97 protein-coding genes and 2 pseudogenes (1 of these 99 only partly in view) are annotated in these 115343 nt (G+C 43.9%); 23 read left to right on the plus strand and 76 right to left on the minus strand.

Annotated elements, in window-relative coordinates; translation table 11 throughout:
• Positions 1–2: 2 nt before the first annotated feature.
• The 4 genes from J2Z66_RS43390 (at position 3) to mscL (ending at position 3165) form a co-directional block, all read left to right on the plus strand.
• Positions 3–503: an antibiotic biosynthesis monooxygenase family protein gene (locus tag J2Z66_RS43390; protein WP_209971042.1), complete on the plus strand. Its 501-nt coding sequence runs from the start codon at positions 3–5 to the stop codon at positions 501–503.
• 18 nt (positions 504–521) lie between these two features.
• A complete protein-coding gene (locus tag J2Z66_RS08940) occupies positions 522–1112 on the plus strand; it encodes a hypothetical protein (RefSeq protein ID WP_209971043.1) in 591 nt (196 codons plus the stop codon).
• Positions 1087–2586 carry an MFS transporter gene (locus J2Z66_RS08945; protein ID WP_245375395.1) on the plus strand — a complete coding sequence of 500 codons (1500 nt, stop codon included), beginning with the start codon at positions 1087–1089 and terminating at the stop codon, positions 2584–2586. Before J2Z66_RS08940 ends, J2Z66_RS08945 begins: the two co-directional genes overlap by 26 nt.
• Positions 2587–2697: 111 nt before the next feature.
• Positions 2698–3165: a large conductance mechanosensitive channel protein MscL gene (gene mscL / locus J2Z66_RS08950; RefSeq protein WP_209971044.1), complete on the plus strand. Its 468-nt coding sequence runs from the start codon at positions 2698–2700 to the stop codon at positions 3163–3165.
• A gap of 43 nt (positions 3166–3208) precedes the next feature.
• Here mscL and J2Z66_RS08955 read toward each other — a convergent pair whose 3' ends face one another.
• Positions 3209–3919 (minus strand): DNA alkylation repair protein, encoded by a 711-nt coding sequence (locus J2Z66_RS08955; protein WP_209971045.1) that lies wholly within the window; start codon positions 3917–3919, stop codon positions 3209–3211.
• Between the two features lie 229 nt (positions 3920–4148).
• On the opposite strand from J2Z66_RS08955, the gene J2Z66_RS08960 reads away from it, so the two are divergent.
• The 4 genes from J2Z66_RS08960 (at position 4149) to J2Z66_RS08975 (ending at position 9458) form a co-directional block, all read left to right on the plus strand.
• Positions 4149–4946 carry a Cof-type HAD-IIB family hydrolase gene (locus J2Z66_RS08960; protein ID WP_209971046.1) on the plus strand — a complete coding sequence of 266 codons (798 nt, stop codon included), beginning with the start codon at positions 4149–4151 and terminating at the stop codon, positions 4944–4946.
• 901 nt (positions 4947–5847) lie between these two features.
• On the plus strand, positions 5848–6804 hold the full coding sequence (locus J2Z66_RS08965) for an AAA family ATPase (RefSeq protein ID WP_209971047.1): 957 nt from the start codon (positions 5848–5850) through the stop codon (positions 6802–6804).
• A 12-nt stretch (positions 6805–6816) separates the two neighbouring features.
• A complete protein-coding gene (locus J2Z66_RS08970) occupies positions 6817–7920 on the plus strand; it encodes a DUF58 domain-containing protein (RefSeq protein WP_209971048.1) in 1104 nt (367 codons plus the stop codon).
• Complete coding sequence (locus tag J2Z66_RS08975; protein ID WP_209971049.1) at positions 7917–9458, plus strand: hypothetical protein; 1542 nt, start codon at positions 7917–7919, stop codon at positions 9456–9458. The genes J2Z66_RS08970 and J2Z66_RS08975 overlap by 4 nt, the downstream gene beginning before the upstream one ends.
• An 86-nt stretch (positions 9459–9544) precedes the next feature.
• Here J2Z66_RS08975 and J2Z66_RS08980 read toward each other — a convergent pair whose 3' ends face one another.
• The 4 genes from J2Z66_RS08980 to J2Z66_RS08995 all read right to left on the minus strand — a co-directional run bounded on the left by J2Z66_RS08980 (position 9545) and on the right by J2Z66_RS08995 (position 15404).
• Positions 9545–9763, minus strand: a complete 219-nt coding sequence (locus J2Z66_RS08980; RefSeq protein ID WP_209971182.1) for an Rpn/YhgA-type helix-turn-helix domain-containing protein — start codon at positions 9761–9763, stop codon at positions 9545–9547.
• 106 nt (positions 9764–9869) lie between these two features.
• On the minus strand, positions 9870–10907 hold the full coding sequence (locus tag J2Z66_RS08985; protein WP_209971050.1) for an Rpn family recombination-promoting nuclease/putative transposase: 1038 nt from the start codon (positions 10905–10907) through the stop codon (positions 9870–9872).
• A 247-nt stretch (positions 10908–11154) separates the two neighbouring features.
• Complete coding sequence (locus J2Z66_RS08990; protein WP_209971051.1) at positions 11155–14247, minus strand: AAA family ATPase; 3093 nt, start codon at positions 14245–14247, stop codon at positions 11155–11157.
• The gene (locus J2Z66_RS08995) at positions 14244–15404 is read right to left on the minus strand and encodes an exonuclease SbcCD subunit D (RefSeq protein WP_209971052.1); all 1161 of its coding nucleotides are present in this window, start codon (positions 15402–15404) and stop codon (positions 14244–14246) included. The genes J2Z66_RS08990 and J2Z66_RS08995 overlap by 4 nt, the downstream gene beginning before the upstream one ends.
• Positions 15405–15688: 284 nt before the next feature.
• Between J2Z66_RS08995 and J2Z66_RS09000 the strand changes: the two genes are divergently transcribed.
• Together J2Z66_RS09000 and J2Z66_RS09005 are read left to right on the plus strand one after the other, a co-directional pair.
• Entirely contained in the window at positions 15689–16105 is a 417-nt protein-coding gene (locus J2Z66_RS09000; protein ID WP_209971053.1) for a pyridoxamine 5'-phosphate oxidase family protein, read from the plus strand.
• 49 nt (positions 16106–16154) lie between these two features.
• Entirely contained in the window at positions 16155–16922 is a 768-nt protein-coding gene (locus J2Z66_RS09005) for a TspO-related membrane protein (protein WP_209971054.1), read from the plus strand.
• Here the strand turns inward: J2Z66_RS09005 and J2Z66_RS09010 are convergent.
• Entirely contained in the window at positions 16855–18309 is a 1455-nt protein-coding gene (locus tag J2Z66_RS09010) for a glycosyltransferase family 39 protein (RefSeq protein WP_209971055.1), read from the minus strand. The genes J2Z66_RS09005 and J2Z66_RS09010 overlap by 68 nt on opposite strands.
• Before the next feature lie 90 nt (positions 18310–18399).
• Positions 18400–18924, minus strand: a complete 525-nt coding sequence (gene lspA, locus J2Z66_RS09015) for a signal peptidase II (protein ID WP_209971056.1) — start codon at positions 18922–18924, stop codon at positions 18400–18402.
• Between the two features lie 173 nt (positions 18925–19097).
• Here lspA (J2Z66_RS09015) and J2Z66_RS09020 point away from each other — a divergent pair, with 173 nt between their 5' ends.
• Complete coding sequence (locus J2Z66_RS09020) at positions 19098–20438, plus strand: TrkH family potassium uptake protein (RefSeq protein WP_209971057.1); 1341 nt, start codon at positions 19098–19100, stop codon at positions 20436–20438.
• 60 nt (positions 20439–20498) lie between these two features.
• On the opposite strand, the gene J2Z66_RS09025 is transcribed toward J2Z66_RS09020, so the two are convergent.
• The 5 genes from J2Z66_RS09025 to J2Z66_RS09045 all read right to left on the minus strand — a co-directional run bounded on the left by J2Z66_RS09025 (position 20499) and on the right by J2Z66_RS09045 (position 27312).
• Positions 20499–20984, minus strand: coding sequence for a MarR family winged helix-turn-helix transcriptional regulator (locus tag J2Z66_RS09025; RefSeq protein WP_209971058.1), 486 nt, complete (start codon positions 20982–20984; stop codon positions 20499–20501).
• 409 nt (positions 20985–21393) lie between these two features.
• On the minus strand, positions 21394–23043 hold the full coding sequence (locus J2Z66_RS09030; protein ID WP_209971059.1) for a glycosyl hydrolase family 18 protein: 1650 nt from the start codon (positions 23041–23043) through the stop codon (positions 21394–21396).
• A 299-nt stretch (positions 23044–23342) separates the two neighbouring features.
• On the minus strand, positions 23343–25247 hold the full coding sequence (locus tag J2Z66_RS09035; RefSeq protein WP_209971060.1) for an ATP-binding protein: 1905 nt from the start codon (positions 25245–25247) through the stop codon (positions 23343–23345).
• Between the two features lie 153 nt (positions 25248–25400).
• Positions 25401–25670: a hypothetical protein gene (locus J2Z66_RS09040; RefSeq protein WP_209971061.1), complete on the minus strand. Its 270-nt coding sequence runs from the start codon at positions 25668–25670 to the stop codon at positions 25401–25403.
• Between the two features lie 673 nt (positions 25671–26343).
• Positions 26344–27312, minus strand: coding sequence for a 2-hydroxyacid dehydrogenase (locus J2Z66_RS09045; RefSeq protein ID WP_209971062.1), 969 nt, complete (start codon positions 27310–27312; stop codon positions 26344–26346).
• A 1572-nt stretch (positions 27313–28884) separates the two neighbouring features.
• Between J2Z66_RS09045 and ilvB the strand changes: the two genes are divergently transcribed.
• Together ilvB and J2Z66_RS09055 are read left to right on the plus strand one after the other, a co-directional pair.
• Positions 28885–30621 (plus strand): biosynthetic-type acetolactate synthase large subunit, encoded by a 1737-nt coding sequence (gene ilvB / locus J2Z66_RS09050; protein ID WP_209971063.1) that lies wholly within the window; start codon positions 28885–28887, stop codon positions 30619–30621.
• Between the two features lie 80 nt (positions 30622–30701).
• A pseudogene (locus tag J2Z66_RS09055) lies at positions 30702–31223 on the plus strand (response regulator transcription factor); the annotation flags it as partial.
• A gap of 80 nt (positions 31224–31303) precedes the next feature.
• On the opposite strand, the pseudogene J2Z66_RS09060 reads toward J2Z66_RS09055, so the two are convergent.
• Positions 31304–31480: pseudogene (locus tag J2Z66_RS09060) on the minus strand (winged helix-turn-helix domain-containing protein); the annotation flags it as partial.
• Between the two features lie 189 nt (positions 31481–31669).
• Entirely contained in the window at positions 31670–32428 is a 759-nt protein-coding gene (locus tag J2Z66_RS09065) for a class I SAM-dependent methyltransferase (RefSeq protein ID WP_209971065.1), read from the minus strand.
• Positions 32429–33091: 663 nt separating this feature from the next.
• Between J2Z66_RS09065 and J2Z66_RS09070 the strand changes: the two genes are divergently transcribed.
• The 3 genes from J2Z66_RS09070 (at position 33092) to J2Z66_RS09080 (ending at position 34885) form a co-directional block, all read left to right on the plus strand.
• Positions 33092–33490 carry a helix-turn-helix domain-containing protein gene (locus J2Z66_RS09070; protein WP_209971066.1) on the plus strand — a complete coding sequence of 133 codons (399 nt, stop codon included), beginning with the start codon at positions 33092–33094 and terminating at the stop codon, positions 33488–33490.
• A 381-nt stretch (positions 33491–33871) separates the two neighbouring features.
• Positions 33872–34240, plus strand: coding sequence for a helix-turn-helix domain-containing protein (locus J2Z66_RS09075; protein WP_209971067.1), 369 nt, complete (start codon positions 33872–33874; stop codon positions 34238–34240).
• A 210-nt stretch (positions 34241–34450) separates the two neighbouring features.
• Positions 34451–34885: a VanZ family protein gene (locus J2Z66_RS09080; RefSeq protein WP_209971068.1), complete on the plus strand. Its 435-nt coding sequence runs from the start codon at positions 34451–34453 to the stop codon at positions 34883–34885.
• Between the two features lie 58 nt (positions 34886–34943).
• Here the strand turns inward: J2Z66_RS09080 and galE are convergent, their stop codons facing one another.
• The 13 genes from galE to J2Z66_RS09145 all read right to left on the minus strand — a co-directional run bounded on the left by galE (position 34944) and on the right by J2Z66_RS09145 (position 50672).
• Positions 34944–35999, minus strand: coding sequence for a UDP-glucose 4-epimerase GalE (gene galE, locus J2Z66_RS09085; protein ID WP_209971069.1), 1056 nt, complete (start codon positions 35997–35999; stop codon positions 34944–34946).
• 67 nt (positions 36000–36066) lie between these two features.
• Positions 36067–37344: an O-antigen ligase family protein gene (locus tag J2Z66_RS09090; protein WP_209971070.1), complete on the minus strand. Its 1278-nt coding sequence runs from the start codon at positions 37342–37344 to the stop codon at positions 36067–36069.
• Positions 37345–37841: 497 nt separating this feature from the next.
• Positions 37842–38120: a hypothetical protein gene (locus J2Z66_RS09095; protein WP_209971071.1), complete on the minus strand. Its 279-nt coding sequence runs from the start codon at positions 38118–38120 to the stop codon at positions 37842–37844.
• A 101-nt stretch (positions 38121–38221) separates the two neighbouring features.
• Positions 38222–39034, minus strand: coding sequence for a glycosyltransferase family A protein (locus J2Z66_RS09100; RefSeq protein ID WP_209971072.1), 813 nt, complete (start codon positions 39032–39034; stop codon positions 38222–38224).
• Positions 39035–39233: 199 nt separating this feature from the next.
• Positions 39234–40640 (minus strand): oligosaccharide flippase family protein, encoded by a 1407-nt coding sequence (locus J2Z66_RS09105; RefSeq protein WP_209971073.1) that lies wholly within the window; start codon positions 40638–40640, stop codon positions 39234–39236.
• 315 nt (positions 40641–40955) lie between these two features.
• Entirely contained in the window at positions 40956–42269 is a 1314-nt protein-coding gene (locus J2Z66_RS09110; protein WP_209971074.1) for a nucleotide sugar dehydrogenase, read from the minus strand.
• A gap of 17 nt (positions 42270–42286) precedes the next feature.
• On the minus strand, positions 42287–43453 hold the full coding sequence (locus J2Z66_RS09115; RefSeq protein WP_209971075.1) for a glycosyltransferase family 4 protein: 1167 nt from the start codon (positions 43451–43453) through the stop codon (positions 42287–42289).
• On the minus strand, positions 43453–44619 hold the full coding sequence (locus J2Z66_RS09120) for a LegC family aminotransferase (protein WP_209971076.1): 1167 nt from the start codon (positions 44617–44619) through the stop codon (positions 43453–43455). Before J2Z66_RS09120 ends, J2Z66_RS09115 begins: the two co-directional genes overlap by 1 nt.
• 145 nt (positions 44620–44764) lie before the next feature.
• Positions 44765–45394 (minus strand): sugar transferase, encoded by a 630-nt coding sequence (locus J2Z66_RS09125; protein ID WP_312894463.1) that lies wholly within the window; start codon positions 45392–45394, stop codon positions 44765–44767.
• Between the two features lie 334 nt (positions 45395–45728).
• Positions 45729–46949, minus strand: coding sequence for a LegC family aminotransferase (locus J2Z66_RS09130; RefSeq protein WP_245375396.1), 1221 nt, complete (start codon positions 46947–46949; stop codon positions 45729–45731).
• A 219-nt stretch (positions 46950–47168) separates the two neighbouring features.
• Complete coding sequence (locus tag J2Z66_RS09135) at positions 47169–48980, minus strand: polysaccharide biosynthesis protein (RefSeq protein ID WP_209971077.1); 1812 nt, start codon at positions 48978–48980, stop codon at positions 47169–47171.
• Positions 48981–49246: 266 nt separating this feature from the next.
• A complete protein-coding gene (locus J2Z66_RS09140; RefSeq protein WP_209971078.1) occupies positions 49247–49936 on the minus strand; it encodes a CpsD/CapB family tyrosine-protein kinase in 690 nt (229 codons plus the stop codon).
• On the minus strand, positions 49917–50672 hold the full coding sequence (locus J2Z66_RS09145) for a YveK family protein (protein ID WP_209971079.1): 756 nt from the start codon (positions 50670–50672) through the stop codon (positions 49917–49919). The genes J2Z66_RS09140 and J2Z66_RS09145 overlap by 20 nt, the downstream gene beginning before the upstream one ends.
• A gap of 245 nt (positions 50673–50917) precedes the next feature.
• On the opposite strand from J2Z66_RS09145, the gene J2Z66_RS09150 reads away from it, so the two are divergent.
• Positions 50918–51085 (plus strand): hypothetical protein, encoded by a 168-nt coding sequence (locus tag J2Z66_RS09150; protein ID WP_209971080.1) that lies wholly within the window; start codon positions 50918–50920, stop codon positions 51083–51085.
• 41 nt (positions 51086–51126) lie between these two features.
• Here J2Z66_RS09150 and J2Z66_RS09155 read toward each other — a convergent pair whose 3' ends face one another.
• Complete coding sequence (locus J2Z66_RS09155) at positions 51127–51585, minus strand: hypothetical protein (protein WP_209971081.1); 459 nt, start codon at positions 51583–51585, stop codon at positions 51127–51129.
• Between the two features lie 344 nt (positions 51586–51929).
• Between J2Z66_RS09155 and J2Z66_RS09160 the strand changes: the two genes are divergently transcribed.
• The gene (locus J2Z66_RS09160) at positions 51930–52268 is read left to right on the plus strand and encodes a hypothetical protein (protein ID WP_209971082.1); all 339 of its coding nucleotides are present in this window, start codon (positions 51930–51932) and stop codon (positions 52266–52268) included.
• A complete protein-coding gene (locus J2Z66_RS09165) occupies positions 52252–52473 on the plus strand; it encodes a hypothetical protein (RefSeq protein WP_209971083.1) in 222 nt (73 codons plus the stop codon). The genes J2Z66_RS09160 and J2Z66_RS09165 overlap by 17 nt, the downstream gene beginning before the upstream one ends.
• Positions 52474–52639: 166 nt before the next feature.
• On the opposite strand, the gene J2Z66_RS09170 is transcribed toward J2Z66_RS09165, so the two are convergent.
• Positions 52640–53161: an ImmA/IrrE family metallo-endopeptidase gene (locus J2Z66_RS09170; protein WP_209971084.1), complete on the minus strand. Its 522-nt coding sequence runs from the start codon at positions 53159–53161 to the stop codon at positions 52640–52642.
• A gap of 310 nt (positions 53162–53471) precedes the next feature.
• Here J2Z66_RS09170 and J2Z66_RS09175 point away from each other — a divergent pair, with 310 nt between their 5' ends.
• The gene (locus J2Z66_RS09175) at positions 53472–53951 is read left to right on the plus strand and encodes a hypothetical protein (RefSeq protein ID WP_245375397.1); all 480 of its coding nucleotides are present in this window, start codon (positions 53472–53474) and stop codon (positions 53949–53951) included.
• 137 nt (positions 53952–54088) lie between these two features.
• Here the strand turns inward: J2Z66_RS09175 and J2Z66_RS09180 are convergent, their stop codons facing one another.
• The 37 genes from J2Z66_RS09180 to J2Z66_RS09360 form a co-directional block, all read right to left on the minus strand.
• A complete protein-coding gene (locus tag J2Z66_RS09180; protein ID WP_209971085.1) occupies positions 54089–54544 on the minus strand; it encodes a hypothetical protein in 456 nt (151 codons plus the stop codon).
• 345 nt (positions 54545–54889) lie between these two features.
• Complete coding sequence (locus J2Z66_RS09185; protein ID WP_209971086.1) at positions 54890–56785, minus strand: hypothetical protein; 1896 nt, start codon at positions 56783–56785, stop codon at positions 54890–54892.
• A 74-nt stretch (positions 56786–56859) separates the two neighbouring features.
• Complete coding sequence (locus J2Z66_RS09190) at positions 56860–59658, minus strand: S-layer homology domain-containing protein (protein ID WP_209971087.1); 2799 nt, start codon at positions 59656–59658, stop codon at positions 56860–56862.
• A 26-nt stretch (positions 59659–59684) separates the two neighbouring features.
• On the minus strand, positions 59685–62183 hold the full coding sequence (locus tag J2Z66_RS09195) for a right-handed parallel beta-helix repeat-containing protein (RefSeq protein WP_209971088.1): 2499 nt from the start codon (positions 62181–62183) through the stop codon (positions 59685–59687).
• 39 nt (positions 62184–62222) lie between these two features.
• Positions 62223–63104, minus strand: coding sequence for a carbohydrate ABC transporter permease (locus J2Z66_RS09200; RefSeq protein ID WP_209971089.1), 882 nt, complete (start codon positions 63102–63104; stop codon positions 62223–62225).
• Positions 63105–63116: 12 nt separating this feature from the next.
• Complete coding sequence (locus tag J2Z66_RS09205) at positions 63117–64007, minus strand: ABC transporter permease (RefSeq protein WP_209971090.1); 891 nt, start codon at positions 64005–64007, stop codon at positions 63117–63119.
• Positions 64008–64104: 97 nt separating this feature from the next.
• The gene (locus tag J2Z66_RS09210; protein ID WP_209971091.1) at positions 64105–65763 is read right to left on the minus strand and encodes an extracellular solute-binding protein; all 1659 of its coding nucleotides are present in this window, start codon (positions 65761–65763) and stop codon (positions 64105–64107) included.
• Between the two features lie 170 nt (positions 65764–65933).
• Positions 65934–67406, minus strand: a complete 1473-nt coding sequence (locus J2Z66_RS09215) for a response regulator transcription factor (protein ID WP_209971092.1) — start codon at positions 67404–67406, stop codon at positions 65934–65936.
• Positions 67384–69162, minus strand: a complete 1779-nt coding sequence (locus tag J2Z66_RS09220; RefSeq protein WP_209971093.1) for a sensor histidine kinase — start codon at positions 69160–69162, stop codon at positions 67384–67386. The genes J2Z66_RS09215 and J2Z66_RS09220 overlap by 23 nt, the downstream gene beginning before the upstream one ends.
• A gap of 553 nt (positions 69163–69715) precedes the next feature.
• Positions 69716–70744: an Rpn family recombination-promoting nuclease/putative transposase gene (locus J2Z66_RS09225; protein ID WP_209971094.1), complete on the minus strand. Its 1029-nt coding sequence runs from the start codon at positions 70742–70744 to the stop codon at positions 69716–69718.
• A gap of 138 nt (positions 70745–70882) precedes the next feature.
• Positions 70883–71887 carry an Rpn family recombination-promoting nuclease/putative transposase gene (locus tag J2Z66_RS09230; protein ID WP_209971095.1) on the minus strand — a complete coding sequence of 335 codons (1005 nt, stop codon included), beginning with the start codon at positions 71885–71887 and terminating at the stop codon, positions 70883–70885.
• Between the two features lie 140 nt (positions 71888–72027).
• Positions 72028–72711, minus strand: a complete 684-nt coding sequence (locus tag J2Z66_RS09235) for an RpnC/YadD family protein (RefSeq protein WP_209971096.1) — start codon at positions 72709–72711, stop codon at positions 72028–72030.
• Complete coding sequence (locus J2Z66_RS09240) at positions 72657–73154, minus strand: RpnC/YadD family protein (RefSeq protein WP_209971097.1); 498 nt, start codon at positions 73152–73154, stop codon at positions 72657–72659. The genes J2Z66_RS09235 and J2Z66_RS09240 overlap by 55 nt, the downstream gene beginning before the upstream one ends.
• Before the next feature lie 135 nt (positions 73155–73289).
• Positions 73290–73754: a hypothetical protein gene (locus tag J2Z66_RS09245; RefSeq protein ID WP_209971098.1), complete on the minus strand. Its 465-nt coding sequence runs from the start codon at positions 73752–73754 to the stop codon at positions 73290–73292.
• A 12-nt stretch (positions 73755–73766) separates the two neighbouring features.
• Positions 73767–74978, minus strand: a complete 1212-nt coding sequence (locus J2Z66_RS09250; RefSeq protein ID WP_245375412.1) for a CapA family protein — start codon at positions 74976–74978, stop codon at positions 73767–73769.
• Positions 74979–75006: 28 nt separating this feature from the next.
• On the minus strand, positions 75007–75753 hold the full coding sequence (gene map, locus J2Z66_RS09255; RefSeq protein WP_209971100.1) for a type I methionyl aminopeptidase: 747 nt from the start codon (positions 75751–75753) through the stop codon (positions 75007–75009).
• Positions 75743–76234: a signal peptidase II gene (lspA, locus tag J2Z66_RS09260; RefSeq protein ID WP_209971101.1), complete on the minus strand. Its 492-nt coding sequence runs from the start codon at positions 76232–76234 to the stop codon at positions 75743–75745. Before lspA (J2Z66_RS09260) ends, map begins: the two co-directional genes overlap by 11 nt.
• Before the next feature lie 83 nt (positions 76235–76317).
• Complete coding sequence (locus J2Z66_RS09265; protein WP_209971102.1) at positions 76318–76998, minus strand: DUF4166 domain-containing protein; 681 nt, start codon at positions 76996–76998, stop codon at positions 76318–76320.
• Complete coding sequence (locus J2Z66_RS09270; protein ID WP_209971103.1) at positions 76982–77998, minus strand: DoxX-like family protein; 1017 nt, start codon at positions 77996–77998, stop codon at positions 76982–76984. The genes J2Z66_RS09265 and J2Z66_RS09270 overlap by 17 nt, the downstream gene beginning before the upstream one ends.
• A 258-nt stretch (positions 77999–78256) precedes the next feature.
• The gene (locus tag J2Z66_RS09275; protein WP_209971104.1) at positions 78257–78886 is read right to left on the minus strand and encodes a response regulator; all 630 of its coding nucleotides are present in this window, start codon (positions 78884–78886) and stop codon (positions 78257–78259) included.
• A 116-nt stretch (positions 78887–79002) separates the two neighbouring features.
• On the minus strand, positions 79003–80352 hold the full coding sequence (locus tag J2Z66_RS09280; RefSeq protein WP_209971105.1) for a sensor histidine kinase: 1350 nt from the start codon (positions 80350–80352) through the stop codon (positions 79003–79005).
• Between the two features lie 212 nt (positions 80353–80564).
• A complete protein-coding gene (locus J2Z66_RS09285; RefSeq protein WP_209971106.1) occupies positions 80565–80729 on the minus strand; it encodes a hypothetical protein in 165 nt (54 codons plus the stop codon).
• Between the two features lie 343 nt (positions 80730–81072).
• A complete protein-coding gene (locus J2Z66_RS09290; protein ID WP_209971107.1) occupies positions 81073–81927 on the minus strand; it encodes a DeoR/GlpR family DNA-binding transcription regulator in 855 nt (284 codons plus the stop codon).
• 3 nt (positions 81928–81930) lie between these two features.
• Positions 81931–82704 carry an SDR family NAD(P)-dependent oxidoreductase gene (locus tag J2Z66_RS09295; RefSeq protein WP_209971108.1) on the minus strand — a complete coding sequence of 258 codons (774 nt, stop codon included), beginning with the start codon at positions 82702–82704 and terminating at the stop codon, positions 81931–81933.
• A 232-nt stretch (positions 82705–82936) separates the two neighbouring features.
• On the minus strand, positions 82937–89089 hold the full coding sequence (locus J2Z66_RS09300) for a DUF4838 domain-containing protein (protein WP_209971109.1): 6153 nt from the start codon (positions 89087–89089) through the stop codon (positions 82937–82939).
• A gap of 47 nt (positions 89090–89136) precedes the next feature.
• On the minus strand, positions 89137–90813 hold the full coding sequence (locus tag J2Z66_RS09305; RefSeq protein WP_209971110.1) for a type 2 periplasmic-binding domain-containing protein: 1677 nt from the start codon (positions 90811–90813) through the stop codon (positions 89137–89139).
• Positions 90814–90876: 63 nt separating this feature from the next.
• The gene (locus J2Z66_RS09310; RefSeq protein ID WP_209971111.1) at positions 90877–91782 is read right to left on the minus strand and encodes a carbohydrate ABC transporter permease; all 906 of its coding nucleotides are present in this window, start codon (positions 91780–91782) and stop codon (positions 90877–90879) included.
• Between the two features lie 48 nt (positions 91783–91830).
• Positions 91831–92787 (minus strand): ABC transporter permease, encoded by a 957-nt coding sequence (locus tag J2Z66_RS09315; protein WP_209971112.1) that lies wholly within the window; start codon positions 92785–92787, stop codon positions 91831–91833.
• Positions 92788–93037: 250 nt separating this feature from the next.
• Positions 93038–94483 (minus strand): hypothetical protein, encoded by a 1446-nt coding sequence (locus J2Z66_RS09320; RefSeq protein WP_209971113.1) that lies wholly within the window; start codon positions 94481–94483, stop codon positions 93038–93040.
• A 36-nt stretch (positions 94484–94519) separates the two neighbouring features.
• Positions 94520–96529, minus strand: a complete 2010-nt coding sequence (locus tag J2Z66_RS09325) for a glycoside hydrolase 5 family protein (protein ID WP_209971114.1) — start codon at positions 96527–96529, stop codon at positions 94520–94522.
• Positions 96530–97872: 1343 nt separating this feature from the next.
• Positions 97873–98265, minus strand: a complete 393-nt coding sequence (locus J2Z66_RS09330; RefSeq protein WP_209971115.1) for a hypothetical protein — start codon at positions 98263–98265, stop codon at positions 97873–97875.
• A 41-nt stretch (positions 98266–98306) separates the two neighbouring features.
• Positions 98307–98624, minus strand: coding sequence for a hypothetical protein (locus J2Z66_RS09335; protein ID WP_209971116.1), 318 nt, complete (start codon positions 98622–98624; stop codon positions 98307–98309).
• Positions 98625–98758: 134 nt separating this feature from the next.
• Positions 98759–98944: a hypothetical protein gene (locus tag J2Z66_RS09340; protein ID WP_209971117.1), complete on the minus strand. Its 186-nt coding sequence runs from the start codon at positions 98942–98944 to the stop codon at positions 98759–98761.
• Positions 98945–98975: 31 nt separating this feature from the next.
• Complete coding sequence (locus tag J2Z66_RS09345) at positions 98976–99302, minus strand: hypothetical protein (protein WP_209971118.1); 327 nt, start codon at positions 99300–99302, stop codon at positions 98976–98978.
• Between the two features lie 170 nt (positions 99303–99472).
• Positions 99473–100972 (minus strand): hypothetical protein, encoded by a 1500-nt coding sequence (locus J2Z66_RS09350; protein WP_209971119.1) that lies wholly within the window; start codon positions 100970–100972, stop codon positions 99473–99475.
• 123 nt (positions 100973–101095) lie between these two features.
• Positions 101096–101428, minus strand: a complete 333-nt coding sequence (locus J2Z66_RS09355; protein WP_209971120.1) for a hypothetical protein — start codon at positions 101426–101428, stop codon at positions 101096–101098.
• Between the two features lie 45 nt (positions 101429–101473).
• Positions 101474–102280 (minus strand): helix-turn-helix domain-containing protein, encoded by an 807-nt coding sequence (locus tag J2Z66_RS09360; RefSeq protein ID WP_209971121.1) that lies wholly within the window; start codon positions 102278–102280, stop codon positions 101474–101476.
• Positions 102281–102471: 191 nt separating this feature from the next.
• On the opposite strand from J2Z66_RS09360, the gene J2Z66_RS09365 reads away from it, so the two are divergent.
• Entirely contained in the window at positions 102472–103281 is an 810-nt protein-coding gene (locus J2Z66_RS09365) for a phytanoyl-CoA dioxygenase family protein (RefSeq protein ID WP_209971122.1), read from the plus strand.
• Positions 103282–103337: 56 nt separating this feature from the next.
• Here J2Z66_RS09365 and J2Z66_RS09370 read toward each other — a convergent pair whose 3' ends face one another.
• The gene (locus J2Z66_RS09370) at positions 103338–104342 is read right to left on the minus strand and encodes a DoxX family membrane protein (protein ID WP_209971123.1); all 1005 of its coding nucleotides are present in this window, start codon (positions 104340–104342) and stop codon (positions 103338–103340) included.
• A gap of 209 nt (positions 104343–104551) precedes the next feature.
• On the opposite strand from J2Z66_RS09370, the gene J2Z66_RS09375 reads away from it, so the two are divergent.
• Together J2Z66_RS09375 and J2Z66_RS09380 are read left to right on the plus strand one after the other, a co-directional pair.
• Complete coding sequence (locus J2Z66_RS09375; RefSeq protein WP_209971124.1) at positions 104552–104971, plus strand: hypothetical protein; 420 nt, start codon at positions 104552–104554, stop codon at positions 104969–104971.
• 3 nt (positions 104972–104974) lie between these two features.
• On the plus strand, positions 104975–105253 hold the full coding sequence (locus tag J2Z66_RS09380) for a DUF2653 family protein (protein ID WP_209971125.1): 279 nt from the start codon (positions 104975–104977) through the stop codon (positions 105251–105253).
• A gap of 61 nt (positions 105254–105314) precedes the next feature.
• Here J2Z66_RS09380 and J2Z66_RS09385 read toward each other — a convergent pair whose 3' ends face one another.
• The 9 genes from J2Z66_RS09385 to J2Z66_RS09425 all read right to left on the minus strand — a co-directional run.
• On the minus strand, positions 105315–105953 hold the full coding sequence (locus J2Z66_RS09385) for a rhomboid family intramembrane serine protease (protein WP_312894469.1): 639 nt from the start codon (positions 105951–105953) through the stop codon (positions 105315–105317).
• A gap of 212 nt (positions 105954–106165) precedes the next feature.
• A complete protein-coding gene (locus J2Z66_RS09390) occupies positions 106166–107023 on the minus strand; it encodes a DMT family transporter (protein ID WP_209971127.1) in 858 nt (285 codons plus the stop codon).
• 136 nt (positions 107024–107159) lie between these two features.
• Positions 107160–107915 carry a YqjF family protein gene (locus tag J2Z66_RS09395; RefSeq protein WP_209971128.1) on the minus strand — a complete coding sequence of 252 codons (756 nt, stop codon included), beginning with the start codon at positions 107913–107915 and terminating at the stop codon, positions 107160–107162.
• Between the two features lie 226 nt (positions 107916–108141).
• Positions 108142–108879: a transposase gene (locus tag J2Z66_RS09400; RefSeq protein ID WP_209971129.1), complete on the minus strand. Its 738-nt coding sequence runs from the start codon at positions 108877–108879 to the stop codon at positions 108142–108144.
• 413 nt (positions 108880–109292) lie between these two features.
• Entirely contained in the window at positions 109293–110075 is a 783-nt protein-coding gene (locus J2Z66_RS09405; protein ID WP_209971130.1) for an SDR family NAD(P)-dependent oxidoreductase, read from the minus strand.
• Positions 110076–110258: 183 nt separating this feature from the next.
• Positions 110259–111260, minus strand: a complete 1002-nt coding sequence (locus tag J2Z66_RS09410) for an HD domain-containing phosphohydrolase (protein ID WP_209971131.1) — start codon at positions 111258–111260, stop codon at positions 110259–110261.
• A gap of 277 nt (positions 111261–111537) precedes the next feature.
• The gene (locus J2Z66_RS09415) at positions 111538–111828 is read right to left on the minus strand and encodes a hypothetical protein (protein ID WP_209971132.1); all 291 of its coding nucleotides are present in this window, start codon (positions 111826–111828) and stop codon (positions 111538–111540) included.
• Positions 111829–112087: 259 nt separating this feature from the next.
• On the minus strand, positions 112088–113248 hold the full coding sequence (locus J2Z66_RS09420; RefSeq protein WP_209971133.1) for an acyltransferase family protein: 1161 nt from the start codon (positions 113246–113248) through the stop codon (positions 112088–112090).
• Between the two features lie 106 nt (positions 113249–113354).
• Positions 113355–115343, minus strand: the 3' portion of a protein-coding gene (locus J2Z66_RS09425; protein WP_209971134.1) for a right-handed parallel beta-helix repeat-containing protein. It continues 615 nt past the right edge of the window; the window shows 1989 of its 2604 coding nt (coding positions 616–2604); the start codon falls outside the window, past its right edge; the stop codon is at positions 113355–113357.

Consider the following 115343-nt stretch of genomic DNA (forward strand, 5'->3'; position numbering starts at 1 on the left):
GAATGTACGTTTACATGCTCCCCAGCGCTAGCTTTTCAAGTGCATGGTCCGCTCTTCCCTATCTGAAGCTGGCTAATCAAGAAGAAACGCTTTATATCTTTGAAAATCCTACCCCAATAGATGTCAGTCCAGACGATATTCACATATACGAGGCTATTGATTCCACGGGCACACTTACAGGTGGCGGCTACGTTGTTCTTAACAATATTCCTGTAACTGAGGAAGGCCGCGCTGAATTCGAGAACCGCTTCCAGAATCGGGCCCGCATGGTCGAGCAGGAGCCTGGTTTTATCGGTATACGCGTCCTGCGCCCGTTAAATGGAGATACCTATGTTATCATGACCATTTGGAGTGAAGAGTCTTATTTCAAAAAATGGCAGGAGTCCCAGGCCTATTCCCACGCTCACCGCAAGCGCGGCACCTCCGAGGGGATCGATCAGCAGCAGCCCGGCATATTCCCCCGCCCTTCCTTTGTAACGGCTTATGGGGTTGTTTTGGAATAATGTATACGAGGTGCTTGTATGAGTAATAGTTGGATCATTTGGGGTACTGCCGGCTTGGCCGTTCTTATTTACTGCTTATACCAAAGCATGCGAACCTCAGCCTTTCTGAGCTGGATTGAGCAGCCTCTTTGGAAGCATTATCAAGATTGGGACAACAACGTACCTCAACGAAATAGAAGAAAAAGAAAGCGAAGAAGACAACACAAAGGCTATCAAAGAGACCACTATGCCTACAGCTTGTTGAGTGCAGATAAATTAAAAGAGATCCGGATCATCATGAAATCCAAGGATCATGGAGCGACCTTCCTTCAGACGCTGCTTGATTTATCCTGGAAGCTGGCTCTACCTGTGCTTGCTTTTCTGTGGGGGATGAATCTCCTAGACCCTGCTGCTTCTAATAGGCAAGAAAACAAATTAAGTGAAGCTATCCTTCCAGTCTTCGACTCATTCGGATGGATAGCGGCAGTTGTCTGCGCCTTCGCACTGATCCTCTTCCTGCAGCGGCTATTCACGATCAAACGCAGCAGATCCATTCAATATCATGTGTTGGTGATCGATCAGGTGCTTGAGGATTTGGACAATCTTGACTCAGCAGGTACTCAGTCATAAGCAGACGAAGGAGACAACAGCAGTGCTCAAAGAAAACACAGAAAGCTCCACGCCTCTTGCTGCTCGTAACCGCTGGCTTATTCTGGCTACAGTAACATTAGGCACCTTCATGGCTACCTTGGATGGGAGCATCGCCAACGTAGCTTTGCCTACCATTTCCAGCGAGCTTAACAAGCCTATTCATGTCGTGCAGTGGGTGCTGACTGCATACCTGCTGACCATTTGTGCAACACTTCCGATTCTGGGTAAAATATCTGATATGATAGGCCGCAGCCGTATGTACAACTGGGGCATGTTCATATTTATGCTGGGCTCTGCCTTATGCGGCCTGTCCCATAGCCTGGGCTTTCTAATAGCTTCAAGGATTATACAGGCAGTTGGCGCCTCATGCCTGATGTCTAACAGTCAAGCCATTGTGGCAGGCATTTTCGCCAAAGGCGACCGCGGCAAGGCCATGGGCATTGTCGGAACCGCCGTCTCACTCGGAGCTTTGACTGGACCTGGTATCGGCGGCATTCTCGTTGGCAGCTTGGGATGGCCTTCCATCTTTTGGATTAACGTACCCATTGGGATACTGGGCTTCATAGCAGCCTGGTTTTTGCTGCCTAAAGATTCAGTCAAAGGCAAGCATGAGCCATTTGACTATGGGGGATCGGCTCTTTTTATATTGGGCACCGTTGCGCTTCTATATATTTTGTCTACTGGACAAGACTGGGGCTGGACTTCCCCGGCCGTCTTGCTTGGATTAATTGGAGCCTGCGCTGTGCTGGCTGGCTTTTATTACTGGGAGCACAAAACACCTTATCCCATGCTGGATTTCAGCTTGTACAAGATAAGAGCGTTTGCCATAGGCAATACAACCTCCCTACTGTCGTTCACAGCATTATTTTGTATGACCGTGATGATGCCGTTTTATTTGCAAAATGTACTGCTGTTCTCACCAGCAAAAACCGGGTATACCATGATGATCTACCCACTGGCTATGGCAGTAGTAGCACCGCTATCCGGCTGGTTGTCCGACAAAATCGGCCCCAACCTGCTTACAACCGCCGGGCTTCTAATCAATGCCGCCGGATTCGCGCTGCTCACCACTCTAACTGCCCAAGAGAGTGCTTGGACAGTCGCCCTTCACCTCTCGTTATTCGGCCTGGGCAGCGGCCTGTTCCAATCACCCAACAATTCCAGCGTGATGGGAGCCGTACCGATGGCAAAGCTGGGCACAGCCGGCGGGTTAAATGCACTCGTGCGAAACATCGGGATGATCATGGGCATCTCCCTATCCGTCTCCTTATTCTCCTTCCGGCTGGGGCAAACTGGCGGATCTTTGGACATAACGAATGCCGCGGCGGACAAGCTGCTTGTCATAAGTGCACTGCACGTGGTATTTTGGATGGGGATGGCCTTTTGCTTGCTCGCTCTACTCGTTTCCGTGAGGCGAATAGGCAAACCTGACCAGGACCGTATGGGTGGATAAGCTGGGCAAACTGGATAAACTGACTAAGGTCCATATGAAACCCAATGAAACCCTTACATACTGCTTTATTACTCAATACATTTTATTACACTTGGTACTAGGAGGTTTATCATGTTAAAGGATTTTAAACAATTTGCATTTAAAGGAAATATGATCGATTTGGCGGTCGGTGTGATTATCGGAGGCGCTTTTGGTAAAGTGGTCACTTCCATTGTTAACGATCTGATTATGCCACCCATTGGGCTGATTCTCGGAAAAGTCGATTTTAAGAACCTGTTTATATCACTTAATGGGACCAAATACGACACAATAGCCGCTGCCCAGGCAGAAGGCGCTCCCACATTGAATTACGGGCTATTTGTTTCTAACTTTTTGGATTTCATGATTGTAGCCTTTGTCATCTTCTTTGTTATCCGCCAGTTGAACAAACTAAGAACCAAACAAGAAGCTGTAGTCGAGGCAAAAGCCCCGGAAACCAAAGAGTGCCCACGCTGCTTATCCGAAGTGCCGATCAAAGCAACGCGCTGCAAATTCTGCACATCCGAACTCGGAGCATCCGGAAGCACAGCAAACGCCTAATAACGCATAAACATGTCACCACCATCGTCCCTCGCCTATTAAACTATTCGCATTTAGAGCTCTGGGCATTTATATGCTTCAGAGCTTCTTTAATGCTCAGTGGCGATAGCTGGTTGCTAGTGGCAACAAACTCGCGAACAGCCTCTTCATTTGTTTTGGAATATTCCCGGAGTGCCCAACCGATCGCCTTGCGTATAAAAAAATCTTTTTCTCCAGCCATACGCCGAATATAGTCGAACAAAAGCTCTGTATCTGTGCGCTGCTTGTATCCTAATTGAAACAATATCGCAGTCCGCTGCAGCCACATATGGCCGGAAGAAATCCAACGCTCCGCATACGCTGCCACAAGGTCAGGAAACAACGTGAAATGAAAGCCCACAAGCTGGGAAGCAACAAAATCAACCGTATCCCACCAAGATTTCTCTACGATAATTTCTTCCAGCAGCTCGATATCCGCACGCTCTCTTCGCTTGCGCTGCTTTTCAAGCATCGCCATGGCTATATATTGGTACTCCCTTTCAGGCAGCCTCCAAAGCTCCTTGACAACTACAGAAAGCTCATTTCCGTCAGGAACCCCATTCTCCTTCCAAAACTGCTTCGCAAGCGCAACCCGATCCGGCGACTTAATTCCCAAAAATGCAAATTGATCGCGCATATAAGCCTGCATCGCCACTGCCTTCACAGGATCTGCATATTGACGAAGCCAGCTTTCAAGCTTTATCGTATATGGATGTACTGGTTGTATAACAAGCATCGTCTCATTCCCCTCTAATAAGTATTCGAATATTCAAAAAATGGATGCGAAACCAACAAAGTTCAGGTATGCTTAAAGATAGACGAATTAGCTACAGAACATTTAACTTACTGCATCAAAATTACTACATCTGAATTGCTAGATCTGAATTGCTACATCTGGATTACAACATTCGGATTTCAACATCAAGAACAAACATCATTGACTATGGATTGGAGAGAACTATCACATGTACAAATTGTTAGCCATCGACTTGGACGACACCCTTCTGACTGATGACCTTCACATAACCGAGGGTACGAAGGAAGCTATAGAAAAAGCCATTTTACAAGGAGTCACCGTAACGTTCGCAACCGGAAGAAGCTTTCCTTCCGCAAGCAAAATTGCAGAACAAATCGGCCTTAATGTACCGATTATTACTTATCAGGGTTCATTAATCAAGAACCTGCTTGATGGTGAGGTGCTTTACGAGCGCTCAGTCCCTGCCGCTGCTGCAGACCTGATCTATGACTACTGTGAAGCCCGCAACCTGCATCTTCAATTGTACTTCGACGACAAATTATATGTGAAAGAATACAATGAGAAAGTCAAAGATTATGTCCGCTTAACCAATCTTCCTTATTTCATTGCAGACAATTTCCGCGAGCTCGCCAAACAGCCTCAAACAAAAATGCTGATCATCGATGATCCAGCCCTTTTGGATCAAATGGCCGTGGAGCTTCAGGTCATCCTGCAGGACCAGGTCCACATTACCAAATCAAAAGCACACTACCTGGAGTTTTTACACAAAGAGGGCAATAAGGGCTCCGCTGTAACCTTTTTAGCCAATCATATTGGCTGCGAAATCGATCAGGTCATCGCCATCGGAGACTCATGGAACGATCGCGAGATGCTCGAGGCAGCAGGCCTCGGTGTAGCCATGGGCAACGCCCTCGATGAACTGAAAGCCATAGCCGGCTACGTCACATCCAGCAACAACGAAGAAGGCGTCAAGCATGTTATTGATAAATTTATCCTTCAAAAATAAGCATACATTGAGCAACACTGAACAGACACTGAACAGACAACTTAGCAAACAACTGAAAATATGAAATTATGAAATTGTAAGGGATTTTCTCTTAGCTGGAGGAGATTTCCTAGCGAGCGCAAGCGCTTCGGATGAAGAACTGCAACTTTAGCGATGTTTTTCATCGTTAAAGTTGCAGCTCGGGCTCCACATACTTACTTTAACGATGAAAAACATCATTAAAGACCCTTTTTACCACCCAGAGAGGCCATACATGCTCATTTAACGATGTAAATCATCATTAAAGCGGCTCAATGACCTGGAATACCTGTTTTAACGATGAAAAACATCGCTAAGTGAAGCAAACGCTCAATTCAGGGATGGCAAGCTGCTACGGATTGCTCTTCCCCAAAAAACTTAAACTACTTGTAGTTTAATTAGAAGGGTAACCCCTCCTATCCTTTAGCACTGTAAAGCGTTTAATTTTCTTGTCTGTGAACAAAATCTCTCAGAAAATTTTTTCTGATCCATCTACAAAATAACACTTAACAGGTTCAAGTCAATTACTCCTATTCTTGCCCGACAAGGTTTCTCTTTTGGTCCAAAATCAGCTTTGTACATACATCAGAAAATGCTGCCCTACATAGTCAGGACGCCCAGGCGCCCTCATAATCTGGATTACTTTTCACATTTCATTTTGCCCATCATTCTAGTCATTGCCGTCATTACCATTTACCATCATTCTTAGCATTACCACCATTGCCACCATTGCCATCATTACTTACATTACTTACATTACCAAACACCATTACTATCAATACTATCATTACCACCGTTACTATCGTTACTTATCGTTTCCATCGTTCTCATCGTATTCATCATTCTCATAGCACAATAACTTGCATTGAAAGGCGGTACAATAATGGAACTCTCTCAAATTCAAGGCATAGCTGACAGAATGAAAGAAAATGTAGCCAAAGTTATAGTAGGTAAAGAAGAGACAGTCGAGTTGATGCTAATTGCTTTAATCGCTTCAGGGCATGTATTGCTGGAAGATGTTCCTGGTACAGGTAAAACGATGCTCGCTAAAACCATTGCTCGTTCCCTGGACTGCACATTTAAGCGCATACAATTCACTCCGGACTTGCTGCCTTCGGATATTAGCGGCATTAACTTTTTTAATCAGAAGCTTAGCGAGTTTGAATTCCGCCCTGGGCCGTTGTTTGCTCATATTGTGCTTGCTGATGAGATTAATCGTGCTACGCCAAGAACGCAATCGAGTCTGCTCGAGTGTATGGAGGAGCGTCAGATTAGTATTGATGGAGAAACGCGTGCGCTAGAGGCGCCTTTCCTTGTTATAGCGACCCAGAATCCGGTAGAAAATCAGGGAACGTTTCCTTTGCCCGAGGCACAGTTGGACCGATTTTTGCTGAAAATTCCTGTTGGGTATCCTACAGCGGCGCAGGAGCTTCATATTTTGCAGCGTTTTAAACAGAATGATCCGCTCGTGGAGCTGCTTCCTGTAGTAAATAGGGCGGACCTTGTCGCCGCACAAAAGCATTATTCCAGAGTTCGCGTCAGCGATGATCTATTAAAATATATCGTCACCATTGTGGAGATGACCCGGTCGCATCCGGATGTTGCCATGGGAGTGAGCCCACGCGGCAGCCAAGCGATGCTGAAGGCCGTCCAGGCATACGCGCTTATTCGCGGAAGAGATTATGTGCTGCCTGATGATATCAAGGCTCTTGTCAAGCCAGTTTTCGCCCACCGCATTCTGACCAGAACGCGGGCCCGTTCTCAAGAAAACCCTGCTTTCGCAATTTTGGAAAAAATCCTGGCCCAGGCTCCTGTTCCGACAGAAGTGGCGCTGGGTTAAGCGGGTCCTGGCATGGGGATTAGCTGGATTTTATTGTTGGCTGCCGCTGTCGCTTATTTGCAAAATCTCTTTTTTCGGCGCTGGGGATTTTCCCGTTTGACGGTTACCCGTAAGTTTAGTGAGCAGCACTGCTTTAGCGGGGATGAAGTGGAAATGATTGAGACCATTGTGAACCGCAAGCTGCTCCCAATCCCGTGGCTGCGGCTCGAGTCCATGATCCATGCTGGTCTTCGCTTCGGAAAGCAGTCCAATCTTGATATTAATGATGGCAAGCTGTATCAGAATCATCGTAGTCTTTTTAGCTTGATGCCCTATACGAAAATTGTCAGGCGGCATCAGGTCCTCTGTGAAAAGCGCGGTTGGTACAAGCTTGATTCTGTGGCAGTGTCGGTCGGAGACGCACTTGGGATGCAGGTGGGCACCCAAAGCCACAAGCTTAATTTACGACTTCTTGTTTACCCTAAGCTGATTGACTGGCAGGAACTCCCGCTCCCCTCGCACAGCTGGCAGGGTGATATTACAGTGAAACGCTGGGTTATGCAGGACCCGTTTCTATCTGCAGGCGTTCGTGAGTACGGTTTTGGTGACCCTTTGAGCAGTATCCATTGGAAAGCAACGGCACGCAGTCAAAAACTACAGGTATATAACAGAGAGTTCACTGCGGACCCTCGATTGATGATTATCCTGAACACTCAAATTTCCGAAATGATGTGGGAAGCAGTTAGTGATACCGAGCTTGTGGAAAAAGGTATTTCCTACGCCGCTACTCTTGCAGAGCGCGTTATTGCCGCGGGTATCCCCGTAGGCTTCGGTTGTAATGCCTACACCGAGGAAGTCCCTAAAGAGCCAATTTACATATCTCCTGAAGGAGGATGGGATCACTTAAATTCGCTCTATGAAACGATGGCCAAGCTGGTTGTTGCCTGCTGCCGGTCTTTTGATACCTATTTGGATGCAGATGCTTGGCAGGACGGCACGGCACTGGACTTCATTCTCATCACTCCCTTCCTATCAGATAAGGTCGAAGAGCAAATCCAGCGCCTCAGAGATAGAGGCCACGCCGTGGAAGTGGTCATGCTGACGCATGAAATGTTCGGAGAGGGGGTCGTTCAGTGAATCCGGGAAAGGCGAATGATGTTTCTGATGCTGATACAGATACAGATACAGATGCTGGTACTGGTACTGATGCGGTTTCGGGCGCTACTGGAGCTGTTGATGCTGCTAAATTGGATACCGTTATTGCTAAGCGACGAGCTTTTAAATGGGCGGCAGCCACCTCTTTTTCGCTGATTGAAATTCTTGCTTTTTTCCCACTGCTTGCAGCTTCTCAGCCCTTTATATTTAAAACGCCTTTATCGCTAACGCTGCTTCAATTTTTATTATTGTATATGCTTGGCTTCGCTGGCGGAGTCTCCAAAATTTTGGTAAGAGTCGTGTATGCTGTCTTATATGCTCTAGCTGTCGGAACTCTAGTCTCCCTAGCCTTTCAAGGAGCTGGCTGGCAGGGATGGATAAGCTCTGTGCTTGGATTGTTTGTAGTATTGCGGGGCATCAAGCTTGCCGGTACTCCTTGGACAGTCATGTTCCCAGCGCCTGTTTTTTCTGTCGGACTACTTACTTATTTTATTGCTGTACCAGTGATGACTTACGTGGAGAAACTGCAGCCCTATCGGGCATTGACGAACGGCTTAGGCTTTCTCGCACTTGTAATCTTCCTTTTTTATTTGAACCGAGTGCAGCTTATGGGAGCAACTTTATCAGGCTACAATAAGGCCTTCTCTTCCGTCTCCCTGTCCGTCCGCCGCTTGAGCCGAATTTGGTTGATAGTTATTTTGGCCATCATCGCCTTGATCGGATTTTTTCCGCAGCTTAAGGACGGCGTCTACTGGCTCTTTAAACGTATAGTTGCCTTTATTGTCGGGCTGTTTCCCGAGAGCAAGCCCCAGGAGACACCTCCGCCTACAAGCATGCCTTCACCACCTGCCGGGTTACCATCTATGGAGGAGGGAGAACCATCCTGGCTGGCCCAGCTTCTTGAAAAAATGGCTGTATACGTGGGGTATACAATCGCCGGCATATTGATTATTTTAACCTTGTATCTGCTTATCAAAAAACTTCTCCCCCTCGTCATGAAAGGGATACGAAAGCTATTGGGACGTCTGCGGATGGATACTAACCATTCCGATGACAGCAGCTACCAGGACGAAAAAGAACTCTTGCTGGAATGGAAAGATATTCCGAAGAATTGGCTGAGCGGGTTGAATCGGTTTTTCTCCCGGGATGACAAGCGCAAAGTGCAATGGGCACAGCTGCAAAACAATAAAGAACGAATCCGCTATTTATATACGGCCCTGATTCTACAGGCATCTGATAAAGGCTACAAGCTTAACAAAAGCCACACTCCTTACGAAGTGGAACGCGAATTGTCCTCCAGTGGCATATCCTCTGCCATTCCTCTTGCCAGAGATAATATGGGCAGTCGTGCGGGAAATAAGCTGAATTATGAAAAAAATGGTACAGCTGGTTCTGCAAACGAAAAAAACAGTATAGCAGAGCTATATAACAAGGTCCGTTACGGTGACAGCGATATTTCAGATGCTGAAATGAAAACCATTATGGAAACTGCTGAGCCATTGACTAAAAAGCGGGTATAGGGAGTCGTCCCTCTTTTTCGGGGCATATACGAGGTTTTATTTAACACTCACATCACAGGTTGAGATGGGGTTGGTTTTTTTTTCTTTTAACCCAAACCCCTTATTTTCTCAACCTCCCCTTTTGAAATTCCTGTCATTTCAACGATCAGGGAAACTTCCATTCCTTTTTCGAGCATTGTTTTAGCCACTTCTGACTTTCCTTCGAGCTTTCCTCTGAGCTCACCTCTAAGTTCACCCCTAATTTCACCTCTAAGCTCAGCTTTGGATTCAAAATCCTCAAATGCTTTCTCCAGATTAGATATCATCGGTCTTGCACCTCCTTCAGCTCCGTAACTGATCCTAAATCCTGAAAAAAAATAAAGGATCTGCCGTGTCAACCATCCTCCGGTAGAATCCTTTTATTTTTTACTATTAGTGCAAATCCCTTAATTTCTCAATTTCTTCTGTCGAAAGTCCCGTCAATTCAACGATAAGGAAAACGTCCATTCCTTTTTCAAGCATTGTTTTTGCCACTTCTGACTTTCCTTCAAGCTTTCCTCTAAGCTCACCTCTAAGCTCACCCCTAAGTTCACCCCTAAGTTCACCCCTAAGTTCACCTCGAAGCTCAGCTTTGGATTCAAAATCCTCAAATGCTTTCTCCAGATTAGATATCATCATTTTTACCTCCTTTGGCTCTGTAAATTGATCCATAATCTCGATTACTCTTCTTCTGTGTTTTTCAGACAGCCCGCGGTTTGTCACGATTTTGATCCAAGTTTGAAAAAGGGGAAACAAATCGGCCGGAAGCTTCTCCAGTACATGAGTCAACCTTTCCATTTGTTCCATAAAAGCGTGGATCTCCGGCCTGCGTTCCAACAGGAATACCGCCCCAATCAGGTTCGATAGCTCCATTAACTCTTCTTCCCTATAACCATGAACATTGATGAGAATGTATTTAAAATCAAGCAACTCATCTCCGAACCACTCCTGATGATCAAGCGTTTCCCGAAAGCTGCGGCATGCGGTCCAAGCTCCTATTCCGTTGTATAGGACAATGGGTACAATGACTGGAAGTTTAAAATCTCTGCGAGCCGCTTCGGCGCCGTTTATATTTTTAAGAGTGTCACGCCAAATTTCCACCATATAGAGCAGCAATCGATACGGCATTTGAAAATCAACACTCGATTGCATCTCCATTAACACGTAGAAAATGATTTGGCGGTCTTTAATTTGCATTTGATAAACCAAATCGGATTCTTTCTCACGAAAATCCTGTAAAATGTAGGACTTATCCATCTTGGTCAGATTCGACTCATCTATCCTGTCTACCCAGCCTTTATGCACAAAACTTTGCAATAATTCAACGAAGATGCGCTTGCTTGAGAGCAGAAATTTGTACGCTTTGTCATGAGGTTGATGGATATTCTCATTTTGATCCTTGTTCAAAGCGTCCTCATCCTTTTCTTTCAAGCATCCTTACTCCTCCATTATAATCGATTTCACGATCAAATTAAATGGACTTTAACTTTATTTGGTTATAAAGGATTGAAAAAAGATGTGCAAAAACTTGTTTTTTAGCCTTGCAAGTAATTTTGTACCTGGCTCAGAAAAAACGATGTGATGATTAGGACGCCTCCATGACGCCCCCATGATGCCCAAAGAACCTAGCAAATTGCCAATTGCAAATGGCTAGGTTCTTCAAGTATTCATCTACCTACTATTTCAAAAGGAAATTCGCAGCACTATGTCCGTCCTTCGTCTTACGCACCTCAAGAATGGCAGGAAAGGCAGCTTTAAGCTCCTGTACATGGGAGATGACCCCGATCATTCTGCCCGATTTCTGCAAGTCGATGAGCGCTTCGATCGCCTTGTTCAAGGCGTCTTCATCCAGCGAGCCAAAACCTTCATCAATGAACATCATTTCGATCGAAATACCACCTTGATATGCCTGAATGACATCGCTCATTCCTAATGCAAGACAGAGGGAAGCATTGAATTTCTCCCCGCCAGACATAGACTTCACATCCCGGTTCAGCCCCGTGTATACATCATAGACATCAAGCCCCAAACCGCTTTGCCGATTATGCTTCTCCAATCTGTCGCTTCGCTGCAGGACAAATTGTCCACCGGACAGGAGACGCAGCCGCTCATTGGCGGCATGCAAAATCCGCTCGAGAAATTCAATCAGCACGTAGCGCTCAAAGGAAAGCTTAAGCGTGTTATCGCCTCTTAGCGCATCATACACATCCTTGACCTGCTGCCACTTATGCTCCTGGTCTTGAAGCCTTTCGTTTACTGAAAGGATGTTGGTCTTCAACCGCTCCGTATCCTGGAGACGGCTCTTGAACTCTTGATGAGCTGCCGACGTATGCTCCAGTTCGCTCTCTGCCTGCGCCAGCTCTGCCGTCAGGCGCTCTAGATCCGCAGACTCCTTGCCTGCAAGCTCCTGCTCCTGCGAGCTGATTTGCTGGCTTAGCGCCGCGAGCGCCTTGGCGAACGCTTCGATCCGCTCACGCAAATCGCTGCGCCCAGCCTCAGACAGCTTCGTCTGCGCATACACCTCGCTGGACGCGAAACCGGCCTTCGCCAGCTCCTGTCTAAACCGCTCGTCAGCCAGCTGCAGCGCCGCTGCCGCCTCTTCCAATTGCCTGGCCAAATGGCCCAGGCTGGTGGTCTCCTCAGCAAGCCGCGTCTGCAGCAGTTGATACTGCTCTTGCACTTGCTTCCAGGCCTGCTGAAGCTGCCCCGCAAGCTGCTGCTGCTGCTTCAAACGCGCAGCCAGCCGCCCCTCAGTTCGCAGCTCCTCCGGGATGCGCTCCAGCTCCTTCTCCAGCATCGATTGCTTGGCATGCCGGCCAATGCGCACATCCTGATAACGCTCGCTCAGGCTCTCCTTCTCCTTGGTCAGCTTGTCCAGCTGCAGCTCAAGCTCTGCCGCTGTCTGCTTCAGCTGCAGCAAGCTCTTCTGCTGCGCTTCCAAGCGCTCAACCTCTTCCTTAACGCGGGTGCCCTCGCGAACAAGCCCGTCGTATTGCTCGCGCATACCGTCCAGGGAAACCCCAAAATCCGCCAACGCCGTCTGTTTATCCGCCAGCCCTGTCCGGGTCGCGGCCAGCTCAGCCTGCGCCTTGCTGTATTCCTGCTCATGCAGGCGCAGCACTTGCTTGACCTCCTGCAGCTCCTCCTTCGTCGGCAGCACATCTGACGCCTCGGCCTTGCCTAGATGCGAAGTACTGCCGCACACCGGGCAAGGCTGCCCGTCATGCAGATGCGCCGCCAAGAGGCTCGACTGCCCTTCAATCCACAATTGCTCCAGCTTATCATGCCTGGACTGCATCTGCGACAATGTCCGCTGCCGCTCGCTTTCCTGCTCTATGTATCCTTCGATCAACCGCTGCACCTCAAGCGTATCCTTCATCAGCTTCGCCTGCTCACGCAGCTTGCCAAGCGCTTCCTTCCGCTCCGGCAAGGCCGCGGTCTCCTGCTCCAGCGCCTTCACCCGCTCGCTGCTCCTCGCTCTCTCCTCGCGGATGCCGAGCAGCTGCCGCTCGTGCGAGGCAAGCTTCGCTGCGCTCTGCTCCTCCTCCTGCCGCAGCTTCGCGACCTCCTGCTCCGCTGCGTGCAGCGCCGCTACAGCCGGCGCCAGATCCTGCAGCCGCTGCAGCTCCCGATCCGCCTGCCTGCGCTGCTCCTCCTTGCCCGTCTCCTCTCGGTAGCGCAGCTCAGCCGCCTCCCACTCGCGCCTTACCGTCGCTGCAGTGCTCAGCTTCGCCTCATGCTCCTTGCGCCGCTGAGCCTCCGCTTTCAGCGCCTGCTGCCACTGCTCCTCGTAAGGCTCCAGCCGCACCGCCTTCTCCGCTAATTCTAGCCGCTTCTCCCTCGCTTCGTGCTCAGGCAGGCTGCTGTCCATCGACGCCTTCTCCACCCGCTTCAATTCCAGATTGCGGAATTGATCATTCAAAGATTTGGCATGATGTAAGCTCGTCTGCTTACCACTAAGCTCTGCCTGCAGCGCCGTTCGCCTTAGAAGGGACTCGGCCAGCCGCTCCTCATAATAGGCCTGCTCCTCACTCAGTCCCTCGACGATCTGTGTGACATTCTGATAATCCTGCTCCATCGTCCGGACAAGGGAAGTGTTCTCCCTCGCTGGCAGTACAGCTGGAATTTGCCTGACATGCACCTCCAGCTCCGTTTGCGAGCTTTGCAGAGCAGCCTTTAAATCCTTGGTCTTTTGCTGAAACTGACCCTCCACCTTCTGATAAAGCTCCGTCCGGAAAATACGCCGCAAAATCTCCTCCTTATTTTCCGTCTCCGAAGTGAGCAGCCTGCGGAACTCCCCTTGCGGGAGCATCACGATCTGACTGAACTGACTGTTCGTAAGACCGATAATCCGCTCCAGCTTATCATTAACGTCCTTAACCGTATACCGCTCCACAATCGGAACATCTTGTCCATCTATTCGCTCGTAAAGCTCTATTTTCGCCCCAGTTTCCGTCTTATTATTGCCTTTGCGATGCCCTAGCTGCCGCACCACGCGATATATTCTACGCCCGATGCCGAACTCCAGCTCGACCAGAGTATGCGTCTCCTCATCGGCGAAATGGCTTCGCAGCATGCGGGAATCATAGCGGTCCTCCCCGCTAGCCGTTCCATAAAGCGCAAAACAAATGGCATCAAAAATTGTCGTCTTCCCTGCACCCGTGCTCCCCGAAATAACAAAGAGCCTGCAATCCTCCAGCACAGCAAAATCAATCTCTTCCCTATCCTTAAAAGGCCCAAAGGCCGTCATCACGAGCTTTAACGGTCTCATCCGGCTTCCCCCTCCGTCCGCGCCACTTCCTCAAACACTTCCTGAAACAGCCGCTTCTTCTCATCGCTTAAGGGAACCCCTTTTACTTCCTGAAAAAAAGAAGCAAATAACGAAACCTGATCCGTCTCCCGCCGCTCGGTTTTGCTGCCCGTCACTTCCGCTGCGCCGCTGTACAAGGTTACTTTCCGCTCGACATGCAGCGCATTGGGATACACCGCACGAACCTTTTCCATCGGAAAAAGTACCGGATTTTCGTTAAGCAGCGTAACAAAAATATAATCCTCACTAATCTCATGAGTTTCGATCTCTTCGATCGTCGCTTCAACGCGGCGCATATCCCTGAGTGGCTTCAGCAATTTTTTGACCACATTCACCTTGCCTTCGCCGTCCATTTCCACGACATAATAGCCCTTCTCATGATGCTGCTCGGATATAGAGTATTTCAGCGGCGAGCCGGCATAGCGGATCTTGTCGTCAAGCACGTAATGCGCCTGGTGCAAATGTCCAAGTGCCGTGTAATGGAAAGTGGCAAAATACGAAGCATGCACATGCTCAGCCCCGCCAATCGCCAGCGGACGCTCTGAATCACTCGTATTCTCCTCCTGCTCTCCATAAGGAGTGACAAAAGCATGCGCCACACAAACATGGCGAGCCGCAGGATCCATCGTCGCCTGGATTCTCGAAGTGAGCGCTTTGGCCGCATCATCATGCGTTTTTATGTCTTCATCGCCCAGCGCATACCTGACCTGAGCCGGATCTGCATAAGGAATAAGATGCACATGCACTTCACCGTAGCTGTCCTTAAGGACGACAGGCTTCTGCTCCTTTTTCAACTGACCGCATAGAAACAGACCTCTGCCTTCCATCATTTTCGTGCCGAAGCCAAGCCGGTCTGGACTGTCATGATTGCCGGAAATCGCCAGCACGGGAGTCTCAAGATCAATTACAATCCGCTCCAGCAGCACATTCAACAAATCTACCGCCTCAGTTGGGGGCACAGCCCGATCATACAGATCACCCGCTATAATGACGGCATCCGGCCGCTCCTCCTTCACTGCATCAATCAACTGCTCCAGCACATAGCGCTGATCCTCAGTCATATAAACTCCCTGCACAAGCTTGCCTAAATGCCAATCGGCTGTATGTATAAATTTCATGAAATTTGACTCCTTTTAAATTGCTTACTTACTCTTTGCTTTACTTTTCTTTTCTTTTCTTTACTCTTTTCTCTGCTCTCTGCTCTCTGCTCTCTGCTCTCTGCTCTACTCTTCACATTATATCAATCTTTCGTCTACCAAAGCTCTCCTACTAATACTAAACCATAATTAAGAGATTTTGTCAGCGAACAATATAAGGGACTCGGGATTCATATCCAGGACCGGGGGGTATAATAGACGTATACAACCGGGCATACCCCGGATTACTGAAAGGAGCTTTTCCCATGAACAAACAGCACATAGAACAGCAGATTTCTGAGGCTTTGGATCAAAATCATTTTTGCACATTCGCTACTGTTGAAGGTAATAAGCCGAAGCTCCGGTATATGGTACTTTTTCACGACGGACTTAACATTCACTTGGCTACCAGCCGCAAAACCCATAAAGTCGAAGAGCTCGAGCAAAACCCTAACGTCTCCTTGCTATGCGGCTACGAAAAAAAAGGCACCGGGGAGATTCTTGATATTCAGGCAACCGCTGCTGTAACCAAGGACGAATCACTGCGCCAAAAAATATGGAACGATGAATTGAAGCGCTGGTTTGATGGTCCAGATGATCCGGATTACGTCATTCTCGACATTACTCCAACGCGCATTGAATACAATGATAAAGAGATGAACCTGCATGTCTGGGAGTCTTGATCGTAATTTGATTGGCTTGATCGCATTATGAAATAAAGGAGGAAGCAGCATGCAGCAGGTGTATCGATGGTTGAATATCGTTGTGTTTTTGGCGGTGATCGGGGTAAATTGGGCAGCCAATGCCCTGCCTCTGTTCGGCAGATCAACGGGAGAAATCTCTGCCATGTATCCTGTGGCGGTCACTCCCGCCTCCTACGCCTTTGGCATCTGGGGGCTGATTTATGCACTGCTTGCCGGGTATATGATTGTACAGGCAATGCCCCGCGGCCAGCAGCGTCCGGAAGTTAAGCGAATTGGCCCCTGGTTTATCATTAGTTCCTTGCTTAACATAGCATGGCTGTTATTGTGGCACTCGCTGCATATCACATCAACCGCATTCATCATGCTTGCCATGCTGCTCTCCTTAATTGTGGCGTACCGCAGGTCGAGACCTGCGACACCACATCCGGTCATCTGGACGCGTTTGTTCGTTGCGCTGCCATTCAGCATTTACTTGGGCTGGATTTCCGTAGCTACCATTGTCAATATTTCTGTAGCCTTGAAAGCCTCCGGCTGGGACGGCTGGGGTGTTAGCCCAGAAGCTTGGGGTACTGCTCTCCTGGTTGTTGCCGGATTTCTTGCACTACTTATAGCCCGTCAGTACAGCGATCCTTTTTACGGACTTGTGATCATATGGGCATGCATTGCAATAGCTATAGAGCAACAACCAGCCTACCCTACACTCTCTTATGCAGCCTGGGGTGTAGCAGTTATTGTGTTTGTCGTTTCAGCCCTAACCTTTTATAAACCACGTAAAGTCCAAAGCTCTGTAAGATAATGAATGCTGGCATAATGTCGAGCCTGTAACGGGTTTGAATTTCTATAACAAGATGTACAGCCGCGTAGCCCAATAATAGGATCAGAAAAAGCATATAGGCCTGATTATTAAGCTCCGGATCTTTTCTTCTTATTAATCCCAAAAAAGTAATGATTGCAAAACCGGCCATGAGGAAATAAGTGACTCTTTCAACAAGCTTAAGCGTAAAAGCCAGGGTTGGTTTATCCATATCCCAAACGCTCCAGAAAACAGAAGCATCCTCACTCCCCCAGAAAATAGCCAGCTTTCGGACGAACAGAGCAGCTACCTGGGACTTGTCTGCCAGCCTTTCTTTGATTACCTCAAGCTCAGCCGCATCTCTTTCGGCTCCTACCTTGAAAGGCCGCGCATACTCGGAATCCTCTGATGACCACGTGCCATTGGTTTCTGCGTTCAATCCGACCATGAATTTCCAGTAAGGCTCCCGATTGGACAGCTTGTAGTCGGTAATGCCGGCATAAATAAAGGAGAAGTTGACAAGCTGCTGAACCACAAAAAAAACGGCGACTACCCCCACCATCTTTTGTAATATAGAGCGGGCCTGCTTCTGCTTAAAAAGGGTCTTGCCAAACGGGACAAGCTGAATAAGAACCACATACACTACAAATCCCACAATAAAAAAACTACCCAAAGGCCTGATAACATTCCCCAAAGCAAAGCATATACCAATGAAAATCCAGTTGTACTTCGCCGTCATTCCTTTATGAAGGATAAAATAGCAGCCCAGAAAAAATAAAAAAACCGACAAATGCTGATTCGTCAGCACCGAACACATAACAATATTGGGTATGTAGAACGCAAACAGCAGCGCCGACACTCTCCCGCAAAACTCATTAAACACCTTCGCCGCGGTCAAATAAATCACATAAATGGTAGCTGCGCTGAAAACGATATTCGCGATCTTCAGTATGATAATCGGATCCCCGAACAGCTTGATCATTAAAGCTTCATACACCGTAAACCCCAGCTGATAGGTCCAATTGGTAAAATACTCTGCATGACCAACGGAAAAGTCCCCGCCCGCCAATCTTAAGGCCGTATCATGCATAACAGCAAAATCCGAAACAGGCGGCGTATCAATCATGAGAATCCATACAACTCTTAGCACTACAGCAGCGGCCATTAACAGCACTAGAAAAAGCCTGCGTGACATATAGGCCGTAACCACATGTACCAATGCCAAAAGAACAGCATACACAACAAAAAGAGCACCCAACATCTTTGAAACTGAAGCATTGACAAAAAACATGTTAACAAAAGTTGAAACAAACGTAACCCCAAAAAATATAATTCCAAAGCAAGCCAGAAGCTTGGAAGCCATCCAGCCGCTTTTTTGAAGCTTGTCCATATGTTCTTCCTTCCTGAAATGCTCTACGTACACGGTGGCATACGGTTTACCGCACTGTCTCCGCTCGCGGTTCCGTCTACCTTACGTTCCTCACTCCGTTACGGATTCTTTCTCTTTACGTGAGGTACGAAATAAATCAAACATCATCAAGATTGCACCACAGACAATGCCGGAATCGGCAATATTGAAGGTTGCAAACGTATAGTTAATAAAGGCGAAATGAAAGCTTAGAAAATCAACTACTTCCCCAAACAAAGCGCGATCCAGATAATTCCCGACAGCTCCGCCAAGAATAAGACCTAATGCGATAAGCTGCAGCCGGGTTCCGGAAGTCTTGATTTTGTTCATATACCAGATGATCCCGACAATCACAATACTGGTAACGACGAGAAAAAACCAGCGCTGCCCTTCCAAAATGGAAAAAGCCGCTCCATTGTTTCTTTGCGAAGTAATCGAGAAAAAATCCCCAATCACACTTCTCACATCACCGATGTCCAAATATTTCACAATCAACCATTTCGTAACCTGGTCTACCACAAAAACGAGCAATGCAATCAAATAATACACAAAAGTTCCTCCGATTCGATCGATGGCTTGATCAATAATTAATAACATAATACCACAATCTGAAGCACAATTTGAATTTTCGTGACTTTAATGCCAATACTAGCACATATATGTTTAACACTAGCTCTTGTATGTCGGCACTAGTTCATACATGTTAGCACTAACTCTTATATGTTCAACTTGTAAGCAATATGGTATTCTACCCTAAGAGGTGAACCTAGTTGAAGCTTTCTTCTTTATATCTCAAACTTACACCGCCACAAATACTGGCGTCTGGCTTCGCCATGATCATCCTGGTGGGCACTATTTTACTGAAACTGCCCATTTCCAACAAGACTGGTCACCCCTTCCCGTTTATCGACGCTTTATTTACTGCAACATCGGCGATGTGTGTAACTGGATTATCGGTTGTGGATATAAAAACACAATTCTCAACGTTCGGACAAATCATAATCTTGATTCTGGTACAGCTTGGTGGCATAGGTTTTATGACCATGGCAACCTGGTTCGCCATTATGTGGCGGAAAAGAATTTCGCTGCGCGACCGGCTTGTACTCAAAGAATCCATGAACCACTCCAATATCGAAGGCATCGTCCGTCTCTTGGTAAGGGTCATTCTCTTCTCGATTACGATCGAGGGGACCGCCGCTGTTGTGTTCGCCTGGCGCTGGTCTTTTGAAATGCCTCTTGGACAAGCGATTTATTTTGGCATTTTCCATGCCGTGTCGATTTTCAACAATGCCGGATTTGACCTGTTTGGCGGGTACCAAAGCTTGAATCACGAGGTTGACGATATCATCTTCAATATAATCTCGATGATTCTCATCATTCTCGGCGGAATCGGCTTTATCGTTATGTCCGACCTGATCGAATACCGCAAAACACGCAAGCTGTCTTTACACAGCAAAGTCGTTCTGTCTGCTTCGGGCGTATTAATTCTGCTTGGAGCTGTTGTAATTTTCGTTTTTGAATATACGAATTCACTCACACTCGGCCCACTAGGTGGCGGCGGCAAAACGCTGGCTTCCTTCTTCCAGTCGGTCAGCCTGCGCTCAGCGGGCACCAGCACACTCGATATTGCCAGTTTGAGAGAAGGAACGCAATTTTTCATGGTCGTGCTCATGTTTATCGGCGCTGCTCCAGGCTCGACAGGAGGCGGCATCAAAATTACCACCTTCACCATTCTGATCGGAGCTATCATTGCGATGATTCGCGGAAAGGATGATGTCATCCTCTTCCGTCATCGTTTACCCAAGGATAACATCTACAAAGCGATTACGATTACACTGATGGCCCTCGCCCTGGTAGTCGTTTCTACGATGATCTTATCTACAACCCAAGACCATCAATTTTTGATGATTCTTTTTGAAACGACATCGGCCTTTGGCACCGTCGGACTCAGCATGGGACTCACACCAGATCTGACCCTTTCCGGCAAAATATTAATAATACTATTGATGTTCATCGGAAGAATAGGTGCATTAACCCTAGCCTACGCGCTCCAGCCAAAAAGCAAAAAAGAGCTCTACCGACACCCGGAAGGAAAAATCATCATCGGATAGTCCGGCTGTTGACATTCACATGAATTTTCTCACCGAAATCTGCTGCAGGAGGAATCATAATCATTTCTTTTGCAGCTCGGATTTCTGTTCCCCTTCATTAATCGCTAGCGAGATCGCATATACTTTCTCCTGCAAAACCAGCAATTGCTCCAAATCCTTTTTCTCCAAACGCAAATAATATTTCTCCATCAGAGCCATATCCGCTTCCGACATTTTTTTGTGATATTGCAACCCCTTTTCCGCCAACGAAACAATGATTTCCCTGCGGTTTTTCAAATTAATTTCCCGCTTCACGTAATTCTCTTTCTCCATCTTGCTTATTAACTGACTGGCAGCACTGGGCGTTGTGGAGAAGCTTTCAGCAATTTCCTTAACGGTTTTGGGGCTATCCTTAATCTCTTCCAGAAGAAGCCCCTGCTTGGATGTAAGATTCGCATAATCGTCGCTCAACAGGTTCTTATAATCCTGCAAAAAAATCGCACTTGTTGCATCCGCTACCGTTTTTATTTTATAGGCCAGTGCCTGTTTATCCTTAATATCATCCATGCCTAGAACTCCTTTATTTTTCATCTGATTCTGGCTATAGTATACACTAATTTATTTGTTTTAGTCACCTTAACATTTAAGCCACTTTTTTGTTATGCCCTGCATGTGTCCCCTCATTAAATCTTTCAATAAGTTTTTTCTGTTTTATCTACAAAATGGCAAACTCGCCGATTAAACCACCTTGCTGGCATCAGCTTATTTTGGGATTTAACAGCACAATTGCACTTACCTCAGAAAAAGCAATCTGACACATAAGCCACCACCCGCCGCCCCTACCATCCAAAAACCATCTATATGCCATCTATTTACCATCTGATCGCCATCTAAATGAAAGAAAACAGAAAAAGCGCCATTACGGCGCTAGATCCATTTTTCAACTCAACCTTTTCTTAGTTCTTTATTTTGTTCTTTATTTAGCTGATTGTTGGCCAATGAGCACCCAATCTGCCGCTGTATAGCTGCCCATGAACCATAAGGAGACTCCCTTGAGGTCATAAAACTTGGCGAGCCAGAGCTTTTTGGCAATGCTTTGTGTGTCCTCATAGTACATCTCATGACTCCCACGTGCATCCTCGAACCAAGCTTGCTTCACAAAATAAGGCAGCATCCACGTTTGGGTAACGCCTGCCATGGCTAATCGTTTTTCCACATCTGCAATCGCCGGGCTTACTGGAGCTCTCGTTACACCATTGGTCGTAACCCACTGGTTAGCCTGTTTGGAGATACCAAGCACTAGCTTTTCTTTAGGAATAGATGCAAGTGCTATTTGGACTGTATCATTGACGAGCGGCAATGGTGCCGAGGGCAGCTTACTTTCATTTGGGGTTAAGCCACTATGCGTGAAGTCATATGCCATAAGGATAACCAAATCAGCCAGCTTGCCGATTCCCTTAAGATCGTAGCCTGGATAATAATAAGTTGGAGGTACTGAAACAGATAAAGTATAAGTACCGAGCTGATCTTTCAGGTCCTGAAGAAATGCAAGATAATCCGCAGCGCTTGACGCTTCCCGCAAGCCTTCAAAGTCAATGCTTACCCCCGTAAATTGGTAGGTCGGATTGTTTAGGGTTATGAGCAAGGAAGAGATAAATGCCTTCTGGGCAGGCTTGTCCTTGAGAAAGTCCTTCAAATTGTTGCTATCGTAAAATACCATCAGCTCTTTGCTGATTTGAGCGGTATCTGCCGCTGCTATGACTTCCTCGGAGCCGAGTGGAATGCGGTTAACTGTTGTGTCGGTATTTAACTTTGCAGTTCCAGTTGTCGCGTATTCCAGGTGAGACCAGCCAAAGATCACATCGGAGAGCTTGTTCATTTGGGTAATCGCCCCGTACGATTCTATGGCATAAAAACCGGTGAAATCTATTTTTTGTCCGGCAATAGTTGTATCTATTAAACGATAGATCACTGCAGCTGCCTGCTTACGAATCAATGGCTCCTTGGGCTTAAAGCCAGCTGTATCGCCCTCCATAATGCCTCGATGTGCAGTGTAATAGACATAGGGCTGCATGGCCTCATTTATCGTCGTTTGATCCTTAAAAGCACGTGAAGCCCGCTCCTGCTTCCAATCTGTCGCTAGCCATTGCTGGCGTACATCTTCGCTCTCTGAATCTAGCAGAAATTTTCCCATTAGCATAGCTACTTCTTGACGAGTTATCGTTTGTGCAGGATGGAACAATCCCGCTTTATCTAGTAAACTATCTACCCATTTCCGCTCATACGCAACAGAAATATAAGGCGCAGACCACCGATCCTTGGCTACATCTGCAGGGATACTTCCTGTGGCTTGCTTCGTTTCTATTTTCGCGGCCATAACGAGCAGCTTTATAAAAGCCTCTCGAGACAACGCTTCACTAGGACGATAGGTTTGATCAGAGAATCCATCAATGATCCCTAAAGCTGATAAAGTATAAATCGGGTCGCGCGAGTAATCAAATTCCTCATCTGTAAACGGCCGAAGCTGGACATCATACGCAAAAGCACTACTCGTAAACAACATAGCAAATAATAAAACCAATAATCCTGCCTTTAAACCTACTTTTAAGCCTACCTTTTTTAGCATATTAGCTCCTTCTATTGAGATATCTGATCTGGACAAATAAGGTGTCCTCATAAAGTACAACTATAATATAGACGTGTGCAAATAGAAATTAGTTTCGAAAATGGACATAGCATATCAACACAACACAGCGCTATCTGCATACGGTACATCAAATAAAAAAAGCAGCCTCCGACTATGTCGAAGACTACTAAAAAGACTGATTATAGGTATTTAATCCTATAATTTTCAAAAAAAAGATTGTTTTATTGGTTAATTTTTACTATAATACAATATGAATGAAATGATGGTAAAAAAGTTTATTAACTTTCAGACACAGCAGGAAACCGAAGAATCGCCTCCGTTCCTACTCCCTTCTCACTTTTAAACTCAATGGTCCCCTCCATAACTTCTATGATGCGGAACGTTACCATCAAGCCAAGTCCGGTTCCTTTCGTTTTCATCGAGAAATAGGGTTCCCCTAATTTGCCTAGCGCTACGGGCTCCATGCCTTCACCGTTATCCTTGATGTGCATAATGATTTGACCCGCTTCTTCGTACGCCCAGATGTGGATTTCTCCCTCGATCTGCAAGGCTTCAATACTGTTTTTGATCACATTGATCAAGGCCTGTTTGAACTTCGAGGAGTTTCCGTGAATGTAAAGCGCTGGTGGAATATCCATCTGGATCTGTCCACCCTGCAAACGGACCATTGGAAGAATCATGCCCTCAATCTGATGCAGCTCCGCACCAATATCAAGTACCGTCACATCTTCAATCTGCGGCTTCGCAAACGTTAGAAAATCTGTGATGATGTTAGCCGCCCTATCCAGCTCCTCCACCGCTAAAGCCATATACTTTTTTCCCTTATCGTCCTCATTGCCCTTCTCTATAAGAAGCTGCAAAAAACCGCGCGTTACCTGCAGAGGATTCCTCACTTCATGGGCAACTGATGCCGCCAACTCACTAATAATTTCCATCTTTTCTGAATGCTGAAGTTGGTTATTATGCAGCTCCAGCTTCTTTGAATAGTTAATCAACTGATCGTGGTAGCTCGCAAGCCTTTTTCCTAACAGAACAACAAGGCAAACAACAAAGGCCAGAGCCCCTAATTTCCAATAAAATAATTCCGAGGCCTGATCACTCATGTAGAACTTAACAAGATCCACTGTGCCAGCTACTGCAAATAAGCCGAAACCACCGGAAAATAAAAGAGCATCCTTGTTTCCTTTAATCGCATAAATGAGCGAGAAGCTGACGAGTACAATCGATTCAAGCAGCATAAAGAAGCCAAGAATCGTAACCGTAGCAAAAAAATAAGCATTGTTGAAGCTAAAATTCGAAGCATAATTGAAGATCAGGAACAGGATGCAAAACGAAGAATAGACTGCCTGGAGCCTTCCAAGCCTCTTTATAAGAGAGAAGTAGCCAGGACCGAAGATTTTTTCGAAAAAGAAATACAAAGCAGGCAGAAATATGTATAGGGAAAGATCGAAGAAAACGGGATAAATACCTGCATGCTGTTTATAAAAGGTAAATAAATAAGGAGAGTAGGTGATCAATAGCACACCTATGGTCAGGTTGATGATGCTTAACAAAATCCATGTGGAGAATTGAGGTTTTTTAAGAAAAATAGAGACCATCAGCATCGTAAGCGAAATAAACAGCAGCGTGCTTCCGAAAGTAACACTCCATTGATCCCCTTTGACAAAAAGCGCCATCAAGCTGCTGAACTCTCCAACCAGCACTTCTTTACCAAGTCCGATCCGCCCCATTTCACTCTCTGCCATAATGATTAATGTCTTTCCTGAATCCTCACGGTCTAAGGGCAGTAGGATTCTATTGACGTCATATAAAACATTTCGAGCAGACTCATATACCTTGCGGTCTCCGATGAAAATGATCAGGTTCTGGGCATACACCTTACCGAGATATACTCCGTGGAGGTCTGAATCCACCTCTGGCAGTTCCATTCTTATCCAAGCTGACGACATTCCCTTGGGCTTACTCAGCAAAAGGCTCTGTGAATTGCACTGTAACCAGCCGTCCTTACTTTGCACCTCTGAGCTTTTCATCGAGGCTATCGGTTCAGCACCCCACTTGATTTGCCACTCTCCGATGACCTCCATCTTTTGTTCAGTCGCTGCACTTACAGGGATTCGAACCGATACGAACATACAAAACTCTAATAGAACGAATACGGCCATGATTTTAGGCACAATTTTCATGGAGCACCTCATCATGATATTATTGGCAATCAGGCAATGTATAGTATGTTTTTCGACGAAGTTCGATAATTTCCCTTCTTTATCCTGCAAAAACATTGTTAAATTTTGAAAAATAAGTAGTATTCCCACAGAATACATCTGATTTTCTACTTCCTATCGTATAAAGCGCCGTACAATGCCATAAACCAACAGAATAACCGTGACCGCCCAAGTAAAAAGAAAAGCGATCCCCAGCCCAATATTGGCGTCAACATACGCATTCCGATCATTATCATACACAGCATAGGACACCGGAAGGGCCAGAATAATAAATAGCAGCACACTCCATATTCCCGCCCCTGCCCTCTTGCTCTTCATCATTTTCCACAAAAAGAAATGGGCAGCAGCCAACAACGCAAGCGTACAAATATATACTAGTGTCATACCCATACACCTCCTTCTCCTTCTCCCTCTCCAGTCTTCTGCGATAACCATCCTAGTTCAGAAAGACGCCTTCCGGCGCCTTTGAGGTGCTTGTTCGTGACGCCGGTGCCTGGATGAGGGAATGGGTGCGGGCTCCAACTGCTGAGATGAGCTTAGATCAGCTTAGATCGGCTGAGAGGAACTCAAATAAGCTGAAAGGAACCCGGAGGAACCGCTGCTTTAACGATGTTTTTCATCGTTAAAAGCACCAGGTCCTCTCCACAACCTTGCTTTAACGATGAAAAACATCGTTAAAACCTCTTATAGCCACCCTCAGAGGCCATCCGCCCTCTTTTAACGATGAAATACATCGTTAAGTGAAGCACACGCTCATTTCGGAAGATGCGGGCTGCTAGTTAGGTTGCTAACTGGGTTGCTAATTGGGATACTAACTGGGCTCTAGCTAGGCTACTACTGTCGCCTTTCCTCCCAACTCCATCCCCTCTCAGCCGCAATCGCACGAACATGCCACGCTCAACCGGACTGCCAGCAAGGGCTCCCCACGCTTTATGCTGAAAGGCACTTAAACTAGCTTATCTGTTAAAAGAAGGCTTGAGTGTTTTCAAACCTTCTTTCAAGTCTTCTTTTACAATATACTTTCCAGCTTTTCCAATCTTCCTGGTTTCAAACTTCGTCACTTTAGCTCTTCCACCAAATTCGGCGGCACATGGCCAGTCACTGCGCTTACAAGGTTCTTCGCAGCGAGCATAGCCATATCAAACCTGGTTTGTGCAGTAGCCGATCCGATATGCGGCAGCGCCAGAACATTAGGCAGCTGAAGCAAGGGATTGCCGGGATCCGCAGGCTCTTGGTTGAACACATCCAGCCCAGCCGCACGGATCTTCTTGTTCTGCAAAGCTTCGATCAGCGCTTCTTCGTCAACCGTCTGCCCGCGGGATACATTAATAAATGTAGCGGAAGGCTTCATCAACTCAAACTCGCGACGACCGATCAGACGAGTCGTTTCAGGGGTAAGTGGCGTCATCAGAACGATGAAATCTGCTGTACTAAGCAGTTCATCCAAGGAACGATAGCTGACGCCCAGCTCATCCTCCACCGCCTGCTTTCGACTGCGGTTATGATATAGGACATTCATCCCAAAGCCAAACTTGCCGCGCCGGGCGATGGCCTCCCCGATTCTTCCCAGGCCAATAATCCCTAAAGTCGCATGATGAACGTCAACACCATATAAAACTTCATTGTCGTCAGCTTGCCATTTGCCAGCCTTCACATACTCAGCTAACTCTGAAGTTCTCCTGGCCGTCCCCAGTATAAGAGCAAAAGCCAAATCTGCTACCGTCTCATCCAAAACATAAGGGGAATTCGTCCCCATGACGCCACGGGCTTTCATTGCAGCTGTATCATAGTGGTTGTAACCAACACTCATGCTGCTTACCACTTTCAGCTTTGGAGCATGCTCCAGAAGCTCGTTGTCAATTTTGGCTCCACCTGTCAGCAAACCGTCCACATTGGCCAGCTTTTCCAGCAGCAGCTCGCGGGACATCCGCTCAGGACGATCCCATCTGCTATAATCGCAATGCTCAGCAATATAAGCCTCCACCTCAGCAGGAATTACTCTATCAATAAAAACAACTGGTTTCATCCGCTTTAACTCCTTCCGCAACCCATATTTTCACGCTTACTGTTCTCTATAGTTAACTTTGATTGTAACCTACCCGCCATATTCGATTCAACATTTCCACCGCTATATCCCCTTTTTTATCAAAAATCCAACTTATTAAGCATTTAGATCTAGGAAATAAGTACCATTTAATTTTATAATGTTTGGTCCTGTTTTTTCAATATATATTTCGTAATGGATCATTAGTACGGGGTCGTCATCATGGAATAATCTGTTAAAAGTGTTCGTATCTGATTGTTTATTTATCTTGGTAGTATAATGCAATAAATCATTACATTTGAAAAATCGCACGCTCTGTGCTATCATAATTTCCATTATAAATTGCGATGAAGAGAAAAAAATACGAAGGCTCTTATGTCCAGAGAGCAAAGGAAATGCTGAAACCTTTGCCATAATCCCTTTTGTATGATGTCGTCTCGGAGCTTTTGATCGAAAGTCGATTCCAGCATGGATTCATGTGTTCATGGGTTCAGGTTCAAGCACGGGTTCGATGAGTAGGCTCAAACGGAATAGCACACGTTACCGTGCTGCAGGTAAGGCAACCCTTACCTCATGAGGCTGGAATCGTAAGATTTCTGGCAAATCTGGGTGGTACCACGAAATCATTCCCCTTTCGTCCCTTAGGCTCGGCAGTTGTTTTCTGCCTCCTTCGGATGAGAGGGGTTATTTATTTTTTAATATATGCTTTCACTTAATCTTTCACTTAACGATGTTTTTCATCGTTAAAGTTAGTGTTCCAGGTCAGTCAGCCACTTTAATGATGATTTTCATCGTTAAAAGAGGGCGGATGGCCTCTGTGGGTGGCAAAAGAGATTTTAACGATGTTTTTCATCGTTAAAGCAAGGTTGTTAGGCCGATCTGGTGCCTTTAGCGATGAAAAACATCGCTAAAGTAGCAAGTGGGGTCGGGGGGGGATCTTCATCCCCAGCGCTTGCTACGATATCACCTCCAAACAAGCAAAAACCCTTTCTGGCTGTCCGTTTGAGTTGGTGCTCGTGCCACTGTAGCTGGAAGAAGCGAATGGGTGTTGGTGGAAGAGCGTTAGCGTCCGCATTTAAAGATTTGTTCCACTCTTTAACAGCGGCTGGAGCTCACATCCCTTCCCTCCCCCTGCTCTAGCGTCACGAACACGCTCCTCAAAGGATGCGAAAAAGCGCTTTTCTCAAATATTAAAGCGATGAAGAGAAAAAAATACGAAGGCTCTTATGCCCAGAGAGCAAAGGAAACGCTGAAACCTTTGCCATAATCCCTTTGTATGATGTCGTCTCGGAGCTTTTGATCGAAAGTCGATTCCTGCATGGATCATGGGTTCATGAGTTCAAGCATGGGTCCGACGAGTAGGCTCAAACGGAATAGCACACGTTACCGTGCTGCAGGTAAGGCAAACCTTACCTCATGAGGCTGGAATCGTAAGATTCTCAGCAAATCTGGGTGGTACCACGAAATGTTCCCCTTTCGTCCCTTAGGCTCGGCAGTTGTTTTCTGCCGCCTTTGGATGAGAGGGGTTATTTATTTTTTTAAGGAGGTAGTCAAATGGAAAAAGTATCTATATCCTCGCACCACTCGCATCAACATTCTCAGGAATGCGTAACTGGATCGGAGGTCCTTTTACGCGGCTTGCTATTGGAAGGTGTTGAATGTGTTTTTGGGTATCCAGGTGGAAATGTCCTGTACATTTATGATGCAATGGCTGGTAATCCAGACTTTAAACACATTTTGACTCGGCATGAGCAAGGGGCGATCCACGCGGCGGATGGATATGCCCGATCAACTGGGAAAGTAGGAGTTTGCATCGCCACCTCGGGTCCAGGAGCGACAAACTTAATAACCGGAATTGCGACTGCCTATATGGATTCTGTACCTCTTGTGGTCATCACTGGTAATGTCCCAACAACAGCTATGGGCACGGATGCCTTTCAGGAGGCAGATATCGTTAGTATGACGATGTCAATTACTAAACACAGTTACTTAGTTCTTGACGTACAGGACCTTCCCCGCATCATCCGTGAAGCCTTTCATATTGCAAACACTGGAAGGAAAGGTCCTGTATTGATCGACATTCCTAAGGATGTATCCAATCATACAATGCTTTTTCAACCATCCACCGATATGAATTTGCGCGGTTACAATCCAGCCACAAGTCAGAATCCGGATCAAACGGAGATAGATCAATTAATTGTGGCTATTGCACAATCCGAAAGGCCGATCATCATAGCTGGGGGTGGGGTCGTTTATTCCAACGCATCCAATGAGCTGCTGGAGTTCGTAAATAAAACGAAAATTCCTGTGACCACCACTTTGCTTGGATTGGGAGGTTTCCCAAGTGCTCACGACCTTTGGCTGGGAATGCCAGGCCACCATGGAACGTATACGGCGAATATGGCCATTCAAAATGCTGACCTGATTATTTCTATGGGCTCACGGTTTGATGACCGGGTTACGATGAAAGTGGATGGTTTTGCTCCTTGCGCCAAACAGATTGCCCATATCGATATTGATCCGGCTGAAATTGGCAAAAACATCAAAACAGACATTGCTTGTATCGGCGATATTAAGGCTGTACTCACATATGCAAATACGAAAGCTGTGCCTTCCCAATTCACTAAATGGGTCCATAAAATCCAGGAAAACAAATCCATGTATCCACTGCGTTACAAAGATTCCGAAACAGAGCTTAAACCACAATTTGTTCTCGAAATGATTCATGAGACAACCCAAGGGGAAGCGATTATTACCACCGATGTTGGCCAGCACCAAATGTGGGCAGCCCAATTTTACAAATTTAAACATCCTCGTTCACTCATAACTTCAGGAGGTCTTGGCACCATGGGATTCGGATTTCCATCTGCTATAGGTGCTCAGATAGGAAATCCAGACCGGCTTGTGGTCTCTATAAACGGTGACGGGGGCATGCAGATGTGTGCACAAGAGATGGCTATTTGTGCCATTCATCAAATTCCGGTCAAAATTGTCGTGATCAACAATCAAGTGTTGGGTATGGTCAAACAGCAGCAGGAAATCATGTACGAAAAGCGTTACAGCCAGATTGATCTTGCTGGTAGCCCCAACTTCGTAAAACTGGCTGAAGCTTACGGGATTAAGGGGTTTAGAGCAAGTAACAAAGCAGAGGCTTCCCTTATTTGGCAAGAGGCTCTGAAGATTCCTGGACCTGTACTTGTGGAGTTTGTAATTCCAAAAGAAGAGAATGTATATCCTATGGTTCTCGCTGGAACAACCTTAGATCAGATGATTATGGGAGATTTCGAATGATGAAGGGTGGTATACTCGAAAGTAAAGGGCATGGTTATAGGATTCGGCCTAAATAAACTTTTAAGGAGTACCGCATAGACATGACCAGAATACTTGTCGCAGACGACGACGCGCATATTCGAAAGCTCGTGACCTTGTACTTGAAAAATGAAGGGTTTGAACCTGTCGAAGCGAGAGATGGTGTAGAAGCACTGTCCATCATGGAGAATTCAGCAATAGATGTCGTTATCCTCGATATCATGATGCCGCATCTGGATGGCTGGGATGTGTGCAAAGAAATTCGGAAGACATATCCGGACACTCCACTTCTGATGGTAACAGTCAAAGCAGAAATGGCACAAAAGGTGAAAGGCTATCAGTTGGGAACGGATGATTACCTGACGAAGCCTTTTGACCCCATTGAGCTTATTATGAGAGTAAAAGCGCTTTTGAAGCGTTATCGCATTGCTGCTTCCCAGACCATTCAGCTAGGCGATATCGTGTTGGACCTGCGAGCCTTCAAAGTGATCCGGGGAGATGAGGTGCTTACGCTTCCGCTGAAGGAGTTCGAGCTGCTCTGTAAGCTGGCCAGTAGTGTCAATTTCTTTCTCGAACAGGAGCAGTCCGATAAGGACCGATAGGAGAAGACCGATCGTCATCGCAGCTAGAAACGTAATCACAACACGGACATATAGCGTTCTTATCATTTATTCACCTCGAGCCGATACCCGAGACTGCGGACGGTTTCGATGCGGAAATGCTGGGTATCGCCGGCAAAACGTTCCCGTATTCTCTTTATGTGAACATCGACCGTCCGGTCGTCACCTTCATAATCCATCCCCCATATTTGCACGATCAGCTGTTCCCGGGTAAGACGTTGAATTGAACTATGCTATAGAAGCGTTAGACAAGCTGGATTATTAAAAAGACAACGAACAAAGATTGGTACGACGGCCTTCCCACTGCGGTCTTCCCTTCCTTTATGGGAGAGAAGACCTTTTGCTTTGCTATTGTCCAGTTAGTCCTAGTCCAGCTAATCCAGCTAATTCATCTAGTTCAGCTAGTTCAACTACTTAAATTCCCCAAAATAAATGTCAGTGTCATAGTGAAAAGTAACGATGCCATTTTCATTAAACTGGTTAAATACCGTTTGCAGTTCCTCCAGCATGGCCTCATGATTCCACTCACCCGGAAGCGGGATATAGGAGGATGAGAGCAGCCTTCCCTTCAGTCCGTCAAAATCAAATCTTTGTTGGTGGGCAAAGGTCTTTTTGGTATACGCCCCATTTTGGAAAAATTCCTTAAAATCATCTTCATGAAGGTTCGTATGCCGGACCTGCGTATAGTCCTTGCCATATTTTAAAAGAATATTTTCATAGGCTTGGTTAAAAGCAGATTGATCTGCCTGTCTATTGTTCCAAATAAGGACGACTTTACCGTACGGCTTGAGAATTCTGGAAAATTCGAGCTTGGCAAGCCCCCTGTCAAACCAATGAAAAGCCTGGGCAGCAACCACAAAATCAGCAGACTGCGATTCCAAAGGAGCCCCCTCTGCCGTTCCTGCTACGGAAGTAAAGTGATTGTGGCCTTCCAACTGTGCCTCAGCCGCGCTGCGCATTTCCAGATTAGGTTCCACCGCAATAACCCGACTCCCCCGATCGAGCAGCAGCTTGGAGAAAATCCCCGTCCCAGACCCCATATCCACTACCGTAGATGAAGCAGAGAATCCCAAATCTTCATATAAAAAATCAATCATTTCCTTCGGATAATCAGGACGATATTTCACATAATTGTCGACTCGGTCAGAAAATCTTTCCTTCGATCCCATACGCTCTACCTCCCTTAGCAAAATTGTTTAAACTAATTCAACATAATGGCGAATATCTCTAGTACCCCTATAGTAACCCATTTGGCTGAACGAGTAAACGGATGGCAGCGCCCTTGCGGCTGTATACCACCTGCTATCTCCATGAAGCTCTCAATGATACTTGCTCCCTTCTCTGGGATTACGTGCGGCACATTAACGTCTCAAATGAGCTTCTTTTGCTCAGAACCGTATGAATGCCTACAGCTCTGAACCGAGCGCTTGTAGGGGCGATTCTGGCCGTTAAAGGCCACTTATGCAAGTGCCAACCAAATACCTGCTTGCCTTTTCGACACTAAATTTGAAAAAAAATGATCCAAATCGCCCAAACTTACGTATGTTTATATAGCGGCTATAAAAAACCAGCTAATTTCCAAAAAATCCGATATTTTGGAACCCATTTGTGATATAATAAAAAAACATAAAATCGAAAAAGTAAATGGGCATTTCCACCCGGAATTGTAGGAATTCATTTTTCATTTTTGTATGCAAGAAAGCCTAGTAAGGAAGGTAAGATTATGATTCTAATTACTCAGAGGGGCCTACCCCATGACCAGTCATATACGCATTTGCCCGCAAGTCTTGCCTGTCCATCCACGTCTTCGTTGAATTCTGAGGTGAATCCCTTTGCTTGCTAAACGTCTGAAATACTTAAGAAAACAAAGAAAAATGACCATGCAGCAAATGGCTGATCAATTAGGAATCGCCAAGAGCACCTATGCAGGCTACGAATCCGGGCATCGTCATCCTACGTTGGAAGCCATGCAGGATATTGCCAAAGCCCTAAATACTTCGACCGACTATTTACTTGGACTTATGGAGAACCATGATCCAGTCCATCAAACACAGAACGCCAGGGAGTTTCTCAACAGAGCCTCGCTTCATTGGGATGGCGTCCCCTTGGACGAGAAAGACATGCAGTTGGTGCTTGATATCATGGAGCGTATGATTCGTGACCGTACAGATCAGCCCCCTGACAAGAAGAAGCCGGAAGATGAGCCAGGAGAGAAGCCAGAAGAGAACTAAAGGATTATACGTATGGTTAAGAAGTACTATCACCAAGCTGAGAGTTTCCTCTTTCATGCCCCTATGGGTTCGCCTATATTGGCAAATAGTACCTATTCCCTCATACCCCCGTTCACATAGAAGCATTGAAACATACCTATTCTACAAAGCTTTTCAAAAGAATTCAGGACTTCATGTCCAAATCGGTTTCTTAAAAGTAGATGTTGTGTTATTCTTGTCCATGAGCGCACTCCTTATGATAGGGATTAGACAGGAACATCTGTTGCCCAGTCAAAAGGTTTTTTTATGAGCTTTAAGCCAAAACATTAAACTTTAAACATATATGATAACAACTACACAATTAAATCATCACATGCAAAAAATGTTTACTGGGGGTCCACTATGCAAACCGTAGGTCAACGGCTTCGGTTCATGAGAAAAAAGAAAAAAATGACACTTATGGACATGGCAGAAGCTATCGGAAGCGCAAAAAGCACCTATGCTGCTTACGAATCCGGATTTCGCTCACCACAACTCGACACAATTTCACAGATTTCGCAAATTCTAGGCACATCAAGCGACTATTTACTCGGGATCACCGACGATCCTTACCAATCCACCATATCCAGCAACGCCAAAGACTTTCTGAAATCCGAAAATCTCCATTGGGACGGCGTACCCTTAGATGCTGAAGATTTGAAACTCGTTGTTTCCTTATTAGAAAGAGTCCTCCGTGATAAAGCACCAACGGAAGACCAGTCCGGCAAGTAACATTCCGTTCAAACTCCATTTCACTTCTTATGGGCGAGAACTACTAGGCCCCCTGCTCGCCTTTTTTTACGTTTATTTTGTATTCGTTTTGAATATTTATTGAAAATAAGTTATTCTATATGTATGTTGTGTAAACAAGCTTAAAATCAAAGCAAAGGGTAGAAAAGAAATTCGGAGTGAATATTCCGGGTTGTTTTTGGAGGATCATACATGTTTTTGAGACGGAGATGGATTGGCTGGATTTTAGTTATCATTTGTTGTACATTTATTTTCAAATTAACGGATTCCCCTGCTTCCACTAGCAAGCATACGACTTCAATTATAAAAACGGAAATCAAAGCTTCTCATTCTGCCACCATAAAAATTAATTACATAGTAAGAAAATCAGCCCATATGACGCTTTTTGGAATATTAGCCATTTGCCTTCTGCTAGCTCTAGGGAAAATCAAACACGCCCCGCTACTCTCCTGGGCTCTTGCCACCGCGTACGGAGCCTTGGATGAAATCCACCAAATATTTAAACCCGACCGAACTGCTGCCGCGGCGGATGTATTAATTGACTCTGCGGGTGCATTGCTTGCCTTGTTGTTTTTTTGGGGGGTTCGGGGATTGGTTGCGATGTTAAAAAAAACGGATGTTCCATGAAGAACACCCGCGTTATTAACGAACTTTAACTCGAGGAAGGCCGTTCCCTCCTTCTAGTCTAAAAGTGAGATTTGGCAAACTTAATTTCTTTTGGATCTTCTATATATTCATAACCATCAGGATTGTTCAATTGCCAACGCCATGCATCCACGCACATCTCTTCAATTCCTCTAGAGGCAACCCATTGCAATTCTTTCTTGGCTTTAGTCGGATCGGCATAACTTATCCCAATATCGCCTAGTCTTCGCTCCACGATCATATAGGGAATTTCTCTTTCGGAAGCTTTTTCAAAAGCCCGAATTAGCTCGAGCACGCTGTATCCTTTCCCAGTACCCAAATTATAGGCATTCACGCCAGCTGAAGACCCAACTTTTTCCAAGGCTTTTAAATGTCCCAGCGCAAGATCCACAACATGGATATAATCTCTAACCCCTGTACCATCATATGTAGGATAGTTTCCACCAAAGACTTTCAGTTCTTTCAACTTGCCTGCTGCTACTTTGGTCATATAGGGCATAAGATTGTTAGGTACACCGCTGGGATCCTCACCTAATTGACCGCTCGAATGAGCCCCTATTGGGTTGAAGTAACGTAATAGAACAATACTCCAAGTTTGGTCAGAAGCATACAAATCGCTCAGTATCTTTTCAATCATTATCTTATTGTTTCCATAGGGACTCATCGCTTCTAAAGGGAATTCTTCAGTAATTGGCACTTTCTCTGGAACTCCATATACAGTAGCTGAGGAACTAAATACCATTTGTTTGACTCCATGTTTCTGCATAACCTCGCAGAGTGTAATTGTACCTGCGACATTGGTTTTATAATAACGAAGAGGATCCTGTACTGAATCTCCTACAGCCTTAAGTCCAGCAAAATGAATAACCGCATCAATTTTATTTTCAGAAAACACTTTATCTAGTGCATCCCTATCAAGAATATCTATCTTATAGAACTTGATATCATTTGCAGTTATATCTCTAACTCGCTTTAAGAGCCCAAATTTACTATTTGAAAGGTTGTCGACTACTACGACTTCATAACCTGCATTCAGTAATTCCACGCAGGTGTGACTTCCAATGTAGCCACTTCCTCCTGTTACTAGAATTGCCATTAATTATCACTCCAGAGTCTGGTAATTTTTTTAAAAACTAAATATAGATTAGTACATCCAAATTATTTTAAACTGCCAATTTATTGTCCGAAAGTTTGTCCTTGGTGCCGTTTTGAGCCAATAATACTGATTGGTTTTTTATAAGTGAAATAGCAACCCCAGCATAAAACATAATTAATAAAGGATAATTCCATCCGCTTAATGTTTCTGCTTGATAACCAATAATCAACGAAAATAGGATATATTGTTTTCCAAGGACACTAAATTGTCTTTGTTTTACTTTCGAAAACATTAATAAGAGCGAAAAATATATTAATAAGTTTAAAGCGGTACCCACAATACCATAACTAACAATCGAATAAATAATGTCGCTATCAATAAACTTAAAAAAACCTAATCCTATTCCAAATAACCATTTAATTAAACTTTCACTAGCGACAAATTCATTCCAAGCATTGTCCCACATAAAGGTACGGGCCTCAAATGAATTGATACTACTAAGTTTACCCGTATCGATTATTTGCAGTAGTTGATTAAGATAAGGTAAATAACTACCATATTTTTCAATTAGTTTTATTATTATATAAAAACTAAAAATCAAAGTTAAAGTATACATTGGAATTTTAAATATATAAAATTTGACATCTTTCTTACTCATTAAGAAGCTACATGCTAGAATAACAAATGGAAGTAATATAAGAGCGGTACGTGATCCTGATAATATTACAAGAATAAATCCTAATAATAATCCAAACACTTGCTTTACTTTACTTTCCTCCATGAGAAATATAATCACCGATGACTGAATAACAACCCAAGCAAATATATTTGGATTTCCCATTGTTCCAACTATTCGTATTTTTTCTCCTATTGGTCTTGCCATTTCTGCCGAATAAATTGGATTAAATAGAGTTAAACTAAAAAGTTGAGGTATTCCAACTATTATTTGCACAATTAAAATTACATATGCACACCTCAGTAAGCCTTTTCGTATTGAGTTATAATCACACCGTTCTCCAACGACAAAACCAAAAATCAATATTATGCTAAATAAGAAAGGTTTAACCACATAGAAAAAAAGAATCAGTTCAGGATTTTCCGAAAAGATCATGGAGACTAGAAGCGAAAATATTAATAAATAAGTTAAGCTTAATAAATATAGTAAGTTTCTACTTAACTTAATAATTCTTATGTTTAATGCAATTACTGTGAATGCTACAATACCTAAAAAAGGATACGTCAAAAACTGCACGCCATCTATTGATGGTCTCGGCATTAAAATATAAAGCAAGGGAAATAGCATAATTAATAATGTCGGATTTTTCTCAGATATAATAGCTTTCATCTTCAAAGAGGTCTCCTTACTAAAATAACATAAACACTTTGATTAAAATATTCTATATTTATAAGATACGAAATCTATTAATGGTTGTTCCTCTAATGACTCTATGGACAGAGCTGTTTGTCTTCTCAGTGCTTCGCCCTACACGTTATATTCTGAATATAAATAGGTCTTTGTTGTATTGATTCCTTAAATAATATTTAATCTATCCGTTAAGCTATATGCTAAAATCAGTGCTTGGCTATTTAGCTAAAAGTCAAGTGCGATTGCATTCAACTAGAACCCGCCTTATAGTGGTCGCAATTACATTAATTCGTTTACCTTGTAACATACTGGTTGTATCCATACATTCGTCTTCGACATTTGGTGAACAAACATACCATATAATATAAGCCTTTTCCACTCCCAAGCATGCCGAAGACGAAACCCAGTAATTCCTTAATTAGTTTCTTCCTTTCGTCGGAAAGATTCTGCTTGGGAGTTAACAGCCGATGATGCGTTTAAAGCAACGCTTCGATGACATACCCCAAGAATATAAAAGTGACGGAAAATTCGAATTGCCCTGAAAAACATAAACTGATCCCATTGTGATAGGCTTTGACCAAACCATCACACCTCTTTGGTGTCATTTGCAGGAAATCCTGATGATACTGGGCATAAGTCCTCAAGTCCTCCTGCTTTCGTCCAGATTGAACATACAACAGGGTCTTACCTTTGATATTGTGAATGCCAGTATTGTAAGAGCAACCTTTCTTGATATCAAAGTCACCCTTATCCAAGACAAGTTTTCCACTATATATTTTGTTTTAACTTTGTAATCTACTAAGAACTTGATATATTTTGATAATGATTTACGGATAATCTAAATCACTTCAACTTGTTATTTTTTCGCAAGTTTTTTCTTTTCTAAATAATACATATTACGACCTTTTAATATAGACTTTAGTCCAGAGGAAGGCTTACCTAATAATTTATACTTTTTCGAAATAAAGGCCAAACTAAGAAATAACGATAATACATAATTAAAATTTCTCGCGAAAAATGCTCCTTTAGCCTCCAGGTTCTTTTCTCCTAGTAAGATGTTATCTTTTTTTTCATGATATACTGCAATCACAGGTACATATGTTATTTCATTATTGTTTTTAAGTAAGTCTAATAATAATGTATTTTCTTCACCGGAAGGGAAAATTGCCCCAAGGCCAAACAACGTATCAAAATCTATTTGATTTTTATCAATTAAATTTGTATTTATAAATATTTCAATAGAAGAGACTTTTAACGCAGTATATACACTAGTATAGTTTTTTTTATTTTTTGAATAATTTTTGTAAAACTTGTTTTTGATAGGGTCGTAAATATTGAATGTTGATATAGCATTATTTATAACAATATCATGTATTTCATTGAAGATATCTGCCGGATACCAACAATCGTCATCTGAGAATGTTATGATTTTTTGAGTTACACATTTTAACGCTTCATTTCTCGCGTAAGATAAACCTCTCCTATTCAAGTTTAGAAGTACTATATTAAGGTCAGAATAAGAAGCTATAATTTTCTCCACAGATTTATGATTGTCCTGAACTGCTATAATTATTTCCAAATTAACATTTTTTTGCTCTAGCAAACTATCCAGTAGTCTAACTAGTTCATTCTGTTTCTTCCCTAGAGTAGGGACGATTAAACTATACATTATTATGAACCTCTCTTTAAAAGGATACAAGTATCTAGTGTGAATAAAAATTAATTTAATAAAATCATGTTAGAAGTTTAAAAATCGTTTCTAATTAATTAAGTCCAGGATTAAGTAATAATATATGATATTTTGCTATAGATTTGTATTATTAAAAAATTCATTCAATATTCTATGTTGTACAAGATTTATTTTGTTACTATGCCCTTTTTAATTTATTTATTACTAAACTGCGAATATAATTATCTACTAATCCAACATAAAGTATAAATACTAGTAACAGCAAGATCATGCTAGTAATGGGGTTAAATTCAAGATACATACTATTTATCCAATAAATCGGAATAAGCAGAAGTAACCCTAGGATATTAGTGAGCAATCCCTTTTTTAATAATTTAAAACTATATGGATTATAAATTATTAAAACTGTCATAAGCGTTGATTCAACAATTATAGCAGCTACTCCTCCACCAAAACTACCATACTTACTTCCAAGTAGATAATACGCAATCAGACCAATAGAACCTGCAATGAAATATGCTAAAGTTCTATATTTTTGCATTCCCAAGGTAGTTATAGAATCAGCTAACACTATGTTAAGGGCTTGTAAAAGAACCATAAACGACAGAAGTACTAATGTATTAGATGCTTCAGCCCATTCATTTCCATATAATATCCCAAGCCACCAAGTAGGATAAAATAAAAAAGGGATTAATGATACTATTGCTAAAAAACTCATAATTTTAGTTTGCTGAACACTTGTTTTAAAATGTTCCTCTATAAGTCCCTTGTTTCCCAAACTAAACAATAATGGGTAGAATGCACCAGCAACTACTCCAGGAATTCTATAAAGAGAGGAAGGTATTCTATATACTGCTGAAAAAACCCCAACCTGTTGTAATGACGTAACCCTCTCTAAAAATATTGGACCTAGTTGTGGTAATATCGTTGCTATCAATCCAGAAGCAGTAAACCAACTTAACCCTTTAAAAATAGAAAAGTCCCAACCTTTCTGTAGCTTTTGTTGATTAAAAGTCAAATATAAACTAAAAACACCACCGACTATTGTTGAGACACCATATACTCCTGCCAAGGTAAGGACCGGAACTTTGTATACATAACATACAAACAAAGAAACAGCTGTTATAATAGCTGATACTCCTCGAATTAATGCCATGTACCCCATTTTTTGAATTACTTGAAAATAACTCGCTCCAACGTTTTGGATAGTAACTCCAAAAATAGTTGGTATCACCAGAATGAATAATACTTGCTTAAAAGAAACCTCATCATAAAAGAGTACAAATATCAGTGAAATTAGTATCGAGACAACAATTGCAAATATTATTTTTATTTTAAAAAAGCTGTTCATTAATAGAGATATATTAGCATTTTCCTTTGTGCCTTCACGTATGAGAGTATGGGTTAACCCAAGATCACTAAAATTTGCAGCTATGATGGCATATGAAACAGCTACGCTTATCATCCCAAAATCATGACTCCCAATGTATCTTGCGACTAATATTAAAGATACGGCTGTAAAAATCTGTGTCAGTACATTACTTAAAAATAGATATATAATATTCTTAATAGTTTTACTGTTCATAGTTTTTCCTTTTGTTATCAAACTCTATAATTGTGCCTTCAATATAATTTTTAGTAAAGTTTTAATATCAAACAAATAACGTTTAGTTTTTTAGATAACCAAGAACGATAACAACGATAACAGCAAGGATAAACTTTCCTTTCGCATATAGGCTCTCATTATAAATCCTAGTTTCAATACTTATTTTCTGATAAGTTTTACAAACTCAAATGCAGCATCAATCAGATATAACATCACTTTTAGATTACCTTCAATTAAAATATCTAACAATTTACCTATGAATCAAGATTCTGATTAGTTTGTAATCCGATAAATCTATAAACTCCAATATACATATCCTTTAGCTTCACATTCTTTTTTATTCATTACACTCTTAATATCAATTAAGACTTTTTTATCATCTACATACAATTTATCGAAAAGGTCAAGACTATAATCATTTTTGAACTCATTGTGTGAAACTGCTAGTACAATACAATTTAGATTTTTCAGTTCTTCTTTGTTTACCAAATTAATTTTGTACTCTTCCCAAACCGCTTCTTTATCTGCTACTGGATCATGCACTAAAACCTCAACTCCAAATTCCTCCAATTCGTTAATAATATCCATCACTTTCGTATTTCTTACATCTGGACAGTTCTCCTTAAAAGTTATGCCTAGTATTGCTACTTTGGCACCTTTAACAGGCTGCTCAGCTTTTATTAATTTCTTAATAATGTTATTTGATATATATTTCCCCATATCGTCATTTATTTTTCTGCCCGAAAGAATAATCTGTGAATGGTACCCTAATTGTTCAGCTTTATATGTGAAATAATATGGATCTACTCCTATACAATGTCCTCCAACTAATCCAGGTGTAAACTTAAGAAAATTCCATTTTGTCCCCGCTGCTTCTAAGACAGCTTTTGTATCTATGCCCATTTTGTTGAAAACCATTGATAGCTCATTCATAAATGCGATGTTGATGTCTCTTTGTGAGTTTTCTATTACTTTTGAAGCCTCTGCAACTTTTATGGATTCCGCTCTGTGAACTCCTGCTTCTATTATAGATTCGTAAACTTTCGATATAGTTTCAAGAGCTTCATCATCTGATCCTGACACAACTTTAATAATTTTAGTTAATGTATTTATTTTATCCCCTGGATTAATTCGTTCTGGTGAATATCCAATCTTAAAATCTACTCCAAATTTTAATCCAGATTCTTTTTCAAGTATTGGTATACATATTTCTTCTGTCGTTCCAGGATAAACTGTAGATTCATATACAACTATAGAACCTTTAGTAAGATTTCTTCCAACAGTTTTACTTGCATCAATAATTGGAAATAGATCGGGTGTCTTATCACTGTTAATTGGGGTAGGTACTGCTATCACATGAAATTTACAATCTCTTAATTTTTTTTCGTCATTAGTAAATAAAGCATTTGTGTTCTTTACAGTTTCATCCCCTACTTCTTTTGTTACGTCTACTCCACTTATATACTTCTCTACTTTTTTTGCATTAACATCGAAGCCTATAACATCATTTTTTTTAGCAAACTCTATGGTTAAAGGAAGTCCAACATACCCTAAGCCAATCACCGATATTTTCTCTTCTTTTTTTTGAATTTTATCAAACATATCCATAAAGTTCAGTTTCCTCTCTAAATATCTTTCATAATCTTTAGTATTTTTCTCTTTGCTATAATATCGGAGTAATTATTTTCGGCTAAATTTCTTGAATTTTTCGCCATTTCCTTTCTCAATTCCAAATTATTTTTAAGTTCAATTATTGTATTAACCATTGAATCAGGATCAACATCAGACTTACCACAATTTCTACTCTCAATAACCTCTTTCTGCCAACCTGCATAGTTAATCAAAACAGGTAAACCAGCTGTTAGAAAGTCAAAAAATTTATTCGCACTATTATCTTCCAAAATTTTATAATTATTATCAACGCACATTATACCAATATCCGAAGATTTAATTACCTTTACAATTTCCTGTTTAGGTAATGAATCTTTTATTATCACATTAGTAAGATTTTCCTCCGCAACTCTTCTTTTTAAATAATCTTTTCTATTCCCTTCTCCAATTAGTAAGAAGACTATATCTTTGTCAACAGAAATTAATCTTTTAGCAACATCTAGCAAAAAATCAAGCCCATTTACATGTCCCATAGTCCCTGGATGTATACAAACAAATTTATTTTTTAGAAAATCATATTTTTCAGTGATAGATATCTCATCATATAAGTAAAGATTTGACATATTTTCTATTATAGTGATCTTATCTGCTCGAATCCCTTTAGAAATGAGATTTTCATACATTCCTTTTGAAAGCACAATAATTTGTTTAGAATTATTGTATATCCATATTTCAAAGGATTTCAAAAAGTTAATCAAAAGTTTATTTTTAATATAGCCTAATTCAATTGGAACATCAGGCCAAACATCTCTTACTTCAAATATTAATTTCTTTCTTTTAAATCTAGATATTAATACTGCAGGAAGACCTATAGTTAAAGGCGTGGAAGTAGCGAATATAATATCAAGATTTTTAGTTTTCAACCCTTTAAATAAAGCTTTGATATTGTAATCTAAGAAAGCTAAAACCCTTCTCCACTTCGACATTTTATTATTATATTTTGTATTTGTTGTGTATACAAATAGTTCTTCCTCTTTATTATATTGTTTATCTAAATCTGTTCCTGTAATTACATGGACATTAATACCATTCTCCGATAAATATTTTGCAAACTCATATGATCTAGTTCCACCAGCAGCAGAGTTTGTTTTAAAATATTGATGTAGATACAATATCTTCATCACATGTTCTCCTTATATCTTCTTAATTCTCCAATTACTATCTCCACATTTTCTCCACTCAAATTACTACTACAAGGAATATTAAGCAGATTCTTCTCATAAAATTCTGCCTTCTCCATCTTATATCCTCGATTCTCCAAATAAGGCTTTTGCTTGTGAATTAATCCCCAAAGCGGCCTGGTCTGAATGTTAGCATCATTTAGCTTTCTCAATAATTCATCTCTGTCTATTCCGTATTTTTCTTTATCTACAAGAACTGAGTAAAACCAATGATTTGCCCTGGTATTGGATCTGAATGGCAATAATTCTAAACCATCAATATCATTTATAGCTTCTTTGTACAATTTATAGTTTCTAATCTTCGTTTCTATGAAGCTCTCAAGTCTATCGATCTGATCGGTGCCAAAGGCAGCTTGTATATTAGTCATCCGGTAATTATATCCAACTTCATCATGTATGAAATACAATGGATCGGTTTTAGCTTGAACAGATAAGAATGCCATTTCATCTAATAGCTCAGTGTTGTTCGATACGGTCATCCCGCCGCCGCCAGTAGTAATAATTTTGTTGGCATTGAAAGAATACACGCCAATATCTCCGATCGTGCCACAATATCTACCAGCGTATTTGCCTTCAAGATAGTAAGAGCCAAGCGCTTCTGTAGCATCTTCTATGAGCTTTAAATTGTATTTTTTTATAATTTCCATTAGCCTTTCCATGTCGATAGGATTACCAAACACATGAACAACGATTACTGCTTTTATGATTTTGTTCGTTTGTTTATTTATTACTTTCCCATCGATATATTGACATTCTTCTCGTAAAAATTCCTCCAATTTGTCCATATCCATATTCAATGTATCATCACAGTCCATGAATATTGGCTCTGCTCCCATGTATTTAACAGGATTAACAGCTGCTATAAAGGTTAAGGTAGGAACGATAACCTCATCCCCATGCTCTACTCCAAGCACTCTTAGCGCTAAATGCAGTCCTGCTGTTCCTGTTTGACAAGATATAGCTCTCTCAACACCAACATATTCTGCTATTTTACTTTCAAATTCCTGAATAAATCTTCCACCTGTAGATACCCAGCCTGTTTCAATGGTTTCTTTTACGTTTTCCAGGATATCTAATGAGAGATTAGGAACTGAAAGAGGTATCAATTTATTATTAATTTCCGCTCACTCCAAGCTGGTTTTTAATACTTGCTGGGACACCCGCCACCATAATATGACTGGGAATGGTATTCCCCCTATATGTATGCCTCGACCTTTCCATGTCCTCCGGCATCAACAAGCCGCCTCAACGTTACCCATCAACCATTTTAGTATTTTCCTTCCCTACAAAAAAAGGCATAGTCTCACTGTTAGAGCTATTAACCCCTTTTCTAAATAAAACAGATTTAATTGTTATAGCTACTATTTTAACGTCGAGTGAAAAGGAACAATGATCCACATACCAAACATCCAGTTTAAACTTTTCTTCCCATGATATTGCATTTCGGCCATTCACCTGCGCCCACCCGGAAATTCCAGGGGTTACATGATGGCGGCGCATTTGTTCTGGGCTATAATGAGCAAGGTATTCTACCAGCAAAGGTCTTGGTCCAATAAAACTCATTTCCCCACGGACAACGTTGAATAACTGTGGTAACTCATCAAGGCTTGTTTTACGAATAAACGCGCCGACACGAGTGATTCGATTCATATCTGGCAGTGGTTTCCCATCTGCTCCTACTTCTGCCCGCATCGATCTAAATTTATAAACTTTAAAGATTTTACCTTGTTTTCCAGGGCGGCTTTGTTTAAACAGCGCATCGCCTTTGGACTCTAGCTTAATCGCAATGGCAACACAAAGCATGACGGGAGACGATAGGATCAGAAGAACGATAGCAAATACTACATCTAAAAATCTCTTAACCAGCATATAGATTTTCACTATATAGAACACCTTTCGAAAAAAACTCAGTATTTTTATATATTATAAGATAATCTTAGTTATTTCTAAAGAAGCAAATGGGTCTTAAATCACATAGATATACACTATACTTATATCATAAAAATGGATGTCATTCAATAAAATTCGCGATTATTCAGCATTTTAGAACAATTATTTCCAAGGTTATACATAGAAATCGTGACACATTCAGACAATAGTTTCACCGCAAAACAACAAACAATAATTTGAATAATTGAAAATTTTTACGAAACTGATTTTCGATTCCTTTAAGAGCACTAATCGTATTGGATATCGTCGTTCACATATAAAATTTTCATATGATTGCGCGTTCCTTTACAACTTCCTTTACTCTTTCCCTTCTCAAGCTTTTGTGAAAATTGTTGAGGCATCTCATCACGATATCAATTTCGTACTCCGTTAAATTACTACTGCAGGGAATATTGATCAGATTTTTTTCATACCACTCTGCCTTCTCAATTCGATATCCTTGGCTCTCCAAGTAAGGCTTCTGCTTATGGATCAATCCCCAGAGTGGTCTGGTCTGAATGTTAGCTTCATGGAGCTTAGTCAACAACTCATCTCTATCCAGGCCGTAGCCTTCCCGATCTACAATCACAGAATAAAACCAATGGTTTGCTCTGGTATCCGCTTTAAATGGCAATAACTCCAGTCCTTCTATGCCTGCAATAGCTTCTTTATACAACTGATAATTTCTCATCTTTGTTTCTATAAAACCCTCAAGCCTGTCGATCTGATCTGTCCCAAAAGCAGCCTGTATATTCGTCATCCGATTGTTATATCCTATTACATCATGGAAGAAATATAACGGATCTGTTTTAGCAGAAAAAAATACAATTTCATTCAGCAGCATATCGCTGCTCGATACGATCATGCCACCGCCACCAGTTGTAATAATTTTGTTCGCGTTAAACGAATACACCCCAATATCTCCAATAGTGCCGCAATATTTACCTGCATATTTGCCTTCGAGATAAAAAGATCCAAGCGCCTCTGTCGCATCCTCAATAAGCTTAAGATTGTATTTTTCTTTAATCGCCATGAGTCTTTGCATGTTGATCGGATTGCCGAATACATGAACAGCGATAATGGCTTTGATAAATCTATTCGTCTTTCTGTTGATGACTTGTCCATCTATGTAGTTGCACTCATGCTGTAAAAACTGCTCAAGCTTATCCAAATCCATATTCAATGTATCATCACAATCCATAAATACAGGCTCTGCGCCCACATACTTAACGGGATTAACAGCCGCAATAAAGGTTAGTGTAGGCACAATCACTTCATCTCCATGTTCAACTCCCAGCACTCTCAGTGCCAGATGCAGCCCTGCTGTTCCTGTTTGGCAGGAGATAGCCCTATCCACACCCAAGTAGGCGGCTATTTTGCTTTCGAAGTCCTGAATAAAGCGTTCTCCAGTAGATACCCAGCCTGTTTCTATCGTTTCCCTTACATTATCCAGAATATCAATGGAGAGATTCGGAACCGAAAGTGGAATTATTATTGGATTGTACATTCTTAGTCACTCCAAGCTGCTTTTTTATAGTTGATGTGATAAACTGTCTACTTTCCAATCGGGATAGGCATGAGCGAAGATGAGCTAGTAGGAGTTTGAGCATTTCTCGTGAAAAAGGGCAAACTTTTTTGCCCAGCTTATCGCATTTCGGACATTCACCTGCGGCATCCTGATATGCCAGGTATAGCTTCACCCTATTTAACTTAATCGCTGAATCGCTTACGAAGCCGATCTGTGCAGCGGCACCAGCTTTCCAATAACGTCCCTTATCCCGCCGCCGCCCTCGGCCAATACCTTCTCCAAACGCTTGAACTCGAGTTCTAATTCGCTACGATCAATATTCACCGGCTTCCCTATATAAATTCTTTCATGCTGCGTCGCGTTGCTCACCTCTTCATCGCTCAGCAATTCTTCGAACAGCTTCTCTCCCTCCCTTATACCGGAAAATTCAATCGCTATTTCACTATACGGCTCGTAGCCAGATAAACGAATCAGATCTTCGGCCAAATCCAGAATCTTCACCGGTGCCCCCATATCGAGGACGAAGATTTCCCCGCCTTTTGCGAACGAACCAGCCTGGATAACCAGCTGCACCGCTTCTGGTATCGTCATGAAAAATCTGACCATCTCCGGGTGGGTAACGGTTACCGGTCCGCCAATCGAGATTTGCTCCTTAAACCTTGGGATCACACTGCCCCGGCTGCCCAGCACATTTCCGAATCTGACGGCAACAAACTTCGTCGCACTGCAGGCATCCAGACTCTGCACATACATTTCAGCAATTCGTTTGGTCGCCCCCATCACACTGGTGGGATTGACCGCTTTATCCGAAGAGATCATCACGAACTTCTCAGCCCCATATTTATCTGCGCAGTCCGCCACATTTTTCGTACCAAACACATTGTTCTTAACAGCCTCGGCTGGATTTCTTTCCATTAACGGCACATGCTTGTGAGCGGCGGCGTGAAAAATAACCTGCGGCTTGTATTTACGGAAAATATCGTTAATTCGTGGACGATCCTGGATATCCGCAATAATCGTCTCCATATTGAGACTCGGATCCAGCCGCCTCAGCTCCATCTCGATATTATAAATGCTGTTTTCCCCGTGCCCCAAAAGCAGCAATTTCTCCGGTTTAAAGGAAGCAATCTGCCTGCATAATTCGGAGCCAATGGAACCGCCAGCACCAGTTATAAGCAGCACCTTGTCCGACACGTAATTAGCGATACCTTCTAAATCTATTACGACAGGATCTCTTCCAAGCAAATCCTCGACACTAACATCCCTAATCGCTCTAACCGATACTCGCCCATGAATGTAATCATTCAGTGCGGGTATAATTTTCACTTTCACACCTGTTCCCTTGCAGATCGTAATCATTTCTGCAATTTCATGCTGGGGAGCTGAGGGAATCGCAATAATAATGTCATCGACCGCATACTTGCTAACAATAGCCTCAATTTGCGATCGATCTCCAAGCACAGGCAGCCCATACACATGCATACCCTGCTTCTTGGGATCATCATCCACGAAGCCAATGACCTTTTGATCGGAAAATTCAGGCCCGAGCATTTCCTTCGTAATAAGAGCCCCGCAATCTCCTGCACCTATCATTAGTATTTTTCTTCTGGTGTCCTCCGCCTTACTGCTCGGCTTCACCCTTAGCAAGCGCCAAATAAACCTGCTGCCTCCCATAAGCAGCAGCATCGTTTCCAGAGTAGTGACCGCTGTCAGAAACGGCATCCACGTTCCCATCACAATGGCTGCAATTCCATAGGATGCGATGCCTCCAAGTGTAACTGCTTTGAATATCGCTACTAATTCACCAACACTGGCATACTGCCATATTCGGTTATACATCCGGAAGTAGAGCAGGCTTCCACCGCAGAAGATGCTAAATATCAAGCCATACTGCAGTACCTCGCTCCAACCAGGCCCATCAGAATGAAAAAAGTAAGAACCGCCGACACTAAGCCAAATAATAAAGAGATCAATGAAAAACAAGAACAGCACTCTTCTTTTAATAACCATTCTCTCGCCTCGCCTCCAGTCATTTGTTGAAAAAATACGACGTATACCTTTCCAACCATGAAAGGCATACGTCGTATTTCTAGTGAGGTCATACATAACTGCACAGATATACACATACATAAACAAATAAAATAAGCCTGGGGCATTGAACCCCACCTCACATCACACCACCGACACTAAAATGTCTAAGGTCCATCAGACCCACAGCATGACCGAGTGCCTCCGATGATAAAGGTTCAGGAGGCATAACCTTAACTCTGCTTTATCTATTTTTCTCGTTCACCATAATAATAGTAGTAATCGTCATTACGGACTCTCTTCTTCTTGTTTAGCACCACGCCCAGGATTCGTGCCTGTACATGATCCAGCATGGATTTGGCCTTTAATGCTATTTCGTTCTTGACCTTGCCGGAATCGACGACCAGGATAACGCCATCACATTTGTTTGCCATAATCTGCGCATCCGTAATCGCAATAATTGGCGGTGTGTCGACAATAATAATATCGAAATCTGCTTTGAGCTCTTCTATTAAAGAAGTCATTCGTTTTGATGCCAGCAGTTCCGAAGGATTAGGCGGGATAGGACCAGATGTCATTACCGTCACATTGCTAATAGATGTTAGTTGCAGCGCTTCTTGTATTGTACTTTGCTTGGATAAAACGGAAGACAAGCCGTAACGGTTGGAAATCTGAAAAGCATGATGCTGTGAAGGTTTTCGCATATCTGCATCGATTACGAGTACATTCCGGTTCGTTTGTCCATAAGTAACTGCCAGATTAGCAGCAGTCGTGCTCTTGCCTTCTGCCATACTGCAGGAAGTAATCATGATCGTATGGACCGCATTATCGTAATTGGAGAAGTCGATGTTCGTCCTTAGAATTTTATAAGCCTCCGAGATCGAAGACCTCGGATTGAGATTGGAAACAAGCGGCCAACTACGCCTTGGCTGAGCCATCTTTAACCCTCCCTTGAAAGTCATTCACCGTCGTTATTGATTTGGTTTTAAGCAAATCTTTTTCCATAAATTTCGGTATGGAAGATAACGTAGGCATATCAAGCAGCTTCAGAATATCCTCCTCCGTTTTCAGGGTGTCATCGAGGTACTCCAACAAGAGCGCAATACCTACTCCAAGCATTAAGGATATAAGGAAAGCTATGGCTATATTCAGCTTTGGATTGGGTGAGACCTGTGTCGGAACAACATTACGTTTAGCTTCACTCAAAATGGCAATATTATCAATTTGCATTAAGCCTGGCGTTTCCTCCTGAAATACTTTGGATACCGCATTCACGATGTCCGCCGCTTTTTCATAGGAGACATCCACAGCCGATACAGACATCAGCTGCGTGTCATTTACAGAGCTGACGCTAACCTTGCTGATCAAATCATTGGCTGTTAGCTTTAAATCAGGATAACGCTCCGCTACTTTTCCCATGATTCTCTCGGTTTTAATAATCTCTTTATAGGTTTTGATCAGCTGAATATTCAAATTAATTGTTCCTAAATCCAGATTATTTGTCAGCGCGTTAACATCACGGGTTTTATTGACAATCAGCTTGGTTGAAGCCTGGTATTTAGGTGTAATTAAATAATAGGAATACAACCCTGCAGCCAGGCTGCTCACAACCACCATCGCTAAAATAAGCCACATTCTTTTTCTCAGGACAGCCCCATACTGTTTTAGCTCCACTCCTTCTCCTCCATAACTATTCAAATAGAATATTAGAACCGACAAAAACCAACAGGAAGTTATTCAATTCGAGTATTAATTGTTTTTATAATAATTCATTTCGAATATTAATGCAATTAATTATTTGTAAAATTTTTCTTTAACAGTCAGCAGATCAATAAAACAATAGAAACATTAACAATAATCATAAGAAATACCGATATTTAAAGTGTTGAATCCTAATAAGCCTGAAGGGAAGAAATGGTATGCAGAAACAAACACTCCAGATCAAAAATCTGAAAGCAGAATGGCATTCTATCTGTCTTTCCTATTATGAAGTGCTGTTTGCTAGTTGTCTGGATGATAAAACGAAGCAAAAATTGATTGATAAGATGAATTATCATCATAGCCGGAAACACAATAATCATAATTAATCCCTATGCAGAGGTGGATGGGTCAGGAGGTAAGTAGTCATCTAGAGCGGTTGATCCTTAATCGATACGAGTTCCTCTCCCAAGCTGTTTGCATAGATCGTATACATGGAAACCTCTTGACTTGAAAAGCTTTTTATTTTGTCTGAATATAGAACCATATGCCCTACCTTACTTGGCAAAGCACAATAAAATTGAGCACAGGAGCTTATAGTTTCATTATCATAGATCTCATAGGCATCTTCATTCTCTTCCTCCGTATCCCATACACTCATATTCATTTTATCGTATAGGCAAATCTCACATTTTAAGTGCTTAAATTGATTTTCTATCGTTCTTGTATATTTTTTTACTATAAACGCTGCCTGAAGCGCCAAGTATTGATCTTTATTAATAACTTCTTCTCTCAAACACCACAAAAATAATTTGGATATATTGCTGCAATTCCCCAAGTAAGGTGTTACCTTTGCAATAAGTTTTTTAATTTCCTCCATACCATGCATGAAATCTCACCAATCCCTTTCCAAAGTGTAACAGTTGAGAACTTAGCCCAAAATTTAGCATCCACTCCTATATATTCGAATTGAATACTGATTTTCAGAGGGTACTCCCATCTATTGGGAAATTATTCGCAATTTTTTTGTTGTAAAATATTCGCTTTGAATATATAATTCCATTACGCAAGAAATTTATGACAATTGAAGCATGTATTCCCTTAAACAATGGTATTTCTTACACTAAAGCAGTTCAGAGAACACGCATTTCTAGATCAGAAATGAGGTGAACGAAGGTGAAGTATACGATTAGCTGTCAATCAGCCTACATGATCGTATGATCCTGCCCAACAATGCAGAAAAGAACCTCGGAGATGGAAAAAGAGAGCCGTGTACGCGCCTTCTTTCAAGCTTTAAAGCTGGATGAGACACTCAATCGGATAATTAAGACTCCTGCTTCCCTTACACTTGCAGAGCTTCTGCTGCACTCAAGTTACCCTATCTGTGAACAGCAGGCTGCCCTTGATATGGCCGATGTTATGAATCATTTATTGAGAGGAATGGGGGATTGGCGAACGTCGGACGATGTTATGGATTTTATAATTGAAGGGGGAACAACTGAGGTATTTATTCAATCCCTCCCTATGCGGCAGAGGTCACAGGAGGGAGTTCGTGATGAAAGCTGTTTATAAAGGGATACTATTAGAAGGTACACCGCAGGAAATCTTATTTTTTATTCACTTAATGGACGGGCCTTCAGCTTCGAAGCCTCTCGCCAAACCTTTCCCGAAGTCCATACATGGTTCGGCCTCCCACGCCAAAATAAACCGTGCCAACAATTCCATTTCACCCGTTGTTAATGTCCAAAAAGCTTTGGAAACTTATAATGGAACTTAAAGCAGTTAAAAAAACTACATATTGTATGAATAGCTACTTAAAAGATTGTAAGTAGCTAACTGGCTGCAGCCAGGCTGGATTTTAACTAAGATTTATACGGACACAGAAGCCCTTATTTCGCTCGTTAGCCCCTGTTTTAGCCCCATTTGGGGCAAATAGGGGCCGTCTATGTCCACTCGCAAATAGAAACAGCCATGCTGCTGGAAAGCGCAAAGTTAGATTGGAAATATCGGTGCATTTCTTCTGGGATACCGTTCCTTAAAAAATAGGATTGAATGGTTTCTCCAAAGTTCATTTCGCTGCCTATACAAAGCAATTTAACTGCAAAAATATTCGCGCGCCGCTCATATTTTGCAGGCAACAATAAAGAATTCTGCTCAATTCGGAAATAGGATGTCCCTCGATCATAGAAAAAGTGACCGAGTTCGTGACCAACAGCAAAGCGTTGTTGCTGATATGACTGGTCATAATGTAAAACGATGTAGTTTCGTCGAAGCCTTCGATGAAAGAAACCTTTTGTAATTTTACCCAAGTCTTCATACATGATCGTGATGTTTAATCTAGATGCCAATTTGAATGGACAATTTGTCTTATGTTTCTTAACAGAATTCAGTATTAATTCGTCCATCGGCAATACCCCGCTTATTCCCTTTTGGGTTTTTGCTTTATCCCAGAAGATTGCTTCCATAACTCGCTTAATCTTTTCTCGATCATCTGCATCAATGCCACTACAGATTGGAAACAGGTATCGAATTAATAAGAAAGCAGCTGTAAACAAAAAATACTCAGTTTTAAGAAAAGAGGACTGCCCTCAAGTAGATTTATCTACTTGAGGGACAGCCTCTTTTTACCTTTGCATCACTTAACAACGGCTGCTTGCGCTTTTTTTACTCTCCTGGGCTGCCGCCCAAACTCCCTGGGTGTTTGCCACATATACTGAAATTTGAATAGACGTTTTCACCGGAATGTTAGATAAAACAAATGAAAGGATGAGTTGCATGTATAGACAAACACCTATGAATAATCTATTTGGAGGAATGATTCCGGGACTTCAGCAACAGCAGCCCGGGGGCGGACCTTTTCCTGGCAGTACTCCTTTTTCTCCAGGCGGCGGTCCTTTTCCCGGGGGTGGCCCGTTTCCTCCAGGTGGAGGATCTTTCCCAGGAGGCAGCCCATTTCCTCCAGGTGGAGGTCCACAGCCAGGAGGGCAAGGTGCGGCTCCCCAATCACCGCCCCCTTCCTTCACTCCTGAGAAGTCAACCCAGCTGTTTGCAGTAGACCCCGGCAGTATTCGAGGATGCTTGTTTCGATACGTCTACATTTGGCAGAACGATGGTCAGCAATATTGGATGTATCTCACCCATGTTGGAAGAAACTCCGCTTCCGGCTTTCGCTGGTTTGGATTCGGACCGATCGGCATGTGGGGCTTCTTCGGCGTCGATTTACGCCGCATCGATCAGTTCAACTGCTTTTTCTGATCACTAGCAAAACAAAAATCTGGGACGCTTCTTTAAATAGCCTAAAATTATTAGAGGATACTATGTTCAATATATGAGCATATATCCTTTTTTTTACATAAAATTGATACTTGATATTGCCATTAAAAAAGCAAGGTTTATAGAGCTTTTAGAGCTTGTTTAATTTTATCATTTAAATTTTTATTTCTCGCGATCGTAATGTATTCGTCTGATTTATTAAAATAGTTTTCTGAGCCTAAGATTAAAAGTTGGTCTACGCCATTTTCTGAAATTACATATTTGTATTCCCCATTATCAGCTGCTTCCTGAATATCTATTTCCTTGCCGTTCTTACGTTCAAGATGTACAAGTTCGAATATTCCCATATCTGTTTTAATGAACATAGAGTAATTAGGATTTGTATTAAACAATGCAGTGTACTTAGAGTTATTAATTTCTTGAATGCCCAGCCCCTCTTTGTGTAAATGATCGAGCATATCCTTAGCATGTTGATATTCGCTTGGTACAACTAACGGTTTTGATTCCTTTTGTGAACATCCGAGAGTCAATGTGCTTAGAATGAACACTAAAATGATACAGATTTTTCTTACCAAAAAAATCACCTCCTGATCATTTATACTATTATTTATGTTAGACGTTTACAAGTTTCTTTCAAATTCTAGGGCTTTTGTTTTATCGTTGCGTGTGTTTCCGCCTATTCGATAGAAAACAGGAACAGCTTCACCTGAAGCCTATGCGTGGTGAATCGGAGATAATAACTTGGCTGGCTAACCGTTATCTATTTATAACATACTAATAAAAACAGAGTCTTACACGACATCCCGTGTTGACTCTGTTTTCATCTCTTAATGTTACTGTTTACTGCTTGATAGGCTTGAGAACCCCACCCACTGTGAGCTCAAGGGTCAAAGCTGTGCTTCATTATGGCTGCATGGCTCCTAATTCGGCTGTACCGGTTGCATTTCCTTGAAATAAGCAAACATCATCATCAGCATTCTACCATTGCCGCTGCCATTTGGCTGCCATGGAGCAAAGGTAGGATCATTATCTGCATAGCGTTCCGCTATATAGAATTCTTCCGTCATCCCATATTTGACTAACGCCTGGAAAGTCTCCTCCGCCTTGTGAAATTCCTTCCGCTTCAGCCAAGCGAAGAACCAACATAATTCCGCGTAGGACGTGTACCAGGTATGTCCGGCCCACTTGTCGCCCGCATGCCCCTGCAATATAAGACTATCAGTCATTAAGCCGCATAAACCATTCCTCATCAAGCCTCTGTTGCGCAAATAATTCTCAACCTGCACCAAAGTCACGCTATCCGTATGAATCACTCCGGCACGAATTAAATTTGCTGGTCCGTCACCATGGTAAGGCCCCCATGGCGGTTCTGTCGGAGCGAGCCCCAACCGATTCGTGATGGCAATTTCCTCGTCTAATTCGCGTCCATGGGTCAGATCACCCAGTATTTTTTTCATGGCCTGCATGTACTGCTCATAGCTTTGGTTTATGACACTGGCAGCTGGATCGTCAAAAATAGCAAATGCCTTGGCAAGCTGCTCAAGCCCCATAATGTTCCATGCATCGGTCCAGCACCAGCTTTGATTGGCTCCAACCCAATCCGTCGCACTCATAGGGGGGAACAACCCCCTCCCCGGTCCCGTGTACGCATCTTTGGTAGTTACCAGCCTGGTTCGCTCTATCCATTCATAACCGTCCATCAGCATTTGGCGGAAATGGGAGAAACGTTCTTGATCCCCGCGATGCACAAGATGCTGTGATAAGCCCCAAAGCGTTGCTCCGGTGTTGCTGGCCCAATCAGGCGCTATCATTGAGGGAATATTACCTTTATCCTCCCCTTCCTTAATTTGAGATTGATAGAAATATTCGTACACAGCATTGGAGTGATCATACAATCCAACCATGTCCAATCCTACTAAATATTCCACTGCTTCTGTCGGCCATATGCCCCTCTCTATTCCACCTTGTCTGACTGCCGTATAGGACTCTCCTTCATGGGAAACGATCATTTGCAGCATCTGCGAGATAAGATGCAGGAACATACGACGATAATAAGGAGAATCCGTCTGCGGAACATTTTGAATCAAAGCTAGTTCTTCCGCCCACCCCTTCTCCGTCAGTCTTTTTGCCGTATTATAGTCGAATGCTTGCCCCTCCCCCGGAGCCAAGGCAATATCAATGACTGTCTTACTTTCAGCCCCGGCTTCAAACTGCATCTTACAAACATGCCTTAAATGGTAAGGAACACCTGCTTCCGCTCCCGACCAGCTCATTTTGACATGCTCATTTGCCTGCAAAAGAATGGAATACACATCATTTCGAATCGTGTGCTCAGACATTGACCAATTAGAAGGACGCATTCCCCACAATTCCACCCTTGGCTCGTAAGAGCAGTAACCATCACTGTTCATTCCCATCAATTCCGTTTCCCTGCCGCTGCGGGGGATGAGGGATAGCTGAGCATGGATGGCTCTGCGCGTTCTGTTCTGCACGGTTATTCTTGTGTAGGTGACTGGAATACGATCCATGCTGCAGAAGCTCTCCATATAATAAATAAGATCCCCATTTGAATACTCCAGCTTATGAATAGGAATACCATCTTCGCGTATGTGCATCTGGCTTTCCTGCCAAGGAATGTGTACATCGCCCGGTCCCTCTACTAGAATGAATCCGTGTGCGTCCTCTGCTCCTTGTCTTTGATCCCTCTTGACAACACTGTTCACTACCTTAAAGTCGGGCCATAGCATTATCATTCTCTCCGCTTTTGGCGGGTTAATATAAAGCTTGGTCGTCTTTGGTTTTTGCCAGCCCTTCATAATATCGTCGCCCCATTAGATTAGATTTTTTAAGAGCAGGGGTAAGATTCCAATCCTCCCCTGGCCCATAAATATTAATTAATAAATCCTGCATGCTGCAGCAGCCGTTTGATAATAACAGCAGCTTGTGCGCGGCTTGCCAGGTCTTTCGGAGCAAATGTATCGTCCGTCATTCCTGACATCATGCCTGACTCGGCCATTTGCGCTACAGAAACCTGCGCCCATGAGCTAATAACGGCTTTATCTTTAAAGGAAGACAGCAAGGGATTCAGCTTACCGGCCACGGCAGCGGGTTTGCCAACGAATGTTAATGCCCCCGATACGACTATCGCCATTTGCTCTCTTGTGATCGTCTCGTAAGGGCGGAAAGTTCCATCCTCGAAGCCGCTGATCAATCGCGCCTCCACTGCGGCTCCAACCGTTCCTGCGAACCAATCCATTCCGTTAATATCATTAAATTCTTTGGCAAGTGCCGGTTTTTCTTCAAACCCCAATGCACGAGTGATCATGGCGACGAATTCCGCGCGGGTAACAGGATGCTCTGGTGCAAAGCTTGAATCCGTCGTTCCTTGAACAATAAGCTTGGAGGCAAGCAGCTCTACATCAGATTTCGACCAATGATCCTGCAAATCGTTAAACGATTTATCGTTTTGGACAACCCCGTACATACTATTGCCAGTTCTCAGTATGTTCACTATCGTTACTCCGGCCGCTGTTGTTCTAAAAAAGGAAGGAACGAAGGACACATCTCCGGTTACTGCATCGATCTTAACGCCTGTTGCCCTGACAGGATCCAGGGTTCCAGCAATAAGAAGGCTTCTGCTTACGTACTTATCGCCAAAGTCAGAGAGCGTTTGCTGCTTTTTCTTAGTACCATTCTCTTTATTTCCACCAGTCTCCACCGTCATCGTAAAATCGAGCACATCGCCCACGAGAGTATGGCCCGCCGCTTTTATTTTTTCAAACATTTGTTGCTTGGAGACACCTGTTACGGTTTCCATCGTGATAAAGACGATAGTGTCATTTAATTCGCTGCCGAGCTGCTGCAATAACGAAACTAGCACAGGCAGGTTGACCGGCAGGTCATAAGCCGCATTACCAGCCTTAATGGAAAGGATGGCTTGAGGAGTCGCCTTTGCTGCAGCCATAAGTATGGGAGCTGGAATTCCTACCTTACGGACTGCATCCGCTGCATCCGCTGTCTCCACCTCGAAGGTCACGATTTGCTTCCCTGGCTCTTTATCCTTCAGCATATCGAAAGCTTTCGCAAGCACGTCAGCATGCAGCAGCATCTGAACAACGCTTTTCCCATTCTTCATTGTTGCGGAAACCACTGCCGTACGACTGCCAAGCGTTACACCGTTGGTTCCATCCCTCACATCCGTAAAATCCGTTGGTGCTTTAACGGCCGGTTGCTCTGAAGGTCCTTCGTTCGGAAGAGGAGTCGCTGAAGGCGGACTTACTGGAGGAGCACTCGCACGATTTACCGTCAAGCTATAGGTTTTTTCGTGGATTCCATCCTTAGCTTGGGTGACAATCGACACCTGATTAGCTCCTACGTTCAAGCTTATTGAAACCGGTACTCCGCTTATCCTCAGCTGACCGTTTATGCTCATCGTGGTGAGCGGATCGTATGTTACCGCTGTGACGCTTAAGCTTGCTGCTTCATGGCCCACATTAACCGTGTAGGCAAGAACCTCAGGATCAAACACAGGCTGCAGTGTACCCGAATTCACCACCAATTGACTCAAGTCAGGGTTAGTAGACGGCGGTTGTTCCCCATCATGAGCCCGGTATACGGTTATTTCATTGCTATTGAAATTGACCGCATAAACGCTGCCCGACAGCGGACTAACCGCAATGGCAATCGGATTGCTGCCTACGGGTACAGTCGTCATCATCTCCGTGCTTCCATCAATCACCGTTACATTGTTGCTGTCGTAGTTAGCCACATAGATCTGGTTTGCAGCGGAATGAATGGCCAGGGCATTCGGGCCCATTCCCGTTTGCAGGGTGCTTACAACCGTACTGCTGGCTCCATCAATCACCGACACATCGTTACTGCTGTCGTTTACAACGTAAATCTTATCCGTTACTTCATTAACCGCGAGCGCATTCGGTGTTGTTCCTACGGTTATAGTAGAAGTACTGTTCGTCGCGCCATCGATGATGGTGACGCTGCTGCTGTAGAAGTTTGTCACATATACATAACCGGTCAGCGGGTTGACGGCAATCGCATTTGGACCGGAACCTGCTGGAAGTGTCGTTATAACCGTGTCGTTTGCACCGTCAATAACGGTTATATTGTTGCTGTCCACATTCGCTACATAGATCCGGTTCGTAATTGGATTAACTGTCAGCGCAAAGGGGCTTTCTCCGACATCGACAGTAAACGTGTCATTCGTCACCCCATCTATGACCGTCACATCGTCGCTGCCCAGATTGGCAATGTAAATTTTATTAGTCTCCGTGTTTACTGCTGCGGCAAAAGGAATGCTTCCAGCCTCCACGGTAACGGTACTGTTCGTCTCGCCATCGATCACAGTGACATTATCGCTATCCGCATTGGCCACATAAATTTTGTTGGTCACCGGATTCACCGCCACCGCATAAGGGGCTGTTCCTACCTCGACGGTTTCCACACTGTGATAAGTATCATCGATCACGCTCACACTATTACTGGTTGCATTCACCACATAGACCTTGTTCGTTAGCGGATTGACCGCTGCGGCATGGGGCCCTCTTCCCACTCCGATGCTTGAAGTACTGCCGTCCGCTTGCGCTGCCCCGGGAAGTGCTCCGGCAAGCAAAGTGATCACGATCATCCCCACACATACCGTTCGAAGCAGCAAATTAGTTGGAATTCTCATCATTCCCACTGGCTCCTTTCCTCTCCTCCTTACACCCGTCCTGTTTCTTCATTTACAAGCTTGGAGAACATATTCCCCTGCACAATGGTTCCGGTAGTGTGTGCAGCCGCTTGCAGCCATTTAATACCTGTCGTCCCTGTGTAAACGCTACCATTCGGGGCAGCAAGTATATTGTTGGCAACTGCAATATGGTGAATTTTATTTCCGTTGTCTCCAGCCTTGATCTGAATACCGATGGCATTATTCTTTTGACAGATGACGGTATTGTCGCGGACAAATAGATCTTCCTGAGTTGCGTCAGTCGTGCCGATGACGATCCCCGAGCCCGATTTATCGGTAAAAATCGTATTACCAGCAACAACCATTTGTTTCGCGCCATATAGCTCAATGCTGCCATTTATTCGATTGCTCATCACATCATCGCCACTGCCAAGCACCATATTGTTCGTTATTTTACCTGTGAACCTGTAAGTCGGATCTGTCTGATCGGGCTGCCCCCCTAGCAATATTTTATTTACCTTATTATTGGATATCTCCATATAATCCCCTCTTTGCTTGCCTTGCGTATCACTGCGCATCAGATCACGGGCAATAAGATGGGCGTTCGTGTTGCCGGTTACGATCATCTCCCGCACTGCTTGATTGCCTAGAAATATCGATCCGCCATTGAGCTCGTTATCTTTGATCTGGAAACGGGCATCGAAATTACCGAGTCCATTTACTAGACAAATCGCAAAGAACGGCAGCCATTTAGCATGCTCTTCATAACAATCATGCTTATTATAAATCCAGTTTCCGGTCACCTTAATCTTATTATAGTGCTTGCTATAATCTCCCCAGCCTTGGAACAAAATGCCTGCTGCAGCTCCTTCGACCGTATCAAAAACATGAATGTTATTCGAATCGATCGTCAGCTCGTCCCCGCAATGATCTAAGTAGTTCGCCACAAAAATACCGACATTGACGTTGCCGGATATCCGGTTGCCGTGAATAATCGTTCTTTTGTTATTGGAATTCAAATCAAATATTCCCGCTGCTACCCGATTGTTGTATTCATCGGCAATGAATTGATTATGGCAGCATTCGACATAGCACAGCTCACCTGTACCCATCTGGGCCAAATTAATACCCCAAATGAAATGTTCGGTTGACGCCCTTTTCTTATATACGCAGCGGTTATTTGAAACAATAGCTTTGCGGAAGTTCTCGATCCAGATGGACGCTGGAGGGTTGGAGCCGCGCAGCCGTTCATGGTTGTGCTCAACGGTATTGCCTGTAATGATCATTTCAGCATTTCCTACCGGCGGAGTCGCATCCTCGCCGACAATGCCGACCCGGTTGCAATTGAGGAAGTCGCTTCCGCTCACATACAAGCTGCGTCCTGATACGAGCACCCCTGTTCCGTTAAAGTTATGCCAGTTTTTGGCGTGACTAAACGGCGTCAACACCGCATCTGCTATCGTTTTTCCGGTTTGCTGCAGGGTAACGCCAGGACCTGTATACCATCCGGTGTCGACAACCATGAACTCTTCTGGCAGCAGACCGATATCTTTGAACTTACATCCATCCACGTAAATGAAATCACTTTCATAACAAACAAGGCCTTCGCTGACGATATCTTCAAAATAGCAGTTAGCGAAATAACCCCGTTGGCAATTGAATGCAGTGATAGCCGAACCGACGATATTATGAAAATAGCAATGGGTCATCGTCACTTCTTCACAATCTGGCAAGTAAAAATACCAATATTGAAACAAGGGGTCCAGCGTATTTCTGCTGTCAAAGATATACCCGATCCAATAGGAAGGGATTGCATCCTTGTTGGCAACAAACTCCATTCCATCAATTTGCAAGCGAATTTTCGGCGCATCCGCTTGAAACGTCGGATTGCTATTCTCCAGGTCAAACAACCGTTTAATAACCGGGTTCGATTCTCCGTACATACCTACCGATCGTTGAAACTTAACTGTATCTTTTACAACATACGTTCCCTCCGGAAAGACCACATCATATCCCGAATTAACAGCTGCTGTAATCGGGTCCTTATCATCTGTGACGCCATCGCCTTTCGCTCCAAACCATTTGACATTTACCTTCCCCTGAAAGCTGCGTTTAAACCGCGCGCCAGTGGTCGACACCAGGACAAGTCCTGCATTATCCACCGAGGTGGTATCCGTGGGATCGTAGATAAAAACGCCTTCTTGACCCTTATTTTTAACATAGTAAACGAGCTCTGCATCCGGTACAGCGAGACTTCTCAATCCGGCAATAGTGACAGGCACCATAAAATCCAAGTTCATCAGATCTTTGATTTTCCGCTGTGAGGAGCTTTCATCCTGCGGATTGGCAGAAGCAGCAGGCAGCTTGCCCATCAAGCTGGCAGATGCCATAGACACACCCGCTATCCCCAATGAGGCCAGCACCTTCCGCCTGCTAATTACTTTTACCTTTTCCTGCTCCTTCTCCTGCTCCTGCTCCTGTTCTAGCTTTTCTAATTGCTCCAATGCCTTTTCACTTTTTTTCCACATGTTCATTCCTCTTTTCCTTATTTTAATATCGGTCCATCCCTATTCCTTGACAGAGCCAATCATGATGCCATGAATAAAATAACGCTGTAAAAAAGGATATATGAGTAAAATGGGAATCATGGAAATTACAATTTTGGCAGCATTCAACGTTTTATTCGATATTTTCGACAACTCAACAATGGCAGCCGTATCCAGATTTTGCATGTTGATCTGCACAACGAGCTGCTGGATGTAGGTTTGCAGTGGGTAATGTTCGGGCCGATTCATATAGATGAAGCCGTCAAAAAAAGAGTTCCAGTGTCCCACAACACTAAATAACGTGACTGTAGCCAGAGCTGGAAGCGCGAGCGGAACATACATTCGCAGCAGCAAATACCAAGGCCCCGCTCCATCCATAACGCCTGCTTCCCGCAGCTCTCTTGGAATACTTCTGAAGAAATTGGTCAGCAGGATCACATTAAACACCGGCACGGCGGTAGGCAGCACAAGGGCCCAGATCGAATTCATAAGTCCAAGTGATTTAATCGTCAAATAGGTCGGGATCAGACCGCCATTGAACAGCATTGTAAAAATTAACACCCACACATACACACGCCTGCTGCGAAAATCAGCATCCCTCTGTGATAGAGGGTACGCCACCAATATGGTTAATACAAAATTCAGGGCCCCGCCTAGCAGCACCCGCTCCAACGAAATCCCGAAGGCACGAAAAAAAGCGGATTCACCAAGCAGCGTCTGATAAGAAATCCATGTAAAGTCAACGGGTATAAAGCGGACCAATCCCGCAGCCACCGCCGCTTTATCGCTCACAGAAACGACTACCGTATACCAGATTGGCGCCAGACACAGCAAGGCGGCTAGTGATACTAGCACGATCAGTAGATAATCCAGCGGCTCCAGCTTCTTCATGATTTGATTCATCACACACCTCCACTAGAAAATCCTATAGTTCGTCAGTTTGAAAGCCAGCCGGTACGAGACAACAATCAGAACAAAGCTGATTACCGATTTCATAAGCCCTACAGCCGTAGCAAAACCGAACTGCGTATTGATTAGACCGATCCGATACACATAAGTATCAATTATATCGCCTGATTCATAAACCAAAGGGTTGTACAAATTGAAAATTTGATCAAAACCAGCGTTCAGAACATTACCCAAGCTTAGCGTAGCCAACAGCACCACTGTGGTCGTGATACCTGGTAACGTGATATACATAAGCTGCTGGATACGAGTTGCTCCATCCATACGGGCAGCTTCATACAAGGCAGGGCTGATGCCAGTAAGCGCAGCCAAATATATAATCGTGCCGAAACCAAATTCCTTCCATACATCACTAAAAATAATAATAGGCGGAAACCACTGGTTGCTTCCCAGAAACAGGATCGGTTCGTTTGCAAACCACTGTACCACCTGATTAACGGGTCCATTCAACGATAAAATCTCCACGATACTTCCCGACAAAATAACCCAGGACAAAAAATGAGGCAAGTAAACTATCGTTTGCACCCACCTTTTCAATAAAGAGAGCCGCAGCTCATTCAGCATTAACGCAAACAACAGAGGAACGATCAGATTGGCAATAATTTTCATACTGGAAATAAATAGGGTGTTGTAAAATATAGTTTTACTGTCAGGCAATTCAAACATATATCTGAAGTTTGACAGCCCTATCCATGATGATTTCAAGAAACCAAGTCCAGGATTAAAGTCCTGAAAGGCTATCACGATACCGAACATTGGTATTATACTGAATATGAAAACAAGCAGCATTCCAGGCAAAAGCATGAGATGATAATGCCGCGCATCTGATTGTTTGTTCATAGCTGCTCATCTCCTCCGATGCTTATCCGGTGAATCGGCATTCATCCGGCAAAGTATGATTTCGGATGAATATTTCGGATGAATGCCGTTCCCTTTTCTATGACTGAAGCTCAGCTTCAATTTCTTTCATGATTTCGTCTCCGCCTGTCCGCTTCCATTCTTCAACGAATGTATCGAAGCTATCCAATGGCTCCACGCCCATAATGATTTTGTTGTACACCTCAAGCTCACGTTTGATCAATGATGGCCATTTTAACTCCATCGTTTTCGTTGTGCCCGAGAAAGCCGTCGGCACCGTTTCTTTGGGACCGGTAAGTGACGCAACTCCAGACATATAGGCTGTTACACTTGACCAAGCGCCAATATCAGCAGTCGGATTCTCCTTGTACTTCAAGTAATTTTCATAAAAAGGCTTGAATTTCTCTTCCATATCTTCCGGCTTGATTTCACCATCGACTAGTTTCTTCATGGTTTTATATTCCTGCTCTACAATATCTGCTTCCGCAAACACGACTCTTAATGGCCAATAAGCCGGGTTTACATTCGGATCCAATTCCGGATCTACAGCATATTCCGCTTCAACATTCAGCAGCTTAATAATCGCTTCCGGATTTTTCACACCTTTTTTTACTACTACAAATTGGGTGCTGGCTGGCAGCAATCTTGTATTGTATTTCCCTTCACTATCGAGCGGAACTGCATAAGCCTGCCAGTCAGCCTTCGGATTATTCTGAATAGAATCATTAAGAGGCCACATCGGAGCCCACCATTTCTGAAAGAAAATTCCTGTTTTGCCGCTTACGGCGGGTTCGTTAAAATCCTTGCGCAGCGCAAACTCCTTATCCAGAACTCCTGCCGCATACATCTCGCGCAGCTTCTCCAGGGCCTGCTTCGCTTCTGGTGTAATGGAGCCGTATTTCAATTGTCCAGAAGCGTCCTTATACCACAGGTTTGGATATGCATGGAAAGCAGCAAAGATCGATTGAAAATCAGCTACATTCCCTTCGACCATAGCCCCCGTAAACCCAATTGTTTTGCCAGGGCCATTACCGCCCGGATCTTGATCAATGAAGGCCTTTGCTATCTTTTGCAAATCATCGACTGTCTTGGGCGGCTCTAGCTTCAGCTTGTCCAACCAGTCCTGACGCAGCCACATGATATAGGAGGATTCCACTTGCGTAAAAACGTTAGGAATAGCCAGCAGCTTACCTCCATACGTCGCGCTTTCAAGTGCCATACCCTTCGTAGAATCATGAGTCGCTCTGAGCTTAGGAGAAGCGTATGTATTGTAAACATCGGTTAAATCTTCTAGCAGGCCAAGCTTGGAGAGCTTGCGGAAATCCGCTTCCGTAACCACCATTGCATCCGGCAAATCGTTGCTGGAAATCGATAACCCTACCTTTTGCGTATAGGCATCTCCTACGGATGCTATCCATGCCGCTTTTACCTTGACGTTAATTTTGTCCTCAATCAGCCTCGTGTACTGATTATTCTCTACTGAATCCCCCGAGGGCAAGCTTTTATCGTCGGGAAGAATTTCCTTCCCGATTGTAATCGTTACTGGCTGCTCGTATTTACCGAACGGATCGGCTGCATCGCCATTTGCGCTTGGCTCTTGACCTTCTTGGCTGATGTCAGATGGCTTCTCCGTCTTCGCTGATGGTGTTTGTTCCGCAACGCCGGACTTGCCACAGGCCGATACGAAAACAAGCGTACAGGCCAATAGTACTAAAGTTAGATTACGTAACGCTTTCATTGCTTCAACCCCCTATGAATGTTAGATCACTCTATCGATCTGTTATCATCATAAACGAATAATGACCGTATCAGGGAGATGATACGGCTAACTGAAGGGTGTACAATTCCACACCATTTATTTATTCCAATCCATTCCGTGCATAATAGTACTCCTCTTTGAGCGGAATTTTACCCCCTGGCTTTAAAGCTGCGAAATTCACTTGGGAGCATGCCCGTCTGCGCGCGAAACACCCGGCTGAAATACTTTTCGTTCGGGTAGCCGCATTGCTCCGCTATACGGAATATCGGATTCGCTGTTTGCTCCAGAAGTACCATGGCATGCTCCATGCGCGCATCACGGATATAATCGTGAAACGGCTTGCCGACTATATTTTTAAAGCAGCGGCTGAAGTATCCTTTACTCATCATGGCTTCATTGGCTAAATCACTGTGCCGGATATCGGATCCAATGTTCCGGTCGATATAAGCGAGTGCCTTCATTACCCCATGCTGGATTTCATCGAAGTAGCCCGATTTACCGATTTTATTGCCAAGCAGGGACCGGACCGTCTTTAACCATTCCATCCAATCCATCCAATAAGCCTGTGAGCCTGGGGGCTGCAGCTTCTCAGATAGTTCGTCAGGAACAATTCGCTGCCAGTTCATTCTAGCTGCATAGAACACCGTTTTTAATTGGGGCAGCGGCAGACGGAAGTGTTCTAGCTCCTCCAGCATGCTTTCAAATATCTCATCATCTAATACCCAGAACAAGGACGACCATTTCTCACGGAGCAAGTCTATTTCCTGATCAGTCCAACCTGGATGTCTATCATGAATCCGCTCCACAGGCGGCGTATACAACACCATATCCGCGCGGTAATCGTAGAACAGATGTATTTCCCTGTAAGCAGACAGAAATCTCCTTAACAACTCATGCTCCGTAAGCTGCCTATCCGTTATATGAAGAATCATCCAGCCCTGATTAAGTCCGTTGCGCTCCAACTCCATGATCAGATCCTGCTTATCCATTGGCACATCTACGTCTTTGCCCGGATTTTCCACCGCCCAGATTCCGTAGCTTACTTCATACAGTTGTTCCCGATTCCATAGTGGACACTCTCGAGGCTGCCCCAGACGAACAGACTCCTCCAGAGCAATAAAGACGAGCAGTTCCCTGCAGATGGCCGCTTCTCTGGTCTTTCCACTTGTGATCAGACTTGCTTGAACATTACTTTCCCAAGCATCCATTGACCCGGACGATCGCAACGTCCGCTGCGACAGTTCCTGTTGGATGCGCGAGGCTATGCGCTCCAGCACATCCTCCATCTTGGCCTGTTCCATCTGGGTTTTGGCAATGTAATCGATCGCTCCTAGCCGCAGCGCCTCTTGAATCAATCCAAAATCCTGATGGAACGTCAGGACCACATTCCAAATGTGCGGGTAATCGGTTCGAACACCACGTATCAGATCAAGCCCTGACATAGCAGGCATAGCCAGATCAGTAATAAGCAAATCCACATGCTGATCCTGTAAAATCTCCAGAGCACGTTCCCCGCTGTTCGCTTCCCCCACAACCTCCATATCAAAAGCAGCCCAAGGCATCACCGCTATAATACCTTGGCGTGCCAACCTGTCATCATCAACGACCAATACCTTCAACATCCGTTAAATCCACCTCCGTATTCGTATAGGTTACAGGAATATGCAGCTGCATCACGGTACCTTGCCCCCGTATACTGCTTATATCAAGTGTAGCATCACCGGCAAATTGAGCCTTAAGCATACGACTGACATAATACAGTCCAATACCCATCCCTACTTTCCTTTGTTCTGCGGATCCGCTCTCCAGCAGTCGGCGCAGCTCTTCCTCTTCCATGCCTTCCCCATTATCCTTAACCTCAATTCGGATATAATGGGCCTCCGCAAATAGCTTCACTTCAATGATCGTCTTGTCCTTCAAGCCATGATACAGGCTGTTCTCCACAAGCGGCTGCAAAATAAAACGGGGAATGGGCAAATCCATTAACTTTTCATCTGCATGAATATGCACATTAAACTCAAAATCGTAACGAATGCGCTGCAGCGACACATAATCTCTGAGCGCTTCAATTTCGAGTCGAACGGTGGATTCGCCGCCCTTACCCATATTATAATAAAGCACCCGATTTAACGTGGAGATCAGATAATCAATTTCAGTTAACCCCTTGGAATGTGCCAGCCAGCGAATCGTGTCCAGTGTGTTATGAATAAAGTGAGGATTAATTTGAAACAGCAGCTTCTCGATTTCCAGTTCAGTCTTACGCTTCTCCTTCTGCTTGACCTCCTGCAGAAGCTCCCAAATCCGCTTCCTCATATGCTGAAATTGGTACAGCAAGAAATCGAACTCAGTAATCCGGGTCAGCTTCAGCGGAGAATGAAAGTTGCTGTTCTGCATCTGCTTGATCTCCCTGTTAAAATGGTTAAGCGGACGGCGGACAACCCTCCACATCATCCAGGCAAAACCCAAAGCAAACGCCAGGGAAAGCAAAGTAAGAAGTCCGAACTGTCTGATCCAGGTGTTTCTTTCCTTATAGTAATCGCTTTCCGAAATGACGGCAACAATCTTCCAGCCCTGATTATGCTCCTCTTCAAATAAATAATTGCCGATGCTTCTGCTGAAGCCTTTGCCCGTCTCTGCCGCTTGATAATGCGAGCCGATAGGAAATTGTTCAGGAAGCTCGCTGTAAGTAATCTGGTCATTGCTATCAACTAGCAAGTGGGTCATTTGCAGACCTGATAGTTCTGTATTTAAAATATCTTCTGTCAGCCGGAAGCTCGTTTCAATATAAACATACAGATTATCATAGCCTGGTATCTCAAGCTTACGTGTAACGGAAAGCACAGTTCTATCAATAAACCGGTTCAAATTAGGATGAGGACCATAATATGTAATGGCATCTGTGTGCAGCAGCTTTGGAAGCTCTTCAACGTTAATCGGCCCATCAACCATCTGCTGCTGCAAAACGAATTCCTTCGTGTCAGCAAAATAATACGACATAACACCCAGACTCGGATTAGTAAAGCTGATCAGATGCAGATTATTTTGAATATCCTGTTCCAACTGCGACTTTTGTAAAATTTCGTTGGACTCCAGATATTTCCCCAGGCTTCTCCCAACCCCTCCATCAAAAGCTAATTGCTGCGAGACATGATTTAAGTTGCTTAGTGTATTATCAAGTGATACTTTAACCTGCCTTAAATTGCTCCTAATGCTGCCTTGTATTTTGTTATCCAAGATGGAAGTAATGGAGTAATAAGAAATACCCCCTATCAGCAGCAGAGGGATTAACGTACTTAGCATAAACACCACGATCATTCTGTTCTTCAGTGAATATAACGACAGACGAAAGTTATCCAGCCATGACAGCAGCACTCTCACCCTTATTCCTCCTCACCCTCACCTTTATTACCTGCTATCATAGCATAAACGGAAAAAGCCGGATATTGGAACTATATAAAAGGATCAGGTGCTAATAAAGAAAAATACCTTGCGGTGTCCTTTGATGTGCGTGTTCGTGACTTGGGTACGTTGCGGAGGGAATGGCTGTGGGCTCCAGCCGCTGTTAAAGATTTGTTCCCTGAATGGGATGGATGAGGAGGTAGGAACAAATCTTTAAAGGCGGACGCTACCGCTCTTCCTCCCACAGCCATTCCCTCTCTTTAGCTACAATCGCTCGAACATTAAGCTCAAACGGACAGCCACTAGTCGTCTGGTTCCTGAGCGAAAGGGAGAATGACTATAAGGAAAATCTGGACTTCCGTTTAGATTCCATGATTCACATATTTCAATACCACATAACTACTTTACCACTTTAAAGCTGCGATTCACCAATCAGCTTCAGACTTCTGCCAAAAACTTATACTTTATAAGTTCATTAAAAAACAGAGCCTTACACGACATACCGTGTTGACTCTGTTTTATTATCTTTATTTCACTGCTTGATCAGTTTGAGAACCTCGCCAACTGGAAGCTCAAGCGTATCGGCTATTTCTGCTGGCGAAAATCCTTTACCAAGAAATTTGCGAATAATTTCTTCCCTACCTTTCTCGATGCCCTGCTCTATTCCTTTCTCTATTCCTTTCTCGATTCCCTGTTCTATGCCCTTCTCGATCCCTTGTTCAATTCCTCGCTCGATCCCCTCTTCGTATCCCCAACGCTTCCAAGCAGGCATCAATTCCATAATCGCTTCCCCTTCCTCTGGATATAGTTCACTTAGCTCAAGCAGGATGGCTTCATCCTGCTCTTTATCAGGCTGGAAATATATATCGGCCACGGACATGATCAGCGCTAAACGCGCATCGTCCAGCTTCTTTTTTATTCGTAAAATCATCCGTAAGTATGCAGCACGAACGTCCCTTGCTTCTTTTTTAGTATAACCCATTTTCGCCAGCAATGCAGCAGCTACCGGATTGTCCGATTCCATAAATCGCCGCCAATCTTGCTTTCTCAGCTCTACCTTCAAAAATTGAAATCGCAAAATATCATGCTCAGGAATCGCCATGAGCAGCGTGTCTGGTTCTTCCCTAATTTGATCAGACGTAAATATAGCTATTGGAATAATCAGCTTGTGCTCTTTACGATGTCGCTCGAATAGCCGACTAAAGTAAATAAACATTCGTTCGTGAAAAAGCTTCTTCTTATAGGACTGCGGTTCAAAGTGTATAAGTACGTATGCATCCAAAACAGTGTACTTGGTCTCCAGCAGCAAATCCAAATGCTTGGCCTCTTCCCCGACGATGTCCACAAGCTGTTCCTGCATGAGCAGCCTCGTATGACTGTGATCCAGCAGCCGGTCCAATTCCGGAAAAAATAACGCGATAAATTCAGCGAAAAATGTTTGCAGCAGCTTCTTAAATGCCTCGTCATGCGGTAAGGGAGTTTTTTTAATTTTTCGGTCTATTCCTTGCCCCGCTTTTTTGATCTGCATCTGTTCTCCATTGTTGGCTCCTTTGTAAGCCATCAGATCATTCCACCCTTCAACTCTCTTTTCATAATTGAATAAAAAAAACACCCCAAGCGCCTTAATGATAAGGCGTTCAAAGTGTTCTTCACTCTGTAACAGCTATTACAATTGCCGATTTGCTCTTTACTTGTTGTATTACTGCTTGATCAGCTTAAGAACCTCGCCTACTGGAAGCTCAAGCGTATCGGCTATTTCTGCTGGCGAAAATCCTTTATTAAGAAATTTGCGAATAATTTCTTCCTTACCTTTCTCGATGCCCTGCTCTATGCCTTGTTCGATGCCCTTCTCGATCCCTTGTTCAATTCCGCGCTCAATTCCCTCTTCGTATCCCCAACGCTTCCATGCTGGCATCAATTCCATAATCGCTTCCCCTTCCTCTGGATATAGTTCGCTTAACTCAAGTAAGATCGCTTCATCCTGCTCTCTATCTGGCTGGAAATATATATCGGCCACGGACATAATCAGCGCCAACCGCGCGTCATCCAGCTTTTTTCGTATTCGTAAAATCATCCGTAAGTATGCTAGACGCACCTCTCTTGCTTCCTTTTTAGTATACCCCATTTTCGCCAGCAATGCAGCAGCTACAGGATTGTCTGATTCCATAAAACGCCGCCAATCTTGCTTTCTCAGCTCTACCTTCAAAAATTGAAACCGCAATATATCATGCTCAGGAATAGCCATAAGCAGCGTATCTGGTTCATCCCTAATTTGATCAGACGTAAATATAGCTATGGGAATAATCAGCTTATGCTCTTTACGGTGTCGTTCAAACAAACGGCTGAAGTAAATAAACATTCGTTCGTGAAAAAGCTTCTTTTTATAAGACTGCGGTTCAAAATGTATAAGTACGTACGCATCCAAAACCGTGTACTTGGTCTCCAGCAGCAGATCCAAATGCTTCGCTTCTTCCCCGACGATGTCCACAAGCTGTTCCTGCATAAGCAGCCTCGTATGACTGTGATCCAGCAGCCGGTCCAATTCCGGAAAAAATAACGCAATAAATTCAGCGAAAAATGTTTGCAGCAGCTTCTTAAATGCCTCGTCATGCGGCAGGGGCGCCTTTTTAATTTTTTGGTCTATTCCTTGCCCCTCTTTGTTGCTCTGCATCTGCTCGCCATCGTTGGCTCCTTTGTAAGCCATCAAATCATTCCACCCTTCAACCCTCTTTTCATAATTGAACAAAAAAACACCCCAAGCGCCTTAATGATAAGGCGTTCAAAGTGTTCTTCACTCTGTAAGAGCTATTACAATTGCCGATTTGCTCTTTACTATGTTGTATTTCACTGTTTGATCAGCTTAAGAACCTCGCCTTTTGGAAGCTCAAGTGTATCGGCTATTTCTGCTGGCGAAAATCCCTTATTAAGAAATTTGCGAATAATTTCTTCCTTACCTTTTTCAATGCCCTGCTCTATTCCTTTCACTATGCCTTTCTCTATGCCTTGTTCGATGCCCTTCTCGATCCCTTGTTCAATCCCGCGCTCAATTCCCTCTTCGTATCCCCAACGCTTCCATGCTGGCATCAATTCCATAATTGCTTCCCCCTCCTCTGGATATAGTTCGCTTAACTCAAGTAAGATCGCTTCATCCTGCTCTCTATCTGGCTGGAAATATATATCGGCCACGGACATGATCACCGCTAAACGCGCATCGTCCAGCTTCTTTTTTATTCGTAAAATCATCCGTAAGTATGCAGCACGAACGTCCCTTGCTTCTTTTTTAGTATAACCCATTTTCGCCAGCAATGCAGCAGCTACCGGATTGTCCGATTCAATAAATCGCCGCCAATCTTGCTTTTTCAGCTCTACCTTCAAAAATTGAAATCGCAAAATATCATGCTCAGGAATCGCCATAAGCAGCGTATCTGGCTCATCCCTAATTTGATCAGACGTAAATATAGCTATTGGAATAATCAGCTTGTGCTCTTTACGATGTCGCTCGAATAGCCGACTAAAGTAAATAAACATTCGTTCGTGAAAAAGCCTCTTCTTATAGGACTGCGGTTCAAAATGTATAAGTACGTATGCATCCAAACAGTGTACTTGGTCTCCAGCAGTAAATCCAAATGCTTGGCCTCTTCCCCGACGATATCCACAAGCTGTTCCTGCATAAGCAGCCTCGTATGACTGTGATCCAGTAACCGATCCAATTCCGGAAAAAATAACGCGATAAATTCAGCGAAAAATGTTTGCAGCAGCTTCTTAAATGCCTCGTCATGCGGTAATGGCGCCTTTTTAATTTTCCGGTCTATTCCTTGCCCCTCTTTGTTGCTCTGTTCACCATTGTCGCTTCCATTGTAGGTTCCTTTGTTGGTTCCTTTGTTGGTTCCTTTGTCAGTTCCTTTATTCGTTCCTTTGTCGGCTCCTCTGCTGCCTCCTCTAGTGCCTCCTTTGTTAGTCGTCCCATCCATAATCCCTCCACCCCTCTTTCAATTAGTGAACGCAAAAAAACACACCCCAAGCGCCTCATAATGATTAAAGGCGATCAAAGTGTGCTTCACTCCGTCATTTATATGATGTGATTGTATCGTAAAAACAGATGCAAATCAACCTTTGGCGTAAAAGTAAACAAGCAGAGCGCAGAACACTAGCAGAGGCAGATTCAGGGTTACGATAATCCAGGCTTTTTTCTGCCTGCTCCGCAAGAAAGCAATCCATTGGTCGACCAGAAAAAAGCAGGCCGCGGCCGCGCCGCCAACGATGCCTATTCCGATCAGTCCCAACATCATGCCGAATAAAGCGCCCATCGCGATATGAATCAGGAAGGAAAGAATGACACTGGTAGTTGGCTTCATCTCCCATTTTTGCCCTAATAAATCTGCTAAATAAGAAATACCAATTCCATAAACAAACACAATCGGTATGATGAACATCGCGAAGGTAACGGACCAGCCGCTGAAATGTTCAATGCTGGATGGATCTGCGGACTGTGTTTTCATTGCGTTCAAAGCAAAATACAGGATGAAAAGAATAGATGTAAAGTACGCGCTAAGCAGCTTTCTTGAAAACATTTCCTTCCCCCTCTAGTCTATCAGCTTAATTTCAGGCAGATATTCCAGCATCTGATTTTTAACCTGGTTCCAATGTGGTTCGACCTCAGCACGCTTCTTGGCCTCCAGGCGGTTCAATGGTATGACGCGAAAATTCGCATAATTCTTGTATTGATTGAAGGTCGGAATGAATGTCGGGTTTTCGAGTTCAATGGTCGTGGTTCCGTTGGCTACGGTTTTCACCACTTCCACCTGGCCGATGCCTCCGAGCATTTGCAGCATTTTATTCTGGGCAGACAAAAAGTTCCCGAGCGAGTACATGACCAGTGTCCTGCCTCCCTCGCTCCGCTCCAGCCATTTGAAGGGCTGAAGAACATGTGGATGGTGGCCGATAATAATGTCAACGCCCCAGTCCGCCATCTGCTGCGCCAATTCGGTCTGAGCTGTATTAGGCAATGTTGCATATTCAATCCCCCAATGAGGGGATACCACGACAACATCGGCCAGCTTGCGTGCCTGCTCAATGTCGCTTTTCATCAGCTCAGGCTCCAGGAGGTTGACCAGAAACGTCTGGTCCTCAGGTACAATCATGCCATTCGTTCCGTACGTATAGGCCAAAAAGGCGAACGTGATCCCCTGTTCCATTATAACACGGATCCGGTCACGGTCCTCTTGTGAACGAAATGCACCTGTATAGGGCATGCCGATTTTATCGAGGTAGGCGGTGGCGCTCAGGATGCCTTTTGCCTTTTTGTCCATCGTATGGTTATTCGCCATCGTCACGAGATCAACGCCCACATCGAGCAGTGCATCACTGATCTCATGAGGGCTATTAAACATCGGATACGACGACACACCGAGCTCACTGCCTCCCGCCATCGACTCCTGATTCGCTACCAGGATATCCGGCTGCTCAAGCAAATCCTTCACCTTTTCAAACATAGGCTTGAAATTATACGTTCCATCCGGAAGCTTAGCATCCTCATACACTCTGTTATGCAGCAGAATATCTCCAATTGCCGAAAGCTGTACACGATGTGTAATAGGAGCTGGCGTTGGGGTGGGCGTAGGAGCTAACGTCGGAGTCGGTTCTATGCTTGCTGCCGGGCTCGCTGCCGGGGACTCTACTGGGGGACTAACCGCGTTAGTCGTAGGTTCCGTTTTATTTTCTTTAGGACCTTGTCCGCTGTAGCACCCGGTCAGTATAACTACCAACAGGGTAAAGCAGCATAGGGATGATCTCATGACTCGCAAAATTATTTTCTCCTCAATGTTAGGCTGTTGTCACTATAATCGGCCTGTTTTTAGTAATAATAATGGTATGCTCGTGCTGGGCTACGAAGCTGTCGTCCGGTGTTTCCAGGGTCCAGCCATCGGCTAATTCCACCACATATTCGGTTCCCGTCGATAAAAAAGGTTCTATAGTAAGCACCTGACCCTCCTTGAGCACAGCCCGATTGTGAGGATTATAGTAGGGCAGTATGTCAAAAGGTGGTTCATGCAGGGCTCTGCCTATCCCATGACTGCATAGATTGTTAACAACCTTATAGCCGCCTTTGCGGGCTTCTTCCTGAATGATTTTGCCGATTTCATTGATTTTCACACCAGCTTTCAGCTGCGAGACGACCTTCATCATCGTTTTCATTGTGTATGTGCACAGTTGCGTCAGCTTGGAGCTATAGGGAGGAATTTGAAAAGAATGTCCTGTATCCGCATAGTATCCTTCAAGCTCTGCCGAAACATCAATGTTGATCAGGTCACCGGCTTGAATAACTTTATCCGAAGGGATCCCATGGGCAACCTCATGATTTAAGCTGATGCATGTTGTACCTGGGAAATCATAGGTCAGGAAAGGGGCCGATTTGGCTCCATAATGATCTAAAACCCGCTTCCCTATTGCATCCAGCTCCCTGGTTGTCATTCCCGCACGCACACTTTTTTTCATTTCTTGAACCGCGAGTGCGACAATCCGGCCGATTTTTTTCAGGCCATCCACATCTTTCTGTGATTCAATCGTCATTTGAGTTGACCGCCTCTCCCTTAAAGGTTGTTTCTTCTTTTTTCTTATTCAAAGCACTCATCAGCACCCCGGCAAGCATCACCAGGACCCCTAAGCTGAGAGCAACATCGGCCATATTAAGAATCCCGCGACCGGGTTTAAATTCCAGAAAATCGACCACCCTGCCAAACAAAAAACGGTCAATCGCATTGCCGACAGCACCACCTACCAGCAATCCGGTGCTTATATCCATCAGCTTTCCCCGGAATTCACCCTTCCTTCGATAATACCATATACCCGCAACAAAAATGACAGCAATAATGGCAAAAATTCGAGCATAACCTTGAAATAGGCTGTGAGCCATACCCGTGTTCTCATAATAGGTAAAATGAAGCATTGAATTAACTATGAAGGATTCGCCAACTTCCATATGAGATCGAACCCATTGTTTGGACACTTGATCTATCACAGTGACTAAGAAAGCGGTGAAATAAAAAAGCATGGTTGTGTGTCCCCTCTTGGTCGCTAAGATTAGAATATCACTCTGATATTATACCTTATTTCCCCTGCGTATCCCATTGCCGTCTATTCACGGATTTCCTCACGCAGCGGTTGAGCGCAGATTGGAATTTGGCTCGGAGAAACAGTGAGCCTTTGAGCTTGAAAGGTGCCCTCATAGCCGAATATTTGACCAAGCAGCCGATTGCGCACATCCACAGATATATAATATTGCTGTCTGACGTCATCATACCATTCGCACACATCAGCGGTGCCTGAAAGCATTAATGGAAACCGGAACTGCAGCCAATTCTCGTAAAAACGCTGCTCGCCCGAGCGGATCCGAATGCCGCCATTATTAGCTGCCGAGACCTCGATATCGACAGCCAGATGCTGGTGATTCCCCAAATAATCGACGATCGTGCCTCTCTTCTCACTATAAATCATCGTCGCGTCAAAGCGGCGGATTCGATTAGGAAAGCGAAAGGTCCGGTTCCAGGTCACCACTTCCCGTCCATAGGTATCCTGGTATGTATAATTCTCCACTTCAAACGGAACATTCCTACCAGTCTGCGGGAACATTAAATTGCGGCGGCTTCCCAAATGCAGAAATGGAAAGGCGCAGCATCTATTCATCCATATCCGGCTCATAACGCCGCGGCCGATTGAGGCTTCTTGTCTGGTACTGTGAAGTGAAAAGCGCTCCTGAATTTTGGGGTGCAGCTTTGTAAAATCACTGCCAAGTGCTTGTTCATAAATTGAAGGCATCCTTTGTCCCCTCCTTCTTTTTGCCTGGCGTATTAGAAACTGCTCGCGGCTCCCTCATTACACACCTAGAAGCCATAGGCACGTAGGGATGCAGCACCCAGTTGACCAAACAGCAGGCAGCCACGGCCAGATTGAACGTTAGCGGATTAAATGGAGCCTTGAGCAAGATTGGAACACCAACAAGGGCAGATACTCCTAAAACAACAAGCATAACAGTCATAATTCCATACAACCAGCGATAACGTTGGCCAAAGAGCAGCACAAGTCCCATAAGGATTTCGGCTGTTCCAGCTACTCGCAGCGCTGCCTTTTCCTGACCGGGAAAAAGCCCCAACAGCTCCAAAACCTGCTGCTCACCCGCTTCCGGATACAGCCATTTGGGAACAAGTCCATGCCAAATCCATATAAATACAAGGACTGCAAGTATGCTAGTGTATATTAGGCTCAGCTTGGTACTGATTCTCGGGGAAAGCTCCCTCTCCAGCCACAACCGCAGGCAATCAAAGCTCCACGCAGTTGCCCATGTAATCAAAGGCCGGAATAGCAAACGGTCCAGCCAGGCACCCACCAGTCCCCATCGGGTCTTGTAGTCGTAGCGGGTAAGAAACTTCGTCAGGGCCTGATCTTCTTGCGGTGCAGGAGAAACACACGGAACACATGGGACATACGGGACATACTTCCAGTAGCCCCCTCCTGTTCGAATAAGCGACATCCGCTCCTCAGAGCTAAAAGCCAGCGCCGACAACCGCGCGCCATCGTTTTCCTCTACACTAGCCCTCGTCTGCCCGGTCCCGGATATGGAAATTCCAAAGCCGATTCGCGTCTCATAATGGAATTGCTGAGGCTCTTGTTGTGACTTTCTAGGCAAGTATGTAATGTGAGTAAACCTAAGATCCCACTGTTCATGTTTTTCAGGTGTTTGTGTATGATTCCATATCTTATCTATATCCGCCGCGATAACGCATTCCACATAAACTGGTTTCCTCTTAGCCGACAACATGCAGTTTCCCTCCCATGCAACAACGAGCTAAACCTCTTCTAGCAGCCAGTATATCGAAAAAAGTAACCTCTGATAAGGTCCAACTTTATTAGTACCTGAATTCATGGACGCTTGGTCACTTGGGGATCTTGGGAGCTGGGGGACTGGGGGACTGGGGAGACCTGAGAACCTAGGAACCGGGGGGGGGCCAATATTGTCAAGCTAAGCCGGCCAAATGTGAGAGGTTTTTCTACTACATTTAGCCGCTTCGGCGCCTGCCTACAGGCCTTTTCGTTTTATTTTATCGACCGCCTCTTTGCCACTCTTGACACCTAGCTTTTTCAGAAGCCGATTAATTTGATTTTTCAATGTGCTCTCTGATTTATACAATTTCTGTTCCATCTGGGAGCGCGTATAGCCATCTCCGATTAAAGAAACAATTTCCTTCTCCGCAGGCGTAAGTTGCTGCAGTTGCTCCTCCTCTTTCAGGCGGGCAAACTCCTTGAGCAAAACCTCCATCGGATAGGCATGATGAAATGCATTGCGGATCGCGTAGGGCAGCTCCATGTAATTGCTTTTCAGCAAATAGCCAACAGCGCCGGCTGTAAAAGCTTTCTTGATCGTCTCTTCGTCCTGCAGGGATGTCAGCATGATCAGCTTAGCTTGGGGCCTCAGCCTCGCAATCTCCAAGGCCGTATAAATGCCGTCAATATGCTTGGGCGAGAGCTGGATATCCAGCAGCGCCACATCGAAATCCGTGGTCTCAGCTAGTGCCACCGCTTCTTCCGGATTTGAGGCCGAGCCTACGAGCACCATGTCAGTCTCCCGCTTCAGAAACTCAGCTATAGCCAGTACCCAGTCCGGGTCATCTTCGACCATGATGATCTTAATAAGGGGTGGATTGGTCATGATTCGTGTCCTCCTCCAGGGCATGCCCGTAAGTAGTTAAGATAAGAAAAGTAAGCTAGAGCTCTCCCGCGGCCATTTGCAGCACAGTATACTTTGTATGCAAGGCATCCTCTCTCTTAACCCCCAACTCTTTTCCGACGCGCAAATTCCAGCTCTACTGTCGTACCTCTCCCGAATGTGCTGTCTATATGCAGCTTGCCGCCCGATAATTCCATAACCAGCCTGCAGTAGGATAAACCAAGGCCGTAATTACGGCTGTGGTTGCGAGTCGAGAAAAAAGGCCGGGTCACGTTCTTTAACACTTCAGCAGGTATTCCTTCTCCATTATCCGTAATGGCTAGTACTATGCGCCCTCGTCTATCCATACGGCTGCTGATTTCCATACGCCCGCCATCAGGCGTCGCCTCGACTGAATTTTCTATAATATTGCCAATGACTTCACGCATATGCGTTGGGTCCATAATAATCACAAGCTCCCGTGGGATCTCAGAGATAATTTCAAAATGCCGGGATTGGATCGCAGCGTCCATCCGCTTCAAGCTTCCCTCCACAACCTCTGCCAGCCGCACCGGCTCTTCCTGCAAGATGATTTCTCTTGTATGCGTATGAATGCGCTCCGCCATCGCTTCCAAATGTCCGGCGGAACGAGCAATGATATCCAGCGGTCCCTGGTACTCGGCAGAATCAGGCAGCCGCTGCTGCAGGTTGTGTGTGGAGATCGAAATTTTGCCAATTTCATTTTTGATCGAATGATTGAACACTGCCGTACCTGAGCGAATCAGCTTCCAGGCCGCGTCAAGCGGCTCATGCTCCAACCGCAGCCGAACCCCCAGAACACCGGTAAAAAAAGACAGCGCGATGCCAGCAATAAGTGAATAAGTAACAAAGACAGAAACATAGCTAAAAAAATCAAATTGCGGATTAAGCACCCTTGCAACCAAAATAAATCCGATAATAGCAGCAAGGGTTGGCACCATAATAATTAAGGTGATTCTGTGGTGTCTGCGGGCATAAGCATCCTTTTCACGCCAGTATCCGTACAGAAGCAGCACACAAGAAGCAGCATAATAGGGTCCGGCCCAGACCAGCAGCAGCACAGGATCAAGCTCCCACCCATAATCCGAAAACGGCACCGTCACCATCATACCAACCACCGGAAGCAGAAGAAGAAAGCCAAGTCTCCTTGTCCATTCAGTGCGGGTCAGATGTACATACATCAAGGAAAACATAAGAACACCATAAGGCGTCATCGTCTGATTTATGAAATTCAAGGCATAATATAAAACGGTCAAAGCAGGACGGATCTGCCCACCCGTATATATCGAAATTTCTCTAAGCCAATAAGCAAGCCCACCCAGACTGGCAAAAAGTAAAAATAACGCAGCCCAACGTATGGTCACGCTTCTCGGATTGTTAAACCCTAAAATTGCAGCAGTGACGGACAGAGCCAAGAAATAGAGCAGCACAGGATGACCGCCTTTCGTTTGTAATTCCTTCTATAGGTTCGTCTCTAATTTCTTCTATGATTCCTTCTAAATTCAATTATACTCTTCATTGACGCCTACAGTAAGTAAAAAGCCTTGCGGCATTATTTGTGGTGCTTGTTCGTAATGTTAAGATTCGGGGAGGGAATGACTGTAGGCTCCATCCGCTGTTCCACCCACAGCCATTCCTCTTCTCAACTTGTACGAACACAAAGCTCAAACGGACAGCCAGCAAAGGTTTTTCTCTTGATTGGAGGAGATTTCCCCGCGCGCAGAGACGCCGGGGAGGAAGAGCGCCCGCCGTTCCGCGCCATTGCCAGCAGTTGAGCAGGATCTGCTACTTTAACGATGTTTTTCATCGTTAAAAACACCAGGTCGTCTCCACAACCTTCTTTAACGATGAAAAATATCGTTAAAGTCCCTTTTTACCACCCAGAGAGGCCATATGTCCTCTTTTAACGATGAAAATCATCATTAAAGTGACGGATTGATCTGGAACACTTGTTTTAACTATGAAAAACATCGTTAAGTGGAGTACACGCTCATTGGACTGCCAATAAAGGTTGCTTTCTGAGAGAAAGGGATAGTGACGATAGGGAAATCTGCGCTTCCTTTCTGATCCCCTAGGTGGATTCAGAAACTTAAACTTCCTTTTATGATAAAAAAAAGACCGCCCTATCGCATAGGAGCAGTCTATCTTCATTAAACAAGCTTTACCTCTACGTTATGATTGATAATCTCTTGAACTTCCTCGGCGTTTGCTTTTTGATCTGTGATTAACGTATCAATGCTTTCAATTTGATCGATATAGACGAAGCTCGTTCTGCCGATTTTGGAGTAGTCTGCGACGACGATCTTTTTGTTCACTCTAGCCATCATCTGCTTGTTGACCTCGACTTCCAAATGATGATAAGTAGTCACGCCGCTTTCCGGTGAAAAGCCATCTACGGCAAGAATCAGCTTGTCTGCTTTATACCGGTTTAGCTGATGGATCGTATCGTCTCCGTACGTAAATTGATATTGGGCATCAAAATAGCCACCTAGCAGAATCACTTTCATATTGTTGTATAAACTGACCTCCTGTGCTATAGACACTGAGTTGGTCACAATCATAAGATTTTTGACATGGGCCAGTTCCCTTACTGTAAATAAAGTTGTCGTGCCGGAATTCATCATCACTGTATCCCCGTCGGAAATCATGGCGGCAGCGGCAGCAGCAATCTTTCGCTTCTCTTCCGTATTCGTTATGGCCCTGTCTTTCAATGACATATTATAGTAAGACTTGTTCGTACTGATGGCACCACCATGCGTGCGTTCCAAGAATCCCTTATTCTCTAGTTCGGATAGGTCATTTCTGATCGTAACCTCGGATATGCCAAACATTTTACTTAGCTCGAGCACCTTTACTTTCGTCTTTTGAGTCACTAATTCAATAATTTTTTCTCTGCGCTCTTCAACACCTAATTCTTCCATTTTCATCTCCGCCTTTTCTAAATATCCATAATATTCTTTAATCTCCGTAATTCCTTTAATTACCTTAATTACCGTATAATTCACATCTTAATACACTTCCGCAGAAAGACCTCCATCAACAAATAAATGGCTGCCAGAAATAAATGACGCATCCTCAGAAGCAAGGAAACCCAGGGTCGTGGCCACTTCTTTGGGCTCAGCAATGCGCCGCAGCGGATAATGACGGTATACCTGTGCTTTCGCTTCCTCCGGATCGGGCTGGAAATCAAAAAACTGCTTGACCAGCGGTGTATTCACATCACCAGGACAGACACAATTCACCCGAATTCCATAGGGTCCGTAAGCAACAGCCAATGACTTGGTAAGAGCAATAACAGCCCCTTTCGTTGCCCCGTAGATGCCAAGATCGGGATCACCGACAAGTCCCAGTACGGAGCTGACCGAAAGCACTACTCCGGCTTTTTGTTTCATCATAACAGGAAGCGTGTACTTACAGCCAAAAAATACGCCCTTCATATTCACGCTTATAATTTGGTCAAACTGCGCTTCCGTAAACTCGTGCAAGGGTCCCATAATCTGGACTGCTGCATTATTAACCAAAACGTCCAATGTCCCGAAGCTCGATATCGTATCCGCTACTGCCTGCTTCATTGCCGCTTCGTTCCCTACATCTGCTGTGACAGCCAAGCCTGTACCGCCCTTTTGCCGGATCTCGTCCACCACATCCTCAGAACTTTCACGGTTAACGTCAAGAACAACTACCCTAGCTCCCCGCTCGGCGAAAAGCAAGGCGGTTGCTCTTCCAATGCCTGATCCCGCCCCTGTAATAAGCGCAGTTTTTCCTACTAAACCGTTATTCATACCGTTATGTCTCCATTCATTATCGTTTATCATTCATTTATATTTCGTTTTACTTACGTTTATTACTCTATATGATTTTCGTTTTATTGTCAAAAGGTTTTTTAATACATTATGCAGGAAATTAATTGGAGCAAAAGAGACCCGCTCACCTAGCCAGATCCCTTTTGTCGAAAAATGTATCTAATTCATACTCAATCTGTTTCCCACAGGAAGCTGTAGGGAACTTCCACGCTTAATCTTCAAGCTTGTAAATCGCTATATCATCGAGATACAGCTTCTCACCCAAAAGAAAGTCTTTAAGAACCAAGGTTAAATTCAAGTTGTGTGGTTCTACTCCAAGATAGTCGGGTTGAATCTCGAATTCATATTCGTACTTGACCCACTGGCCATTTTGCGCTGTGGATAGTGGCGTTACGTCTGAAACGATTGTAGTAAGATTCGTTCCTCCTACTTGATTCGTAACACTACCCCACAATTGAAGCGTACCTGCTGTTACAGAACCTTCAGGCACATAATAGTAAAGAACGGCTTTGTACACACCCGCTGTTACAGTAACATCCTGGACCAAGCCTGCATGCGATGGCGAACCTGCTGAAAAGCTGTAGCTGCCTGAGCGCTTGATTTCGTTTGTTCGTTTGCCAGGATCAGCGGGATCGGAGCCCCAGTACCACCAATTCGGCGTTATGCTTAAATCCACCGCATTCCCTGATTCAAATGATCCATTCAGGATATAATTTGTTGGGCCGCTGCCCGCAATAACAAAAGGCAATGATTCGATGGCGGCTCCACCATCATACGATACATGATACACCACGCTTTGCGCTTCTGAAGAAGCGGGTATTACGGGAACCGTTAATTCAGCTGTATGCGTCACCGCATTCCACACTATGGCCGTTGGCGTGACCGCTACCATTGCCTCACCGTTGATTTGCTGTTGAATATTGAATTTGTTCATATCTGCTTCCTGCAACAGCGTATCATCGAATGCAACGGTAAGGGTTCCAGACTCTGCTTGCACGGAATAATCCAGCAGCTTGTAAATCATGATATCATCGATATACAGCTTCTCTCCCGTCTCGAAATCGCGAAGCACGAAAGTCACATTGAGATTATGCGGCTCTACGCCAAGATAATTTGGCTGAATGTCGAATTGATATTCATATTTGACCCACTGGCCGTTCTGCGCTGAGGAGACTTGGGTTGCACCCGATGCGAACGTAGCAAGGGTTGCGCCACCCGCCTGATTCATAACCGAACCAAACATCTGCAGCGTGCCGGCCGTCGCTGTGCCTTCCGGTACAAAGTAGTACAGCACCGTTTTGTAAGTTCCTCCCGTCACAGCTACATTCTGAACCAGACCTGCATGCGACGGGCTTCCGGCATCGAAGCTGTAGCTGCCTGAACGCTTGATCTCAGCAGTCCGCTTACCTGGTGCCCCAGGATTGGACCCCCAGTACCACCACTCCGGCAGTATACTCATATCCACTGCATCCCCGGATTCAAATGATGAATTGTGGACACGATTATCGATTCCACCTTCCGCTGCAATAACAAAAGGCACAGAGTCGACTACATCACCATTATCATAGGAAAGGGTGTACAGGACGGTTTGTTGCTCCGATGAGACCGGTATGGCGGGAACCGTTAATGAAGCGGTATGCGTTACCGGATCCCAATCTATGGCCGTTGGCGTGACCGCTGCAGGCGCCTGAACATTAATTAGCCGCTGAACAGTGAATTTATTGATGTCCGGAGTCTGTGAGAACGTACCCTTGAATACAACATCAAGCTTGCCTGGCTCTGCCTGCACCGAATAATCAGGCTGCTTATACAATCCGATATCATCGATGTACAGCTTCTCTCCCGACTCAAAGTCGCGAAGGACAATCGTGAAATTCAAGTTATGAGGCTGTACGCCTTGATACTCAGGCTCAATATGGAATTCGTACTCAAACTTCACCCATTGACCGTTCTGCGCAGAGGATACCGGGGTTTCATCGGAAACCAACGTGGCGAGCGCCGGCCCTCCGGCTTGTTCATTAACCGTTCCCCATAGTTGGATATATCCGTCCGTCTCCACGCCTTGCGGTACATAATAATACAGCTGGAACTTGTAGGTGCCTTCGGTTACGGATACGTTCTGAACAAGCCCTGCATGAGTTGGACTTCCAGCATCAAAGCTGTAGCTGCCTGAGCGTTTCACGTTCGTTGACCGTTTACCGGGAGCTGCAGGATTAGCCCCCCAATACCACCAGTTGGAGCTCAGCTCCTCCGTTTCCCCTATTTCAAAGGAAGGATCCTGAACCGCATTATCGGGTTCTACCAAATGAATAGGCTTAAAGCTTTCCGGCTTCCAGGGAAAACCGCCTCCCCAGCCCAAAAACCAGGTCTGACCGTGATAATTGCGCAGGAAGAAGGCCTTAAGGTCCGGCGTCTTATTCGGATCTACACCAATACCGGCAAACGGAATCACCTGAACCGTGTTCCAGCGGTCATTCTTCATCACGGAGCGCGTTTCCCATACCTCGCCCGGATTTGGAGCAGGTCCCCCTGTTCCAATCTTCTGATAGCTGAATTTAATATCCTTGGGATTGGAGAAAAAGCCTTTGAATCCTACATCTGGATCAGCCGACACATACGTTTCCACGGAATCATCCGCACCGCTGCTCCACCAATTGCTGGTTAAGGAATTACTGACAACCACTCCATTCATATTGCTGTCCATATTTTCATAGCCAACATAGAGGTTTACATCATCCCAGAGCAGATACACTTTCGTCTGATCCGGCACATCAATTCGGGTGCCCATAACCATAAAGTCGCTGAAAGGCTCCGCTTCCGTCCAAGGTCCTTCATTGAAATCTAATGATTGTAAAATGCGGGCTTTACTTGCCGTCGTCTTGATGACGTTCGCTGAGAAATTCGTATTATTAATCGTATTTAAAAAATCGCTCAAGCCTTCACTGACCACTGTATCTTCAGGGTGCGAGGTCAAATAGCTTTGCAGGGCGGTTATAAGAGCGGTTTGTATGCCATCCCAGGTCCCGCCATTTTTCGGAGGCGCTAGTGGAATATCCAGAATAGGGTCACCCGCGAACTGGGTCGGTAAGACAAACCTTTTCTTTACCATCTCAAAGCTGACTTCAATATCATTTAACATCACAAGTGCTTCAGTATGATTCGTTGGTGCTGCAACAGCGCTCGTTCGCGGATAACTAAGTGCAGAAGCCTCATAGAATTCAAAGGCCTGAAGGAGCTTTTCAGCCCTCGCGATTTGCTTGCTTGTTTGCGCTTTGATCACTACCTGCTCCAGCAGACGCCGGCTCTCCGTGATGTCTTCCTTCGTTACAGCTTCTAAATAATCAGGTTGATCAAACCTCATGAAATTGCTTCTAGGGTCAGATTCCTTCCACCGTTCATACCATTCTGATTCAAAAATACGCACACTCCAGAAATTTTCCCACAAATCATAATAAGCCTTTAAATCTGCAGCTGCAGCTGTGCCTACTGCACTCGTATACCAATCGTTCAGCAAAACATCAACGTCCTGATCAGCATTCCATTGCAGCTTCGTTGAAACCCATGGCTTGGGTCCTTCACCAAAGTTGGGAAACAGCTCGGCTACATGACCAATCACGCCGTGATCCTGTGCATACTGGTAGTTCTCTGCCATCTTATCCATGTATACACGTGGCACGTTGTACGGAGACCCGTATAAATATTCATACCATCCCAGATTTGTAGCTGCATCCTCCCATGCTTCCATAAGCTCTGTTCCATCATAACCAAGATCCGGGTCTATCCAGGACATACGATCATCTGTAATATAAGGAACCACCTGCGGATGCAGCACTACCGTCGTCGGAGGCTCATACATATGCCAGTAAGCTAGCAATCCGAAGTATTTATCTTTATAAAGCGGATTCGCCACGACACCCTCTACGATCTTGTTGACCCATGGATAATACACATCAGACATATTCAGAGAGCCGTTTGCATTCAGTTTACCACCTGCCAGCAATTTGTCGGCTGCGCAGTAATTTTCACTATCATTAATGCCTAATGAATAGGAGTTTATGTCAGGATTCGCGGCAAAATAATCTTGAATCCGCTGGATGGCGACTGCCGCAGTTGTGTCGTTAAAGCAAGGCTGCCATTCGTACAGATGTGTGGGCAGCACACCATCCACATAATATTCGGGATGAGTGCTCAGAACCGGATCTTCTGGATCAAACAACACGGCCAGATTATGATGAAATTGAATATTATCATGGATGCCATTGCGCCGTCCCCATTCGGCATTGGATGGCGTCATCAGATAAAAGAAGGAACGGGATATCGCTGCTGGCTCGTCACGGATCATGTCACGTGAAATGTCTATCGAAGCATACTGGGGCACATCCTCGCCATCCGGACCCGGCATCAGCCAGCGTATCCCAAAATAATGCTCCAAAAACTTGTTGACGCCAAATTCAGTGCCCCACTCGCTAGGCCCAACAATGGAAATCGTGTTCTCGTAAGGCAAAATCACGAATCCATCTCCATTCAAGCCTTCCAGTGCTCCTGCAACTGCAGATTGAGCTCCGGGATCATACGATCCCACATAAATGCGCACATCATCGTCATACTGACTACCAGACGTAGCAAGCTCCGATGTAGTTAAAATCGGCAGCACTGCGCCTGTGGATTTCTCGACATACTCAGCTAATGTATCTCCTGCTTGAGTAACCCTTGCAGCTGCATTTGGCTCGATGACAATAACAGCCTTACCTTGCCCGTTCTCCACAATACTCAAGTCAGTTGATGGAGTAGGTGTTGGGCTCGGAGTCACGCTTGGACCAGGAGTCTCACTCGGACTTGGAGTCTCGCTCGGACTTGGAGTCTCACTCGGACCCGGTGTCTCGCTCGGACTCGGAGTCTCACTCGGACCCGGAGTCTCACTCGGACTCGGGCTTGGCGTGCTGCCACCCATATTCCCGCCATAGCTGTACGAAGTTGTCCCGGACGACGGAGCGCCGGCTCCAGCTTTCTTAAGCGGTTGCTTCTCAAAAGTTGAGGCTTTGGCTTTCTCTGCCAGGGTCACGCTTTCAATCGTGCCCTTTCCGAGCGCTTTAATGGCCGCATCCAGAATGAGTAAAATAATATCTGTATCATCCCCAGCATTAAGAGTTACGTCAGTGGCCTGTTCGTGCACATGCAGCCGTTTAACCGTTCCCTGCGGTATTTCCAACTTGAAGCTTTTCGCCAGTACATTCACAGTTTCAAAGCTGCCTCTGAGCTCTACTGTTGCATCTGCTGGCAAACTCTCGCTTAGCCACACTTCAGTAAAGCCTTGGCTTGTCAAATCCGCAGTTTCAAGGATCGCTGAAGATTCAACCGTAAGCTTAACTATCGTTGTGGAGCCTTCGACAATGACCCTGACTGTTCCACTTTGCTTATCTACAATCACGGTCGCGAGCACAGAATCACGGAAATGGACGCTGTTCTTACCGCCACCATTCACTGTCGTTACTCCCTGAACGGTCACATTGTTCAAGGTAACATCGCCTTCGCCAATACCTTCCGCCAGCAGCAGATTACCTGTAATCGTCATGTTCTGCAGCGTAACACCAGTGGTGTTAACCACAACATCTCTACTTACAATTTCTTTCCCTGCTGCAGGTCCGTAAATGCCCGCTTTCTCATATGTCCTCGGCGTTAAAGCACGAGCCAGCGAGACTACAGTTTCAGCACGTGTGATGAGTGTGGATGGCCGAAAGCTAAGGTCTTCGTAGCCACCCATAATTTGCTCGGCAGCAACTACTGCAACGGAGGATTGACCCCATTTGGAAATTTGCTTGTAATCACTGAAGATAGCATCCAGACTGTTGTCAGCCATATCGTTCTGCTTCAACAAACGGGCAATGATGACTGCCGCTTCCAGCCTGTTAATTTGCTGCTTTGTACCGATCGTACCGTCCGGATAGCCTTCCACATAGCCAGCCTTCACCGCCTTGGCAATGTCTTCGTACTCCCAATCGGAAGCCTGCAGATCAGTGAAGCTGACTGGCGATTGCTCCTTAAAAGCAAAGGAACGATTCACCAAGGCAATAAATTCGCCTCTTGTTATCGGCTTGTCGGGTTTAAACGTACCGTCCGAATACCCTTGTATCCGTCCCGAATTCAACCACTCCATCACCTGTTTTTCAGCCCAGTGACCGTTCACATCAGAAAGTGTGGAAGACGGAGAAATAAGATCAGTTGGTTCACCTGATGTAGCTGAAACATTCTCAGCAGCATCCGTCCGAACATTTTCCGACGCAAATACATGTTGAAAGGATGTAAGCAGTAAGCATAAGCTCATCAGCACAGCGATACACTTCCGGTTATATTTTCTTGTATTCACCTTGCACCTCCAAATAAATTGTTATGTTCTCCAGTAACCAAAATGGATCAGTCCTTATATTGACGATCGTACGCGGTCTGTACAGTCTTGATGTAATTCTCCAGACCAAATTTATTCAAGTCCTTTAAGTAGGCGTCCCAATTTTTTTCAATATCTTTTTCACCTGTAACGAATTTAAAAATGTTTTCCTCTACATAGCGGTTAATCTGATTCTTGATCTCACTCATGGACTGGGCTTCCTCTTCCGTGTAATACACCGAAGGAACCACAACATCTACCTGGTATGGCATGTAGTTGTTCACTGAGGCACTATAAAGAATGCTCTCTTGGTTAAATATGCCCGGCTGCACAGCCAGATTGGCTTTATTTCTAGCCGGCTCATAGAGTCTGCTTGCAACTCCCCATGATTCATTGCCCAAGCTGCCGTGGGAGGTTAATTCTATCCAGACGGCGGGCTTCCCATCAAGACCAATATCTCCACTACCCGCCTTTTTCCAGCCCTTTCCTTCAGGACCAACGAAAAATTCTCTCCACTCTTCATCCTCCGTAAAATCAGTCAGGAAAGAGTCGCCCATGCGAAAAGCAGCTTCTGGATTTTTGGCTGATTTGCTAATCACCAGGGCTGGAAATGCACCCGGCTTAATGTAAGGTGTCTTCCTTTCCCCCTTGCTGTCCTTCAGTGGCGGAAGAGCTGCAAACTCTTCACGTGCTCCCGGATTGGCGATATCGACCCCATTACTCAGCGCACCGGCTGCAAAGGCACCTACACGATTGCCATCCGGCCCGCCTGTCAGAGCAGGAGCCTGATTCGATTTCAGCACGAAAGCCTCTTTATCCAGCAAGCCATCCATGTACAGCTTCTTTAAATATCCGAGCCCATCTCTCCAGCCTTCCTGAGCATACGAGGCCTTAACCTCGCCTTGATCCAAATACAACCAATCATATCCCTTGCCCGTGCTTATCACAAAAGGATTCATCAGAAAACCAGTCAAATCATTCATCCAGCCATCGCTCATAGAAATCAGAGGAAGCTCATCCTGTTTGCCATTTTCATTCATATCGTTTTCTTTAAATGCTTTTAACACTTCATACAGCTCGTCTGGCGTTTCAGGCAGCTTTTTGCCCAGCTTGTCAAGCCACTTCTGATTGATCCAGAATTTTTGACTGTTCATACAGTGCTGGCATTCGTTCAAGCCAGGGATCGCGTAAATATTTCCGTCTGGTGCCGTCACTCCTTTCAACAAATCGGGGTATTTGATCATCAATTTTTTGATGTTAACACCATACTTGTCGATATAATCATTGAGAGCGAGGAAAGTGCCCTGCTGACCATAGGTCGATATCTGATCTACACCCAATCCATGCAGGAATACATCAGGCAAATCCGTATTGCTTGCCAGCATCAAATTCACCTTTTGTTGATATTCCGTTGGATCTTCCGGACCGATATTGAATTCAAAATTTAAATTCGTCTTTTTTTCCAGCCATTTCGTCGCATCATTCGTATTCATGTCAATAATGCCAGCAATGGATCCTTTTGATATAGCGATAGTAATGGGTGGCTCCGGCTTTTTCACGATAGGATACTGCCCCGGCTCCGTCATATTGGACTCAGCATTCCCTGCCGGCTTAACCTCCGTACTTGCCTCCTTCTTTTGGCAGCCGATCACTGTCAAGATTAGTGTTAAAACTGCAACCATATAAAGCCAATTCCTTTTTTTCATTATATCCTCCCTTGAAATTGTATATTTACACCCGTTTTAACGGGAATAAATCTGTACAGATAGCTAACCCTTAATAGCTCCGATCATAATGCCTTTTACAAAATACTTTTGGATAAACGGGTAAACGACAAGCAGCGGAATACTAGCCACAATAATTAACGAATATTTCAACAGTTCACTTATACCTTGCTTGGCAACCATCTGGTCGATGTTCACCGTATTCATCATGGCTGCATCAAAGTTGTTGGAAACCAGTATTTGCCTAAGTACAATTTGAAGCGGCTGCAAGCCTTCTTTGCTCAAATAAAGAAGCGCATCAAAAAATGCATTCCACTGCGCAACAGCATAAAACAATGTCATCACAGCCAAAATCGGCTTGGATAGCGGCAAAAGGATGGAACCCAAATACCGGAAATCACTGCACCCATCCATTTGACTGGCTTCCAGCAGCTCCGAGGGAGTTCCCTGAAAAAAAGAACGGGTAATAATAATGTTAAAAACAGATAAAGCGGACGGAATCAGCATCGCCCAGCGGGTGTCCAGCATGCCCAGCTCCTTCACCAAAATATAGGTGGGAATCAGACCGCCACTGAAAAACATCGTAAAGGCAAACAGCAGCATGATTACATTTCTTGGTTTAAAATCGCTCCTGGAGAGCGGATAGGCGGCCAGGACCGTCAAAGTCACGCTGATCAGCGTTCCGAAAATCGTATAAAAGATCGTATTGGCATATCCGGTCATAATGCTCTTGTTGGAAAACACAGCTTTGTAGCCTTCAAAAGATACATCTACCGGATAGAGCCATACTTTCCCGGTAATATTAGCATTAGGCGAGCTGAATGAAGAGCTCACAACAAAAATAAGCGGATACAGCACAACCAGCATAATAATCCCCAGCAAACAATTGTTCAAAAAAAGAAACATTTTATCATTTGGAGATATTGGAATAGTCGAAGCTTTCAAGTCCATCCTCCTTTGGGAGTTAATTCGATTACCAGCTTGATTTACCAGCTCGATTTACCAGATACCAGATTTACCAAACCTCTTGGCAATACTGTTCACAATGCAAAGCACCAGAAAATTAGCTAGTGAGTTAAAAAATCCGATTGCTGTAGAGTAAGAGTAATTAGGTAAGCTGCTGGCAAAGCTAAGCTTATATAAATAAGTAGAAATGACTTCTGACGATCCCAAATTCATCGTATTTTGCATCAGATACACTTTTTCGAATCCGACGCTCAAGAGATAGCCCGTGTTTAGGATCAAAAGGATGATCGCCGTTGGCATAATTGCCGGTATATCCACATGCAGCATTCTCTTAAACCGGCTTGCCCCATCTACGATCGCCGCTTCATGCTGCTGCGGATCAACCGTAGCCAATGCAGACAGGTAGATGATCGAGCTCCAGCCCATGTGCTGCCATATATCGGACCATACATACAGACTTGTGAACCAATTCTCTGAACCCATGAACAGAAACGGCTCACCGCCAAAAAACACAATGATCCGGTTCACAATTCCGTATTTTGGCGACAAAAACTGATAGAGCATCCCTACCATAACGACAACCGAGATAAAATGAGGAGCATAAGTAACGATTTGCACTACCTTTTTAAATCTCGTTCGCGTGCTGTTATTCAGCAGGAGGGCAAGAATAATCGGAATTGGAAACCCTACGATGAGCCCATATAGCGTTAAAATCAGTGTATTTTTAATCACAATCCAAAAAAATGGAGAATTAAAAAACTGCTCAAAGTGCTTGAGACCCACCCATGGGCTTCCCGATATTCCTTTTGTCGCAATGAAATTTTTAAAAGCGATCTGTAAACCGTACATAGGGAAATATTGAAATACAATGATGTAGGTTAATGGCAGTAAAATCAGTAAATACAATTGATATTTCGATATGACATCTTGTTTGACCCTTGAAAAAACCAATGCTGCCCCCTGCGGTTTTTTACTGAGCTGCGGCTGCATACAAATCCTCCTTTCCAGCAGTACTAGGCTGTATGTATCCTTAGGATATAAAAGTCATCATTATTTACATTTACTGTAAACGCTTTCCCTCAGTGATAAAAAAAATTCGTTATCGGAAAACGAACCAATTAATCGGAAATGTAACTCTCTAACTTCTACATGCCCGTACTTCTTTGCCGCCTTTCCTGCAACATGCAAAAGGAAAAGCGGCTATATTCCATTAAATTACATTTATCAAGCCTAGTTTAGCTTAGTTTAGTTGCCACATCGAGTTAATAGCATGAAGAGTATGTTCAACCAGCAGCTTCCCGCCTTCATCACCCACATCTCCACTTAGCATCTGGGTTCCATAGCCTCCGTGCTTGATCGCACTTGCAGATGGCAGGTAACCTCTATAGCCGCTTGTCAGCTGCGAAATAAAGGTTTGCTTCGCGGCGCTTCTTGCCTTGATTTGCAGACCATATTCCGTAAACAGCTCAAAAGGATTCGTCACGACGACCGCATCCCCGATACGAAGAACATGCAGCTCCATCTGGTAAAAAGGATCCTGTTCCAACTTGATCATCTGGTTTTGTATCGCCCACGCGTTATACACCTCAAAGATACGCATGCCAAGGGAATCTCCGAAGGCAATAGGATCCTGCTGCTGCTCATACTCATCCTTGAACTCTCGCCATACGCTGCGCGCTTGGTCAGCCTCTGCTTTCCCTACTCTTCGCAGTGGCAAGGCAATCGTCCTTACTTGATGTTTGAAAATGGGATGTGTATCCAGATCTTGGCCCGTAGATTCGAGCCCTTCCTCCATTGTTCTTACCAGTACCTTCGCGGCTGCCCGAAGTTCTTCATCGCCTTCCAGCTTTACACGACCCCGGTTGCGCATCAGATCGCGCGGCGCCTGGTCACCAGCAGCCCCGATCAACCCCAGAACGCGAACATTTGATCCCCATTTTTGACCAACCATATCTCTCACTTCTGCGAAATAATCCGCAGAAATAAAGGATTCATGCTCAATTATTTGTGCAGGACAAGCCAAATTTAACATCACGCCCGTTAACGCTCGGTTTGCGTCCCAGGTAAACATCATCTCTACCCTATGGTCCTCAGGTCCTGAGAAGCCTTGAAAGCTAACCGACCTCACGTCCCCATACATAACCACTGACTCATCATCAAACTTTACCATACGGTTGTGCCCTAGAGCAGCGTAGCCTTCAGCCCAGCTTAGAGCTCCCGGCTGCCGTCCTAGCCAAGCTTCCTGAACAGCCTCAGCAATTTGTTCAATTATAAACTCCGAGTACTCGCCCGAAGACATGATATGCGGATAATTTTTGTGAGCCGTTAAATACGGTCTAATTCTCTTTTCATTAAAACCATTTAATCCTGGCGCAGTATGCGTATGCGTAGCGTTAAGGATTACAAGCTCCGGGTCAAGACCCGAAACCGCATTCCTTACCTTTTCACGAACACCAACTTGAATCTCATTTTCGATGCCTATCAGGTCACAGCTGACCCAAACTACGTGATCGCCCTGCTTTCCATCTGCACTCCCACCTTCTATCGCCATCGCTGTTACCAGCACAGGATCGCGCACTTGATCAGCAACCCTGTCATGGAATTGTCCCGCCAGCAGTACCGGCTTAGTCGGCGTAATGCTTCTCTGACCCCAACCGATTTTGATCGTATCCATCCTCGTGTCCATCTATCGCGGCCTTCCTTTCGAATGATTGTTTTTGAACTATTGCTTTTGGATCAAATAATACATCGACGAGTGCGTTCCACCTATTTCAAAAGAAAGGACGCCATCCTTCCACGCTGAAGGTACTTCTCCTGTAAAAAATCCTTCCGGATTGACAGCCCATACACGCATGACCTGCTGATCTGTATGCAAACGAATCCGCGCCTGAGTAACTTCGATTACTACTGGCGGATGACCTGGCTGCAGTTCTACAGTGTGGTCCTCATTGTACTGGGCATCCATATTGTCCGCGCGGCCAACTGCAGTCAACAGCATGTTGCCGGAAGCCTGAAGCGGCTCATCGGTCAGCGAGCTGATCGCAATCGTAGCAAAGTCTGTTTCCGCCTCTATAACCAAACCGTCCAGTTCAATAGCTCCAGCCTCTCCAATAAAGCCGTAAGTTACCTTCGTCCGCGGGGAATCAATCCATCCATAACGCTTATCCCAGCTCCGGTACATCTCGCCGGTTTCTGATAAGACTTCGCCTTTGCTTTCATCAACAAGCGTATCTTCAGGAGATAATACGATCTCCGTTAAATGCTCATCTAGGCTCGTGTATCCAGGAGGCTCAATGACATATTTATGACTTTCCGCCAACAAATCAGTGGCAGGCATACGACATTTGAAAAATCCAATCGTTTCATCCGGCTCTGTGCAGTTCAAATCGGGAAGCTTGATCTTGACAGTCTTCTCCCCTTGCCTTACATCTCCCCGGCGCAGTATCAGCGCAGCATGATAAAAAAGCCCGAATTTCGCAGGATCATTGAAGGAGTCGAAAATCCCCCGGTAAGTGATGCCATTCAGCGCAATGTTTCTACCCAGCCTCTCAGCGTTAGGAGTCGTTGTGTACCTGTATGTATGAATCGCAAAGCCTGCCCATCCCTGCAAAGCACCCGCCGCGGCAAGCAGCAGGGAGGATTCTGCCCTCCATTCATTTGGCCATGGACTATCCCATTCCGACACGAACATCGGTTTATCCGGCAGCTTCATAAAGCCCGTCATCGGAAGCATACTCCTCCTGAGACTAGTCATAGAGCTGTTGTTGATCGAGCTCTGATCCCCCATCCACCAATAGCCATGGTTATCCGTATAATCCGTCGGCGACTGACTTTGCAAAAGAGCAGCATTAATCGGCCAATTCGTTCCGGCAATCGGGATCCGCACCCCTATGGACCGCAAATGCGCCATCATTTCCTTGTAATAATTCGTGTGCACCTCACACAGAAAAGCGATCATCTTCTCATCAGGCTCCAACCCGAAATTAACCGGCTCTCCAGGCACTTCGACTTGGTTCCTCTCCGCCCACTCGCGATACAGCGCTTCCAGCTCACTGCGATAGGGCTCCAGAACGACTGGCTTTTGAGCGTATAAAAACAAATCATTTTCATTCGCCAGTCCCGTCATAGCAATAGCAGGATCGTCTTTGTAACATAGCTTCGTATAGGGATTAAAATGAGTAAATAATTGCTCGTTGAACCGTTTCTGCAAGTCTATTAATTTGCGGCTGAAATTGCTGTACGGCTTGGCGCCTTCTCCCAATAATTCAGGATGCTCCACACCATCCTCGGACTTGAATTTACGATAGGTCAACAAATCCAGAGACATGTAAATGCCTTCTTCTTTCAAGCAATGGATCAAGTAATCAAGCCGGTCCATACTATCCGGATCAAACTCCAGCGTATGACACTTATTCTCACCTTTCGAAAATTGAAAAATATTAGGCGTAGACCATTCAGCATCCATTTGATGAAAGCGTACAATATTTACGCCAAATTTAGCGAGGCGCTTCGCAACCTTCTCACTATGCTCATGCGAGGGAAAATTCGCCCCACTGTTGAAATTGGTCCCCCAGAACCGCCCTTCTGTCCCATCCTCAAATACAAAACGCTCGCCTTCCGCTCTCATAAATCCACGTTTGCCCGCAGGTTTTTCATCCTTAAACACAAAGGACAGGTCGATTGCCGCATCATCCCAAAAAAACGGATAAGGCATCATTTTCGTCGTATTCATTTACATGTCTCCTTTCAAATGACCGTACTTTTGATCCTGCTTTTGATTCTACTTTTAACATAGCCAAAAGCTTCTGCATTACCAATAAATTACAAATAATTATAGTTTATATTCGTTTGTATTTCGTTTAACTTACGTATCATACTCTATATCATTTTCATTTACTTGTCAAAACATTTTTTATCGCTTATTTTGTTGTTTGAGCTCCCTTTTTCTTTGAGGATAACGCCTTGTGGCGTCCTTTGAAGTACGTGTTCGTGATGTGGGTGGGGTGCGTTAAGGAGGAATGGGATGTGGGCAGGGATGTTGGTCCATGTTGTCAGGTTAAGCTGGCCAAATATGTACGGTTTTTCACCTACATTTAACCGCTTCGGCCCCTCGTAGGCACATTGTGGTCGATTTTTCTCCTACATTTGGCCGCTTCGGCTCCGAGTAAGCACATTGTGGTTGGTTTTTCGCCTACATTCGGCCGCTTCGGATTGGGCGTGCCTTCTAATCGGGGAAAGCTAAATCTCAACTTGCATGTTAACCTGACAACATTGGGGATGAGGGCCCCAGCCGCTGTTAAAGATTTGTTCCCTTGAGTGGTATGGATATGGAGGTAGGAACAAATCTTTAAAGGTAGGTGCTAACGCTCTTCCCGCCCACATTCGTTCCCTTTCTTTAGCTACAATCACACGAATCACACGAACACCAAGCTCAAACGGACAGCCAGCAAGGTTTTTTCTTTGGATTGAAGAGATTTTCCCCGCGGGCCAAGCCGCTGGGACTGAAGAACGCGCGCAACTGAGAAGAACCTGCTACTTCAACGATGAAAAACATCGTCAAGCACACGCTCATTTCGGCGGAGGGCGGGCTGCTTCGGGATATGCCATTCCCTTGGGGAGGGAAGGAATAGGGTTCAGACGATGACGGAGCCAAACCAGAGCAGCTTACGGACATGAGATGCGCTATTTGTGATATTTGAGGTCCTTTGGGGACCGCTACGGACATCAGATCCCTTATTTGCTTGGCTAGGGGGGGGGGCTCCTTTTGATCCAAATAGCGGATCTGAGGTCCGTAAGCTTCTCTAAATAGGGGGTTTTGCCACAAATAACGGCTCTCATGTCCGTAACGATTAGCTTTCCCACTTCACCTCTACTTTGACACTACTTCGACATTGCTTCGACATTGCTTCAACACTACTTTACGCCCATACTTCGAGTTTCTTCCAAAAACTCATTTAAAAGGTACCCTTGTTCTCACACTTCATCGCTTTAAATCAACAACACAACCTAATAGGATCAAACAAAAAGAAAAAAACACCTCTATAAGAGGTGCTTCATGCTTCAAGACTTCACTAGCTACATGATTACAGAAATTAAATACCCATAAACAACTTCCAGCTGCTTCTGCTCCAGGCCAAGTGATTCTGCCTGCTGCCGAAAGCTTAACTGAGGCTCTTCAGCTATAAGCATTAATAAATCATTTGTAATTCCAAGAGGTGATTCACTAACATCCGATATAACTACCCTGACGTACATGCCCTCCTGCTCGATAAGGCCAAAATCCAATAATTTCTTTTTCCACCTTATAATATCGCTCTGCTCTGCATCAAGCAAATTGGCCAAAACCTTCACCGAAAGCTTGCATATCCGTTCGTTATCGCTCTTCAAGCTGATGACACGAACGAGCTCCTGACAGTTATGGATCAATTGAATGGATTCCCGCAAAACATTGGGAGTTAGTGTCTGCATCTTGAAATCGGCTCCATCTTAATCTTGTAAACCAGCTGCTCCTAGGCCTTCTCAGCCACAATTTCTGTTTTAAATACAGTGTCTAATTTGCCGTCAAGTCTTTTCTTCAAAGGAACTTTAATGTCTCTTCCTAATTCCTTGAACAGAGTATCCACATCACATTTCACATTTTCAATCAGAACAATTAACATGCCGTCTGCAACAATATTCTGGTTAGCTTCGACAGGCACATAAATATCCACCAGATGCTTCTTGGTTAACGTATGACTGTATCTTGTGAATATCTCGATTAATTCAGCATTCTCGAAATTTTCGATCGCGATTTTACCTTTTGTAGTGAATTTTAAATGAATTCTCATTTTTTTACTTCTCCTTTTGTTTTAACCATTTTTTATATATAAAGGGAATCTGGATGCCCTGGTTCTTTGACAAAGAAAAAGCTCCTATTCACTTGCCTTCTCTACTTGCCGCCGCTGCTCGTATTCTCTGCTTCTTAATGGAGCTCCGGTTTCACTCTCGCTTTGACCGACAGAATGATTTCTTTCTGCTGCTCAATCACGTCCTTGTACTGCTGCAATTGTGATACATAGATGCTGTACATATCCTCTGCTTCTTTCAGTCTCTCCTCCGCTTCGACCAATTTCTTCTGGAGGTCTTCCTGCGCTTCTATATCATTCAAGCCTATCCCCCTCCTCCTGGGCTTCCAGGTGTTACCCCTTAACCATCCGCTGCAGCTGCTCCTCATTATGGATTCCGAGGCTGAGGATCGCCTGTCCCACATCAATACTTACGTTTGCCAGAAACCACATACTGGTGCTTGGAACAAGTGACTTTCTAAATTCATGAAATAACCCAGGCCGATATATTTTAAGAACTGCCATAAATTCAACAGTAGGAGGCGTAAACGTCTTGATCTCTGCAACCGAAGCAAAAAATGCCTTGATTTCCATAATATCAATTTGAGTTTGATTCAATTTTCTAATCATGGAGAAGTACTGATCAACTAATTCGGGCCTGGTTATTGCCATGGATGTCACTGATGGGTTCCACTTCCTTACTCTCAAAGTCAGTTTTCTTGGCCATTTTCGTATCCTATACTAACTATCATAACAACTTTCGTCAAAAGAGTATATACAAGATCGTGTTAAATGCTTATAAAAACTGAATTTGGGAAAAAAAAAGGATAAAAGCACCTATTGTTCACTTTTTATTTTGCAAGCTCGTAATCCCACCATACCTTGTTCAGCTCCCGGGAAAGATCCGTGACTCCATTCGTCCGCTCATCCATTACATATATATGCCCTGCTTGATCCACATAGGCCTGCCCTTTCACATTGGCATAGAGCTTGCTTGCCTTCATATCCATTGAAACCCGGTAGATCGAGTCCTTCTCCGACGCTTTACTGTCAATTCCGCCAATTTCAAAGCGGCTGATCGTTTTCACTAGCAGACCTTTATCATCAGCAGACAGCACCTTGATTTCCTCACTGCCCAGCTTTTCATGCAGCATCAGGGATTGCCCTCTAGAATCGATGAGAGCGGTCTTGCCCCTCCTCCAGTGGTTTGAGGCCAGGATTTCATCCAAAGGCTCTGTCATCACCCATACGGAGCCGTCACTATTGGTAATGATCCTTTCGGGAGCCTGGTCGTAACCTGGAATAACAGCAGCCTTCCCGACGTTTACCAACAGCAGTACATGACTATTCGGTGTATATGGCGCAGGAATGTAAAGTCCGATGTAAATCGTTATGGCAACTAGCGCTTTATGCTCACTTAAAGGATATACAGTTCCTCGAACCTCAATACCCTGATTAATTTCCTTGGGGTCGTTTATATAGTAACTCTCATTTTCCTCGATGTACGGCTTCAAAGAAAAAAGCTCAACGCCCTGATAATAAAGAAGCTCCCCTCTTCGCTCTAACTGAGCGGCTTCAATAGCTCCCTCGTTCCACGCCTTGCCTGTCTCCTTGTTCTCTTTATCAAGCCGCATCTTAGTCAACTGCTCACCTTCCTTGGAAGTCAACAGGGTTGGCAGCCGGTCTAAAGATTTGGAAATTTTATATATGTCCTGGTAGTTCGCAGCAGCAGCATACAACGAATCTTTATCATCAAAGATCAGATGTGAAAAGTATTTAACTTGAGGAGTTACAATACTTAAGCCTTTTTGCTCGCTCCAAGCAAGGCTCCAGTCAAATTCATCATGCGCAAACTGCCATGTCAGCGGAAAATAAGTAATGCCTCCCATTGCCAGTAAGGGATACGGCTCCTTTGCGTTCTGGATAGCTCTACCGTTTATGTTGACAGGAAATGTTGCCTTATTCACCTTGTAAGCTTTATTCTTTGAATTAGCCGCGGCTCCAGATGTAGTCTTAGTCGCATTGCTCTGAACAAGCTTCTTCCCCTTCGGATTAGTTAGGTGAACCGATAAGCCATTTTCCTGGCTCCAGCTCGTGATAAAGCCAAGCGTGTCCGCATATTCCCAGGTCATAGGAAAGTAAGTAATGTCCTTGTACTGAAGCAGCGGGTACCGCGCCTTAAGATTATCGACAGTCACACCGTTAATTGTTACAGGATAGCTTACAATCCTCGCAGTTACCGCTCCTCCACTCGCCGAGGCTGTGCTTGCCCCAATAGGAATAAGTGTGAGTACTAGGAGAACCACGATACATCTAACCAATAAACTCCCCTTCAGCAGGTTGCTTACCAACTCCAATCCCCCCTTTTAATTTCCATCCTTTCCTTTAGACGTATTATTTTGTATATTGTTGCTTTGCATTTATTACTTTGTATTTAGTTGTTTTGTATCTAGATCAGAAAAGCAATCTTCATATCATAGCCTCTTTGAGGATAGCTGCTTAATCGCCTCTCTATAGGAAAGCAAGTCCTCCTGAGACTCCGGGCTCATCGCTTTGATCTCCAAAGCATTGATTAGAATAGGGAGAGCCTCCTGAATAATCACTTCCTGTACGCTGCGGTCCGTGACCGAAATATATACCCGTTCCCGATCTGCCGCGGGAGAGGCACCAACGCTCAATTCCCATTCTCCCTGATCACCACAAACAGCAAACAATACATAGACGTTTTCCTTATCCAAATCACTTACAATCTCTTCAACACTGAAAACACCCAAATTCGTTTTAAGCGTTACTTTTACCTGCTCCATCTAACTTCGCTCCATTCTTATGATTCATTTCATTTGCCTTATTGTTTATCTCTGTTGCAGATTTTTCTTGAAGGCACTTGGACTGATGCCGAACTGCCTGCGAAATTGAATAGCAAAATAATTATAGTTCTGGTAGCCAACATCAAGAGCAACCTCCATCACATTCCGATCCATGCTTTCAATCAAAAGAGCCGCTTGGCGGATTCTCATTCGATTCAAGGCTTCAACAATACTAATGCCCGTATTCTCTTTGAATAAATGGGAAAGTCTAGATGTTGACAAACCAACTGCTCCAGCCAAAGCATCAATTCTTACAGGCTCCTGCATTTGCTCCGAAAGAAGCCTCAGCGTTTCTTCAATACGTGGATCCATTCGTTTAGCCCCTATCTGGGCAAGCAACAACAAGACTTCCCTTATTGAATTCTGGCACAGCTCTTGTGAATAGGCCCTATACTCCACTGAATCTTGGATAACCTGTTTAAAAGCTCTGTAAACTCTTTTCTTTGTAGACTCGCTTTCCAGCTTTTGAATATATACTTCTTTATCGGGCAATAAAATCGGTTCCATAAGTACCGCAGAGAAATGAGCCCATACGAAATGCCAATTTCCCCCTTTGCTTGTTCCGTATTCATGAGCTATGCCCGGTTTGAGTAAAACCACATCCCCAGCTCTACATGTGCTTGTTATTCCTGAGGTTATGAAGTATCCACTGCCCTCTAAGGTATATGTAATCAACCAATCCTGCCTACCCTGTGGTCGTTTGGTGACATAGGTTTCAGATTCATTGAAATGCCCTGCAATTACAATTCCGGAAGAATGACTTTCAGACATTGACGAGTCAGCTTGCCGCATGCCGATAAGCCCCTCCCTTACAAAATAATAATGCCCATATGGCAGCAATCATTCAAACTCCACTCTGTTTCACATAGCAGGATCGTATGACTATCCAGCATGATTATTACTTCTGCGTACTTTTAGCTCAAGCTATACTAATATTATCACGGGATTGATTTTCATATGCAACTTTTAGAGGAGGAACTACGATGATTACGCCGTTAAGAACGCTTACCGAGGAGCAGAAACAACAATTTGACACAGAAGGCTACCTGATTGTTAAAGGCTTGATGACCTTAGGAGAGCTTCAGGAAATCGAACAAACTTTCGACACGATCAGTAATCAAATCATCCCCGGTCATTTCGAGCCGGTCTTGGATCCAGCTATTTCAGACCCGTTGAAACGTTATCCCCGCATCATGCATCCACACCTTTTTAATGGTACCGCAAAAAAATACATGCTTCATCGGCCCGTTTTGGCGGTGCTTGCTGATTTATATGCAGAGGAGCCTTTAGCAGCACAAAGTATGTTTTACTACAAGCCGCCTGGAGCCCGGGGGCAGGCTCTGCATCAGGATAATTTCTATTTGCAAGTGGCGCCGGGAACCTGCATTGCCGCCTGGATGGCTGTGGACGAGGCAGACGAGGAGAATGGAGCATTGCTGGTCGTCCCCCAAACCAATCATGCAGCGATCGTTTGTCCAGAGCTTGCGGACGCAGACGAATCGTTCACCAAACATTTAGTAAAAGTGCCTGAAGGCAAAAAAGCGATTCCTGCCATCATGGATAAGGGAGACATCTTATTTTTTAATGGCAATCTGATTCATGGCTCTTACAGAAATAAGTCGAAGAATCGGTTCCGCAGATCATTTATATGCCATTACGTAGGCGTTTCCACAACAAGTATAGGTGAGTTCTACAGCCCATTGTACCGTGCGGACAGCAGCACTATTGAGGCAGAGATTACCTTGGAATCCGGACCTTGCGGGCATGAGCATGACACCGTCTACCCCCACTAGCTTAGAGATGTGATGGGAGCAGTCTACTCCTGCATTCAGTCTGCTCCCATGCACAATTAATTAGCAAAACGATAATAAATCAAAATAATAGTCGCTAAAGTAAATATAAAATTTAGTGAAACAAAGACGATTTGATCCAGCCGCTTCTTGTGCATCTGAATAGGTGGCTTATAGAAGCTGACACCTTCAATAATAAAAATAAGCAAGATGATATGGATGGCAAAATGACCAACAAGCTCCGTTATTCCAAACAACATCGTCGTCGATACAAAAATACCTGTCAAAACCAAGGACAGAACGCGGTTAAGAATACCTACAACAAGCAAATATCCCACTACAAACTCTATGAAAGCTGCCATAACCACAAAAGCGTCCGGTGAAAAACCGAATGTAGGCACACCGTGATTCTCAATAATATCCAGAGCCATTATCGGATAGATCCACTTCTCAACGGCTACCCAACAAAGGGATAATCCAGTTCCGAGATACAAGAAGGGAAAGCCCCATGGGGCAAGCTTTGTTTTTTCTACTAGCAATGCACCGGCAATGGCCACATAGAAAGCATAATCCAGCATATGAAACAAGCCGGCTTCCATCGTTACATTAATACATACTATCAAAATAACAACGGCTCCTGCTTTCGTGGCAAAATGATGTGGAATCAGCAGCAGGATGACCGAAGTCCATAGTAAAATCGTCTGCAGCTGCGTTTGGATCTCAAATTCCGGCACAAGCAGCGAACCTGACAGCACTTGAATGAGGACAGCGATAGCCAATCCATATTTGAGCAGCAAAAACGAATATTTACGCAGCCCATCCAGCTTAAGATCAACCGTTTGCATAAGCTTCCAGCCAGACAAGGACGGCAAAACCTGCGTCAGCACCGCCAGCACCAACGCGACCAACACAGCCAGTCCCATGAACAACGGAGACATAATATTCGCAATCGTTTCTTTTTCCGGATGCAGATCCGTGAACCACTTTACATGCGCTTCCGCAGTTAAAGGCCTTATTGCTATGGCAGCAACCATTGCTATGAGTAGGGCCACAAATTTTCTCATCAACGAATCTCCCCTTTTTCATATAAAAAAAATTAACCCTATGTAATTTTAGCCACATGTATAATTCACCGCTATGATCGTATCCTCCTGCAATTCATCGAACCATGTAAAATAATAAACTTATAAAATGAAACTATTGCTTTCCTGATCCGTATTAGAAAAATGAACAAGCAGAAGCTTTTCGACTATCATTTTCGCAGGAGGAACCTATGAAAAAGTTATTATTAGTTTTGATGTCATGTCTCGTATTTTTTGCTCTTACATCACCTGCAAGCGTTGAAGCCAAACGATCGGGAGGCTATAAATCTCCAACTGGAAGCTTCAAACAGCAGCCCAAAACCTCTAACAGCACCAACCTGACCAAAAAAGATACCAACACATCCTCAACAACGGGAACAGCTTCAACTGCTAATCGCGGATTTTTCAGCGGCGGCGGCTTGATGAAAGGCTTGCTCATCGGAGGTATTGCCGGTATGCTGTTCGGCGGACTCTTCGGCGGCATGGGTTTTCTGGGTAATGTGCTTGGGTTTATGGTAAATATGCTCGCCATCTTCGTACTCATCATGGTGATTAGAAGAATTGTCATTTACTTCAAGGATCGCCGCAAGCCGGACCACAGAAGGAACTAACCTATGAAATTGAACGAACAGGATATCATGAACGCGATCTGCCTGCATATGGCCAAGCGCAAGCAAGTAAAGCCGGAGCAAGTCCAGGTCCAGCTTTTATGGGATGAGGCATTAGGCTTCTCCGCAGAAGTAGTGGTCGATGGCAGAAGTCAGTTTCTGATAGAAGCAAGTATGAAAGAAGCCATAGAGCGATATATGTTAAATGAATACAATCAACGTGTCTTCCGCAGTCAAGTAGAGCTTGATATTGAAGAAGAAATGATTGCCATCATTCACGAATAAAAAAATGAGAAGCGCCGCGGATGTCATACCATCCGCGGCGCTCCTCTTTTCAATAATGGTTTCACGAAAATCTCTGTTCTGCTTCCATCCGCTTCCGATATCTCCTTCGAATCGAGAGAGAAATCAGTGCCATCACAACAAGACCACCGATAAACCCACCCAAATGCGCATACAAATCAACATTGGGAACCACGATCGAGCTGATAAAGCCTACCCCAATAATCGTTGCAATCGTTTTTTTCGTCTGACTATCAATGATATCCTTACGAAACAGGGCCAAAAATAAATAAGCGCCATAAATGCCAAAAATCGCCCCTGATGCCCCAGCCGAAACAAAATAATCCTTATGCATCCATTGACTCATCAAATTACCGAAAATTCCACACACTACATAAAGAAGAGCATACCTCCACTTACCCAGCATAAGCTCCAAAGGCGGTGCAAACACGCACAGAGCAAAGCAATTAAACAGCAAATGAGTAACTCCTATATGTAGAAAAATAGCACTCACATACCGCCACGCTTCAGGCTGGATATCAGGCAGATCAAACAAGGCCCCAAACTTAAGCAGCGTTATGGATTCTTGAGAGGAGCCTGAAATCTCCATTAGAATCAGCATCACAATATTAGCCAGAATCAATAACGAAGTGATTGGATACAACCTGATATATTGTTTGAAGCTTTCTGTCCGTACAAACACGTTAACCGGCCCCTTCATAACTTCTCATTTACTTTAAAATACCTCAAACTACCTCAAACTTAATTATAACAATTATAACAAAATTATTAAGAAAAACGAAAACCGGCCATCCATCAACTATCGCGGATTATTTTTTCTGATCTATATACAAAATAATAAACCTGAAATAAACAGAAATAGACCTCAGAATAGATCTGATAATAGACCTGAACTTATCCCCATACCCCTAAAATTACAACGCCTATGGTTATTAACAAAGAAGTAAAAATTCGTCGGATGCCTTGCTTCTCCCGAAGTATAAATATGCCCATAATCGTACCAAACACAGTACCGATTTCTCTCATCGGAGCCAGTTGAGCAACAGGGGCCAGCGATAAGGCAAGCAGGAATAAAAGATACCCGCCTGGAGCAATAACTCCTCCTAATATTGTGACCTTCCAGTTTATCGCCCATTCCTTTTTTAACCCTCTAGAACTTAATGCAGCCCAAGAAAGAGCTAAGACATTGCCAACATTCGTAGCCTGTATCAACACAACAGCCGAAACATGATTTAAGGCAATCTTATCTACTATAATGTAACTCGCAATACAAATGCCAACTGCCAGTGCCAGTAATGGAGCTTTAAAATCTTTAAAAGAGGTTATGGAACTGCTTTTGAAAGTAATATTGCTTAACAATACAATTCCGCATACAATGCAAGCCACTCCTGCCCAGCCGTACACAGACAAGGATTCGTTAAAAATGAGTACTCCCGCCACAGGCACCAATAAAGGGCTCGTTCCCCTCATAATTGGATACACTTGAGATAAATCGCCAATGGAGTACGCCGCGGCAAGCAAAACCATATACAAGCCATGTATGAGCACAGATGCTGCAACCACAAGTAACCCTGTACTCGAAATCTCAAAAGTCTTCCATTCAAGCAGCGTCCAAGGCAAAAATACAACTATCGAAATAAGATGGCAGAACCAAAGAAAAACATTTTTATTGACACTTCTCTTCGTATATAAATTCCAAATCGAATGCAGAAAACCCGAGCTAAGAACAAGCATAACAGCTATACCATACACACCTGTCCCCTTCCTTCTCCGAGTGCTTACTTTTGAGTGCTTATTAATAAGTGCTTAATCTTCAGCTTCCTTTTGAGTGCTTACTTTTGAGTGCTTACTTTTTGCTTACCTTTAAATGTCCGCTCATATTTTAGTTTTACTGAATTTTTTTAATAGGCCAGATCAGAACTTCTAACCGCTTTGTAAAAGTTAACAGAGGTTCTACCTCCGGCAGCACAATTCCATGTGACCCCGCCATTGTGTTTACATCGGTATAGAGCTCAGCTTGCTGCAGTCCCCAAGGTAAATGATGAATTTCCCCAATAAAAAGTTCCCCGCTATTATTAGAAGCATACAGACAATAGCGTTCTGTAAGCCATTGAAGCAAAGTCCCTTGCGCTGCAGTAAATACTTCAGGAGTTATAGCTCTGTAACTGCCAGAAAACAAGGCAGGATTCCCTCTTCGATCAGTTCTCTTGCTGCTATATCTGATAAACTGTCCTTCTTGCTTAACAGAAATTTGTGCATTCATGTAAGGCAGATGAAAAAAAGCTCTTGCAGCTTCAACAGCAAGTCGGCTGCTCGCTTCCAAGCTAAAAAAATAAACGCCCTGCTTACCTTTGCAAGTTACATAGGTACGGACGTTAAGCTCTGGAAAACGACTCGTAAAAGGAATAGGCGGAATCCCCCGAAGCCTTATGCCACTCATTCGAAAAGGTACAATGCTGATCCAGGGTTTACCTTCCCACAGTTCCAACTCCAGCCCCTCCGGAATCAGCGGAAGCAACTCACTCGCCTGGACAGGCCAATGTGCAAATAAAAGATCATGCCAACTCTGCTTCATAACCCAATGCCCCTTAGGCAACTGATAAGGCCGATGATCCACAGTATTGATCAAATCAAGAGAAGTCATGTATACACTTCCTCCCCGCTTCACTTTCCATAATCCATTATACTGTTGAAAAGATTTGAGAAGCAAGAATATTAAGCCCTTAAGAACCTTATAACATCTAGAAGCAACCCTTAACAAAACCCCAATAGCACTTGTTAAGGGCTGTTGCGATTTTTTCTTTTTGTTTTGACTTTTTGAGCTGGGCTTTAACTTCTCCAGCTTATTCCGACCCAAGTTCGGATATGTCTTAAGGAACACGCCAATATCGCAAAAAATAGGGAAATAGTAAAACAGACGTACAAGCACTCATCCATTTCAGCACTACCTCAAAAGATAAAGTTCTAGTCAGTCCCATCCCTCTCCTTGAAAAGCGCTCTCTACCAAGCCCCATTTTACCCAGCAGTCTATGCCCTAACTTGGATACATCTCTTAAATCAGCCTTCCTTGAAATGAACTCCAGTTCCTCAGTTGTTAAAGCAGATACATGGGCAGCAATTTCTTGCTCGCAGCTATCCTGACTGGTTATTTGCCCGCTGTTAGAGGCAAGGTGTTCATCATGATGGGGAAAAATAATTCCATTACTTGTTACATCATTAGATTTCCCGTCTCTGCGATTAAATTGCTTATGTAGTGCCACTTCTAGCTTTCCCAATAACAAACGTGCCGAACGATAGTTTATTTCTAGCTCCTCCGCTAATGCAGACGATGTATATGTTTTCTCTCCTTCAACTAATAAATCGATAGCCTTGAACCAGACTAACAATGAGAGCTTCGATTTGTGCATGATGGTGCCAGCCGTCACAGACACCTGAGTTCTGCAATCACGGCATTCATATAATTTACGTGTGTTGATCTTGTAGCAGCTTTCATGATCACAGCGAGGACAACAAAAGCCAGCAGGCCAACGAAGCTTATATAAAAATTTTTCACAATCCTCTTCACTCCTACAAGTCTGGGGAAAATGCTGCAGAAACATTTCATCCATTTCGATCACTTCCTATCGAATAGTTGTCCAGATTTATCTTCAACCAAATCCTCACTTGGGATATATACCCATTATACCAAACAAACGTTCTCATTCAAAGCATTTTTTTAGTATAATTTGTATAAGAATTGTATTGTGAATTCATTTTTTCTGAATTATCTACAATGGCTTTTTTCTTAACACAATTTTCTTTCACACTGCTCCCCTCCATACATAAACAATCCAATTGACGAACTAAACGCCATACTCTCGATTTGTACATATGACAGAAAAGTAAATTTCATGTTTAATACTCCCCTCCCCCACAACACTTAAGGTATGGATATGAAAACGGAGCTTAGATGCATAAAAAAACCACCAGGAAATTAATCTTTTCCATGATGGTTTGAATTCAAACTGTGTTGTTAACGACCTTACAGAACAGTAGCTTTGCCTCCATCAATGTTAACAGAGGTACCTGTCACATAGGATGCTGCTTTAGAAGCTAGGAAAGCGATGACATTCGCCGCTTCTTCCGCATCCCCGATTCTGCCAAGCGGAATGTCATGTTGTGGATTCGCAGCGAACTCTTCCCAGGACAGTTCTGGAGCTGTCTTCTGCCACAAGCGTTCGATTTGGTCACTGCGAATACTGCCGATGCACACCGCGTTAACACGGATGTTATCAGCAGCCAAATCCTTACTCATCGCTTTGGTCAACGCCAATCCGGCGGCGCGGCTCACAGAACTTGGAAGTGATGAAGCCGACGGTGTTTTACCCCCAACAGCCGTTACGTTGACGATTGAGCCTCCACCTGCTTTGCGCATATGAGGAAGCGCCGCACGCGAGAAATGTACAGCTCCCATCAGCTTAAGATCCAAGTCTGCCGTCCATGCCTCACCGTCCACTTCTGGAAATGGCCGAGCTGCTGACGTGCCTGCATTATTAACTAGAATATCCACACCACCTAGCCGCTCTACTGTTTCCGCTATCACTCTGCGAGCTTCTTCCTCTATCGATACATCTGCAGATATGTATACCGGCTCAGTTCCTGTCTTCTCTTTAATCAATCCAGCGGCAGTCTGCAGCGGCTCAATGCTTCTGGCCACAATGACTACCTCAGCACCTTCTGAGGCGAGCAAAAGCGCTGTAGCCAGACCAATCCCTTTACTCCCACCTGTAACAATAGCTTTCTTCCCTTTTAGCCCCAAATCCATCTGATTTTCCTCCTCATTGATATTCCATTTTCCCACTTCATTTATAGTAAATATAGTATACCAATTGTATCAATTAAAAGTACAGTTATGATACCAAGCTTAGATCTATCTGATCTTATGTTTTGATGTTTTATTTAAGAAAAGAAATGCTGTTTAATATGTATGCTATGTATAAAAAAAGAGTCAGTCATTTAGGGCAGTTGCACCTTCATTGTAAAGAGTAATAAAGGAGTCGACTATCTCCGCATCAAATTGTTTGTTCCTTTGTTCCAAAAGATAGTTAACTGCAAGCTCCGCACTCCACTTCTCCTTATAGGGTCTTTTCGTAGTAAGTGCATCATAGACATCAACTACACTGACAATACGTGCTTCAAGCGGAATATGTTGTCCTTGCAATTGATGCGGATAACCACTGCCGTCCCATCTTTCATGATGATGCTGTATAATGCTCTTGGCTGTTGAAAGCTCGCTCTCAAATAAATCGTCATCCAATTCGGCATATATCTTATCAACGATGTCCACACCGATTAAAGTATGCATTTCAATGATTTTACGCTCGTAATCAGCTAGAGGTCCAGGCTTATATAGAATGCCTTCGGGAATGGACGACTTGCCGATATCATGCAGTATGCTCGAGTGGGCAATAAGGGATAACGCTTGAGGCTGCAGGCCTAGCTGAAGTCTTTCATTATGGCGGGCAGCTAGTAGTTCCGTTAATTTTTGTACTCTTAATAAATGCGACTCGATACCTGGATCCCTTATTTCACAAGAAATGGCCAGTACTTTTAATAATGATCCTTGAATGCCTCTAATACGCTCTTCATTCAAATAAAAACCACGATCCAATTCCTCCAGCTCACGGAACACGCCGACGAAGTATGTTTGCTCATCCATGTTAAAGGGGGTAATCGTGATCGAAGAATGCCATAAATCCTTGTTCTGTTTTTGATTCGTAAATACTCCAGACCAAGGAGATCCGGCACGTATCGCCTCATGCATCTTCTTGTATGTTTCTCTCGGAGTATAGGCTGTGCGCAGAATACCTGCCTTTTTGCCTACAATAGTGTCGATGGAATAGCCTGTAATCCTTGCATATGTCTCATTTACAGCCAGTATATGATGCTCTTGATCCGTGATGATAACGGCATCTGCCAAAGAAAGGAAAGTGTTGAGTCTGTCGTTCATAGCGGCTCCTTCTTAGTTGTCTTTGATACCCATCTATTTTATCACAAATGTGGTTTCATAGAAGCAAAAAGACGGTCAGAGCCAAAATCACATATCATCAATGGAATGAACAGCTGGAGGTAGACACTTCATGTTCGAGGCCAACATCTCCAGTGCCCCAAAAACATTCGATGCTTCCCTTATAAGAACGAAGCCGCTCGTCCGGCCGTGGATAACAGAACTTCCCCTTTGGCAATAAGAATATATCCTTTAATACCCTCGACCGCCACAAGTCCCTTCAAAGCGTCGGGGATTCGAGAATGTGGAATTTTTCACCCGTCTTGACATAATTCACTTCTGCCGGCGCCGCTTCTTCCTTCATAATTTTCGCAAAGGTGCTGCAACCTACATCCTCATCCATCGGTATAGTAATGTACATATATCCGCTCTGATGGATCAAAGTCAAAAAAATATTCACATAATAATCTAGAGTGGAAGACTGTGTATTAAAAAACTTGCCGTTCAACACACTTAAATTGTAAAAAAGTAACGAAATAATACTGGAAAAAGCTTTGGCTACTTCCCTCATCTTTCTCCCACCTGTTACGATGTAACATAGCAGAATGGTTACTTTTGGCTACAGTTAACAAATTACATATGGGTTAGTCTCTTTTTGAATCTACTGAACTTCCATCGATTAGATGTGCCTAGCGTGGCTAGGCGTGGGGAAAATAAAAAAAGCCCTCAATCCAAATGAGGGTGCTTTGCCGTCCAACTTCTGAGTAGAACTCATGCGAGCTGTGAAACTGACTTTTTATCCTTCTGAATTTACAGTTTTATCGTCGAAATTATGCTTGATTGCCTTCGATTTTAATTTTATTGCTTTTCAACTTGGATGAGTTAAGTTTCATTTTATTAGTAATATACTTCCCTAATTTGATAGATGGCTTTTCAATTAGGTAATATGTTACTCCTGCCAAAATAAAAGAGGATATAAATGCAATAATAATTATATAACCAGTGGGAATTTTCCCATAAAATACATTCAACAAAGTTAAAATGAGTGGCATATGAAAAAGATACAAACTGTATGAAGTTTTACCTATGAAATGAATTGGTTTCAATAATAGAATTTTTTTGAAAATAGTCGATTTAATACTATAGATAATGAAGATAGAGCCTCCGATAGCAATAAACCAGTCATTTATTATTGTTAAATGCAAGCGACCATGGTTGGGCAAGAACCACCACGTATAAGTATAAGCTAAGATGCCTATTAATAATATGAATAATTTGATTATAACGGATAACCTATCGTAAAGATCGCTTATATATTGTCGATGTTTTGCCAATAATGCTCCTAAAATGAACAATCCAATATAGTGAATAGAAATTAAATACGTTGGATTGTAGTTCAGTATGTTAAGAGATAAATACCATAACAAAAAAAATATAACAGTACAAGATAACGCAAAAAATATATTTTTTTTCCAGCTTAATTTAACTACAAAGTACATGACGAACGGAAATACGATTGATATTCTCATTTCATGAACAAGCGACCATACTACAGGATTATAACTTAAGCTATTAAAATCCCCCAAAAATAAAAAATGACTTATTAATAATTTACTGGAAACTGAATTTTCCCAAGTTCCTTCGAATACATTTGTCATTTCGTATATAGAAACACGAGAAAAAAAGCTTAAAAGAATGACTGAAAGAATGATACAAGAAATATAGGGAATGTAAATTCTGCATACTCTTCTAATTAAATAATCTTTATAATTTAAAGCATTTTGATTGTAGTAAGGTAAAGATAGTACAAAGCCACTTAGTATGAAAAATAATATTACTGCTTCATGTCCTCCCCAGAACATATGCAAAGGTGTATTCATAAATTTATTAATTAAATATAGGCTCGGAGTTATAACGAATAAGTGTGCTAATAAAACAGTCATAGCAGCTATCCCTCTTAAAGAATCCAATTCTTCAAATCGTCTATTCACTTATAAACCTCAATTCTTTAATGAGATCAAATAGTTCTTTATAAAGAATATATTAAATATTGTACTTAATGTCAACTATAAATACGATTTATATAGCGGGGCACCTTTATTGAATTGTACCGAATGATTTAAATGCAGCAACCAACCCAATCTCCTTCCAAGTAATACTTCCGCTATCAATAACTGTACTTCCAGAAATGATTGGGAATGAGGGAATAGAAGATCCAGATGTACCAGCATTCTGAGCTTGATAAACATGACCTAAATAATTAATTCTTGAGCCCATTGTATAACTTGTTGATGCCGACCACGAAGTATTATTAGTGTAGCCAGCTAAAGTACATATCCAGCCTTCATTACTTCCTGAACTGAATCCACTATTGTATATTTTTTGATATAGTTTGTAATATTTATTATTAGTAATTGATGTTACATAGTTGTATGGGTCGGTTACTCCGTCTATGGAGTTATTTATCATCGTAACTTTTCCTGCATAGTTACTAGTTAGATCGACATTCTTTAGCATATTATTTCTGATTAGAATTTCTAAATCTGTGTTGACAGAACTTCCAAATACATTTATCAATTTCTTTTTAAAAGTGTCTGAACAGGAAAACTCATTATTGTCAAGTAACATTTGTATACCCATATAAGTCGGCTTCAGTTGTAAGAACTCAGCAGTATTACTGCTATTAGGGAATCTGATACTGCAATTAACAATCTTACATTCCACATTTTTTGAATCTAACTGTATAGCAAAGCCATTTCCTTGTGATACGATGAGTGAATCAATTAAACTTACATATCGACCAGCATTTACTTGAATACAATCGGTATTCATATTGAATTTACAAGCTCTAAACTCCCAGGTTAAATCAGTAAGTGAACTGCCACCATCATGTGTAGTTATAACTCCGACATTATCAAACGTACATCCAACATAAGACCCGCTGGGTAGTCCGACACCTCTGGTTATATCCTGAAAAGTGACGTTATTAAATATCCATCCAGATTTTAGATTGTTGAAAGGAGAAAATACGTAATTTGTATCATTTCCTCTAAATATACAATCCGATAGTATTTGAGGTTCATTATTGAAACTAATTGTTTGCAAAATACCCAGGTATGCTTTATTCGAATCGTTTATAAAACTGCATCCCTTTATTCTGATTTTATATTTTGTTGTTCTGCTTAATGTAACTGTAGAATTATAAAAATAACAATTGTCAATTAAAACATCTTTGTCACGTGATGCATCCTCTGTGGCAAGATTAAGAACACAACCTTCAAAATAGTTATCCGATGCAATAGTTTCTCCATAAAAAGACATGGCAGTATGCATAAACGTATTCTGAGATACTAACATTTGCTGTGAACCTACACTTATCGAGAATAATGTATTATATGAATTGATGGAAGCACCAAACTTCCCTTGTATCTTATTTCTTGTAATTTTAATGTTTCTTGATGCTTTCATTACAATAGTGTAATTTTGACAACTATGAAAATAATTTTTGTCGATAAAAATCCACTGATTGCCTGAGTAGCCATCCTCAATATCTATGCCTCCCATAGGAGGAGTACCATCAGTTTGGGTATTTCCACCGATATGATGTATTTCATTGTCTCTAACATAAATCCATTTTCCAGATAAACTCAAGCCCTGTCTTCTGCAATGGTGAAGATTACATTTCTCGATATAAGTATTCCGAGGATTCTCTATACTTCTAACTGTTATTGTGATATTTGTTGGAATCTGAGGTTGATCGAGCACTATCGATGCGTATCTGGCTCCCATTGGAATCATGATTTCTTCATAAAAATCAGCACTATTAATGGACGAAAGAAATGATTTGTCATTTTTATAGAAAATTAAATCAAAATACCTTGCTGTTAAATCAGATCCAAGTCCTCCATAACCATCACCATATAATCCAAAATAGCCATTTTTAGCGATTAGTGCAGAACTTAAATCAATAGTTCCTTTTAAGCGAATTTTAGTAGGGCTTAGTATCATGCTGCCATCAGACAGTGATACTGCCCCTTGCTCCCAAAGCGAGGAAGAATTTAAGGGTTGCAGGGGTACCTGCCCATC

This window comes from Paenibacillus eucommiae, assembly GCF_017874215.1.
Classification (GTDB): domain Bacteria; phylum Bacillota; class Bacilli; order Paenibacillales; family NBRC-103111; genus Paenibacillus_AI; species Paenibacillus_AI eucommiae.

What these genes read in the sequence shown, in the direction of transcription:
- J2Z66_RS08965 (WP_209971047.1), top strand. Translation starts at nt 5,848, where the DNA reads ATGGAACTCTCTCAAATTCAAGGCATAGCTGACAGAATGAAAGAAAAT.
- J2Z66_RS09375 (WP_209971124.1), top strand. Translation starts at nt 104,552, where the DNA reads ATGAAAAAGTTATTATTAGTTTTGATGTCATGTCTCGTATTTTTTGCT.
- J2Z66_RS08980 (WP_209971182.1), bottom strand. Translation starts at nt 9,763, where the DNA reads ATGATATCTAATCTGGAGAAAGCATTTGAGGATTTTGAATCCAAAGCT.
- J2Z66_RS09235 (WP_209971096.1), bottom strand. Translation starts at nt 72,711, where the DNA reads ATGTTTATTTACTTTAGTCGGCTATTCGAGCGACATCGTAAAGAGCAC.
- J2Z66_RS09135 (WP_209971077.1), bottom strand. Translation starts at nt 48,980, where the DNA reads ATGGTTATTAAAAGAAGAGTGCTGTTCTTGTTTTTCATTGATCTCTTT.
- J2Z66_RS09210 (WP_209971091.1), bottom strand. Translation starts at nt 65,763, where the DNA reads ATGAAAGCGTTACGTAATCTAACTTTAGTACTATTGGCCTGTACGCTT.
- J2Z66_RS09380 (WP_209971125.1), top strand. Translation starts at nt 104,975, where the DNA reads ATGAAATTGAACGAACAGGATATCATGAACGCGATCTGCCTGCATATG.
- J2Z66_RS09410 (WP_209971131.1), bottom strand. Translation starts at nt 111,260, where the DNA reads ATGAACGACAGACTCAACACTTTCCTTTCTTTGGCAGATGCCGTTATC.
- J2Z66_RS09250 (WP_245375412.1), bottom strand. Translation starts at nt 74,978, where the DNA reads ATGAGATCATCCCTATGCTGCTTTACCCTGTTGGTAGTTATACTGACC.
- mscL (WP_209971044.1), top strand. Translation starts at nt 2,698, where the DNA reads ATGTTAAAGGATTTTAAACAATTTGCATTTAAAGGAAATATGATCGAT.
- J2Z66_RS09400 (WP_209971129.1), bottom strand. Translation starts at nt 108,879, where the DNA reads ATGGATGAAATGTTTCTGCAGCATTTTCCCCAGACTTGTAGGAGTGAA.
- J2Z66_RS09370 (WP_209971123.1), bottom strand. Translation starts at nt 104,342, where the DNA reads ATGAGAAAATTTGTGGCCCTACTCATAGCAATGGTTGCTGCCATAGCA.
- lspA (WP_209971056.1), bottom strand. Translation starts at nt 18,924, where the DNA reads ATGTTATTAATTATTGATCAAGCCATCGATCGAATCGGAGGAACTTTT.
- J2Z66_RS08940 (WP_209971043.1), top strand. Translation starts at nt 522, where the DNA reads ATGAGTAATAGTTGGATCATTTGGGGTACTGCCGGCTTGGCCGTTCTT.
- J2Z66_RS09295 (WP_209971108.1), bottom strand. Translation starts at nt 82,704, where the DNA reads ATGAATAACGGTTTAGTAGGAAAAACTGCGCTTATTACAGGGGCGGGA.
- ilvB (WP_209971063.1), top strand. Translation starts at nt 28,885, where the DNA reads ATGGAAAAAGTATCTATATCCTCGCACCACTCGCATCAACATTCTCAG.
- J2Z66_RS08955 (WP_209971045.1), bottom strand. Translation starts at nt 3,919, where the DNA reads ATGCTTGTTATACAACCAGTACATCCATATACGATAAAGCTTGAAAGC.
- J2Z66_RS09185 (WP_209971086.1), bottom strand. Translation starts at nt 56,785, where the DNA reads ATGAAGGGCTGGCAAAAACCAAAGACGACCAAGCTTTATATTAACCCG.
- J2Z66_RS09175 (WP_245375397.1), top strand. Translation starts at nt 53,472, where the DNA reads ATGTATAGACAAACACCTATGAATAATCTATTTGGAGGAATGATTCCG.
- J2Z66_RS09215 (WP_209971092.1), bottom strand. Translation starts at nt 67,406, where the DNA reads ATGTTGAAGGTATTGGTCGTTGATGATGACAGGTTGGCACGCCAAGGT.
- J2Z66_RS09005 (WP_209971054.1), top strand. Translation starts at nt 16,155, where the DNA reads ATGCAGCAGGTGTATCGATGGTTGAATATCGTTGTGTTTTTGGCGGTG.
- J2Z66_RS09100 (WP_209971072.1), bottom strand. Translation starts at nt 39,034, where the DNA reads ATGTATAGTTTAATCGTCCCTACTCTAGGGAAGAAACAGAATGAACTA.
- J2Z66_RS09090 (WP_209971070.1), bottom strand. Translation starts at nt 37,344, where the DNA reads ATGAAAGCTATTATATCTGAGAAAAATCCGACATTATTAATTATGCTA.
- J2Z66_RS09075 (WP_209971067.1), top strand. Translation starts at nt 33,872, where the DNA reads ATGCAAACCGTAGGTCAACGGCTTCGGTTCATGAGAAAAAAGAAAAAA.
- J2Z66_RS09310 (WP_209971111.1), bottom strand. Translation starts at nt 91,782, where the DNA reads ATGGACTTGAAAGCTTCGACTATTCCAATATCTCCAAATGATAAAATG.
- J2Z66_RS09315 (WP_209971112.1), bottom strand. Translation starts at nt 92,787, where the DNA reads ATGCAGCCGCAGCTCAGTAAAAAACCGCAGGGGGCAGCATTGGTTTTT.
- J2Z66_RS09360 (WP_209971121.1), bottom strand. Translation starts at nt 102,280, where the DNA reads ATGCGGCAAGCTGACTCGTCAATGTCTGAAAGTCATTCTTCCGGAATT.
- J2Z66_RS09040 (WP_209971061.1), bottom strand. Translation starts at nt 25,670, where the DNA reads ATGACACTAGTATATATTTGTACGCTTGCGTTGTTGGCTGCTGCCCAT.
- J2Z66_RS09010 (WP_209971055.1), bottom strand. Translation starts at nt 18,309, where the DNA reads ATGGACAAGCTTCAAAAAAGCGGCTGGATGGCTTCCAAGCTTCTGGCT.
- J2Z66_RS09405 (WP_209971130.1), bottom strand. Translation starts at nt 110,075, where the DNA reads ATGGATTTGGGGCTAAAAGGGAAGAAAGCTATTGTTACAGGTGGGAGT.
- J2Z66_RS09045 (WP_209971062.1), bottom strand. Translation starts at nt 27,312, where the DNA reads ATGAAACCAGTTGTTTTTATTGATAGAGTAATTCCTGCTGAGGTGGAG.
- J2Z66_RS09140 (WP_209971078.1), bottom strand. Translation starts at nt 49,936, where the DNA reads ATGGCTCAGCCAAGGCGTAGTTGGCCGCTTGTTTCCAATCTCAATCCG.
- J2Z66_RS09105 (WP_209971073.1), bottom strand. Translation starts at nt 40,640, where the DNA reads ATGAACAGTAAAACTATTAAGAATATTATATATCTATTTTTAAGTAAT.
- J2Z66_RS09305 (WP_209971110.1), bottom strand. Translation starts at nt 90,813, where the DNA reads ATGAAAAAAAGGAATTGGCTTTATATGGTTGCAGTTTTAACACTAATC.
- J2Z66_RS09205 (WP_209971090.1), bottom strand. Translation starts at nt 64,007, where the DNA reads ATGAACAAACAATCAGATGCGCGGCATTATCATCTCATGCTTTTGCCT.
- map (WP_209971100.1), bottom strand. Translation starts at nt 75,753, where the DNA reads ATGACGATTGAATCACAGAAAGATGTGGATGGCCTGAAAAAAATCGGC.
- J2Z66_RS08960 (WP_209971046.1), top strand. Translation starts at nt 4,149, where the DNA reads ATGTACAAATTGTTAGCCATCGACTTGGACGACACCCTTCTGACTGAT.
- J2Z66_RS09115 (WP_209971075.1), bottom strand. Translation starts at nt 43,453, where the DNA reads ATGAAGATATTGTATCTACATCAATATTTTAAAACAAACTCTGCTGCT.
- J2Z66_RS09160 (WP_209971082.1), top strand. Translation starts at nt 51,930, where the DNA reads ATGCAGAAAAGAACCTCGGAGATGGAAAAAGAGAGCCGTGTACGCGCC.
- J2Z66_RS09335 (WP_209971116.1), bottom strand. Translation starts at nt 98,624, where the DNA reads ATGAGAATTCATTTAAAATTCACTACAAAAGGTAAAATCGCGATCGAA.
- galE (WP_209971069.1), bottom strand. Translation starts at nt 35,999, where the DNA reads ATGGCAATTCTAGTAACAGGAGGAAGTGGCTACATTGGAAGTCACACC.
- J2Z66_RS09110 (WP_209971074.1), bottom strand. Translation starts at nt 42,269, where the DNA reads ATGGATATGTTTGATAAAATTCAAAAAAAAGAAGAGAAAATATCGGTG.
- J2Z66_RS08990 (WP_209971051.1), bottom strand. Translation starts at nt 14,247, where the DNA reads ATGAGACCGTTAAAGCTCGTGATGACGGCCTTTGGGCCTTTTAAGGAT.
- J2Z66_RS09170 (WP_209971084.1), bottom strand. Translation starts at nt 53,161, where the DNA reads ATGGAAGCAATCTTCTGGGATAAAGCAAAAACCCAAAAGGGAATAAGC.
- J2Z66_RS09155 (WP_209971081.1), bottom strand. Translation starts at nt 51,585, where the DNA reads ATGCATGGTATGGAGGAAATTAAAAAACTTATTGCAAAGGTAACACCT.
- J2Z66_RS09275 (WP_209971104.1), bottom strand. Translation starts at nt 78,886, where the DNA reads ATGACCAATCCACCCCTTATTAAGATCATCATGGTCGAAGATGACCCG.
- lspA (WP_209971101.1), bottom strand. Translation starts at nt 76,234, where the DNA reads ATGCTTTTTTATTTCACCGCTTTCTTAGTCACTGTGATAGATCAAGTG.
- J2Z66_RS09355 (WP_209971120.1), bottom strand. Translation starts at nt 101,428, where the DNA reads ATGGAGCAGGTAAAAGTAACGCTTAAAACGAATTTGGGTGTTTTCAGT.
- J2Z66_RS09025 (WP_209971058.1), bottom strand. Translation starts at nt 20,984, where the DNA reads ATGGATGATATTAAGGATAAACAGGCACTGGCCTATAAAATAAAAACG.
- J2Z66_RS09200 (WP_209971089.1), bottom strand. Translation starts at nt 63,104, where the DNA reads ATGAATCAAATCATGAAGAAGCTGGAGCCGCTGGATTATCTACTGATC.
- J2Z66_RS09270 (WP_209971103.1), bottom strand. Translation starts at nt 77,998, where the DNA reads ATGTTGTCGGCTAAGAGGAAACCAGTTTATGTGGAATGCGTTATCGCG.
- J2Z66_RS09165 (WP_209971083.1), top strand. Translation starts at nt 52,252, where the DNA reads ATGAAAGCTGTTTATAAAGGGATACTATTAGAAGGTACACCGCAGGAA.
- J2Z66_RS09035 (WP_209971060.1), bottom strand. Translation starts at nt 25,247, where the DNA reads ATGAAAATTGTGCCTAAAATCATGGCCGTATTCGTTCTATTAGAGTTT.
- J2Z66_RS09245 (WP_209971098.1), bottom strand. Translation starts at nt 73,754, where the DNA reads ATGTTTTCAAGAAAGCTGCTTAGCGCGTACTTTACATCTATTCTTTTC.
- J2Z66_RS09365 (WP_209971122.1), top strand. Translation starts at nt 102,472, where the DNA reads ATGATTACGCCGTTAAGAACGCTTACCGAGGAGCAGAAACAACAATTT.
- J2Z66_RS09395 (WP_209971128.1), bottom strand. Translation starts at nt 107,915, where the DNA reads ATGACTTCTCTTGATTTGATCAATACTGTGGATCATCGGCCTTATCAG.
- J2Z66_RS09080 (WP_209971068.1), top strand. Translation starts at nt 34,451, where the DNA reads ATGTTTTTGAGACGGAGATGGATTGGCTGGATTTTAGTTATCATTTGT.
- J2Z66_RS09225 (WP_209971094.1), bottom strand. Translation starts at nt 70,744, where the DNA reads ATGGCTTACAAAGGAGCCAACAATGGAGAACAGATGCAGATCAAAAAA.
- J2Z66_RS09265 (WP_209971102.1), bottom strand. Translation starts at nt 76,998, where the DNA reads ATGCCTTCAATTTATGAACAAGCACTTGGCAGTGATTTTACAAAGCTG.
- J2Z66_RS08970 (WP_209971048.1), top strand. Translation starts at nt 6,817, where the DNA reads ATGGGGATTAGCTGGATTTTATTGTTGGCTGCCGCTGTCGCTTATTTG.
- J2Z66_RS09320 (WP_209971113.1), bottom strand. Translation starts at nt 94,483, where the DNA reads ATGGACACGAGGATGGATACGATCAAAATCGGTTGGGGTCAGAGAAGC.
- J2Z66_RS09065 (WP_209971065.1), bottom strand. Translation starts at nt 32,428, where the DNA reads ATGGGATCGAAGGAAAGATTTTCTGACCGAGTCGACAATTATGTGAAA.
- J2Z66_RS09325 (WP_209971114.1), bottom strand. Translation starts at nt 96,529, where the DNA reads ATGAATACGACGAAAATGATGCCTTATCCGTTTTTTTGGGATGATGCG.
- J2Z66_RS09190 (WP_209971087.1), bottom strand. Translation starts at nt 59,658, where the DNA reads ATGATGAGAATTCCAACTAATTTGCTGCTTCGAACGGTATGTGTGGGG.
- J2Z66_RS09030 (WP_209971059.1), bottom strand. Translation starts at nt 23,043, where the DNA reads ATGCTAAAAAAGGTAGGCTTAAAAGTAGGTTTAAAGGCAGGATTATTG.
- J2Z66_RS08995 (WP_209971052.1), bottom strand. Translation starts at nt 15,404, where the DNA reads ATGAAATTTATACATACAGCCGATTGGCATTTAGGCAAGCTTGTGCAG.
- J2Z66_RS09240 (WP_209971097.1), bottom strand. Translation starts at nt 73,154, where the DNA reads ATGGATGGGACGACTAACAAAGGAGGCACTAGAGGAGGCAGCAGAGGA.
- J2Z66_RS09000 (WP_209971053.1), top strand. Translation starts at nt 15,689, where the DNA reads ATGAACAAACAGCACATAGAACAGCAGATTTCTGAGGCTTTGGATCAA.
- J2Z66_RS09415 (WP_209971132.1), bottom strand. Translation starts at nt 111,828, where the DNA reads ATGAGGGAAGTAGCCAAAGCTTTTTCCAGTATTATTTCGTTACTTTTT.
- J2Z66_RS09195 (WP_209971088.1), bottom strand. Translation starts at nt 62,183, where the DNA reads ATGTGGAAAAAAAGTGAAAAGGCATTGGAGCAATTAGAAAAGCTAGAA.
- J2Z66_RS09230 (WP_209971095.1), bottom strand. Translation starts at nt 71,887, where the DNA reads ATGGCTTACAAAGGAGCCAACGATGGCGAGCAGATGCAGAGCAACAAA.
- J2Z66_RS09285 (WP_209971106.1), bottom strand. Translation starts at nt 80,729, where the DNA reads ATGAAAAACATCGTTAAAGTAGCAGATCCTGCTCAACTGCTGGCAATG.
- J2Z66_RS09330 (WP_209971115.1), bottom strand. Translation starts at nt 98,265, where the DNA reads ATGCAGACACTAACTCCCAATGTTTTGCGGGAATCCATTCAATTGATC.
- J2Z66_RS09130 (WP_245375396.1), bottom strand. Translation starts at nt 46,949, where the DNA reads ATGTACAATCCAATAATAATTCCACTTTCGGTTCCGAATCTCTCCATT.
- J2Z66_RS09150 (WP_209971080.1), top strand. Translation starts at nt 50,918, where the DNA reads ATGCAGAAACAAACACTCCAGATCAAAAATCTGAAAGCAGAATGGCAT.
- J2Z66_RS43390 (WP_209971042.1), top strand. Translation starts at nt 3, where the DNA reads ATGTACGTTTACATGCTCCCCAGCGCTAGCTTTTCAAGTGCATGGTCC.